General features: G+C 72.6%; 90 protein-coding genes and 3 pseudogenes (2 of these 93 only partly in view). 34 read left to right on the top strand and 59 right to left on the bottom strand.

Features of this window, described 5'->3' with window-relative positions; genetic code table 11:
* The 8 genes from DEJ43_RS29315 to DEJ43_RS29275 all read left to right on the top strand — a co-directional run.
* Nucleotides 1–1,331, top strand: the 3' portion of a protein-coding gene (locus tag DEJ43_RS29315; protein ID WP_015037022.1) for a VgrG-related protein. Its footprint begins 487 nt before the window's first position; only the last 1,331 of its 1,818 coding nucleotides appear in the window; its start codon lies off the left edge, out of view; the stop codon is at nt 1,329–1,331.
* A gap of 11 nt (nt 1,332–1,342) precedes the next feature.
* On the top strand, nt 1,343–1,660 hold the full coding sequence (locus DEJ43_RS29310) for a PAAR domain-containing protein (RefSeq protein ID WP_015037021.1): 318 nt from the start codon (nt 1,343–1,345) through the stop codon (nt 1,658–1,660).
* Nucleotides 1,660–2,082 carry a GPW/gp25 family protein gene (locus DEJ43_RS29305; protein ID WP_015037020.1) on the top strand — a complete coding sequence of 141 codons (423 nt, stop codon included), beginning with the start codon at nt 1,660–1,662 and terminating at the stop codon, nt 2,080–2,082. Before DEJ43_RS29310 ends, DEJ43_RS29305 begins: the two co-directional genes overlap by 1 nt.
* Nucleotides 2,082–4,043 (top strand): putative baseplate assembly protein, encoded by a 1,962-nt coding sequence (locus DEJ43_RS29300; RefSeq protein ID WP_015037019.1) that lies wholly within the window; start codon nt 2,082–2,084, stop codon nt 4,041–4,043. Before DEJ43_RS29305 ends, DEJ43_RS29300 begins: the two co-directional genes overlap by 1 nt.
* Nucleotides 4,040–4,618, top strand: a complete 579-nt coding sequence (locus DEJ43_RS29295) for a phage tail protein (protein ID WP_015037018.1) — start codon at nt 4,040–4,042, stop codon at nt 4,616–4,618. Before DEJ43_RS29300 ends, DEJ43_RS29295 begins: the two co-directional genes overlap by 4 nt.
* 1,030 nt (nt 4,619–5,648) lie before the next feature.
* Nucleotides 5,649–6,350, top strand: coding sequence for a zinc ribbon domain-containing protein (locus DEJ43_RS29285; protein ID WP_181399509.1), 702 nt, complete (start codon nt 5,649–5,651; stop codon nt 6,348–6,350).
* 110 nt (nt 6,351–6,460) lie between these two features.
* A complete protein-coding gene (locus DEJ43_RS29280; protein ID WP_015037016.1) occupies nt 6,461–7,861 on the top strand; it encodes an MbnB/TglH/ChrH family RiPP precursor modification enzyme in 1,401 nt (466 codons plus the stop codon).
* 7 nt (nt 7,862–7,868) lie between these two features.
* Nucleotides 7,869–8,915, top strand: a complete 1,047-nt coding sequence (locus tag DEJ43_RS29275) for a TIGR04222 domain-containing membrane protein (RefSeq protein WP_041664326.1) — start codon at nt 7,869–7,871, stop codon at nt 8,913–8,915.
* A 194-nt stretch (nt 8,916–9,109) separates the two neighbouring features.
* Here the strand turns inward: DEJ43_RS29275 and hemQ are convergent, their stop codons facing one another.
* Both hemQ and hemG read right to left on the bottom strand, forming a co-directional pair.
* Nucleotides 9,110–9,823, bottom strand: a complete 714-nt coding sequence (hemQ, locus tag DEJ43_RS29270; protein WP_041663021.1) for a hydrogen peroxide-dependent heme synthase — start codon at nt 9,821–9,823, stop codon at nt 9,110–9,112.
* A gap of 17 nt (nt 9,824–9,840) precedes the next feature.
* Nucleotides 9,841–11,340: a protoporphyrinogen oxidase gene (hemG, locus tag DEJ43_RS29265; RefSeq protein ID WP_015037013.1), complete on the bottom strand. Its 1,500-nt coding sequence runs from the start codon at nt 11,338–11,340 to the stop codon at nt 9,841–9,843.
* Between the two features lie 135 nt (nt 11,341–11,475).
* Here hemG and DEJ43_RS29260 point away from each other — a divergent pair, with 135 nt between their 5' ends.
* Nucleotides 11,476–12,489, top strand: a complete 1,014-nt coding sequence (locus DEJ43_RS29260) for a DUF4349 domain-containing protein (protein WP_051025953.1) — start codon at nt 11,476–11,478, stop codon at nt 12,487–12,489.
* A 9-nt stretch (nt 12,490–12,498) separates the two neighbouring features.
* Nucleotides 12,499–13,872, top strand: a complete 1,374-nt coding sequence (locus DEJ43_RS29255) for an FAD-dependent oxidoreductase (protein ID WP_015037011.1) — start codon at nt 12,499–12,501, stop codon at nt 13,870–13,872.
* 94 nt (nt 13,873–13,966) lie between these two features.
* Here DEJ43_RS29255 and hemE read toward each other — a convergent pair whose 3' ends face one another.
* Nucleotides 13,967–15,043 (bottom strand): uroporphyrinogen decarboxylase, encoded by a 1,077-nt coding sequence (hemE, locus tag DEJ43_RS29250; protein WP_015037010.1) that lies wholly within the window; start codon nt 15,041–15,043, stop codon nt 13,967–13,969.
* 91 nt (nt 15,044–15,134) lie between these two features.
* Between hemE and DEJ43_RS29245 the strand changes: the two genes are divergently transcribed.
* The 5 genes from DEJ43_RS29245 (at nt 15,135) to DEJ43_RS29225 (ending at nt 21,796) form a co-directional block, all read left to right on the top strand.
* Nucleotides 15,135–15,836 carry a DUF3000 domain-containing protein gene (locus tag DEJ43_RS29245; protein ID WP_041663020.1) on the top strand — a complete coding sequence of 234 codons (702 nt, stop codon included), beginning with the start codon at nt 15,135–15,137 and terminating at the stop codon, nt 15,834–15,836.
* A gap of 238 nt (nt 15,837–16,074) precedes the next feature.
* A complete protein-coding gene (locus DEJ43_RS29240) occupies nt 16,075–16,740 on the top strand; it encodes a response regulator transcription factor (RefSeq protein WP_015037008.1) in 666 nt (221 codons plus the stop codon).
* An 82-nt stretch (nt 16,741–16,822) separates the two neighbouring features.
* Entirely contained in the window at nt 16,823–18,106 is a 1,284-nt protein-coding gene (locus DEJ43_RS29235) for an HRDC domain-containing protein (protein WP_015037007.1), read from the top strand.
* A 340-nt stretch (nt 18,107–18,446) separates the two neighbouring features.
* Nucleotides 18,447–19,661, top strand: a complete 1,215-nt coding sequence (locus DEJ43_RS29230) for a thiolase family protein (protein WP_041663019.1) — start codon at nt 18,447–18,449, stop codon at nt 19,659–19,661.
* Nucleotides 19,658–21,796, top strand: coding sequence for a 3-hydroxyacyl-CoA dehydrogenase NAD-binding domain-containing protein (locus tag DEJ43_RS29225; protein ID WP_015037005.1), 2,139 nt, complete (start codon nt 19,658–19,660; stop codon nt 21,794–21,796). The genes DEJ43_RS29230 and DEJ43_RS29225 overlap by 4 nt, the downstream gene beginning before the upstream one ends.
* A gap of 70 nt (nt 21,797–21,866) precedes the next feature.
* Here the strand turns inward: DEJ43_RS29225 and DEJ43_RS29220 are convergent, their stop codons facing one another.
* The 10 genes from DEJ43_RS29220 to ngcE all read right to left on the bottom strand — a co-directional run bounded on the left by DEJ43_RS29220 (nt 21,867) and on the right by ngcE (nt 35,345).
* Entirely contained in the window at nt 21,867–22,961 is a 1,095-nt protein-coding gene (locus DEJ43_RS29220) for a PLL family lectin (RefSeq protein WP_015037004.1), read from the bottom strand.
* A gap of 108 nt (nt 22,962–23,069) precedes the next feature.
* Nucleotides 23,070–24,584: an amino acid permease gene (locus DEJ43_RS29215; RefSeq protein WP_015037003.1), complete on the bottom strand. Its 1,515-nt coding sequence runs from the start codon at nt 24,582–24,584 to the stop codon at nt 23,070–23,072.
* Nucleotides 24,585–24,706: 122 nt separating this feature from the next.
* Nucleotides 24,707–26,665, bottom strand: coding sequence for a 1-deoxy-D-xylulose-5-phosphate synthase (dxs, locus tag DEJ43_RS29210; protein ID WP_015037002.1), 1,959 nt, complete (start codon nt 26,663–26,665; stop codon nt 24,707–24,709).
* Between the two features lie 255 nt (nt 26,666–26,920).
* A complete protein-coding gene (locus tag DEJ43_RS29205) occupies nt 26,921–28,240 on the bottom strand; it encodes a sugar ABC transporter permease (protein WP_015037001.1) in 1,320 nt (439 codons plus the stop codon).
* Nucleotides 28,237–29,025: an ATP-binding cassette domain-containing protein gene (locus tag DEJ43_RS29200; protein ID WP_015037000.1), complete on the bottom strand. Its 789-nt coding sequence runs from the start codon at nt 29,023–29,025 to the stop codon at nt 28,237–28,239. Before DEJ43_RS29200 ends, DEJ43_RS29205 begins: the two co-directional genes overlap by 4 nt.
* A gap of 273 nt (nt 29,026–29,298) precedes the next feature.
* Entirely contained in the window at nt 29,299–30,363 is a 1,065-nt protein-coding gene (locus DEJ43_RS29195) for a sugar ABC transporter substrate-binding protein (RefSeq protein ID WP_015036999.1), read from the bottom strand.
* A gap of 121 nt (nt 30,364–30,484) precedes the next feature.
* Nucleotides 30,485–31,705, bottom strand: a complete 1,221-nt coding sequence (locus tag DEJ43_RS29190; protein ID WP_015036998.1) for an ROK family transcriptional regulator — start codon at nt 31,703–31,705, stop codon at nt 30,485–30,487.
* A gap of 225 nt (nt 31,706–31,930) precedes the next feature.
* The gene (locus DEJ43_RS29185) at nt 31,931–32,869 is read right to left on the bottom strand and encodes a carbohydrate ABC transporter permease (RefSeq protein WP_015036997.1); all 939 of its coding nucleotides are present in this window, start codon (nt 32,867–32,869) and stop codon (nt 31,931–31,933) included.
* Nucleotides 32,869–33,798, bottom strand: a complete 930-nt coding sequence (locus DEJ43_RS29180; protein WP_015036996.1) for a carbohydrate ABC transporter permease — start codon at nt 33,796–33,798, stop codon at nt 32,869–32,871. Before DEJ43_RS29180 ends, DEJ43_RS29185 begins: the two co-directional genes overlap by 1 nt.
* Before the next feature lie 101 nt (nt 33,799–33,899).
* On the bottom strand, nt 33,900–35,345 hold the full coding sequence (ngcE, locus tag DEJ43_RS29175) for an N-acetylglucosamine/diacetylchitobiose ABC transporter substrate-binding protein (RefSeq protein ID WP_015036995.1): 1,446 nt from the start codon (nt 35,343–35,345) through the stop codon (nt 33,900–33,902).
* A gap of 529 nt (nt 35,346–35,874) precedes the next feature.
* On the opposite strand from ngcE, the gene DEJ43_RS29170 reads away from it, so the two are divergent.
* Entirely contained in the window at nt 35,875–36,786 is a 912-nt protein-coding gene (locus DEJ43_RS29170; protein ID WP_051025952.1) for an FG-GAP repeat domain-containing protein, read from the top strand.
* Between the two features lie 116 nt (nt 36,787–36,902).
* Here DEJ43_RS29170 and acnA read toward each other — a convergent pair whose 3' ends face one another.
* Nucleotides 36,903–39,620: an aconitate hydratase AcnA gene (gene acnA, locus DEJ43_RS29165; RefSeq protein WP_041663018.1), complete on the bottom strand. Its 2,718-nt coding sequence runs from the start codon at nt 39,618–39,620 to the stop codon at nt 36,903–36,905.
* 273 nt (nt 39,621–39,893) lie between these two features.
* Between acnA and DEJ43_RS29160 the strand changes: the two genes are divergently transcribed.
* Together DEJ43_RS29160 and DEJ43_RS29155 are read left to right on the top strand one after the other, a co-directional pair.
* A complete protein-coding gene (locus DEJ43_RS29160; RefSeq protein ID WP_150162267.1) occupies nt 39,894–40,250 on the top strand; it encodes a VOC family protein in 357 nt (118 codons plus the stop codon).
* Between the two features lie 51 nt (nt 40,251–40,301).
* Entirely contained in the window at nt 40,302–41,831 is a 1,530-nt protein-coding gene (locus DEJ43_RS29155; RefSeq protein WP_015036991.1) for a helix-turn-helix domain-containing protein, read from the top strand.
* A gap of 34 nt (nt 41,832–41,865) precedes the next feature.
* Here DEJ43_RS29155 and DEJ43_RS29150 read toward each other — a convergent pair whose 3' ends face one another.
* The 5 genes from DEJ43_RS29150 to DEJ43_RS29130 form a co-directional block, all read right to left on the bottom strand.
* A complete protein-coding gene (locus tag DEJ43_RS29150; RefSeq protein WP_015036990.1) occupies nt 41,866–45,030 on the bottom strand; it encodes a S1 family peptidase in 3,165 nt (1,054 codons plus the stop codon).
* On the bottom strand, nt 45,027–45,356 hold the full coding sequence (locus DEJ43_RS29145; RefSeq protein ID WP_233448003.1) for a trypco2 family protein: 330 nt from the start codon (nt 45,354–45,356) through the stop codon (nt 45,027–45,029). The genes DEJ43_RS29150 and DEJ43_RS29145 overlap by 4 nt, the downstream gene beginning before the upstream one ends.
* A gap of 97 nt (nt 45,357–45,453) precedes the next feature.
* Nucleotides 45,454–47,013 carry an MFS transporter gene (locus tag DEJ43_RS29140; RefSeq protein WP_015036988.1) on the bottom strand — a complete coding sequence of 520 codons (1,560 nt, stop codon included), beginning with the start codon at nt 47,011–47,013 and terminating at the stop codon, nt 45,454–45,456.
* Nucleotides 47,014–47,110: 97 nt separating this feature from the next.
* On the bottom strand, nt 47,111–47,524 hold the full coding sequence (locus DEJ43_RS29135) for a RidA family protein (protein ID WP_015036987.1): 414 nt from the start codon (nt 47,522–47,524) through the stop codon (nt 47,111–47,113).
* Complete coding sequence (locus tag DEJ43_RS29130) at nt 47,521–48,723, bottom strand: acyl-CoA dehydrogenase family protein (RefSeq protein WP_015036986.1); 1,203 nt, start codon at nt 48,721–48,723, stop codon at nt 47,521–47,523. The genes DEJ43_RS29135 and DEJ43_RS29130 overlap by 4 nt, the downstream gene beginning before the upstream one ends.
* A gap of 180 nt (nt 48,724–48,903) precedes the next feature.
* Here DEJ43_RS29130 and DEJ43_RS29125 point away from each other — a divergent pair, with 180 nt between their 5' ends.
* Together DEJ43_RS29125 and DEJ43_RS29120 are read left to right on the top strand one after the other, a co-directional pair.
* Nucleotides 48,904–50,526, top strand: a complete 1,623-nt coding sequence (locus DEJ43_RS29125) for an AMP-binding protein (protein ID WP_015036985.1) — start codon at nt 48,904–48,906, stop codon at nt 50,524–50,526.
* 50 nt (nt 50,527–50,576) lie between these two features.
* Complete coding sequence (locus DEJ43_RS29120; RefSeq protein WP_015036984.1) at nt 50,577–51,431, top strand: PaaX family transcriptional regulator; 855 nt, start codon at nt 50,577–50,579, stop codon at nt 51,429–51,431.
* Here the strand turns inward: DEJ43_RS29120 and DEJ43_RS29115 are convergent, their stop codons facing one another.
* The 3 genes from DEJ43_RS29115 to DEJ43_RS29105 form a co-directional block, all read right to left on the bottom strand.
* Nucleotides 51,432–51,908 (bottom strand): anthrone oxygenase family protein, encoded by a 477-nt coding sequence (locus tag DEJ43_RS29115; RefSeq protein WP_015036983.1) that lies wholly within the window; start codon nt 51,906–51,908, stop codon nt 51,432–51,434.
* Nucleotides 51,909–51,992: 84 nt separating this feature from the next.
* On the bottom strand, nt 51,993–54,341 hold the full coding sequence (locus tag DEJ43_RS29110) for a bifunctional salicylyl-CoA 5-hydroxylase/oxidoreductase (RefSeq protein ID WP_086024653.1): 2,349 nt from the start codon (nt 54,339–54,341) through the stop codon (nt 51,993–51,995).
* Complete coding sequence (locus tag DEJ43_RS29105; RefSeq protein ID WP_015036981.1) at nt 54,326–55,153, bottom strand: enoyl-CoA hydratase family protein; 828 nt, start codon at nt 55,151–55,153, stop codon at nt 54,326–54,328. The genes DEJ43_RS29110 and DEJ43_RS29105 overlap by 16 nt, the downstream gene beginning before the upstream one ends.
* A gap of 245 nt (nt 55,154–55,398) precedes the next feature.
* Here DEJ43_RS29105 and DEJ43_RS29100 point away from each other — a divergent pair, with 245 nt between their 5' ends.
* Nucleotides 55,399–55,968, top strand: a complete 570-nt coding sequence (locus DEJ43_RS29100; protein WP_015036980.1) for an ATP-binding protein — start codon at nt 55,399–55,401, stop codon at nt 55,966–55,968.
* On the opposite strand, the gene DEJ43_RS29095 is transcribed toward DEJ43_RS29100, so the two are convergent.
* The 17 genes from DEJ43_RS29095 to DEJ43_RS29015 all read right to left on the bottom strand — a co-directional run bounded on the left by DEJ43_RS29095 (nt 55,922) and on the right by DEJ43_RS29015 (nt 86,707).
* A complete protein-coding gene (locus DEJ43_RS29095; RefSeq protein ID WP_015036979.1) occupies nt 55,922–57,361 on the bottom strand; it encodes an amino acid permease in 1,440 nt (479 codons plus the stop codon). The genes DEJ43_RS29100 and DEJ43_RS29095 overlap by 47 nt on opposite strands.
* Nucleotides 57,362–57,503: 142 nt before the next feature.
* Entirely contained in the window at nt 57,504–58,517 is a 1,014-nt protein-coding gene (gene argF / locus DEJ43_RS29090) for an ornithine carbamoyltransferase (RefSeq protein WP_015036978.1), read from the bottom strand.
* A gap of 170 nt (nt 58,518–58,687) precedes the next feature.
* Nucleotides 58,688–59,920, bottom strand: a complete 1,233-nt coding sequence (locus tag DEJ43_RS29085; protein WP_015036977.1) for an arginine deiminase — start codon at nt 59,918–59,920, stop codon at nt 58,688–58,690.
* 92 nt (nt 59,921–60,012) lie between these two features.
* Nucleotides 60,013–62,277 (bottom strand): hypothetical protein, encoded by a 2,265-nt coding sequence (locus DEJ43_RS37865; protein ID WP_015036976.1) that lies wholly within the window; start codon nt 62,275–62,277, stop codon nt 60,013–60,015.
* Nucleotides 62,274–64,784: a hypothetical protein gene (locus DEJ43_RS29075; RefSeq protein WP_071891567.1), complete on the bottom strand. Its 2,511-nt coding sequence runs from the start codon at nt 64,782–64,784 to the stop codon at nt 62,274–62,276. Before DEJ43_RS29075 ends, DEJ43_RS37865 begins: the two co-directional genes overlap by 4 nt.
* The gene (locus tag DEJ43_RS29070; RefSeq protein ID WP_015036973.1) at nt 64,781–67,447 is read right to left on the bottom strand and encodes a hypothetical protein; all 2,667 of its coding nucleotides are present in this window, start codon (nt 67,445–67,447) and stop codon (nt 64,781–64,783) included. Before DEJ43_RS29070 ends, DEJ43_RS29075 begins: the two co-directional genes overlap by 4 nt.
* On the bottom strand, nt 67,444–71,028 hold the full coding sequence (locus DEJ43_RS29065; RefSeq protein WP_015036972.1) for a tubulin-like doman-containing protein: 3,585 nt from the start codon (nt 71,026–71,028) through the stop codon (nt 67,444–67,446). Before DEJ43_RS29065 ends, DEJ43_RS29070 begins: the two co-directional genes overlap by 4 nt.
* A gap of 22 nt (nt 71,029–71,050) precedes the next feature.
* A complete protein-coding gene (locus DEJ43_RS29060) occupies nt 71,051–73,636 on the bottom strand; it encodes a vWA domain-containing protein (protein ID WP_167537143.1) in 2,586 nt (861 codons plus the stop codon).
* Between the two features lie 8 nt (nt 73,637–73,644).
* A complete protein-coding gene (locus DEJ43_RS29055) occupies nt 73,645–74,184 on the bottom strand; it encodes a Pycsar system effector family protein (RefSeq protein ID WP_261340883.1) in 540 nt (179 codons plus the stop codon).
* Nucleotides 74,185–74,294: 110 nt separating this feature from the next.
* A complete protein-coding gene (locus tag DEJ43_RS29050; RefSeq protein ID WP_015036969.1) occupies nt 74,295–75,971 on the bottom strand; it encodes a hypothetical protein in 1,677 nt (558 codons plus the stop codon).
* Nucleotides 75,968–78,466, bottom strand: a complete 2,499-nt coding sequence (locus DEJ43_RS29045) for a hypothetical protein (RefSeq protein ID WP_015036968.1) — start codon at nt 78,464–78,466, stop codon at nt 75,968–75,970. Before DEJ43_RS29045 ends, DEJ43_RS29050 begins: the two co-directional genes overlap by 4 nt.
* Nucleotides 78,463–79,377 carry a nucleotidyl cyclase domain-containing protein gene (locus DEJ43_RS29040; protein WP_181399508.1) on the bottom strand — a complete coding sequence of 305 codons (915 nt, stop codon included), beginning with the start codon at nt 79,375–79,377 and terminating at the stop codon, nt 78,463–78,465. The genes DEJ43_RS29045 and DEJ43_RS29040 overlap by 4 nt, the downstream gene beginning before the upstream one ends.
* A gap of 90 nt (nt 79,378–79,467) precedes the next feature.
* Nucleotides 79,468–80,193 (bottom strand): Crp/Fnr family transcriptional regulator, encoded by a 726-nt coding sequence (locus DEJ43_RS29035; protein ID WP_015036966.1) that lies wholly within the window; start codon nt 80,191–80,193, stop codon nt 79,468–79,470.
* A gap of 301 nt (nt 80,194–80,494) precedes the next feature.
* Nucleotides 80,495–83,065 carry a polynucleotide kinase-phosphatase gene (locus DEJ43_RS29030; protein ID WP_015036965.1) on the bottom strand — a complete coding sequence of 857 codons (2,571 nt, stop codon included), beginning with the start codon at nt 83,063–83,065 and terminating at the stop codon, nt 80,495–80,497.
* Nucleotides 83,062–84,549: a 3' terminal RNA ribose 2'-O-methyltransferase Hen1 gene (locus DEJ43_RS29025; RefSeq protein WP_015036964.1), complete on the bottom strand. Its 1,488-nt coding sequence runs from the start codon at nt 84,547–84,549 to the stop codon at nt 83,062–83,064. The genes DEJ43_RS29030 and DEJ43_RS29025 overlap by 4 nt, the downstream gene beginning before the upstream one ends.
* Before the next feature lie 297 nt (nt 84,550–84,846).
* Complete coding sequence (gene mmuM, locus DEJ43_RS29020) at nt 84,847–85,770, bottom strand: homocysteine S-methyltransferase (protein WP_015036963.1); 924 nt, start codon at nt 85,768–85,770, stop codon at nt 84,847–84,849.
* 13 nt (nt 85,771–85,783) lie between these two features.
* A complete protein-coding gene (locus DEJ43_RS29015; RefSeq protein ID WP_015036962.1) occupies nt 85,784–86,707 on the bottom strand; it encodes an LLM class F420-dependent oxidoreductase in 924 nt (307 codons plus the stop codon).
* Nucleotides 86,708–86,956: 249 nt separating this feature from the next.
* Between DEJ43_RS29015 and DEJ43_RS29010 the strand changes: the two genes are divergently transcribed.
* Nucleotides 86,957–87,196, top strand: coding sequence for a hypothetical protein (locus DEJ43_RS29010; protein ID WP_015036961.1), 240 nt, complete (start codon nt 86,957–86,959; stop codon nt 87,194–87,196).
* Between the two features lie 170 nt (nt 87,197–87,366).
* Here the strand turns inward: DEJ43_RS29010 and DEJ43_RS29005 are convergent, their stop codons facing one another.
* The 7 genes from DEJ43_RS29005 to DEJ43_RS28975 form a co-directional block, all read right to left on the bottom strand.
* The gene (locus tag DEJ43_RS29005; protein ID WP_015036960.1) at nt 87,367–87,852 is read right to left on the bottom strand and encodes a DUF6099 family protein; all 486 of its coding nucleotides are present in this window, start codon (nt 87,850–87,852) and stop codon (nt 87,367–87,369) included.
* Between the two features lie 127 nt (nt 87,853–87,979).
* The gene (locus tag DEJ43_RS29000) at nt 87,980–88,360 is read right to left on the bottom strand and encodes a nucleotide pyrophosphohydrolase (RefSeq protein ID WP_015036959.1); all 381 of its coding nucleotides are present in this window, start codon (nt 88,358–88,360) and stop codon (nt 87,980–87,982) included.
* Nucleotides 88,357–89,775, bottom strand: coding sequence for an AAA family ATPase (locus DEJ43_RS28995; protein ID WP_015036958.1), 1,419 nt, complete (start codon nt 89,773–89,775; stop codon nt 88,357–88,359). The genes DEJ43_RS29000 and DEJ43_RS28995 overlap by 4 nt, the downstream gene beginning before the upstream one ends.
* Before the next feature lie 55 nt (nt 89,776–89,830).
* Entirely contained in the window at nt 89,831–90,262 is a 432-nt protein-coding gene (locus tag DEJ43_RS28990) for a cell division protein SepF (protein ID WP_015036957.1), read from the bottom strand.
* 93 nt (nt 90,263–90,355) lie between these two features.
* Nucleotides 90,356–90,784 carry a MarR family winged helix-turn-helix transcriptional regulator gene (locus DEJ43_RS28985; protein ID WP_233448089.1) on the bottom strand — a complete coding sequence of 143 codons (429 nt, stop codon included), beginning with the start codon at nt 90,782–90,784 and terminating at the stop codon, nt 90,356–90,358.
* Nucleotides 90,785–90,888: 104 nt separating this feature from the next.
* A complete protein-coding gene (locus DEJ43_RS28980) occupies nt 90,889–92,115 on the bottom strand; it encodes an aminotransferase-like domain-containing protein (protein WP_181399507.1) in 1,227 nt (408 codons plus the stop codon).
* 94 nt (nt 92,116–92,209) lie between these two features.
* On the bottom strand, nt 92,210–92,896 hold the full coding sequence (locus tag DEJ43_RS28975; RefSeq protein WP_015036954.1) for a GntR family transcriptional regulator: 687 nt from the start codon (nt 92,894–92,896) through the stop codon (nt 92,210–92,212).
* Between the two features lie 167 nt (nt 92,897–93,063).
* Here DEJ43_RS28975 and DEJ43_RS28970 point away from each other — a divergent pair, with 167 nt between their 5' ends.
* Nucleotides 93,064–93,519 (top strand): tellurite resistance TerB family protein, encoded by a 456-nt coding sequence (locus DEJ43_RS28970; protein ID WP_015036953.1) that lies wholly within the window; start codon nt 93,064–93,066, stop codon nt 93,517–93,519.
* A gap of 28 nt (nt 93,520–93,547) precedes the next feature.
* Here the strand turns inward: DEJ43_RS28970 and DEJ43_RS28965 are convergent, their stop codons facing one another.
* The gene (locus tag DEJ43_RS28965) at nt 93,548–94,540 is read right to left on the bottom strand and encodes a M56 family metallopeptidase (protein ID WP_015036952.1); all 993 of its coding nucleotides are present in this window, start codon (nt 94,538–94,540) and stop codon (nt 93,548–93,550) included.
* A 5-nt stretch (nt 94,541–94,545) separates the two neighbouring features.
* The gene (locus DEJ43_RS28960) at nt 94,546–94,950 is read right to left on the bottom strand and encodes a BlaI/MecI/CopY family transcriptional regulator (RefSeq protein WP_015036951.1); all 405 of its coding nucleotides are present in this window, start codon (nt 94,948–94,950) and stop codon (nt 94,546–94,548) included.
* A gap of 147 nt (nt 94,951–95,097) precedes the next feature.
* Here DEJ43_RS28960 and DEJ43_RS28955 point away from each other — a divergent pair, with 147 nt between their 5' ends.
* Entirely contained in the window at nt 95,098–95,604 is a 507-nt protein-coding gene (locus DEJ43_RS28955; protein ID WP_015036950.1) for a hypothetical protein, read from the top strand.
* A gap of 132 nt (nt 95,605–95,736) precedes the next feature.
* A complete protein-coding gene (locus tag DEJ43_RS28950) occupies nt 95,737–97,155 on the top strand; it encodes a flotillin family protein (RefSeq protein WP_015036949.1) in 1,419 nt (472 codons plus the stop codon).
* Between the two features lie 10 nt (nt 97,156–97,165).
* On the opposite strand, the gene DEJ43_RS28945 is transcribed toward DEJ43_RS28950, so the two are convergent.
* Both DEJ43_RS28945 and DEJ43_RS28940 read right to left on the bottom strand, forming a co-directional pair.
* Nucleotides 97,166–98,527 (bottom strand): cation:proton antiporter domain-containing protein, encoded by a 1,362-nt coding sequence (locus DEJ43_RS28945; protein WP_015036948.1) that lies wholly within the window; start codon nt 98,525–98,527, stop codon nt 97,166–97,168.
* 7 nt (nt 98,528–98,534) lie between these two features.
* Nucleotides 98,535–99,005, bottom strand: coding sequence for a cation:proton antiporter regulatory subunit (locus DEJ43_RS28940; protein ID WP_041663016.1), 471 nt, complete (start codon nt 99,003–99,005; stop codon nt 98,535–98,537).
* Nucleotides 99,006–99,218: 213 nt separating this feature from the next.
* Here DEJ43_RS28940 and DEJ43_RS28935 point away from each other — a divergent pair, with 213 nt between their 5' ends.
* The 5 genes from DEJ43_RS28935 to DEJ43_RS28915 all read left to right on the top strand — a co-directional run bounded on the left by DEJ43_RS28935 (nt 99,219) and on the right by DEJ43_RS28915 (nt 104,951).
* Nucleotides 99,219–100,205, top strand: a complete 987-nt coding sequence (locus DEJ43_RS28935; protein WP_078508773.1) for a sensor histidine kinase — start codon at nt 99,219–99,221, stop codon at nt 100,203–100,205.
* On the top strand, nt 100,202–100,984 hold the full coding sequence (locus DEJ43_RS28930; RefSeq protein ID WP_015036945.1) for a response regulator: 783 nt from the start codon (nt 100,202–100,204) through the stop codon (nt 100,982–100,984). The genes DEJ43_RS28935 and DEJ43_RS28930 overlap by 4 nt, the downstream gene beginning before the upstream one ends.
* A 470-nt stretch (nt 100,985–101,454) precedes the next feature.
* Entirely contained in the window at nt 101,455–101,835 is a 381-nt protein-coding gene (locus tag DEJ43_RS28925; RefSeq protein ID WP_015036944.1) for a hypothetical protein, read from the top strand.
* 93 nt (nt 101,836–101,928) lie between these two features.
* Nucleotides 101,929–102,675 carry an ABC transporter ATP-binding protein gene (locus tag DEJ43_RS28920; protein ID WP_015036943.1) on the top strand — a complete coding sequence of 249 codons (747 nt, stop codon included), beginning with the start codon at nt 101,929–101,931 and terminating at the stop codon, nt 102,673–102,675.
* Entirely contained in the window at nt 102,672–104,951 is a 2,280-nt protein-coding gene (locus DEJ43_RS28915; protein WP_015036942.1) for a hypothetical protein, read from the top strand. Before DEJ43_RS28920 ends, DEJ43_RS28915 begins: the two co-directional genes overlap by 4 nt.
* Nucleotides 104,952–105,029: 78 nt before the next feature.
* Here DEJ43_RS28915 and DEJ43_RS28910 read toward each other — a convergent pair whose 3' ends face one another.
* Both DEJ43_RS28910 and DEJ43_RS28905 read right to left on the bottom strand, forming a co-directional pair.
* A complete protein-coding gene (locus DEJ43_RS28910) occupies nt 105,030–106,034 on the bottom strand; it encodes an NADP-dependent oxidoreductase (RefSeq protein WP_015036941.1) in 1,005 nt (334 codons plus the stop codon).
* A 125-nt stretch (nt 106,035–106,159) separates the two neighbouring features.
* Nucleotides 106,160–106,846: an SDR family oxidoreductase gene (locus DEJ43_RS28905; RefSeq protein WP_015036940.1), complete on the bottom strand. Its 687-nt coding sequence runs from the start codon at nt 106,844–106,846 to the stop codon at nt 106,160–106,162.
* A gap of 115 nt (nt 106,847–106,961) precedes the next feature.
* Here DEJ43_RS28905 and DEJ43_RS28900 point away from each other — a divergent pair, with 115 nt between their 5' ends.
* Nucleotides 106,962–107,522, top strand: a complete 561-nt coding sequence (locus tag DEJ43_RS28900; RefSeq protein WP_015036939.1) for a TetR/AcrR family transcriptional regulator — start codon at nt 106,962–106,964, stop codon at nt 107,520–107,522.
* Nucleotides 107,523–107,604: 82 nt separating this feature from the next.
* Here the strand turns inward: DEJ43_RS28900 and DEJ43_RS28895 are convergent, their stop codons facing one another.
* Entirely contained in the window at nt 107,605–108,258 is a 654-nt protein-coding gene (locus tag DEJ43_RS28895; RefSeq protein WP_015036938.1) for a TetR/AcrR family transcriptional regulator, read from the bottom strand.
* 127 nt (nt 108,259–108,385) lie between these two features.
* On the opposite strand from DEJ43_RS28895, the gene DEJ43_RS28890 reads away from it, so the two are divergent.
* Both DEJ43_RS28890 and DEJ43_RS28885 read left to right on the top strand, forming a co-directional pair.
* Nucleotides 108,386–109,864 carry an APC family permease gene (locus tag DEJ43_RS28890; protein ID WP_015036937.1) on the top strand — a complete coding sequence of 493 codons (1,479 nt, stop codon included), beginning with the start codon at nt 108,386–108,388 and terminating at the stop codon, nt 109,862–109,864.
* A gap of 106 nt (nt 109,865–109,970) precedes the next feature.
* A complete protein-coding gene (locus DEJ43_RS28885) occupies nt 109,971–110,855 on the top strand; it encodes a carbon-nitrogen hydrolase family protein (RefSeq protein ID WP_015036936.1) in 885 nt (294 codons plus the stop codon).
* Nucleotides 110,856–110,958: 103 nt separating this feature from the next.
* Here the strand turns inward: DEJ43_RS28885 and DEJ43_RS28880 are convergent, their stop codons facing one another.
* The 4 genes and pseudogenes from DEJ43_RS28880 to DEJ43_RS28865 form a co-directional block, all read right to left on the bottom strand.
* Nucleotides 110,959–112,080: a sensor histidine kinase gene (locus DEJ43_RS28880; protein ID WP_015036935.1), complete on the bottom strand. Its 1,122-nt coding sequence runs from the start codon at nt 112,078–112,080 to the stop codon at nt 110,959–110,961.
* On the bottom strand, nt 112,077–112,703 hold the full coding sequence (locus tag DEJ43_RS28875) for a response regulator (protein ID WP_071891563.1): 627 nt from the start codon (nt 112,701–112,703) through the stop codon (nt 112,077–112,079). Before DEJ43_RS28875 ends, DEJ43_RS28880 begins: the two co-directional genes overlap by 4 nt.
* 37 nt (nt 112,704–112,740) lie before the next feature.
* Nucleotides 112,741–113,157 (bottom strand): annotated as a pseudogene (locus tag DEJ43_RS28870) (ATP-binding cassette domain-containing protein); the annotation flags it as partial.
* Between the two features lie 117 nt (nt 113,158–113,274).
* Nucleotides 113,275–113,637 carry a hypothetical protein gene (locus tag DEJ43_RS28865; RefSeq protein WP_015036933.1) on the bottom strand — a complete coding sequence of 121 codons (363 nt, stop codon included), beginning with the start codon at nt 113,635–113,637 and terminating at the stop codon, nt 113,275–113,277.
* Nucleotides 113,638–113,984: 347 nt separating this feature from the next.
* Here DEJ43_RS28865 and DEJ43_RS38810 point away from each other — a divergent pair.
* A pseudogene (locus DEJ43_RS38810) lies at nt 113,985–114,211 on the top strand (hypothetical protein); the annotation flags it as partial.
* Nucleotides 114,212–114,347: 136 nt separating this feature from the next.
* On the opposite strand, the gene DEJ43_RS28860 reads toward DEJ43_RS38810, so the two are convergent.
* Complete coding sequence (locus DEJ43_RS28860; RefSeq protein WP_041664313.1) at nt 114,348–114,761, bottom strand: hypothetical protein; 414 nt, start codon at nt 114,759–114,761, stop codon at nt 114,348–114,350.
* A 533-nt stretch (nt 114,762–115,294) separates the two neighbouring features.
* A pseudogene (locus tag DEJ43_RS38345) lies at nt 115,295–115,343 on the bottom strand (hypothetical protein) (its annotated part continues 203 nt past the right edge of the window); the annotation flags it as partial.

Raw genomic sequence — 115,343 nt, 5'->3', positions numbered from 1 at the left:
ACTGGGACTTCCTGCAGTACCTGGCGGGCGAGAGCGGCGCCCAGGTGCGGGTCGACGACAAGGGGGTGCTCCAGTTCACCAGGCCGACGAAGGCGTCCGGGGCGCCGGCCCCTTCGACGTCGGCGACGCGCGATCCGATGGTGCTGGAGTACGGGCGGAACCTGCTGGCGCTGCGGGCCGCGCTGTCGACGGCGGACGGTGCCTCGAAGGTGCAGGTGCGCGGCTGGGACGTGACGACCAAGCGGCCGCTGGTGGCCGATCAGCCGTCGGTGGTCAGCGACACGGTCGTGCCGGGTCTGAGTCCGGGCCTCGCGGCGAAGTTCGGCACGGCGACGGTGGCCGTCACGGACACCCCGTACCGTACGCAGGCCGAGACGACGGCGGTCGCGAAGGCGGTGGCCGACCAGGTCGGCGCGGGCTTCGGAGAGCTGGAGGCGGTGGCCGAGGGCAATCCGATGCTGCGGGCGGGCAAGCCGGTGGCGCTCGGGAACGTCGGGCAGGCGTTCTCGGGCCGGTACACGGCGACGGCCGTGCAGCACGTCCTGGAGCCGGTCGGCGGCTACCGCACCACCGTGTGGGTCAGCGCGAGCCCGGACCGCTCCCTGACCGGCCTGGTGACCGGTGCCAACGCGCCGGGGCGCGGACCGCGCATGCCCGGTCTCGCGATCGGCGTGGTGACGGACGTGCGCGAGCCGAACGGCTCCCAACGCGGCGCGGTGCGGCTGAAGTTCCCCTGGCTGGACGACACGTACGTCACCGACTGGGTCCGTACCGTCCAGTGGGGCGGCAAGGGCGGCGGTGGCGTGGTGAGCCCCGAGGTCAACGACGAGGTGCTGGTCGGCTTCGAACAGGGCCTGCTCGACAGCCCGTACGTCATCGGCGGGCTGTACAACGGCGTCGACCAGCCCTCGCCGCACGACGTGCCGCTGATCGACAAGACCAGCGGCAAGGTCAACCGCCGCTCGGTGGCGTCGCGTTCGGGCCACCGGGTGGAGCTGCTCGACGCTCCGGCGCCCGGCCCGTCCGGGCTGCGCCTTGTGACCGGGGACGAGCGCCTCGAAGTGACGATGGACGACCGCAAGGACCGGATCGAGCTCACCGTGTACGCGGGCAGGAACAGACCGTTGACCTCGGTGCTCCTGGACAGGGACGGCATCACGCTGGACGCCGGCCGGGGCACCGTGAAGGTGACCGGCCGCCAGGTCGACATCGACGGCACGGCCGGGGTCAGCATCGGCGGCCGGTCGGTGCAGGTGTCGGGAACGTCCGACGTCACCGTCGACGGCGGCCTGCTCGGCGTCCTCAAGGCCCGACTCATCCGGATCAACTAAGGAGCCCCCTGATGCCAGCCGCAGCCCGTACCGGCGACCCGACCAACCACGGCGGCCGGATCGCGACCCCGCCGCCCGGCGCCGCCGCGAAGGTGGCGACCGTGCTGATCGGCGGCCTCCCCGCCGCCGTCGTGGGCAGCCTGCACGTCTGCGTGGTGCCGCCGCACGCCGCCCTGGGTCCCGGCAACGTGATCATCCCCAACCCGGCCGGGCTCGCCTCGGGCCCGGTGCTCATCGGCGGGCTGCCCGCCGCGAAGGCCCGCGACCAGACGACGTGCGGCGCGATGATCGTGTCCGGGGCCATGAACGTCCAGATCGGGGGCGTGTGATGAGCGAACGCTTCATCGGACGCGGCTGGGCGTTCCCCCTGCGGGTCGGCCCCACCGGCGGGATCGCCATGGTCGAGCGGGAGCGCGAACTGGAGGAGGCCATCCGGCTGATCCTCGGCACCGCGCCCGGCGAACGGCCCATGCGGCCCGAGTTCGGCTGCGGCATCCACGAGTACGTCTTCGCGCCCGGCGACGGCGACACCGCCGGCCGGGTCTCGCAGCACGTGCGCGAGGCACTGGAGCGGTGGGAGCCGAGGATCGCGGTGGACGAGGTCGCCGTGGCCTTCGACACCGTGGACGAAGGCACCCTCTACATCGACGTGCACTACACGGTGCGCACCACCAACGACCGGCGCAACCTGGTCTTCCCCTTCTACACGATCCCCTCCGAGGAGGGGGCCGAGGAAATGGTCGCGGACTGATGGCCCTGCCCTCCCCCAACCTGGACGACCGACGGTTCCAGCAGCTCGTCGACGAGGCGAAGCGGTACGTGCAGCAGCGCGCGCCCGAGTGGACCGACCACAACGTCTCCGACCCGGGCGTCACGCTGATCGAGACGTTCGCCTACCTCGTGGACCAGCTGCTGTACCGGCTGAACCGGGTCCCGGACAAGAACTACCTGGCGTTCCTCGACCTGTTGGGCATCCAGCTGTTCCCGCCGTCGGCGGCCGCCGCCGAGGTCGACTTCTGGCTGTCGGCCCCGCAGCCCGAGCCGGTGGCACTGCCCGCGGGCACCGAGGTGACGACCGCTGCCGGCGAGACCGAGGAAGCCGTGGTCTTCGCCACCGCCGAGGAACTCCGCATCCTGCCCAGCGAGTTGACCCGGCTGGTGACGGCGCCGCACGGCGGTGAGCAGACCGACATGACCGGCCGGCTCGCCGAGGGCCGGGACATCCCCTGCTTCCAGGCCGCGCCCGCGCCCGGCGACGCGCTGCTGTTCGGCCTGCCCACGGCGGTGCCGCGCTGCATCGTCGCGGTGCGCCTCGACAGCCGTGTCCAGGGCGTCGGCGTCGACCCGCGCCAGCCCCCGCTGGTGTGGGAGGCCTGGGACGGCGGTCAGTGGCGGCGCTGCGAGACCGGCACCGACAGCACCGGCGGTCTGAACAAGCCGGGCGAGGTCGTGGTGTACGTCCCCGCCGGGCACACCGCCTCGGTGATCGGCGGGACCCGCGCGGGCTGGCTGCGCTGCCGGGTCGTCGAGGCGGAGCCCGGCCAGCCGTTCTACTCGGAGTCGCCCACCGTGCGCGAGGCCGCCGTCTTCACCGTGGGCGGCACGATGACCGTGGAGCACGCCGAGACGGTGACCGACGTGCCGCTCGGCGCGTCGGAGGGCGTGGCCGGGCAGACCTTCCGGCTCGGCCGGCCGCCCGTGCTGCTCGACGGGGAACCGCCGGTGGTGGAGGTGTCCTCGCCGGAGGGCTGGCAGCGCTGGACCGTGGTGGACCACTTCGGCCGCTCGGGACCCGACGACCGGCACGTGCGCGTCGACGCCACCACCGGCGAGTTCCTTTTCCCGCCGGTGGTGCGCGAGGCCGACGGGACGCTGCGCGCCTGCGGCGCCGTACCGCCCAAGGGCTCCCAGATCCGGGTGAGCCGCTACCGCACCGGCGGCGGCCCGGCGGGCAACGTCGCCCGGGGCGCCATCTCCGTGCTGCGCAGCTCCGTCCCGTACGTCGCCCAGGTGACCAACCGGGAGGCGGCGCGCGGCGGGGTGGCGGGCGAGACGATCGACAACGCCAAGCTGCGGGCCCCGGAGACCCTGCGCATGCAGGAGCGCGCGGTGACCGCCGAGGACTACGAGATCATCGCCCGGCAGGCGGCGCCGTCCGTGCGCCGGGTCCGCTGTCTGCCCGCCGCCGACGGCGGGCCGGGCGCGGTGCGGGTCCTGGTGGTGCCGGACGCGGTGGCCGACGAGGGCGACCGGCTCCGCTTCGAGCAGCTGATCCCCTCCGAGCAGGTGCTGCGGACCATCACCACGACCCTCGACGAACGCCGGCTGATCGGCACCCGCCTCGTCGTCGAACCGCCCGTCTACCAGGGTGTCACCGTCGTCGCCCGGCTCTCCGCCCCCGCCGCGGACGCCGACCGGGTGCGGGACGCGGCGCTCGCCGCGCTGTTCCGGCACCTCAACCCGCTGCACGGCGGACACGAGGGCGCCGGCTGGCCGTTCGGGCGGCCCGTGCAGTACGGCGAGGTCTTCGGCGTCCTGCAACGCGCCGTCGGGGACGTCCTGGTGGAGGAGATCCGGATGTTCGCCGCCGACCCCATCACGGGCCGCCGCGGCGCCCCCGTCGACCGGATCGACATCGGCCCGGGCACCCTGGTCTTCTCGTACCAGCACCAGGTCGTCGTGACGGCCTCGGACACGGAGGGACTCGGATGAGCCGGGCCGCCGTCCCCGGCCTGCCGAGCCGGTACCCGATCGGCGAGCAGCTGCCCGCGCTGTACGCCGACGACGACTTCGCCCAGCGGTTCACGGCGGGCCTCGACACGGTCCTGGCCCCGGTGTTCGCGACGCTGGACAACCTCCCGGCCTACCTGGACCCGCGGGTCACACCGGCCGACTTCCTGTCCTGGCTCGCGACCTGGGTCGGCGGCGTCGACGACCCGCGGTGGCCGCTCGAACTGCGCCGCGAGGCGGTGGCCCGCGCGGTGGAGCTCCACCGGTGGCGGGGCACCCGGCGCGGCCTGGTCGAGGCGCTGAGCCTGATCCTCGGGGTGTACGCCGAGGTCAGCGGCGACGGTGGGGCGAGCTGGTCCGCCACGGCGGGGGGCGCACCGGCCCCCGCCGTGGCCGACGAGGTCCTGGTCCGGGTGTGGGCGCACCGCGAGGCGGTGAACGCGGATCGGGTCCGGGCGCTGGTCCGCACCCTGTGCCCGGTCCACACGGTGTGCCGGGTCGAGGTCGTGCCGGGGCCGCCCCCGGCCGAGGCGAACGGAGGTGACGGCGGTGCGTGAGTGTCCCGTGTGCGGGGCGTCCAACGGCCCCACGGACGACTTCTGCGGCAACTGCGGCTCGTACCTGGGCTGGTCGGACTCGGGCCCGTCGCCGACCGGGCCGGGGCCCGCCGCCGGTACGACCCCGGGCGCCGACGACCCGGCGACGCCGTCGGAGCCGACCCCGCCGCCCGAGGCGGGCACCCCGGAGCCGACCCCGCCCCCTGAGACCGCAGCCCCGGCCGGCCGGCGTTCCCGCCGCGCGAACCGAACGCCTCCGGCCCAGCAGATTCCGCAGACGCCTCCGGCCCCTCATGCATCTCCGGCCCGGGAGACACCTGCGGCCCGGCAGACTCCGCCGGCACCGCAGAACCCACCGGCCCCGCAGGCATCTCCGGCCCGGGAGACCCCGGCAGCCCGGGAAACCTCTGCGGCAGGGGAGACACCTGCGGCACGGCAGACATCCCCGGCCCGGGAGACCCCTGCGGCGCGGCAGACTCCGGCGGCACCGCAGACATCTCCGGCCCAGCAGACTCCGCCGGCACCGCGGACGCCTCCGGCCCGCCAGACTCCCTCCGCACCACAGAACCCACCGACCCCCCAGGCATCTCCGGCCCGCCAGACTCCCTCTGCACCGCAGAACCCACCGACCTCCCCGGCATCTCCGGGCCGGGAAACCCCGGCGGCCCCCCAGGCATCTCCGGCCCGGCAGGCTCCGCCTGCGCCGCAGACGCCTCCTGCCCCGCAGGCCCCACCGGCGCCCCGGACGCCTCCGGAGCCCGCCACCGCTCCTCCGTCGCCGACCAGGCCGGCCGCTGCGAACTTCCCGGCGCCCGCCGCCCCGCCGACCCCGACCCCGACCCCGACCGCCGAGGAGTCCACTCCCGCACCCACCGCCCCCCGGGCGCCCGCCGCTCCCCCGCCGACCCGGCCGGCCCCGCCCGCCCCCGCGCCGAGGGCGCCCGCCGCGGACGACTCCCCGGCGCCCGTCCTCCCGGGGAAGGCCGTCGCACCGCGGCCGGTCGTCCGGCCCACCGTCGTGGACGACGACGTGGCCGGCGTGCCGTGCCCCGCCTGCGGCACGCCCAACCCGCCGGACCGCCGGTTCTGCCGCCGCTGCGCGGCGCCGCTGACTCCCGCCTCCGCACCGGCGCCGCTGCCCTGGTGGCGGACGATCTGGCCGTTCCGCCGCCGGACCCGGGCGGGGTCGGGGCGGCTGACGCGCTTCCTGGTGGTCCTGGTCGTCGTCCTCGCCCTGTGCGCCGGCGGCTTCCTGCTGCTGCCCGCCGGACGGCATCTGATCGAGGACACCCGGGACAAGCTCGGCAAGGCCAAGGCGGTGACGCCGACCGGTGTCACGGCGAGCGCCGAGGTGCCCGGGCATCCGGCGCGGGACAGCATGGACGGGCTCAGCAACCGCTACTGGGGCTCGCCCGGCGCCGGCGCCGCCGTCACGTACACCTTCGCCAAACCGTTCCGCCTGGTCGACGTGATCATCACCAACGGTCCCTCACCCGCGCCGGAGAAGTACGCCCTCCAGGGACGGGCCCTGCAAATCGAGATGACGGTGACGTCGAAGGACGGCGAGACCGTCGTCAAGAAGTTCTCGCTGAGCGACAAGGCCGGACCGCAGACGTTCCCGACCGGGATCAGCGACGTGACGTCGATCCGGCTGACCCTCGACGGGCCGGCCGGCCTGGCCCGGGGCCGCCACCTCGCGCTCGCGGAGGTGGAGTTCTTCCAGCGCGGCTGACGGACGCCGCGCCCGGAACCTCAAATGAAGCTCTGAACGTCCCCCTTCCGGGGTTCGAACGCTCCCGCCGGGGCCATCAGGTGGGTGACTGAGGACCGAAGGAGGGGGACATGACGGAACTCGGCATCGGCATCGGCTGGCGTCCCGAGATCGCTGACGCGGTGGAGGGACTGTCCGGCATCGACTGGGTGGAGGTCGTCGCGGAGAACATCTGCGCCGACCACCTGCCCGATTCCCTGACCCGGCTGCGCGAGCGCGGCGTCACGGTCGTCCCGCACGGCGTGTCGCTGGGGCTCGGGGGCGCCGACCGCCCCGACCCGGCGCGGCTCGCCGCGCTCGGCGAGAAGGCGGTGGCGCTCGGCGCGCCGCTGGTGACGGAGCACATCGCGTTCGTGCGGGCCGGGGGGCCGCTCACGGCGACCCCGCAGCTCGAAGCGGGCCATCTGCTCCCCGTGCCCCGGACGCGGGACGCGCTCGACGTGCTCTGCGAGAACGTGCGGATCGCGCAGGACGCGCTGCCCGTGCCGCTGGCCCTGGAGAACATCGCGGCCCTGATCGCCTGGCCGGGCGAGGAGATGTCCGAGGGCCGTTTCCTGGCGGAGCTGGTGGAGCGTACGGGGGTACGGCTCCTCATCGACGTCGCCAATCTGCACACGAACCACGTCAACCGGGGCGAGGACCCGGCGCGGGCGCTCTCCGAGCTGCCGGTGGAGTCGATCGCGTACGTCCACGTGGCGGGCGGTGTGGAACGGGACGGCGTCTGGCACGACACCCACGCGCATCCGGTGCCGCCCGCGGTCCTCGGCATCCTGTCGGACCTGACGTCCCGGGTGACCCCGCCGGGCGTCCTCCTGGAACGGGACGACGACTTCCCGCCGCAGGACGAACTGGCGAGGGAGCTGCGGGCGATCAGGGCCGCGAGCACCGCCGTGGGCACGCGTTCCGCCGGGGCGGCGGGGGTGGGCTCCGCCCATCGGCACGGGGCCCGTCCGTCGCGGCCCGCGCCGGCGGGTCAGCTCCTCATCGGCGCGGGCGCCCGGGTCTCCGGCGGCCCGATGCCGGCCGCGCCCGCGGCGGCCGTACCGGAGGCCGCGCCACGAGCGGGCGCCCGCCAGCGCCTGGCGGTGGACCAAGCGGCGCTCCTGTCCGCGCTGGTCGCCGGCACCCCCGCCCCGGAAGGCTTCGACAGCCGTCGCCTCGGCGTGCAGGCGAGGGCGCTGGCGGCCAAGCGGGCCGGGGTGGTCGCCAAGGTCGCGCCGGAGCTGCCGGAGATCCTGGGCAAGGGCTATCGGCCGGCGTTCCTCGCGTACGCCAGGTCCCGCCCCATGTCCGGCGGTTACCGCCGCGACGCGCTCGACTTCGCCGAGCACCTGCTCGTCGCCGGGCGGCCGGAGGACGCGATGGCGCGGCGCCGGCTGACGGAGTGGTGGCAGGACCGTTCCGGCAGCCGTCCGCCGGGCCGTGCCACCCGGCTGGTACGTGCCGCCCGCCACGCACTCGTACGGAGATGAGGTGCCCGTGAACGTCCTGGTCACGCTCTACTACCTGGCCGGTGTCACCGGCATGGTCCTGCTCGTCGTCCGGGTCGTCCGGACCCGCCGGGGGTCCGGCGGCCCCGTCCACGACCGGTACGAGGTCGCGTTCGTCAACGGCGGCCCGGCCAGGGTCGTGGACAGCGCCCTCGCCGCCCTCCAGGCGGACGGCAGGCTGGTGGTCGGCGGCCCCGGCATCGTGGCCGTCGTCCGCCCCACCGCGTACGACCCGGTGGAGCGCGCCGTGCTGGAAGCGCACGCCGTCGCCCCGCACGGGGCCCTGCACCACCTGCGGCTCGCGGTGATGCGGCATCCGGCGGTGCAGGAGATCGGCGAGGGGCTCGCGGCGCGCGGGCTCGTCGTCCCCCCGCCGGTCCGGCGGACCACGGCGCGGTGGTGTGCCGCGCTCGTCCTGACGGCGTTCGCGCTCTTCCCGGTGTCGATCGTCCTCACGGCGGTGGACTACGCCACCGACCCGGAGGCGTCGGTGCCGTTCATCGTGAAGGTGCTGCCGGTGCTGTTCGGGTGCCTGCTCACCGCCATCCTCTGCGGGTCGCTCGCGGGCGGGCAGGTCACCCCGGCCGGCCGGAGCGCGGTCTCCGCGTTCGGGCGGGGGCACGCCCACCTCGCGGACGCGGGCCTGCTCGTCGCCCTGTACGGACTGCGGGCGCTGCCCGACGCGGTGTTGAGGGAGCAGCTGGTCGCGGCGGCCAGGATGTCCGGGCCGGTCCGGCGGCCGGGTCGGGGCCGCGGGCGTCCGGTGCGGTACGGCTCCGCGACCGACGCCGCGGCGGACGCGGCGGCCGAGTTCGGAGCGGCCGTCGTGTGGTGCGCGGGGGCGAGCTCGTGCGGAGGCGGAGGCGGAGGCGGCGGAAGTTCGTGCGGAGGCGGAAGTTCCTGCTCCGGCGGAAGCTCCTGCTCCGGCGGAGGCTCCAGCTGCGGCGGGGGCGGCAGCTCGTGCTCGAGCTCGAGCTCCAGCTCGTGCTCAAGCTCCAGTTCCAGCGGGAGTTCGTGTTCGAGCTCCAGCAGCTGACCTGCCGCGGAAGTCGGGGACGGGGCCCCGGAGATGACGCCGGTGCGGCGCGCGTGAACCGCGCGCCGCACCCGGTGCCGGACCCGGTGTCGCTGGAACGGCGGGCGAACGTTCCCGCCCGCCGTCTGATCTTCCGGGTCAAGGGTGACGCGCCCGGCCGGAAGCCGGGCGCGCCACCAGGTCTCGTACGACCGTCAGGCCAGGCCCGCCACCAGGTCGGCGACGCTCTTGCGGCGACCGGTGTAGAACGGGACCTCCTCGCGGACGTGCATCCGCGCCTCGGAGGCGCGCAGGTGGCGCATGAGGTCCACGATGCGGTGCAGCTCGTCGGCCTCGAAGGCGAGGAGCCACTCGTAGTCGCCGAGGGAGAAGGAGGCGACCGTGTTGGCGCGGACGTCCGGGTAGCCGCGGGCCATCTTGCCGTGGTCGGCGAGCATCCGGCGGCGGTCCTCGTCCGGCAGCAGGTACCAGTCGTAGGAGCGCACGAAGGGGTAGACCGAGACGTAGTCGCGCGGGTTCTCGTCGGCCAGGAAGGCCGGGATGTGCGACTTGTTGAACTCGGCGGGGCGGTGCAGCGCCATGTTCGACCAGACCGGTTCGAGGGCGCGGCCCAGCTTGGTGCGGCGGAAGAGGTTGTACGCCTCCTGGAGCTCGTCGCTCGTCTCGGCGTGCCACCAGATCATCACGTCGGCATCGGCGCGCAGACCGGACAGGTCGTACGTGCCGCGGATGGTGATGTCCTTGGCCGCGAGCTGGTCGAACAGCTCCTGGACCTCGTCGGCGTAGCCGCCGCGGTCCTCGGGGAGAACGTCGCGCAGCTTGAAGACGGACCACAGGGTGTAGCGGATGACCTCGTTGAGGTCCTTCGCCTTCTTACCGGCGTTCGGGATCTTTTCGGGCGCACTCATACGCCTATTCTCGCCCGTCACAGGGAGTGCCCCGCACCGGGGTCGCCCGTTTTCGACGTGGCGATGATCTCCTCGCCCCGCCGCCGCGCCAGCTCCCCCGCGATCTCGTCCGCCGCACGGTGCGCCGAGGAGATGCAGGCGGGGATGCCGACGCCGTCGTACGCGGCGCCCGCGAGCCGCAGTCCGGGGAGGGCGGCGACGCCCGCGCGGATGCGGGCGACGCGGTCGAGGTGGCCGACCGGGTACTGGGGCAGCCCGCCGATCCAGCGGGTGACCGTGCTCGCCACCGGGTGTGCGGCGAGTCCGGTGGCGGCGGCGAGGTCCTTGAGGGAGGCGGCGACGAGGTCGGAGTCCTCGCGGTGGACCTGCTCCTCCTCTCCGTGCCGGCCGACGGAGGTGCGCAGCACGAACAGGCCGGGGGCTCCGTCGGAGACCCAGCGCCACTTCTGCGAGGAGAACGTGGAGGCCTTGACGGTGTGTCCGTCGACGGGCGGCACCAGGAAGCCGGAGCCGGCCAGCTCGGGCATGTCGGAGCGGCGGAAGGCGAGGGTGACCAGCGCCATGGAGGCGTAGTCGATCGCGTCGAGCTCGGCCCCGGCGGCCGGGGCGTGGCCGCCGACGAGCGCGGCGGCGACGCCGGCGGGGGTGGCGAGGACGACGGCGTCGGCGTCGAACGTCCGGTGCCGGGTGACGACCTGCCAGCCGGTGGCGCCGGAACGGACCAGCGTCTGCACGGGCACGCCGGTGAGGACCTCGCCGCCGGCGGTGCGGACGGCGTCGGCGACCGCGCCGGGGAGCGTGCCGATGCCGCCCTCGATGCCGAGGAAGACGGAGCCGCCGAGGCCGTTGGCGGCGCCCGCCGCGTCGGCGGGGGTGGCGGCGCCGGCCCGCTGGACGGCGTGGACGGCGGCGGTGAGCGTGGGGTGGGCCCGGGCGGCCTCGAAGAGGGCGGGGACGGCGGCCTTCATCGAGATGCGGTGGGCGTCGCCCGCGTACACCCCGCCGAGGAGGGGTTCGACGAGCCGGTCGACGACCTCGTGGCCCATGCGCGCGGCGACGTACGCGCCGATGGCGATGTCGTCGCCGATCTCGGTGGGCGGCAGCTCCAGGTCGCCGCCGATGCGCCGCACGCCCTCGGCGGACAGGAGCCCCTCGACGGCCTCGGGGGTGCCGGGGACGCCCATGACGTGTCCCTTGGGCATCGGGACGAGCTCGCCGCGGGACCAGACGGACGCGGTGGTGGTGGCCGGGGCCTGGAGGCGGTCGCCGAGGCCGACGGCCCGGGCGAGGGAGACGGCCTCGGGGCGGCGGGCGAGCAGGGACTCGGCGCCGAGGTCCACGGGGGCGCCGGCGATCTCCCCGGCGAGGAGCTTGCCGCCGAGCCGGTCGTCGGCTTCGAGGAGGGTCACCCGGTGGCCGGCGTGGGCCAGCCGGTGGGCGGCCGCGAGTCCGGCGATCCCGCCTCCGACGACGACGACATGAGGCACGGCGTGCTGTCCCGTGGTGTCCGCGTTCATGGGACCACTCTCTCAAATCGCCCACGCGTCCCGTTCCGAGGCCTGACCGTGACCGCATCGCTACCGTCGGAGGGCAACCCGTCCGGTGGGCCGGTACGTCGAACCGGCGACACCTACCACCCCTGGGGGGACGCGATGCGGAGATCACGTACGACGGCGGGAACACGGACGGCGGCGGGCGCCGCGCTGCTCACGGCCGCGCTGGTCCTCACCGGTTGCGGCGCGGGCGCCGGCGACGCGGGGACGGACGCCAAGCGGGACCTGAGCGCGGCGGCGCCCGCGGACGCCAAGGGCGCGGCGGAGCGGGGCGCCGCCGACGGCTACGCGGGATCGGGTGCCGAGAAGGCCCCGTCCGCGCCCTCGAAGGCCCCCGCGCAGCAGCACGTCATCCGTACGGCCTCGCTCTCGGTGGAGGTCGGCGATGTGACGAAGGCGCTGGTCACGGCCCGCGATGTGACGGCGCGCGCGGGTGGGCGGGTCGAGAACGAGTCGACGGAGCGGCTCGACGACGGGTACGTGGTCTCCCGCGTCGTGCTGCGGGTGCCGCAGGAGCGTTACGACTCCGTCCTCTCCGAACTGGCCGGAACGGGGAAGCTCTTGGCCCGCAAGGCCGACGCCAAGGACGTCACCGAGCAGGTGGTGGACGTGGAGAGCCGGATCGCCACCCAGCGCGCGAGCGTGGCGCGGGTGCGGGCCCTGATGGAGCGGGCCGAGAAGCTGACCGACGTGGTGACCCTGGAGGGCGAACTCAGCCGCCGCCAGGCGGACCTGGAGTCGCTGCTGGCCCAGCAGTCCTCCCTGAGGGACAAGACGTCCCTGGCGACGATCACCCTGGAGCTGTCGCAGAAGGAGAAGCCGCCGGCGGAGAACGAGGAGGAGGGCCGCCCCGGTTTCGGTGACGCCCTGAGCGGCGGCTGGAACGCCCTGGTCGGCGCGGTCTCCTGGGCCGTCGTCGTGCTCGCGGCCCTGGCGCCGTGGCTGGCCGTGGCCCTGATCGGCTACCTCGTGTGGCGCCACGTCGTCCGCCCCCGCCGCGCCAGGCGCGCGGACGCCCGCCCGGAGGCCCTGCCGGAGCCCCCGCCCGCCGTCCCCGCCGCCCGCCGCAACGCCGCGGGAGCCCCCGTACCCCCGGAGACGCCCGAGAAGTAGCGTCGTCCTATGACGGAACGACTGGTGGTCATCGGGGGCGACGCGGCGGGGATGTCCGCCGCGTCGCAGGCGCGCAGGCTCAAGGGGCCGGAGGAGCTGGAGATCGTCGCGTTCGAGCGGGGGCACTTCTCCTCGTACTCGGCCTGCGGCATCCCGTACTGGGTCGGTGGCGACGTCGCCGGCCGCGACGAGCTGATCGCGCGCTCCCCCGAGGAGCACCGGGCGCGCGCCATCGACCTGCGGATGCGGACGGAGGTGACGGAGATCGACGTGCCCGGCCGGCGGGTCCTCGCCCGGGACCTGGAGGCGGGCACGGAGGCCTGGACGGGCTTCGACAAGCTGGTGATCGCGACGGGCGCCCGGCCCAGGCGGCCGGCGCTGCCGGGGATCGACGCGCCGGGGGTGCACGGGGTGCAGACCCTGGACGACGGGCAGGCGCTGCTGGACTCCCTCGAGGGAACTGGGGGGCGCCGGGCGGTCGTGGTCGGCGCCGGCTACATCGGGGTGGAGATGGCCGAGGCGCTCCTCAACCGTGGGTACGAGGTGACGCTGCTGCACCGGGGCGAGCAGCCGATGGCGACCCTGGACCCGGACATGGGCGCTCTGGTGCACCGGGCGCTGGACGGTCTGGGGATCACGACGGTCGCCTCGGCGGAGGTCACGAAGATCCTCACCGGCGAGGACGGCCGGGTCCGGGCGGTGGCGACGGACGACGCCGAGTACCCGGCGGACGTGGTGGTCCTCGGGATGGGCGTGGTGCCGGAGACCACGCTCGCCGGGGCGGCGGGGCTGCCCCTCGGGGTGTACGGCGGGCTGCTCACGGATCTGGCGATGCGGGTCCGGGGTCATGAGGACATCTGGGCGGGCGGCGACTGCGTGGAGGTCCTCGACCTGGTCGCGGGCCGGGAGCGGCACGTGCCGCTGGGGACGCACGCGAACAAGCACGGGCAGGTCATCGGGGCGAACGTCGGCGGCGACTACGCGACCTTCCCCGGGGTGGTGGGCACGGCCGTGTCGAAGGTGTGCGATCTGGAGATCGCCCGGACGGGGCTGCGGGAGAAGGACGCGCGGGAGGTGGGCCTGCGGTACGTGACGGTGACCGTGGAGTCCACGAGCCGGGCGGGCTACTACCCGGGGGCCGCGCCTATGACGGTGAAGATGCTGGCGGAGCGGCGTACGGGACGGCTGCTCGGCGTGCAGATCGTGGGCCGGGAGGGCGCGGGGAAGCGGGTGGACATCGCGGCGGTGGCGCTCACGGCGGGGATGACGGTGGAGGCGATGACGGCCCTCGACCTGGGGTACGCGCCGCCGTTCTCCCCGGTGTGGGATCCGGTGCTGATCGCGGCTCGCAAGGCGACGGCGGCGGTCCGCGCCGGGGGCTGACCGGCCGGCGCGGGACGGCGGCGGTACGGCGGGACGGCGCGACGGCCGCCGGGGTCTTCCCCGGCGGCCGTCGGAATGGGTCGACGCGCCGGCGTCAGACCGCGGTGCGCGTGTGCACGTACTCCACGAGGCGGGTCAGGGCGTCGGGGTCCATCGACGGCATGACGCCGTGGCCCAGGTTGAAGACGTGGCCCTCCAGGCCCTTCGCGGCGGCCAGGACCTCGTCGGTCTTGGCCTCGACGACCTCGCGCCCGGCGAACAGCACGGCCGGGTCGAGGTTGCCCTGGAGCGCCTTGCCGGGGCCGACGCGGCGGGCGGCCTCGTCGAGGGGGACGCGCCAGTCGACGCCGACGACGTCCGCCCCGGCCTCGCCCATGAGGCCGAGCAGCTCGCCCGTACCGACTCCGAAGTGGATGCGGGGGACGCCGTAGCCGGCGACGGCGTCGAAGACCTTGACGGAGGCCGGCATCACGGAGCGGCGGTAGTCGGCCGGGGCGAGGGCGCCGACCCAGGAGTCGAACAGTTGGACGGCGGAGGCGCCGGCCTCGATCTGCACCTTGAGGAAGGCGGAGGTGATCTCGGCGAGGCGGTCGAGCAGGTCGGCCCAGAGCTGCGGGTCGCCGTACATCATCGCCTTGGTGCGCTCGTGGCTGCGCGAGGGGCCGCCCTCGACGAGGTAGCTCGCGAGGGTGAAAGGCGCGCCGGCGAAGCCGATGAGCGGGGTGTCGCCCAGTTCCGCGGTGAGCATCCCGATGGCCTCGGTGACGTAGTGGACGTCGTCCGGGGTGAGGTCGCGCAGCCGGTCCAGGTCGGCGCGGGTGCGGATGGGGTCGGCGACGACCGGGCCGACGCCGGGCTTGATGTCGAGGTCGAGGCCGATGGCCTTGAGGGGGACGACGATGTCGCTGAAGTAGATCGCGGCGTCGACCTTGTGGCGGCGGACCGGCTGGAGGGTGATCTCGGTGACCAGCTCGGGCCGCATGCACGACTCGAGCATCGGGATGCCCTCGCGCACCTTGAGGTACTCGGGGAGGGAGCGCCCGGCCTGCCGCATGAACCAGACGGGGGTGTGCGGCACGGGTTCGCGCCGGCACGCCTTGAGGAACGCGGAGTCGTGCGTCCGCGACTGCTGCTTCGTCTGGTGGCCCGTCGGGCGTTCGTTGGCACTCACGCCCAGAATCTTCGCATGTGGCGGGAAGCCGCTCGTCCGGGGCGGGTGTCCCTCCCTGCAAGGAGGCCCCGTTCCGCCTACTCTTCCCCGCATGGCTGCGGCGCAGGGACATTTTTCCGATCATTCCGACGGCGATCGAGGGACGGGCGAAACGGCGGACAGTACGGAGACGAACCCGGTGCCACCGGCGTTCCGGCGGGCGGTGGAGGCGCTGCGTTCGGCGCGGCTGCGGCCCGAGATCGAGATCGACCCGACGAGGCCCCCGCAGCGCCTCGCCCCGTACGCGTACGCGGTGGAGGCGGCCGTCGTGGACGGCGAGGAGGACCTGGCGGACGGGCGGCTCGTGCTGCTGCACGATCCGGACGGCCACGAGGCCTGGAAGGGCACGTTCCGGCTGGTGACGCTGGTCCGGGCGGAGCTGGAGCCGGAGATGGCGGCGGATCCGCTGCTGCCGGAGGTGTGCTGGTCCTGGCTGACGGGGGCCCTGGAGGCCAGGGGGCTGCCGTACGGGGAGGCGAGCGGGACCGTGACGATGGCGGGCTCGCACTACTTCGGGGGGCTCGCGGAGCGCAGGCCGGCGACGCAGATCGAGATCCGGGCGTCCTGGACGCCGCGCGAGGGTCTGGGCGGGGTGCCGGACACGGGGGCGCATCTGGCGGCCTGGTGCGATCTGCTCTGTCAGATCGCGGGGCTGCCGCCGGCGCCGGCCGACGCGGGGACGGGTGCGGCGGGGACGGTGTCGGGCGCCGGTGTCGTCTCGTTGCCCCAGCGGCGGGGTCCGCAGCAGGCCTGAGGGGCTGTTTTCGGCCTGTTCCGGTGTCCCTCGTGGGGGTGACGGAGCGGGGGCCGCTCGTAGGATGATCGATCACGCGTCCGAATTGCCCTAATTGTTACTCACCAAATCGTGATCTTTCCCTAAAGGCGGGCGGCCCAGCTGCCGAAGGAGTCAGTGACCCCTTCACAGCACGGGTTCGCCCCCGGCTTCTTCCCCGAGCCGGCTCCGTCCCGCACCCTTCCCCCCAGGAGGCCTGGTGTCCGTTCTCCTCGAGCAGCCCGCAAGCCTGGTCGCCTACCGCCCGAACAAGCCGACGGCCATGGTCGTCGTGGCCGACCCGCGCGTCCGCTCCACCGTGACCCGCCACCTGTGGGCCCTCGGAGTACGCGACGTGATCGAGGCTTCTTCCATCGCGGAGGCACGTCCCCGCGTCGGCAACCCGCGCGACATCTGCGTTGCCGACGTCCACCTGCCCGACGGCAGCGGCCTGACCCTGCTGTCCGAGACCCGCGCCGCGGGCTGGCCCAACGGCCTCGCCCTCTCGGCGGCGGACGACATCGGCGCCGTGCGCAACGCCCTGGCGGGCGGCGTGAAGGGCTATGTCGTCACCGGCACCCGTACCAACATCGGCCACCCCACCCGACCCGGCGCCGCCCCCATCGGCGCCGCGGCCGCGCGGCTCGGCCACCGCCGCCCCCCGGGTGCCCCGAGCCACCCGGGCGGCTACCGCGAGCTCTCCGGCCGGGAGGTCGAGGTGCTCAGGCTCGTCGCGGAGGGCCAGTCGAACAAGGCGATCGGCGTCTCCATGGGCCTCTCGGCCCTCACCGTGAAGAGCCACCTCGCCCGGATCGCCCGCAAGCTGGGCACCGGCGACCGGGCCGGCATGGTCGCGGTGGCCCTGCGGACGGGGATCATCCACTGACGGACCGGCCGACGGAAAGCCGGCGCCTGTCGACGGAACGTTCCGTCGACAGGCGCTTGCCGTTCACCGATACCCTTGACAGGTGACCGACGCCCAAGAGACCGCAGCAGACACAGCACTGCGCACCACCGGGGGCGGCCCCCCGGACGACGATGTCCCTGCGAATGGGCTTCCGATCCCGTTGCTGGAGCCCCGCGAGGGGATTCCGCCCGTCGTCGAGACCGAGGACGCCCTCGCCGAGGTGATCGCCGCCTTCGCGGCGGGCCGCGGCCCGGTCGCCGTGGACGCCGAGCGCGCCTCCGGCTACCGCTACGGCCAGCGCGCCTACCTCGTCCAGCTCCGCCGCGAGGGCGCGGGCACCGCGCTCATCGACCCGGTGGGCTGCCCCGACCTCTCCGGACTCGGCGACGCGCTCGCCGGCACCGAGTGGATCCTGCACGCCGCGACCCAGGACCTCCCGTGCCTGCGCGACATAGGCATGCTCCCGACCTCGCTGTTCGACACCGAGCTCGCCGGGCGCCTCGCCGGCTTCCCGCGGGTCGGCCTCGGCGCGATGGTCGAGTCCGTCCTCGGCTACGCCCTGGAGAAGGGCCACTCCGCGGTCGACTGGTCCACCCGGCCGCTGCCCGAGCCCTGGCTGCGCTATGCGGCCCTCGACGTGGAGCTCCTCGTCGACCTCCGGGACGCCCTGGAGAAGGAGCTCGACCGGCAGGGGAAGCTGGAGTGGGCGCACCAGGAGTTCGACGCGATCGCCGCCGCGCCGCCCGCCCCGCCGCGCAAGGACCCGTGGCGCCGGACCTCCGGCATGCACAAGGTGCGCCGCCGTCGCCAGATGGCGGTCGTACGGGAGCTGTGGACGGCCCGTGACAAGGTCGCCCAGCGGCGTGACGTCTCCCCCGGCAAGGTGCTGAGCGACGCGGCGATCGTGGAGGCGGCGCTCGCGGTGCCGGTGAACGTGACCGCGCTCATGGCCCTGCCCGGTTACGGGCACCGGATGGGCCGCCGTCAGCTGGAGCAGTGGCAGGCGGCCGTCGACCGCGCCCGCGCCCTGCCGGAGAGCGAGCTGCCCCAGCCGGGCCAGCAGGTGGCGGGCCCGCCGCCGCCGCGCGCCTGGGCGGACAAGGACCCGGCCGCCGCGGCCCGCCTCTCGGCGGCCCGCACGGCGGTCTCGGCCCTCGCGGAGGAACTGAACCTCCCGCAGGAGAACCTGATCACCCCGGACACGGTCCGACGGGTCTGCTGGGAGCCGCCGACGCCGGGCACCCCGGACACGGTCGCCGCCGCCCTCACCGGCTACGGCGCCCGCCCCTGGCAGGTGGGGCTCGTGACCCCGCTGCTGGTCGAGGCCCTGACGGCGAAGGCGTGACCCCAGCGCCCCCGGACCCCCGCACGGCCATCGGCCGTGCCCTCGAGCGCCGGGCGGGCTGGAGAATCCAGCCCCGCCGGCGTTCGAGGCGCGGGGTCCGGGGCGGAGCCCCAGTTCGGGAAGGGGCGGGGTGGGGAAGGAAGCCCGCCGCAGGCGCCCCCGCCCACCCGCACGCCCCCGGCCCCCCGCCGGGGGTTTCGCGTATCCGGGAGTGTGACCTTCACCGCTCCGGCCCCAGGGACTGGGCAGCCTGGTTACCCACAAGTAGCATGGGGGAAGCAAGCGCACGCTTAGGCGTGTGCCGCAGCAGTGCCATCCCGCACCCTGGAGGAGAGCCATCGTGCCTCGTACCGTCAGGGACGTCGTCTTCGTCGACGGCGTCCGCACCCCGTTCGGCAAGGCGGGCCCGAAGGGCATCTACCACGAGACCCGCGCCGACGACCTCGTCGTGAAGGCCATCCGGGAGCTGCTGCGCCGCAACCCCGGCCTCGACCCCGCCCAGATCGACGAGGTCGCCATCGCCGCGACCACGCAGATCGGTGACCAGGGTCTGACCCTCGGCCGTACGGCGGGCATCCTCGCCGGCCTGCCGCAGTCGGTGCCGGGCTACTCGATCGACCGCATGTGCGCCGGTGCGCTCACGGCCGTGACCAGCGTCGCCGGTTCGATCGCCTTCGGCGCGTACGACGCCGTCATCGCCGGCGGTGTCGAGCACATGGGCCGCCACCCCATGGGTGAGGGCGTCGACCCGAACCCGCGCTTCGTGTCGGAGAAGCTCGTCGACGAGTCCGCCCTCTTCATGGGCATGACCGCCGAGAACCTGCACGACCGCTACCCGAGCATCACCAAGCGGCGCGCCGACGAGTACGCCGTGCGCTCGCAGGAGAAGGCCGCCAAGGCGTACGCCGACGGCAAGATCCAGGCGGACCTGGTGCCCATCTCGGTGCGCCGCACCAACGCCGAGGGCGGCGAGACCGGCTGGGGCCTGGTCACCGCCGACGAGCCGATGCGCCCGGGCACCACCCTGGAGTCGCTGGCCAACCTGAAGACGCCGTTCCGCGTCCACGGCAACGTCACCGCGGGCAACGCGGCCGGCCTGAACGACGGCGCCACCGCCTCGATCATCGCCTCCGAGGACTTCGCCCGGGAGAACAACCTCCCGGTCAAGATGCGCCTCGTCTCCTACGCCTTCGCCGGCGTCGAGCCCGAGGTCATGGGCTACGGCCCGATCCCGGCCACCGAGAAGGCCCTCGCGAAGGCCGGTCTGTCCATCGAGGACATCGACCTCTTCGAGATCAACGAGGCCTTCGCCGTCCAGGTCCTCGCCTTCCTGGAGCACTACGGCATCGCCGACGACGACGCCCGCGTCAACCAGTACGGCGGCGCCATCGCCTACGGCCACCCGCTCGCCTCCTCCGGCGTCCGTCTGATGACGCAGCTGGCCCGCCAGTTCGAGGAGAACCCGCAGGTCCGTTACGGCCTCAACACCATGTGCGTCGGCTTCGGCATGGGCGCGACGGTCATCTGGGAGAACCCCCACTGGGAGGGCAAGTGAGCACCACCGCCGAGCTTCTGAAGGGCGCCGCCGAGCTCTTCCCGGACGAGGTCGTCACCAGCGCCCACGTACGGCACTTCGAACTGCCCGCGGGTGCGGGCCGGTTCGCGCTGATCACGCTGGACAACGGCTTCGACCACACCAAGCCGACCACCTTCGGCCCGCAGTCGCTGGCCAACCTGAACACGGCGATCGACCAGGTCGAGGCCGAGGCCGCGAACGGTGAGATCGTCGGCGTCGGCATCACCGGCAAGCCGTTCATCTTCGCCGTCGGCGCCGACCTCAAGGGCGTCGAGCTGCTGAAGAAGCACGACGAGGCGCTGGCCATCGGCAAGGGCGGCCACGACGTCTTCAAGCGTCTCTCCGCGCTCGCCGTGCCGACCTTCGCGTACTACAACGGCGCGGCCATGGGCGGCGGCGTCGAGGTCGGTCTGCACTGCACCTACCGCACCGTGTCGAAGGCCCTGCCGGCCTTCTCGCTGCCCGAGGTCTTCCTCGGTCTGGTGCCCGGCTGGGGCGGCTGCGCCATCCTGCCGAACCTGATCGGTGCCGAGAAGGCCGTCTCGGTCATCATCGAGAACTCGCTGAACCAGAACCGCCAGCTCAAGGGCAAGCAGGTCTTCGAACTCGGCATCGCCGACGCGCTGTTCGAGGGTGCCGACTTCCTGGAGCAGTCGCTCATCTGGACCGCCGGCGTCCTGACCGGCTCCGTGACCGTCGAGCGTCCCGAGGTCGACCGCGGCGAGGCCTGGGACCAGGCCGTCGCCAAGGGCCGCGCCATCGCCGACTCCAAGGTCCACGGCGCCGCGCCGGCCGCCTACCGCGCCCTCGACATCATCGAGGCCGCCAAGGACGGCGACCTGCAGAAGGGCTTCGACGCCGAGGACCAGGCCCTCGCGGACCTGATCATGGGCGGCGAGCTCCGCTCCGGCATCTACGCCTTCAACCTGGTGCAGAAGCGCGGCAAGCGCCCCGCCGGCGCCCCGGACAAGTCGCTGGCCCGCCCGGTCACCAAGGTCGGTGTCGTCGGCGCCGGTCTGATGGCCTCCCAGCTCGCGCTGCTCTTCCTGCGCCGCCTCGAGGTGCCGGTCGTCCTGACCGACATCGACCAGGAGCGCGTCGACAAGGGCGTGGGCTACGTCCACGGCGAGATCGAGAAGCTGCTCGGCAAGGGCCGCATCAACCAGGACAAGGCCAACCGTCTCAAGGGCCTGGTCTCCGGCGTCCTGGACAAGGCCGCGGGCTTCGCGGACGCGGACTTCATCATCGAGGCCGTGTTCGAGGAGATGTCCGTCAAGCAGAAGGTGTTCGCGGAGGTCGAGGCGGTCGCCCCGGCGCACGCGATCCTCGCCACCAACACCTCCTCGCTGTCGGTGTCGGAGATGGCCTCCAAGCTCCAGCACCCGGAGCGCGTGGTCGGCTTCCACTTCTTCAACCCGGTCGCGATCCTCCCGCTCCTGGAGATCGTCCGCGGCGAGCAGACCGACGACGCCTCGCTGGCCACCGCCTTCGGCGTCGCCAAGAAGCTGAAGAAGACCGCGGTCCTCACCAAGGACGCCCCGGCGTTCGTCGTGAACCGCATCCTGACCCGCTTCATGGGCGAGATCCAGAACGTCATCGACGAGGGCACGCCGGTCGAGACCGCCGAGAAGGCGATCGAGCCCCTCGGCCTGCCGATGTCGCCGCTGGTCCTCCTGGAGCTCGTCGGCCCGGCCATCGGTCTGCACGTCTCCGAGACCCTGAACCGCGCCTTCCCGGAGCGCTTCACCGTCTCCCCGAACCTCAAGCGGGTCGTCGAGGCCGGCAAGCGCGGCTTCTACGTCTACAACGCCGAGAACGGCTTCAAGCCGGAGCTCGACCCCGAGGTCGCCGCCCTCCTCGTCCAGGGCGACTCCGTCCTGACCGAGGAGCAGGTCCGCGACCGCGTCCTGGACGCGGTGGCGCAGGAGATCGGCCTGATGCTGGAGGAGGGTGTCGTCGCCGAGGCGCAGGACATCGACCTCTGCCTGATCACGGGTGCAGGCTGGCCCTTCCACCTGGGCGGCATCACGCCGTACCTGGACCGTGAGGGCGTCTCCGAGCGCGTCAACGGCAAGCGTTTCCTGGCGCAGGGCGTGGCGAGCGTCCCCGCGTAACTCCTCAGGGCGTACGCGTACGGCCCCGGCACCTTCCCCAGGTGCCGGGGCCGTTCCCGTGCGGGGCGGGTCACCCTATGGGGCGCCAGCCATCCAACCGCAGACCTTCCGCGCCGGCCCGCTGGCGGGCGGTGAGGACCCGGCCTCCGCCGGTCCGGGCCATCGCCACCAGACGCCCGTCGAGGTCGCTGGAGAGGACGGCGGTGAGCTCGGCGTGCCGCTCACCGGTCTCCGCCCAATGGACGCCCTCCGTCTCCCGCTCGCTCGGGAGGACGGCGAGGGCGAGCCGGCCGTCGGCGGACCGCTGGGCGAGGACCGTGGACTCGGCGCCGTCGACGAGACAGCGGGTGGCGTCGAGCCGCCCGGTGCCGACGGCCTTGCCGAGGACGGTCGGCTCCAGGGAGCGGTCCGGCGACCAGGCGCCCACCTGGCCCTCCTGGTCGAGGTAGAAGAGGGTGACGTGCCCGGAGGGGCCGGTCGTGGCCGCCAGGCTGCCCATGGTCACCGAGGCCGGCACCACGTCCTCGCGGACCGGTCTGCCGCCGGACTCGCTCTGGACGTACCGCACCAGGCCCTTCTCGTGAGCGGTGTACAGCTCGACGAAGCCGGAGCCGTTGGTGACGGCGACCGGCGAGGGGTCGGTCCTGGAGCCCTTCAGGTCCCACCAGGGGTGCCAGCCGCCGGTGTCCTTCTGCGCCCGCGCGCTCAGCCCGCCGCCGCCGTTGCGCATGAAGACGTACGCGCGTCCCTGGGCGTCCACGGCGACCGCGGGGTTGCCGGTCCACCGCGACGTGGCGTTGGAGTGTCCGATCGAACGCCATTCCAGGGCGGGACGCCCGGTCTGGAACTGGACGGAGTGGACCAGCTCGACGTGGCCCTCCCCCGTACCGGCCGGCCGCACCCCCACGAGGTGCACGTAGCGGTCGGCGCCCTGGCCGACGGCGAGGAACGGGGTGAGCCGGCCCGCGGGCCCCGGGCCCCCGAGGGAGACCGGCCCGCTCCAGGAACCGTCCGGCTGCTCCGTCCAGCGCACCACCTCCCCGTCCCGTGGCAGGTAGGCGCTGAACCGTCCCTCCACTCCTCTGGTGAGCCAGGCCCCCTGGAGCAGCGGGGCGGTGGAGGGGCCGTGGGAGCTGTCGGTGGGGGCCTGGGATCGATTCGCCATGGGGGGATCCAGCACTCCGGTCGTCGGGGGAGTTCGGGTACGGACCGACTGTAGTCGTCCTCCCGAACGCTCCCCTCCGCGCCTGGTGGATCTTGCGGAATCGCCCCCTCAGTACTTCGCCGCCTGTCCTTCCCGGCCGAGCCGGCTGTGACCGCGTCCGTACAGGAAGTACACGACGATGCCGATGACCATCCAGACGGCGAACCGGAACCAGGTCTCGCCCGGCAGATTGAGCATCAGCCAGACCGAGGCCGCGATGGAGAGGATCGGCAGCACCGGCACCCAGGGGGTGCGGAAGGCGCGGGGCAGGTCGGGGCGGGTGCGGCGGAGCACCATGACGCCGACCGCGACGACGACGAAGGCGAAGAGGGTGCCGATGTTCACCAGGGTCGCGAGCTCGTTGATGCTGGTGAAGCCCGCGACGATCGCGATGATCACGCCGAGCAGGATGGTGGGGCGGTACGGGGTGCGGAAGCGCGGGTGGGTCTTGGAGAAGAAGCGCGGCAGCAGGCCGTCGCGGCTCATCGCGAAGAACACCCGGGTCTGGCCGAGGAGCAGGATCAGACAGACCGTGGTGAGGCCGACGGCGGCGCCGAAGCTGATCACGCCGGCGTAGAACGGGTGGCCGGCGGCTTTGAACGCGTCGGCGAGCGGGGCGCTGACGGACAGCTCGGTGTAGTGCTGCATGCCGGTGACGACGAGGGCGACGGCCACGTAGAGGACGGTGCAGATGAGGAGGGAGCCGAGGATGCCCCGGGGCATGTCCCGCTGCGGCAGCTTGGTCTCCTCGGCGGCGGTGGCCACCACGTCGAAGCCGATGAAGGCGAAGAAGACGACGGAGGCGGCGGTGAAGATGCCCATGACGCCGAAGTTGGTCGGCTCGTACCCGAAGATCAGCTGGACGAGCGGGGAGTCCCAGTTGGAGCCGCCGCCCTCGGGGGTGACGGCCGGCGGGATGAAGGGCTTGTAGTTGTCGCCGACGATGAAGAACAGGCCGGCGACGATCACGATCATGACGACGGTGACCTTGATCGCCACGACGAGCGCGGTGATCCGGGCGGACAGCTTCATGCCGAGGACGAGGACGACGGTCAGCACCAGGACGAGGACGAAGGCGAGGATGTCGAAGGTGCCGCCCGCCACGTCGGGCCCTTGGAGCGACGCCGGCAGATGCCAGTCGATGTTGTCCATGAGCGAGCGGACGTACCCCGACCAGCCGACGGCGACCACCGCCGTACCCAGGGCGAACTCCAGGACGAGGTCCCAGCCGATGATCCAGGCGGGCAGTTCGCCGATCGAGGCGTACGCGAAGGTGTACGCCGATCCGGCGACCGGCACCGTGGAGGCGAACTCGGCGTAGCACAGGGCGGCGAGGGCGCACACGATGCCGGCGGCGACGAAGGCGAGGGCCGTGGCCGGGCCGGCGTTCTCCTTGGCGACCTTGCCCGTGAGGACGAAGATGCCGGTGCCGATGATGACGCCGACGCCGAACACCGTCAGGTCCCAGGCGGACAGGGACTTCCGGAGGGCGTGCTCCGGCTCCTCCGTGTCCCGGATCGACTGCTCGACCGTCTTCGTCCGGAAGACGCCGTTGTTGGCGCGTGGCTGCTGGTCCGTACTCACTCGTCGTACCTCCCTGCCATGGGGCTGCCCGCTCTGTGGTCAGGATGCACGCGAAAGGGCCGATCGGCACTCCGAAGAGTGAACCGATCGGCCCCTGAGGTGACGCGGGGTGACGTGACCCGTCAGTCGCGGGCGGGCTCCACGGCCCGCGCGCTGTTCTCGGGGGGGGTCCCCCCTGCCCGAGCGGAGCCGAGAGCTCGGGGGAGGTTGTCGAGTCGCGAGACCAGGCCGGTGACCTGGCGGGCGATGTCGGGGGCGGTCAGACCGATCTCGGCCAGGACCTCGCCGCGGGAGGCGTGGTCGAGGAAGCGCGGCGGGATGCCGAAGTCACGCAGCGGTACGTCGACGCCCGCGTCGCGGAGCGCCTGGGCGACGGCCGAGCCGACGCCGCCGACGCGGCTGTTGTCCTCGACGGTGACGACGACCCGGTGCCGCTCGGCGAGCGGCGCGAGGGCCTCGTCGACCGGCTTGACCCAGCGGGGGTCGACGACGGTCGTGGAGATGCCCTGCCGGTCGAGCAGGTCGGCGATCTCCAGGCACATCGGCGCGAGCGCGCCCACCGAGACCAGGAGGACGTCGGGCGTGTCGGTGCCCGGCTCGCGGAGCACGTCCATGCCGCCGACGCGGCGCAGGGCCGGTACGGCGGGGCCGACGGCGCCCTTGGAGAAGCGGACCACGGTGGGGGCGTCGGTGACCTCGACGGCCTCGCGCAGCTGGGCGCGGACCTGGTCGGCGTCGCGCGGGGCGGCGAGCCGCAGGCCGGGCACGACCTGGAGGATCGACATGTCCCACATGCCGTTGTGGGAGGCGCCGTCGGTGCCGGTGACACCGGCCCGGTCCAGGACGAAGGTGACGCCGCACTTGTGCAGGGCCACGTCCATCAGGACCTGGTCGAAGGCGCGGTTGAGGAAGGTCGCGTAGACCGCGAAGACCGGGTGCAGGCCGCCGGTGGCCAGGCCGGCGGCGGAGACCGCGGCGTGCTGTTCGGCGATGCCCACGTCGAAGACCCGGTCGGGGAAGGCCTTGGCGAACTTGTCGAGGCCGACGGGCTGGAGCATGGCCGCCGTGATGGCGACGATGTCCGCGCGCTCCTTGCCGAGGGCGACCATCTCCTCGGCGAAGACGCCGGTCCAGTCGGCGCCGGAGGAGGCGATGGGCAGGCCGGTGTCGGGGTGGATCTTGCCGACGGCGTGGAAGCGGTCGGCCTCGTCCTGGAGGGCCGGCTGGTAGCCGCGGCCCTTCTCGGTGAGGCAGTGGACGATGACGGGGCCGCCGAAGCGCTTGGCGCGCGTCAGGGCGGACTCCAGGGCCTCGATGTCGTGGCCGTCGATGGGGCCGACGTACTTGAGGCCGAGGTCCTCGAACATGCCCTGGGGGGCGATGAAGTCCTTGAGGCCCTTCTTGGCGCCGTGCAGGGTCTCGTAGAGCGGCTTCCCGACGACGGGGGTGCGCTCCAGGATGTCCTTGCCGCGGGCGAGGAAGCGCTCGTAGCCGTCGGTGGTGCGCAGGGTCGCCAGGTGGTTGGCGAGGCCGCCGATGGTCGGGGCGTAGGAGCGCTCGTTGTCGTTGACGACGATGACGAGCGGGCGGTCCTTGGCGGCGGCGATGTTGTTCAGCGCCTCCCAGGCCATGCCGCCGGTGAGGGCCCCGTCGCCGATGACGGCGACGACGTGGTCGTCCTTCTTGAGGACCTCGTTCGCCTTGGCGAGTCCGTCGGCCCAGCCGAGGACCGTGGAGGCGTGCGAGTTCTCGATGACGTCGTGCTCGGACTCGGCCTGCGAGGGGTAGCCGGAGAGGCCGCCCTTCATCTTGAGCTTGGAGAAGTCCTGGCGGCCCGTGAGCAGCTTGTGGACGTAGCTCTGGTGGCCGGTGTCCCAGAGGACCTTGTCCTTCGGGGAGTCGAACACGCGGTGCAGGGCGATGGTCAGCTCGACCACGCCGAGGTTGGGCCCGAGGTGCCCGCCGGTCTTGGAGACGGCGTCCACGAGGAACGTCCTGATCTCGTCGGCCAGCTGGTCCAGCTGTTCCGGGGAGAGCCGGTCCAGATCTCGCGGTCCCCTGATACGGGTCAGCAGAGCCACCCGTGCCTCCTTGCGTTTGAGCTGGTCGAGCTTGCCGATTTGTCGAGTCTAATGTTCCGTCTTGGATCGTGGGCATCGGGCCGGGGGAAGACGCGTCACCCCCACGACCTACAAGCCGCTGATCTGTACGGCCCCCGAAGCCGGTCCGCACGGCTTGACGAGGGTCGGTGCACTGCTCCGGACGCAGCAGTGCCCGGCGCCGGTTTCAGCGGCGCCGGGCGGTGTGGCGAGCGTTACGCGCGCGGGGACGGGTCCCTAGGCGCGTCCGGCCGTCTTCTGCGTCTTGCGGGAGACCGAGTCGATGATCACGGCGATGAGCAGGACCGCTCCGGTGATCATGTACTGGATCGCGTTGGAGGACAGGTTCATCTGGTTGAGGCCCTGGACGATCGACTGGATGACCAGGATGCCGAGGAGCGCCGACCAGACCTTGCCGCGTCCGCCGAACAGGGACGTACCGCCGATGACGGCGGCGGCGATGCACATCATCAGCTGGTTGCCGCCGCCGAGGGAGCGGTCGGCGCCGCCGGTCGCGGAGGCGAGGAAGAGACCGCCGATCGCGCCCATCGTGCCGGAGATCATGAAGACCGAGATCCGGATCCACGACACGTTGATGCCGGCCCGGCGGGCGGCCTCGATGCCACCGCCGACGGCGAAGACCTGGCGGCCGTAGGTGGTGCGGCGGAGCACGAAGTCGGTGACGAGCAGGATCACCAGGAAGATCACCAGGGAGAGCGGCAGGCCCTGCTCCTGGTTGAAGCCGTAGGCGGCGATGAGGACCAGGACCGCGAGGACGGCGGTGCGCAGGATGATCTCGCTCTGCGGGCGGTGCGGCAGCTCGGCGGCCTTGCGGCGGCGGGAGTCGCGCAGCTGGGCGAGGTAGAAGGCGGCGACGACGACCACGGCGAGGCCGTAGGCGGCGGCGACGTCGGAGAAGTAGTACTTCGTGAGGTCGCCGACGAAGCTGCCGATCGGGGTCGGGATGGTGGACTTGTCCCCCATCACCCAGGTCTGCAGTCCGGCCCAGCCGAGGAAGCCGGCCAGGGTGACGACGAAGGCGGGCACGCCGATCTTGGCGAAGACCAGGCCGTGGAAGGCGCCGAGCAGGGTGCCGGACAGGATGCCGAGGAGGATCGCGAGGGAGTCCGGCATGTCGGTGCCGAGGACGCCCCAGACCGATCCGGCGAGGCCCGCGACGGAGCCGACGGCGAGGTCGATCTCGCCGAGCAGCAGCACGAAGACGATGCCGACGGCCATGATGCCGGGGCCGACCGCGTACAGCGTGATCTGGTCGAGGTTGTACGAGGTGATGAAGTTGCCGGTGAGGGCCTGGAACACGATGCCGATGACGATGAGGCCGACCACGACGGGCAGCGAGCCGATCTCACCGGAGCGGATCTTGCGCTTGAACTCCTCGACGTACCCCTTGAAGCCCTGCTGGCGCACGAGGAGACGGGGGTCGACGGCCGGGATCGCGCCGGCGGCCGGGACCTCGGTCACCGGGGCCTGCTCGTCGGAGGTACGGGGGTCGGGCACCGCGGCCTCTTCGCTCGCGGTGGGAGGGGTGTTGCTCACTTCGCTACCTCCGCGTTGCGGGCCTGGCGGCGGGTCACGGCGTTGTCCGTGGCACCGGTGATCGCGGCGATGATCTCTTCGTGCGTGGTGGTGGCGACCGGGAAGGTGCCGTTGTTGCGGCCCAGCCGCAGCACGGCCACGGTGTCGGCCACGGCCTTCACGTCGGCCATGTTGTGGCTGATGAGGATGACGCCGAGGCCCTGCTCGCGCAGCCGCTCGACCAGGTCGAGGACCTGGGCGGTCTGCTCGACGCCGAGGGCGGCGGTGGGCTCGTCCAGGATCACGATCTTGGGGTCGCCGACCAGGGCGCGCGCGATGGCGACGACCTGCCGCTGGCCGCCGGAGAGGGCGGCGACGGGGATGCGGACGCTGGGGATGCGGATGGAGAGGGTGGAGAGCAGGTCCTTGGCCCGCTTCTCCATGGCGACCTCGTCGAGGACGCCGCCCTTCTTGATCTCGCGGCCGAGGAACAGGTTGGCGACCACGTCCAGGTTGTCGCAGAGCGCGAGGTCCTGGTAGACGGTCGCGACACCGAGGTTCTGGGAGTCGTGCGGGCGCTGGATCTCGACCCGCTCGCCCTCCCACTCGATGACGCCCTCGTCGATGGGGTGCACACCGGCGATCGTCTTGACCAGCGTGGACTTTCCCGCTCCGTTGTCGCCGACGAGCGCGACGACCTCTCCTGCGTGGACTTCGAGATCGACACCGGAGAGGACCTGAACCGCTCCGAACCGCTTGAAGATCCCGCGCAACGCCAGCACGGGCGTCTGGGACACGTGAACCAACTCCTTCGCCGCCCGCGGGCGGCGGCATGTCGCGCCGCCGGTGCAGCGCCGAAGTTTCGAGGGGGGGCTGAGCTCGTCCGGCCCCCGGACCGACAGCGGGGTCTGGGTCGGCCGGGGGCCGGACGGGCAGGGGGACGGATCCGGGCGGGTCCGCCGGCGGGCGTACGGGGTGGGGTTCACCTCCTGACGGAGGCTTCACCCTCTGTACGCGGGGCGGTGGCGGGATCCGTGGTGCCGGGCCCTCGGCGGGCCCGGCGGGCGGTGCTCAGGGGGCTACTTGATGCCCAGGGCGGTGCACTTGGCGGCCAGGTCCGAGGTGCACAGGTCGGCGGCCTTGTAGATGCCGTCCTTGATCACCGTGGTCTGGATGTTGGTCTTGTCGACCACGACCGGCGGGAAGAGCGTCGACGGCACGCCGTCGGTCGTGCCCTGCGCGGCGAGCTCCTTGCCCTTGAGCAGGTTCACCGCGAACTTGGCGGCCTCGGGGGCCAGCTGGAGCGGCGACTTGTAGATGGTGAAGGTCTGCGAACCGGCGATGATCCGCTGGATGCCCGCGACCTCGGCGTCCTGGCCACCGACCGGGATGTCCTTGATGCCGGCGTTCTCCAGCGAGGTGATGACACCGCCGGCCATGCCGTCGTTGGCCGAGTAGACCGCGCCGATCTTGTCCTTGCCGACCGAGGAGATCGCGGCGGACATCTTCTCGCCGGCGACCTTCGGGTCCCACTCGCCGGAGGCCTCGTAGGCGATCTTGCCGACCTTGCCGTCGAGGGCGGTGTGGGCGCCCTTCTTGAACAGACCGGCGTTCGGGTCCTTCTCGTCGCCGTTGATCATCACGACGTTGGCGGTGGCGGCCTTCGGGCCGAGCGCGGCGAGGAGGGCCTGGCCCTGGAGCTCGCCGACCTTGTTGTTGTCGTGGCTGACGTAGGCGTCGGCGCCCTTGACGGCGCGGTCGTACGCGACGACCTTGACGCCCTTGGCCTTGGCCTCCGTGATCCAGCCCTCGGCCTTGGTGGCGTCGACCGGGTCGAGCGCGATGACCTTGATGCCGTCGGCGATCAGCTGGTCGAACTGCTGCTTCTGCTTGACGACGTCGGAGACCGCGTTGTTGTACACGACCTCGCAGTCGGCGCAGGCGGCCTTGACGGCCTTCTCGAACTGCGGCTTGTCCAGGGACTCGTAGCGCGAGGTCTTGTTCTCGGGCAGGAGCAGACCGATCTTGGTCGAGCTGCCCTTGTCCCCGCTGTCGTCGCCGCCTGCCTTGCCGCAGGCGCCGAGCGTGAGAGCCATCGAGACCGCGGCCGTTGCTATGACGGCACGACGCGTCACTGCGTTCATGTGGGTTGCCTCCCTGACGAGGCCGCGACGTTGCGGCCGAGGTGGCACGAAGTCAACTCGGCCGTAACACCGACGTCAAGAAGTAAATCCTTAACGAGATGACAACGGTGGTGTTCGTTATCTAAGTGAACGCAAGGCGTGAGGCCGGAGCCGCCGCCGGCAGGGCACTCTCAGACCCCTGGAAAAGCGTCGAATCGCCCATTTCGCTGAGTACGAGGGCCAGCGCGCCGAGCACCTCGGCGCGGCCTCCCAGGGCCCCCTGGGCCAGCGAGAGCTGCCGGGCGGCGCTGGGGATCGCGTACCGCGAGACGGAGTCCCTGATGGGCGCGAGGACCAGCTCCCCGGCCTCGGCGAGGTCGCCGCCGAGCACCACCCGGCTCGGGTTCAGGAGATTGCAGAGGTTGGCGATGCCGCTGCCGATGTGCCGGCCGACGTCGGCGATCACCCGGCGGCAGCCCGGGTCGCCCTCCCGGGCCAGCTGGACGACCCGCTCCATGGTCAGATCGGGGCCGTGGCTCGGCTGGAGCAGCGGCAGCACGTACCGGGCGGCGGTGAAGGTCTCCAGGCAGCCGCGGTTGCCGCAGCGGCAGACCGGGCCCGACTCGTCGAGCGTGATGTGCCCGATCTCCCCCGCGGTGCCACCGGGGCCCCGGTAGACCCGCCCGTCGATGACGAGACCGGCGCCGACACCGCTCGCCACCTTGATGTACGCCAGGTCCTTGACGCCCCGGCCGCTCCCCCAGACCAGCTCGCCGAGCGCGCCGAGGTTGGCGTCGTTGTCGACGTGCACCGGGACGCCGAGCCGGCCGGAGAGCTCCTCGGCGGGGTTGATCCCGCTCCAGCCCGGCAGGATCGAGGTCGACCCGAGGGTGCCGGAGGAGACGTCGATCGGGCCCGGGACGCCGAGTCCGACGCCGATCACCTTGTCGGGGCCGATGCCGGTGGCCAGGATCAGCCGCTTGACCAGCTGTTCGGCGCGGTCGAAGCCCTCGGCGGCGGAGGCGTCCACGTCGAGCGGCTCCGCCTCCTCGGCCAGCACCTGGTGGGCGAGGTTGCCGACGGCCACCCTGAGGTGGGTGTGGCCGAAGTCGACGCCGATCACGATCCCGGCGTCACCGGAGAGCGAGACGCTGCGGGCCCGGCGGCCGCCCGCCGAGGTGGGCGTGACGTCGACGGTGCCGCCGTCCTTCAGCTCCCGGACGATGTTGGAGACCGTGGCGGCGGACAGGCCCGTCGCCCGGGCGATCTCCGCCTGGGTGAGCGAGCCGGCCATGCGCACCGCCCGGACGACCCGTTCGAGATTGGCCCTGTGCAGAGACGTCTGCGAACCCGGAGTCTCCATCGACTCACTCACTCCCACCGTTTTCTCCAACATGTGAACTCTAAGGGGACGCTTTCGGCTTGGTCCCCGTCAAGACCTTGAGAGGCGGAGGGTGTGTGTCACACGGTGTCCACGGGCGGTTCCCGGCGCTGTCACCCCCGCGGTGCCGGGCCATGGGAAGGGCCCCCGGCGCGGTGCGCCGGGGGCCCTTCGGGCGGTGCGGGGGCCGTCTCCCGGCCCCGGGGGTCACTTCACGGCGCCGGCCGTCAGACCGGCCACCACCTGCCGCTGGAAGATGATGTAGGCGGCGAGCACCGGGAGCATCGCCATCACGAGACCGGCGAAGAGACCCGACCAGTCGCCCTTGTAGCCCTGGCTGACGGCGAGCTGCACGAGGCCCTGCGAGAGCACCTTCCGCTCCGGCTCGGTGTTGAGCACGGTCGGCAGCAGGTACTGGTTCCACTGGCCGAGGAAGTTGAAGATGCCGACGCTGATGAGGCCGGGCTTGGCCATCGGCAGCATCACCTGGAAGAAGGTCCGGGTGTGCGAGGCGCCGTCCACGAAGGCCGCTTCCGCCACCGAGGTCGGCAGGGTGCGGAAGAAGGCGGTCAGGAAGAAGACCGTGAACGGCAGCGAGTACGCGATGTAGACCAGGATCAGGCCGTGCAGCGTGTTGAGCAGCGCCATGTTCTGCATGACGTAGAACAGCGGCACGAGGGCCAGGATGATCGGGAAGCTCATCCCTCCGATGAAGAGGAAGTAGATGAACCGGTTGCCCGGGAAGTCGAAGCGGGCCAGGACGTAGGCCGCCATCGAGCCGAAGAGCAGGGTGCCGAGGAGCGAGCCGCCGACCACCAGGATCGTGTTCAGGAAGTAGTCGCTCATGTGCGCCTCGGTCCAGGCGCGCGACCAGTTCTCGAAGTGCAGCTTGTCGGGCAGCGCCCACGGCGAGGTGAAGATCGCCTTGTCGGTCTTGAACGAGGTCATGACCGCCCAGAGCAGCGGCATGACGACCATGATCGCCCAGATGATCAGGACGCCGTGCGAGAAGACGTTGAGGGTCGCGCCCTCGCTCTTCGAGGCCTTGCGGGGCGCCGGCGCCACCGTCTTGATGACCTCGGTGCCCGAGCCGCCCGGGGAGCCGGGGGTCTCGACGCCGGGGGTGGCAGTGTCGGTGGTCTTCATCAGAACTCCAGCCGCTCGCGCCGGCCCAGCTTCATCACGACGGCCGCGAAGGCGAGCGTGAGGAGGAGGAGCGCGACACCGATGGTCGTTGCGTAGGCGGCCTGACCGTCCCGGAACGCCTTCTGGTACACGTACAGCGGAAGGACGATGGTCGAGTAGTCGGGCCCGCCGCCGCTGGGGCCTACGGTCATGATCTGGACGACGGCGAAGGACTCCGCGCCGAGCGCGAGGATGCCCATGTAGATCCAGCCCGACTGCACGGTGTCCCAGAGCAGCGGCAGGGTGATCTTGAAGAACGTGGTGAACCGGTTCGCGCCGTCGAGCAGGGCCGCCTCGTAGAAGTCCCGCGGAATGGACGCCATGCCGGCCGAGAAGAGGACGACGAAGAATCCGACGGTGGACCAGACGAGTACCACCATCACGCAGATGAGGGCGAGGTCGGGATCGCCGAGCCAGTCCGGCTGGACGCTGCCGAGACCGACGCCCTTCAAAACGGAATTGATGGCTCCACTGTTCGGGTTGTACGCGAACTGGAAGAGCAGCGCCACGATCGCGATCGACAGCACCTGCGGGAAGAAATAGACAATCTTGTAAAAAGAGGATCCGCGCACACCCGCGATGGCCGCGCCCTTACGGCGCCGACCGCCGACATTGAGCATGAAGGCGAAGAAGAGGGCGAGTCCGACGGTGACCAGCGGGAGCACCACCGCGAAGGTCAGACTGTGCTGCAACGACTTCCAGAAGACCTCGTCGTCGAGCATTCTGCTGTAGTTGTCGAATCCGACCATCCCGAATTCGGGGCTCAGCCCGGTCCAGTCCGTGAACGAGTAGTAGATGGACTGGACGAACGGCCAGATGACGAAGAGCGCGTAGAGCGCGAGCGGGGCCGCCAGGAACCCCACGATGAAACGGTACTTGCCGTGTTGCATTCCTACCGACCCCGATCTTTCCCGCGCCGGGCGCGCCGCTGCTGCCGCGCGCCAAGGGCCGGGGCCCGCTCCCGGTCGGCGGGAAGGGGCCCCGGCACTGCTCACTGGTGCTTGTAGTGCTTGATCGAGGAGTCCTTGGCCGCCTCGTCGGCGTACTTCTGGATCTTCTTGATCGTCTCGGCCGGGGTCGCGCGGCCGGCCATCATCTCGCCGATGCCCGCGACGCCGATCTTCTCCTTCTGAAGGGCCACGTACCAGTCCTGGAGCCGCGGGTTGACGACGTTCTGGCCGGCCTTCTCCAGGGCGGCGACGCCGGACTTCAGGCCCGGGGTCAGCTCGATGCCGTCGGTGCCGCCGTTGAAGGCGGTCAGGGACTTCACGGACTTGGTGAAGTTCTTCGAGGAGGCCTCGCTGAGCATGATGCGCAGCTGCTCCATGCCGCCCTCGGCGTTCGCCGCCTTGGCCGGGACGATGAAGGGCTCGCCGCCGGAGGCCCAGATGGTGCCGAAGGGCAGCTTGTCGGAGGAGTCGATGCCGGTCGGGGCGGAGACGGCCAGGTCGAAGTCGGCCGGCATGGTCTTCGCGGCCTCGTTCTCCACCCAGGAGCCGTTCGGGATGAACAGCGCCTTGCCCTCGGTCCAGGCGGTCTGCGACTGGATGTGGTCGAGACCGGGGGTGCCCTTGAGGATGTAGCCCTTCTGGACCAGCTCGTAGTACGCCTCGAAGCAGGTCTTGACCGCGGGGTGCTCCCAGGCCTTCGGCTCCAGGTTGTCGATGGCGTCGAGGACCTCGCGGCCGCCGACCTTGCCGATCATCGGGTAGAGCGAGAAGGGGACGTAGTACGGGTGCTTGCCGGCATACGTCCAGCCCGCGATGCCCTTCTTCTTGGCCTTCTCGCAGACGGCCAGCATCTCGTCCCAGGTCTCGGGGTACTTCGCGTCGAGGGAGTCGAGCAGCTTCTGCGAGTACCAGACGCCGTAGACCGTGTAGGCGTAGTACATGATCCACACCGGGTCGCCGTCGAACTGGCCCATCTCGACGATGCCGGGCCGCAGGGTGTCGCGGACCTTCTTGGCGGGGTTGTCGATGGACGGCGCGTCCAGCAGCGGGGTGAGGTCCGCGAGCTGCTTCTGGCCGACCAGCACGCCCATGTCCATCTGCTCGGCGCCCGAGTTGTCGATGAGGTCCGGCGGGTTGCCGCCGTTGAAGCGCGGCTGCAGCGTGGTGGTGATCTTCTGGGTGGGGGTGAACTTGACCTTGGCCTTGGGGTAATTGGTCTCGTAGACCTTCACCGCGTCCTTGGCGTACTGCTGTCCGAATCCACCGTCGAAGAGGACGAAATCGAGCGGGGCCGACTCGTTCACCCCCAGGGGGTTCTTTTCGGACTTCGTGCCCTTCTCGACCTTTCCGTTGCCACCGCTGTCGCTGCTCGCACAGGCGGAGAGGAAGCCCATCGTCGGTACGGAGATCAGACCGATAGCGGCAGAACGCTTGATCAGATCGCGACGGCCAAGGCCCTCATTGGTGTGTGCGGAGGTGGATCCCATGCTCAAGTCCTCGCCTTCATTCAGGACTCAGGCGGTGTACCGGTCGCCCGTACTCGCTCGCCACAGGCGAAGGGCCCCGCCACCGCGGTCATTTGCAGCCGGGTCGTGCAGGCGTCGGGCCGTCGTGTGCTGGAAACGACTGGCTGGACGCCGACAGGTATAGTCCACTTCCCTTCGCCTGAGCAAGATCGAAAGCAGGTTTTCACAACCATCTTTCCCGAGTTGAGACCTCCGGGATAAGCACGCTGGATCTGCGGCGTTTCGTCCAACCATTCGTCCGTCAATACCCTTGACACCCCCTCAGGGGTGCCCGTAGTGGGGCCGCTTGAGGAGGCGGCCGGGGTGGCACCGTGGGGCACCGGCGGACAAAGGGGGGCATACGGCGGGGATCGAAACAGTCGTGTCACAGACACTCCGAAAAGTAAGGATCCTGTGAGGACGGCAGGGATCATAGGTGGACCGCCGCGCTCGTCTACGTGTTCGACGTGGCCGGCGGATCTACCTTGTCCCTCTCCCACATGGAGTACACGTGGCCAACTCTTCCGGCCTGAACCGCGCGGGCGTCCTGCGCCGCGTCACCGTCGCGGCGATAACGGCCGCTCTGGTGAGCACCACCACGGCCGCGATGGCGGCGGACGCGCCGCAGCCGACCGCGTCCGGCATCGAGCGGTCCTCGAACGCAAGCACCTTCGCGGCCTCCGCGGCCGCCGCCACGCCGGTGAACTACCTGTACGGCGTCAACAGCGCGGGCACCATCTGGGGCTACCAGCCGGTCGGCGGTGGCGCCATCCAGCGTCTGGCCGACAACTCCGGCACCGGCTGGAACTACCACAAGCACTTCAACCAGGCCGACATGGACGGTGACGGCGACTCCGACGGCTTCTACGCCGTGCGTGACGGCCGTCTGCACTACGCCGACGTGGGCCGCCCCCGCGACATCGGCGGCGGCTGGAACATCTACAACAAGATCATCTCGGCCTCCAACACCGGTGGCGCCCCGGCGGACGACCTCCTCGCCCGCGACGGTGCCGGCGTGCTCTGGCACTACCTGGGCTACGGCAACGGCTCCCTGGCCCCGCGCGTCCGGGTCGGCGGCGGCTGGAACGCCTACAACCAGATCGCCGGCAAGGGCGACGTCACCGGTGACGGCAGGCCCGACATCGTCGCCCGCGACGGTGCCGGCGTGCTGTGGCTGTACAAGGGCACCGGCAACTACAAGGCGCCGTTCTCCGGCCGCTCCCGCATCGGCGGCGGCTGGAACATGTACAACTCCCTCGTGTCCTCGGGTGACCTGAACTTCGACGGCAAGGCGGACCTCGTCGCCCGTGACGGCCGCGGCGCCCTGTGGCTGTACAAGGGCACGGGCCGCGCCTCGTCCCCGTACTCCGGCCGGGTGCAGATCGGCACGTCGGGGTGGAACGGCTTCCGCGCGATGTTCTGATCCGTGTTCTGACCGCGTTCTGACCGCGTTCTGATCAGCGCGGGCACGGCACGGCGAAGGGCCCCGCTCCTCTTCCGAGGAGCGGGGCCCTTTCCGTACTACCGGGTCAGATCGTGTCAGCCACGGATCAGGTTGCGGAGCACGTACTGCATGATGCCGCCGTTGCGGTAGTAGTCCGCCTCACCGGGGGTGTCGATGCGGACGACCGCGTCGAACTCGACACCGGTGTCGGTGGTGACCTTGACCGTGCTCGGCGTGGTGCCCTCGTTCAGCTCCGTGACGCCCGTGATGGAGAAGGTCTCCTCGCCGGTCAGGCCGAGCGAGTCGGCCGTCTGGCCGGCCGGGAACTGGAGCGGCAGGACGCCCATGCCGATGAGGTTCGAGCGGTGGATGCGCTCGTACGACTCGGTGATGACGGCCTTGACGCCGAGGAGCGCGGTGCCCTTGGCGGCCCAGTCGCGGGACGAGCCGGAGCCGTACTCCTTGCCGCCCAGGATGACCAGCGGGGTGCCGGCGGCCTGGTAGTTCTGCGAGGCGTCGTAGATGAACGACACCGGCGCGCCCTCGACGGTGAAGTCGCGGGTGTAGCCGCCCTCGGTGCCCGGCGCGATCTGGTTGCGCAGGCGGATGTTGGCGAAGGTGCCGCGGATCATGACCTCGTGGTTGCCGCGGCGCGAGCCGTAGGAGTTGAAGTCACGACGCTCCACACCGTGCTCGGTGAGGTACTTGCCGGCCGGGGTGTCGGCCTTGATGGCGCCGGCCGGGGAGATGTGGTCGGTGGTGACCGAGTCGCCCAGCTTGGCCAGGACGCGGGCGCCGACGATGTCGGTGACCGGGGTGGTCTCCATCGTCATGCCCTCGAAGTACGGGGGCTTGCGGACGTAGGTGGACTCGCTGTCCCACTCGAAGGTGTTGCCGGTGGGGATCGGCAGCGCCTGCCACTGGGCGTCGCCCGCGAAGACGTCGCTGTAGGACTTGTTGAACATGTCCTCGCCGATGGCGTTGGCGACGACGTCGTTGACCTCGGCCTCCGTCGGCCAGATGTCGGCCAGGTAGACGGGCTTGCCGTCCTGGTCGACGCCGAGGGCGTCCTTGGTGATGTCCACCTTCATGGAGCCCGCGAGGGCGTACGCGACGACCAGCGGCGGGGAGGCCAGGTAGTTCATCTTGACGTCGGGGTTGATCCGGCCCTCGAAGTTGCGGTTGCCGGAGAGCACCGAGGTGACGGCCAGGTCGTGGTCGTTGACGGCCTTGGAGACCTCCTCCGGCAGCGGGCCGGAGTTGCCGATGCAGGTGGTGCAGCCGTAGCCGACGAGGTTGAAGCCGACCTTGTCGAGGTACGGGGTCAGGCCCGCCTTGTCGAAGTAGTCGGTGACGACCTTGGAGCCCGGGGCGAGGGTGGTCTTGACCCACGGCTTGCGGGTCAGGCCCTTCTCGACGGCCTTCTTCGCGACGAGGGCGGCGGCGACCATCACGTACGGGTTCGACGTGTTGGTGCAGGAGGTGATCGCGGCGACGGTGACGGCGCCGTGGTCGATCTCGTAGGTCGAGCCGTCCGGGGCGGTCACGGTGACCGGCTTCGACGGGGCGCCGTTCGGCGTGTTGGCCGGGGCGTCGGAGGCCGGGAAGGACTCCTTGCCGGCCTCGTCCACGTCGTCGACGTAGTTGCGGACGTCCTGGGCGAACTGCGCGGCGGCGTTGGCGAGGACGATGCGGTCCTGCGGGCGCTTCGGGCCGGCGATGGAGGGGACGACCGTGGAGAGGTCGAGCTCCAGCTTCTCGGAGAAGTCGGGCTCGGCGGCCGGGTCGAGCCAGAGGCCCTGCTCCTTGGCGTACGCCTCGACGAGCGCGACCTGCTGCTCGGAGCGGCCGGTGAGCTTGAGGTAGTTCAGGGTCTCGCCGTCGATCGGGAAGATCGCGGCGGTGGAGCCGAACTCCGGCGACATGTTGCCGATGGTGGCGCGGTTCGCCAGGGAGGTGGCGGCGACGCCCTCACCGTAGAACTCGACGAACTTGCCGACGACGCCGTGCTTGCGCAGCATCTCGGTGATCGTGAGGACCAGGTCGGTGGCGGTGGTGCCGGCCGGGAGCTCGCCGGTCAGCTTGAAGCCGACGACGCGCGGGATGAGCATGGAGACCGGCTGGCCGAGCATCGCGGCCTCGGCCTCGATGCCGCCGACGCCCCAGCCGAGCACACCGAGGCCGTTGACCATGGTGGTGTGCGAGTCGGTGCCGACGAGGGTGTCGGGGTACGCCTGGCCGCCCCGGACCATGACCGTGCGGGCCAGGTGCTCGATGTTCACCTGGTGGACGATGCCGGTGCCCGGGGGGACGACCTTGAAGTCGTCGAAGGCGGTCTGGCCCCAGCGCAGGAACTGGTAGCGCTCCTTGTTGCGGCCGTACTCCAGCTCGACGTTCTGGCCGAAGGCGTCCTTCGTGCCGAACTTGTCGGCGATGACGGAGTGGTCGATGACCAGCTCGGCCGGGGAGAGCGGGTTGACCTTCGCCGGGTCGCCGCCGAGCTCCTTGACGGCCTCGCGCATGGTGGCGAGGTCCACCACGCACGGGACGCCGGTGAAGTCCTGCATGATCACGCGGGCCGGCGTGAACTGGATCTCCTGGCTCGGCTGGGCCTGCGAGTCCCAGTTGCCCAGGGCCCGGATGTGGTCGGCGGTGATGTTCGCGCCGTCCTCGGTGCGGAGCAGGTTCTCCAGGAGGACCTTCAGGCTGTAAGGGAGGCGCGCGGAGCCCTCGACCTTGTCCAGCTTGAAGATCTCGTACGACTCGTCGCCCACGCGCAGCGTGCTGCGGGCGTCGAAGCTGTTCGCCGACACGACAGTCTCCTTCATCAAAGTGCGCGTATTACCGCCATGCTGCCGCCACGACTCCCTCGCCGATCCGCTAAGGTAAGGCTTAGTTAGGTAACCCTTACCGGGTGGGCGGCCGCGGTGCGCCGTAAGCAGTTATCTCGATGTCGAGATAACTCTAGTGCATCCCCGCTGCCGGGTCATGCCCGGATGCCCCCGAGCCGCCGGGAAGCGGCGCCCCGGCACCCGTACGGCGGCCCGCGGATTGCCCCGGGCGTGGCGGCGGCCGACGATCGGGACATGGTCATCGGCGCGCATGTGATTCTCTACACCCGGGACGCGGAGGCCGACCGCGCCTTCCTCCGGGACGTCCTCGGCTTCGAGCACGTGGACGCCGGAGGCGGCTGGCTCATCTTCAAGCTGCCCCCCGCGGAGGTCGCCACCCATCCCACGGAGGGCGAGCCGGGCGTCGAGCTCTACCTCATGTGCGAGGACCTCGCCCAGACCCTGCTGGACCTGGAGGACAAGGGCGTCCAGGTCACCCGCGCCATCGAGGAGCAGCGCTGGGGCCTGCTCGCCGCCATCCGGCTCCCGAGCGGCACCGAACTCCCCCTGTACGAACCGCGTCACCCGACTGCGTACGACATTTCACCCTGACGGCCTACCCCAACTGCGAGTGTCATCTCATATCTGAGATAACGTGACGCCATGGCAGACGACTACCTCGTACGCATCGGCAAGCTCATCCGTGACGCCCGTCAGCACCGTGGCTGGACACAGACGCAGCTCGCCGACGCACTGGCCACGAGCCAGAGCGCAGTCAACCGGATCGAGCGCGGCAACCAGAACATCAGCCTTGAGATGATCGCCCGCATCGGCGAAGCCCTCGACAGCGAAATCGTGTCCCTGGGCTACGCCGGACCGATGCACCTCAGGGTCGTCGGCCGCCGCCGGCTCTCCGGCTCCATCGACGTCAAGACGAGCAAGAACGCCTGCGTCGCGCTGCTCTGCGCCTCCCTCCTCAACAAGGGCCGCACCGTCCTGCGCCGGGTCGCCCGCATCGAGGAGGTCTTCCGGCTCCTCGAAGTGCTCAACTCCATCGGCGTGCGCACCCGCTGGGTCAACGACGGCGTCGACCTGGAGATCGTGCCGCCGGCCGAACTGGACATGGACTCGATCGACGCCGAGGCCGCGATCCGCACCCGCTCGATCATCATGTTCCTCGGCCCGCTGCTGCACCGCATGGACCGCTTCAAGCTGCCGTACGCCGGCGGCTGCGACCTCGGTACGCGCACGATCGAGCCGCACATGATCGCGCTGCGCCGCTTCGGCCTCGACATCACCGCGACCGAGGGCATCTACCACGCCCAGGTCGAGCGCTCCGTCGCCCCCGACCGCCCGATCGTGCTCACCGAGCGCGGCGACACCGTGACCGAGAACGCCCTCCTGGCGGCCGCCCGCCACGACGGCGTGACCGTCATCCGCAACGCCTCCTCCAACTACATGGTCCAGGACCTGTGCTTCTTCCTGGAGGCCCTCGGCGTACGGGTGGACGGCATCGGCACCACGACCCTGACCGTCCACGGCATCCCACAGATCGACGTGGACGTCGACTACTCCCCCTCCGAGGACCCGGTCGAGGCGATGAGCCTGCTGGCCGCGGCGGTCGTCACGGAATCCGAACTGACCATCCGCCGGGTCCCGATCGAGTTCATGGAGATCGAACTCGCCGTCCTCGAGGAGATGGGCCTCGACCACGACCGCTCGGCCGAGTACCCGGCCGACAACGGCCGCACCCGCCTGGTCGACCTGACGGTCCGCCCCTCCAAACTGGAGGCGCCGATCGACAAGATCCACCCGATGCCGTTCCCGGGCCTGAACATCGACAACGTCCCCTTCTTCGCGGCGATCGCGGCCACGGCCCAGGGCAAGACCCTCATCCACGACTGGGTCTACGACAACCGCGCCATCTACCTCACCGACCTCAACCGCCTCGGCGGCCGCCTCCAGCTCCTGGACCCCCACCGCGTCCTCGTCGAGGGCCCCACCCGCTGGCGCGCCGCCGAAATGATGTGCCCCCCGGCCCTGCGCCCGGCCGTAGTCGTCCTCCTCGCCATGATGGCCGCCGAGGGCACCTCGGTCCTGCGCAACGTGTACGTCATCAACCGCGGCTACGAGGACCTGGCGGAGCGGCTGAACTCGATCGGCGCCCAGATCGAGATCTTCCGGGACATCTAGGGCCTCGGTTCCTCGGGTACCGCCCCGGGTGGGTTCAGCCCGAGGAGTCGGATGTCAGCGGGACCCACCTCGTCATCGAGTCCCAGGCCTCCAGGGCGTCCGTCAGGACCTCCACGGAGGCCGGGGACTCGGGTCCGACCGTGCTCGCCGTGATGAGCAGCATTCCTCCGAACCGCCGCGTCATCGCGATGAACTCGTCGGTCGCGGGAGCGGTCCAGAGCTGGCCGAACGTGGCCACGGCGACTTCGCCGGGACCGGTGAACGCCCGGGCGAGGCCGTCGGACGACCTGGGTGGCAAGCCGGACCACAGCGGTCGGAGGCCGAGCGCTTCGGCGTGGGTGGACCGGGGCCCGAGAGCGGCCGTGGCCGTCCAGCGATCGCCGACCTGTACCAACTGCGCTGCCTCGACGGAGGGGTTGACCACGAAACCGGGAACGAGCTGGTCGCTGCGCTGCCCCACGGGGACGCCGGCGGTGAACGCCGTCCAGCTGAGACCCGCCTCTTTGGCGAAACTGATCAGGGCCGAATCGTTCCAGCCCGGATACCGGCACATTCCGAAGTGGAAGAGCCGTGCGTGGGCCCATTCGTAGTGATCGTCCACATGGAGGGCCGGAACGCCGTCAGCCAGCGGATGTCCGCAGTCCTGGCAGTCGCCGGCCCAGAGCAACCGCATGAGGGAACGGGCCTCCTCGTGCCCGAGCCTGTCCAGGCAGTCGGCGCTGAAGACCAGGTGCGGGAGTCCAGGTGAGCCCTCCTCCGCCTCCAGGACCACCCAGTCCGGTGGGCGGCCGTGCTCGCGTGCCCGGCTCCACCACTCCGCCCCCAGCCGGACGTCACCGAAGGAGTACGCGGTCACCCCGGCCATCAGGCAGCCGACCGGGTCGCCCAGATTCCCCTGCATGACTGCCACGTCGTAGGCACGCGAGACATAGGCGTGGGCCGTGTCCGTGTCCTCCCTCCGCAGGAGAACTCCGGCGTACGAGAGCGCGGCCAGCGGGATCTCACCGTCCGCGGCGACTCTCAGGGCCTCGACGGCTTCGTCCGACTGCCACTGCGACCGCAGCCAGTCCGAATAGTGCAGCGCACTGCCGGGGTCACCGGCCTCGGTACCGCGCTTCCAGAGCGCTGTCGCCTCGTCCTGGTTCCCCAGCTTCTCGTGGACCAGGCCGAGGGCGCCGATCGACTCCCGTCCCCCGGCCTCGACCGCACGCTCGAACCAGTCCCGTGCCCCTTCCAGATCACCCCGCATGAAGGACAGGGCACCCATGTTGTGGGCCCCGGTGGAGTCCCCCAGACGGAAAGCACGCTCGAAGCAGCGGCCGGCACCGTCTTCGTCCTTCTCCGCGGCCAGCAACGCCCCCAGGTTGACCAGGCCGTCGGGATCGTCCGCCTCCGCGAGGGGGCGGAGCGCCTCCTTGGCCACGTCCGGCCGGCCCGCCACCCTGGCGACGGTCGACACCAGTACACGGCGCGTGTCGTCCACGATGCGCAGGGCTTCGTCCCACACCTCGCCCGGCAGCTCGCCGGGACGGGACCCGCGCGCGGCGTCCGACACGAGGTAGTCGAACGGCTTCCACGTTCCTCCCCGCCCCGGTACGAGGGGACTGGTCACGCCCAGCACGATTTTGGACGCCCATGCCCAGGCTTCCGCCATGCCTTCCGGCCTCAGCGCCGGCCCGCCCGCCCGGTCGAGGAAGTACGCGTGGAGGCGTTCCAGGGACTCCGGCGCCAGCGCGGTGTCCACCCCCGTACGGGCGAGGGCGACGGCGGCCGCGACGAGCGCGGCCCCCCGGGGGTTGCCCTTCGCCCGCGACGCGGCCTTCCACCGCTTGAGGACCTGCGGTCCCGCCGCGAGGTACTCCGCCACCCCGTACGCCCGGTCGGCGTTCAGTGCGGCGACGACGCGCGGGTCCTCGCTCGACGAGGCGGCCCGCCGCTCGTCGTCCGTCCAGAGCCGGTCGAGGGTGAGGTGATGTGCCGCGCGGATCACCCGGCCGGGCGAGGTCGGCAGCCGCGGCCCGGTGCTCCGCGAGAGCGACGGGCCGTCCTCGTCGTCCGTGTAGTGCTCGTGGAACTCGGTGCGCAGCGTGGCGAGCACGACCGTGCCGCGGCGGACGAGCCGGTCGAGCAGCGACGGCGTCAGCCCGTCGGACCTCAGGTAGGTGTGCAGGTCGTCGAGCCACACGACCGTCTCGTGATCACTTCCGGTGGAGGAGTGCAGGAAGGACAGGTCGGCATCGGGGTCCGGCTTGCATACCGACCGGCCCCCGAGATTGCGGACCATGCCTTCGAACAGGGCCCTCGACTTGCCGGCGGCCGAGTCCCCGGTCAGCAACAGCATGCCGCCCGTTTCCGCCAGCGCTGCGAGCCGGTCGTCCACCTGAGCGTCGACGCGGCGGGACACGTACGGCACGACGTCCGGATGGCCGGAGGCGTCCGGCACGCGGTGAACACCGAAGGAGACCGGGTCGGCGTCGGCGACGGGGATCCAGTCGTCTTCGCGGGTGGCGAAGGTCTCGCGCACCACCTGCGGCACCGGCCTGCCGATCTCCACCACCTCGGGACGGAACCCCGCGGCTGCCTCCATCGCCCGCCGGAAGCCCGGATCGGCCACCACGACGGAGACGGGGACGGCCTCCACCCGCGCGTGACCCCACTGCGCGGGGTCCCCCGACACCACACCGATCAGGTATTCGCCGGCGAAGAGAGCGGCCCCCGACATCCCCTGCCACGGCGATGCCCCGGAGGCCGCGGGCGGTGGGGTGTGGGAACTGTCCAGGACGTAACGACCGCGCAGGACGGACGATCCCGGCTTCAGCGTGCCCACGATCTGCTCGGTGTCCGGCCGCGCCCCGTCCCGGAGCGAGATCCGCGGGTAGCCCACCGCTTCGCAGTTCTCCCACGCGGCCAGGCCGGATATCCGGCCCCACCGGACATCGGCCGTCCGGCACGTCGTGCCCTCCCTCACGAGGTCTTCGTCCGCTTCGAGCAGGGCCGCGTCGCACGACGCGTCGTGGCGGCGCCAGAGAAGGCGGCAGTCGCGCGGCCCCGCCCCGCCGGGGACGGCGACGCGAGCGGTCTCGTCCTCCCCTTCGAACAGGTGCGCCGAGGTGAGCACGAGGCGGGAGTCCAGCAGGAAGCCGGAGCCCTGACGCGCTCCCTGGACGACGGCGATGCGTTCGATGGACCGGGCGCTCATCCGCCGTACGGTCCGGACGGATCTGCGAAGTCACCCATGTCGACCTCGGCCTGATGTCCGATTTCGATTGGCCGGCCGTTGGTCGCGTCCTTCGGCCTCAGTTTCACGGACACCGTGTGGACGGCGCTCCGCGCCACGCCCACCTGGGCGTCGCCGGAGACCACCCATGCCTTGAACCCGGCCTTGGCCGTCGCGTCGCGCCGCAGCTCGACCGAGAAGTCCAGCGTGATCTCGTCGACCTCGAACTTGACGCGCTGTCCGTCCGCGGCGTGCACGGCGGCCATCAGCTGGTCTCGCAAGCCCTGCACGGCCTCGGTGAGTTCCACGTTCTCCAACGGATCGCGCACGTCTCCGATTCCCCCCGTTCGGCCGACCGTCAGCCTCTACCACTATCACACCGCCCCCGGGGAACCAGCGTCCGTTTCAGCCGCCCGCGCCCGGCATCGGGCCGCCGCCCTTGAGGCGTTCGATGTCCGAGGGGCGGACCTGGATGACGAAGAGGGCTATCAGGGCGCCGACCACGGCGAAGATGGCCGCTGTGACGAAGCCCGCTGAGACGCCTGAGGTGAGGACCTGGTCGCCCCAGGGGGGTGGGAGTTGGCCCGTTTTCGCGAACTGGGCCTTTTCCAGGGGGCCCGCCTGGGAGAGGAAGGCGGGGACCTGCTTCTCGGCCTCGTTGCGGCTCGCCGTGCCGAAGACCGTGACCAGGATCGACAGGCCCAGTGAACCGCCCACCTGCTGCGTGGCGTTGAGCAGGCCGGACGCCGCGCCGGATTCCTGCACCTCGACGTTGGACAGCGCCATGATGGTGAGCGACACGAACATCAGGCCCATGCCGAGGCCGAAGACGAGGATCGGGCCGAGGATGCTGCCCAGGTAGGTGGAGTCGACGTCGGTCAGGGTCAGCCAGGACAGGCCCGCCGCGGCGAGTACCGAACCCGTCACCATGAAGGGCTTCGGCCCGTACCGGGGCAGGAGATTGGACGTGAGGCCGGCGCCGACCCCGATGATCGCGCTGACCGGCAGGAACGCGAGTCCCGTCGTCAACGGGCTGAAGCTCAGCACCTGCTGGACGAACAGGGTCAGGAAGAAGAACATCCCGAAGATGGCCGCCGCCAGGCAGAGCATGATGACGTACGTGCCCGAGCGGTTGCGGTCGGCGAACATGTGCAGTGGTGTGATCGGCTGCTGGGAGCGCCGCTCGATCAGGATGAACAGGGCCAGCAGGACGACCGCCGCCACGAACGAGCCGATCGTGTACGGGTCGCTCCAGCCTTCCTGCGCCGCCCGGATGAAGCCGTACACCAGCGCCACCATGCCGAGCGTGGAGGTCAGCGCGCCGGCGAGGTCGAAGTGGCCCGGGTGCCGCTCGGACTCCTTCACGTGCCGCGGCGTGAGGAACGCGATGATCAGCGCGATCGGCACGTTCACGAAGAAGATCCAGCGCCAGTCGAGCCATTGGACGAGCATGCCGCCCGCGACCAGGCCGATCGCGCCGCCGCCCGCCGAGACGCCCGCGAAGACGCCGAACGCCCGGTTGCGCTCCGGGCCTTCGTCGAAGGTGGTGGTGATCAGGGAGAGCGAGGTCGGTGAGGCGATCGCACCGCCGACGCCCTGGAGGGCGCGGGCCGCGAGGAGTTGCCACTCGCTCTGCGCGAGTCCGCAGAACAGCGACGCCAGTCCGAAGAGGAGCACGCCGAAGATGAACACCCGGCGCCGGCCCAGGATGTCGCCGGCGCGTCCGCCCAGCAGGAGCAGGCCGCCGAACGTCAGGGTGTAGGCGTTCACCACCCAGGAGAGGCTGGTGGTCGAGAAGTCCAGCGCGGTCTGGATGTGCGGTAGCGCGATGTTCACGATGGTGATGTCGAGGACCACCATCAGCTGACACGAGGCGATCACGAACAGGGCGATGCCCTTGCCGTCTCCCCCGCCCTTGCGGGGTGCGGTCGCCGTCGGTGTCTTCGGCTCGGGTGTACTACTCATGACTATTCATGGCGCATCGCGCCCTCACTGGAGGGAGCCGTGGGCCGGTCAGTCCACCTTTCGACACTAAGCCCGGCCCGAGCGGGTGACCAGTTGATCAAGCGTGGGCGGGCTCGTCCAGCACGGCGAAGCCGTCGAGTTCCACCCGGGCCTGTTCGTCCCAGAGCCGTACGACTCCGATCACGGCCATCGCCGGGTAGTCGCGGCCCGCCAACCGCCGCCAGATCCGGCCGAGTTCATGGGCGTGGGCGCGGTACTCGGCCACGTCGGTGGTGTAGACGGTGACGCGGGCGAGGTCGGCCGGGGTGCCGCCGGCGTGACGCAGCGCGGTGAGCAGATTGCCGAGCGCGGTGGTGAACTGCCGGGCCAGGGTGTCCCCCACGACCTTGCCCTCGCTGTCGAGGGCGGTCTGTCCGGCGAGGAAGACGAACCGGGTTCCGGTGGCGGTCACGGCGTGCGAGAAGCCGGTGGGCGGGGCGAGTTCGGCGGGGTTGTGCCGGTGCAGGCTCATGGGGACGGCACCTCCTGACGGCGGCTGTCGGCGGTGCGGAGGCGGACCGCCTCGCGCCGCTCGGTTCGGTTCGCGGCCCTGCGGTGCGCCGCGTACAGCTCCTTGGCGATGATCGTGCGCTGGACCTCCGTGGCCCCTTCGTAGATGCGGGGCGCGCGGACCTCCCGGTAGAGGTGTTCCAGGAGGTGGCCGCGCTGGAGGGCGCGGGCGCCGTGGAGTTGGACGGCGGCGTCCACGACGTACTGGGCGGTCTCGGTGGCGAGCAGTTTGGCCATCGCGGAGCGCCGTGGGACGTCGGGGTCGCCTTCGTCGTACGCGGTGGCCGCCGCGTACACGAGGAGGCGGGCGGCCTCGGTGCGGGTGGCCATCTCGGCGATCCGGTGGGCGACGGCCTGGAGGTCGGCGAGGTGGCCGCCGAAGGCGGGGCGGGCGGCGGTGTGCGCGAGGGCGGCGTCCAGGGCGGCCTGGGCCATGCCGACGGCGAAGGCGCCGACGCTGGGCCGGAAGAGGTTGAGGGTGTGCATGGCGACCCGGAAGCCCTGGTCGGGTTCGCCGAGCAGGTCGTCGGGGCCGACGGGGACGCCGTCGAAGGTGAGGGTGCCGAGGGCGTGCGGCGCGAGCATGTCGAGGGCTTCGCCGCCGAGTCCCGGCCGGTCGGCGGGGACGAGGAAGGCGGTGACGCCCCGGGATCCGGCGCCTTGGGTGGTGCGGGCGAAGACGGTGGCGAAGTCGGCCTCGGGGGCGTTGGAGATCCAGCGCTTCTCGCCGTGCAGGCGCCAGCCGCCGGCGCCGTCGGGCCGGGCTTCCAGGGCGAGTGCGGCGGCGTCGGAGCCCGCGTCGGGTTCGGAGAGGGCGAAGGCGGCGACGGCCCGGCCGGCGGTGGCCTCGGGGAGCCAGCGGGCGCGCTGTGCGGGGGTGCCGAAGGCGGCGACGGGGTGGGTGCCGAGGCCCTGGAGGGCGAGGGCGGTCTCGGCCTCGGTGCAGGTCCGGGCGAGCGATTCGCGCAGCAGGCAGAGGTCGAGGGCGCCCGCGTCGAAAAGCCGGGCGAGCAGGCCGAGCTCGCCGAGGGCGGCGACGAGGGGGCGGTTGACCCGGCCGGGTTCGCCCTGGTCGGCGAGGGGCCTGAGGCGTTCGGCGGCGAGGGTGCGGAGCTCCGCACACCAGGTGATCTGTTCCGGATCGAGCGAGAATGCGGGCATGTGGGCCCTCTCTGACGCCCTCGGGCGTCTTCGTCCCTGCGCCGTGCGGCGTCCCTGTGCCGCGCGGTGCTGTCGTCGGGGCACTCGGAAGCACCCTTGTCGCGAACCGTTGACTGCCGTCACCAACACGATACGCTCGTGTGGCGACGGGCGACCCCACCACGACAGGGGGACGGACTCATGGAGCTGACACCCTCGGCCCACCTCGACACTTTCGCCCGCGACCGGCTGCCGCCGCCGGACCGGTGGCCGCGTCTCCTCTTCGACCTCCCGGAGCTCTCCTACCCCGACCGGCTGAACTGCGGGGCGGAACTCCTCGACCGTACGACGGAACGATTCGGCGCCGACCGGCCCGCCTTCCACGACGGCGAGGGCGGCGTCTGGACCTACGGAGAACTCCAGGACCGGGTGGACCGCATCGCCCACGTCCTCACCGACGACCTGCGCGTCCTGCCCGGCAACCGGGTCCTGCTGCGCGGACCCAGCACCCCCTGGCTCGCCGCCTGCTGGCTCGCCGTGATGAAGGCGGGCGCGGTCGCCGTCACCGTTCTGGCGCAGCAGCGCGCCCCCGAACTGGCCGTGCTGGCCGACGCGGCCCGTTGCAGCCACGCCCTATGCGACGCCCACGTCCTCGACGAACTGCTCGCCGCCCGCGTCCCCGGACTCCGCGTCACCCCCTTCGGCGGGGACGGCCCGGACGACCTCCTCGCCCTCGCCGCCCGCCGCCCAGGCCCGTACCCGGCGGTGGAGACGGCCGCCGACGACGTCGCCCTCATCGCCTTCACCTCCGGCACGACCGGACGCCCCAAGGGCTGCGTCCACTTCCACCGGGACGTCCTGGCCGTCGCCGACACCTTCTCCGCGCACGTCCTGCGGCCGCTGCCCGACGACGTCTTCGCCGGTTCGCCGCCGCTCGCCTTCACCTTCGGCCTCGGCGGGCTCGTCCTCTTCCCCCTGCGGGCCGGGGCGAGCGCCGTCCTCCTCGAACAGGCCGGCCCGAAACAGCTGCTCGCGGCGATCGAGCGGCACCGGGTGTCGGTGCTCTTCACCGCCCCGACGGCCTACCGGGTCATGCTCGACGAGCTGACCAAGGGCATCGCCCCCGACCTGGGCTCGCTGCGGCGCTGCGTCTCGGCCGGCGAGAACCTCCCGGAGGCCACCTGGAAGGCCTGGTACGCCCGCACGGGGCTGCGCCTCATCAACGGAATCGGCGCGACCGAGCTGCTGCACATCTTCATCTCCGCCGCCGACGGCGACATCCGACCCGGCACCACCGGCCGGCCCGTCCCCGGCTGGCAGGCGAGGATCGTGGACCAGGAGGGCAAGGGGGTCCCGGACGGCGAGGAGGGGCTGCTCGCGGTGCGCGGACCGGTCGGCTGCCGCTATCTGGCCGACGCCCGCCAGGCGGAGTACGTACGGGAGGGCTGGAACGTCACGGGCGACACGTACGTCCGCGAGCCCGACGGCTACTTCCGCTATGTCTCACGGGCCGACGACATGATCATCTCGGCCGGGTACAACATCGCGGGACCGCAGGTCGAGGAGGTCCTCCTGGACCATCCCGACGTGGTCGAGACGGCGGTGGTGGGCCGCCCGGACGAGCTCCGGGGCCAGGTCGTCGTGGCCTACACGGTCGTACGGGACGGGGTGCCGCGCGACGCGGGCACCGCCGCCGCCCTGCGGGCCTTCGTCCGCGCCCGCCTCGCCCCGTACAAGTCGCCCCGCGAGATCGTCTTCCTGGACGCGCTGCCCCGCACGGCGACGGGAAAGCTCCAGCGCTTCCGGCTGCGCGACCCGGCATGAGCCGCACCGGGCGTCCGGAGCGCGTCGGACCCACCCTCTAGAGTGATCACGTGGCCGAGCAGCACACTCCCCGATCCCTGATCGTCTCCCTCTACGGCGCGTACGGCCGTGCGCCCGACGGCTCCCCGATGCCGGTGGCCGCGCTCATCCGGCTGCTCGCGGTGCTCGGCGTCGACGCGCCCTCCGTGCGCTCCTCGGTGTCGCGGCTGAAGCGGCGCGGACTGCTGCTGCCGGGCCGGACGGCCGCGGGCGCCGCCGGGTACGCCCTGTCGGACGACGCCCGCCGGCTCCTGGACGACGGAGACCGCCGGATCTACGCCCGCACCGAGCCCAAGCTCTCCGAGGGCTGGGTGCTCGCCGTCTTCTCCGTGCCCGAGGCCGAGCGGCACAAGCGGCACCTGCTGCGCTCCCGGCTCGGCCGCCTGGGCTTCGGCACGGCGGCCCCCGGCGTCTGGATCGCCCCGGCCCGGCTGTACGAGGAGACCCGCAACGCCCTGGAGCGCCTGGAGCTCTCGCCGTACGTGGACCTCTTCCGGGGCGACCACCTGGGGTACGCGGCCACGGCCGAGGCGGTGGCCCGCTGGTGGGACCTGCCCGCGATCGCCGGGCTCCACGAGGAGTTCCTCGCCGTCCACGAGCCGGTGCTACGGGCCTGGCGGACGGCCCTGGCGGAGGCCGGCCCGACGGCGGACGGCCCGCAGAAGAGCGCCGAGGACGCCTACCGCGACTACCTGCTGGTCCTGGACTCCTGGCGCCGGCTGCCGTACGCGGACCCGGTGCTCCCCGCCGAGCTGCTGCCCGACGACTGGCCGGGCCGCCGCTCCGCGGAGGTCTTCGCGGCCCTGCACGAGCTGCTGCGGGACCGGGGCGCGGAGTTCGTCCGCCCGTTCCTGTCGGAAGGCTAGCTACTTCCGTACCGCCAGGGCCCGGAGCAGGCAGGCGAGGCCGGCCGTGGTCAGGACCGCGCGGACCAGGTTCCAGGCCACCCAGGGCGTCTCGAAGGCGGCCCGGGCGGCCGTCGGGTCCGCGGCCGCCGCGAGGGCGTCGTTGAGGGGGACGTTCGCCGCCGAGGTGACGAGGAAGACCGCCACGGAGAGGACGAACGCGGCGATCGTCCAGGCCCGGGCCCGGGTGGCGCGGTGCTGCCAGGCGGCCACGGCGGTCAGGATCGTCGCGCCGAAGAACGGCGTGAAGAACACCGGGTTCTGGATCACGTCGTTGATGTTCCGCATCACCTCGACGTAGACCCGGTCGTCGCTGCGGGCCAGCGCCGGCATCACCGAGCAGACGTACGCGAACCACACCCCCGCGACCAGTCCGGTCGCCACCGTCGCCGTGCCGAGGACGGCCCCGGCACCCTTCCCACCCCGCTGCTGTGTCATGTCCTCATTCAAGTGCCGGGGCGACGCCCGGACCATGTCCCCGCGTCGCTCCGGCATACGCGGGCGTCCACCGCGCGGGCCGTGTCAGTTCCGGCGGCCGGTCGGGGGTGGGCGGCGGCCCGCGCGGTACGGGGCCGGCCAGGGGGCCGCCGGACCCTCGTAGTCCTGTTCGGCGGCGGCGTGCAGGGTCCAGTGCGGGTCGTAGAGGTGCGGGCGGGCGAGCGCGCAGAGGTCGGCGCGGCCCGCCAGGAGCAGGGAGTTGACGTCGTCCCAGGAGGAGATCGCGCCGACCGCGATGACGGGGACCCCGGCCTCGTTGCGTATCCGGTCGGCGTACGGGGTCTGGTACGAGCGCCCGTAGGCCGGGGCCTCGTCGGGGACGACCTGGCCGGTGGAGACGTCGACGGCGTCGGCGCCGTGCGCCGCGAAGGCGCGTGCGATCGCGACCGCGTCCTCGTCGCTCGTCCCGCCCTCGGCCCAGTCGGTGGCCGAGATCCGGACGGTCATGGGGCGTTCCTCCGGCCACACCTCCCGTACCGCGTCGAAGACTTCGAGCGGGAAGCGGAGCCGGGCGGCCAGGTCGCCGCCATAGGCGTCGGTGCGGTGGTTGGTGAGGGGTGAGAGGAAGCCGGAGAGCAGATAGCCGTGGGCGCAGTGGAGTTCGAGGAGGTCGAAGCCGGCGTGCGCGGCGCGGCGGGCGGCCGCGGTGAACTCCTCGCGGACGGTGGTGAGTCCGGCGCGGTCGAGGGCGCGCGGGGTCTGGTTGACGCCGGGCCGGTACGGGAGGGGGGAGGCGGCGACGAGCGGCCAGTTGCCCTCCGGCAGGGGCTGGTCGATGCCCTCCCACATGCGCCGGGTGGAGCCCTTGCGGCCGGAGTGGCCGAGCTGCACGCCGAGTGCGGTGCCGGGCGCCTGGGCGTGCACGAAGCCGGTGATCCGGGCCCAGGCGGCGGCCTGCTCGTCGGTCCACAGGCCGGTGCAGCCGGGGGTGATCCGGCCCTCGGGGCTGACGCAGACCATCTCGGTCATGACGAGTCCGGCGCCGCCGAGGGCCCTGGACCCCAGGTGGACGAGGTGGAAGTCGCCGGGGACGCCGTCCTCGGCGACGTACATGTCCATGGGGGAGACGACGACCCGGTTGCGCAGGGTGAGTCCGCGGAGCCGGAAGGGGGTGAACATCGGCGGGGTGCCGGGCGGGCAGCCGAAGTCGCGTTCCACGGTGGCGGTGAAGGCCGGGTCGCGGAGCCGGAGGTTGGCGTGGGTGACGCGGCGGCTGCGGGTCAGCAGGTCGAAGGCGAAGCGGCGGGGCGGCCGGTCGACATGGCCCGCGAGTTCCTCGAACCAGCGCAGGCTCGCGGTGGCCGCGCGCTGGGTGGACTCGACGACGGGTCGGCGTTCGGCCTCGTAGGCGGTGAGGGCCTCGGTGGGATCGGGGTGGTCGCGGAGGCTGTGCGCCAGGGCCAGGGCGTCCTCGACGGCGAGTTTGGTTCCGGAGCCGATGGAGAAGTGCGCGGTGTGGGCGGCGTCGCCGATGAGCACGGTGTTGCCGTGGGACCAGTGCTCGTTGACGACGGTACGGAAGGCGGTCCAGGCGGAGCGGTGCGAGCGCAGCTCCCGGCCGCCGAGCGCCTCGGCGAAGATCTTGGCGCAGCGGACGGTGGACTCGGCCTCGTCGAGCTCGTCGAACCCGGCGGCCCGCCAGACCTCTTCCCGCATTTCGACGATGGCGGTGGAGGCGGCCGGCCCGTAGGGGTAGGCGTGCAGCTGCATCACGCCGTACTCGGTCTCGGCGGTCTCGAAGCGGAAGGCGTCGAAGGCGAAGTCGGCGGCGAGCCAGATGTAGCGGCAGCGGTGGGTGGTGATGGTGGGGCGGAAGTGGTCGGCGTGGGTCTCGCGGGTGCGGCTGTGGACCCCGTCGGCGGCGACGACCAGGTCGTGCCCGGCGGCGAGGACGTCCGCGGGCGGGGCCTCGGTGCGGAAGCGGAGCCGTACGCCGAGGTCGGCGCACCGGGCGTGCAGGATCTCCAGGAGCCTGCGGCGGCCGAGCGCGGCGAAGACGTGTCCGGTGGAGGTGGTGCGGTGGCCGCGGTGGACGACGTCGATGTCGTCCCAGCGGACCATGTCGCGGCCGAGCGCCTCGTAGACGACGGGGTCGGCGTCCCGGATGCCGCCGAGGGTCTCGTCGGAGAGCACGACCCCGAAGCCGAAGGTGTCGGAGGGCGCGTTCCGCTCCCAGACGGTGACCTCGCGCGTGGGGTCGAGCCGTTTGAGGAGGGCGGCGGCGTAGAGCCCACCGGGTCCGCCGCCCACGACGGCGATCCGGGACTCGGGACCCGCGGCGCGAGCGGCGCCGGAACCCCGGGCGGGAGCCGCGTCGGACCCGCGTGCGCCGGCCACCTCGGGACGGCCCCGCATCGTCAGCACCCCCGCCATTTCGGGGGGCGCTTCTCCGTGAAGGCCGCGTGGAACTCGGCGTAGTCCTCGCCGTTCATGAGGAGCGCCTGGGTGGCCGCGTCGAGTTCGATCGAGGCCGCGAGCGGCATGTCGAGCTCGGAGGTGAGCAGCGCCTTGGTCTGGGCGAGGGCGAGCGCGGGGCCGTCGGCGAGCCGGCGGGCGAGCTCCGCCGCCCGCTCCCCCGCCCGGCCCTCCTCGGTGAGCTCCGACAGCAGGCCGATGCGCTCGGCCTCGGGGGCGTGGACGGGTTCGCCGAGCATGAGCAGCCGGGTGGCGTGGCCGAGGCCGACGACCCGGGGCAGCAGATAGGCCGCGCCCATGTCGCCGCCGGAGAGGCCCACCCGGGTGAAGAGGAACGCGAAGCGGGTGGTGGGGTCGGCGATCCGGAAGTCGGCGGCGAGGGCGAGCACGGCTCCGGCGCCCGCCGCGACCCCGTGGAGGGCGGCGACGACCGGGAAGGGGCACTCGCGCAGGGCCCGGACGACCTGGCCGGTCATCCGGTTGAAGTCGAGGAGCTGGGCGGTGTCGAGGGAGAGGGTGGCGCCGATGATCTCGTCGACGTCGCCGCCGGAGCAGAAGCCCCGGCCCTCGCCGTCGAGGACGAGGGCGCGGACGCTGCGCTCCCGGGAGAGCTCGGCGAGGAGATCGCGCAGGTCGGCGTAGGCGCCGAAGGTGAGGGCGTTGAGTTTCGCGGGCCGCGCGAGGGTGACAGTGGCCACGCCCCGGTCGATGCTGAGGCGCAGGTGTTGCCAGCGTGCCGTGCGGGGCGTGGAGCCGGTAAAGGGGCTCATCCGGAACGGCCTCCTTCCTCCGCTCGGAGGGTATCACTGTCTTGTGACCACCGTCACGAGTACGCGATAAAGGAGGGATGAGGATGCCCCGCGGAAGGTCCTGGGCCACCGGTGACGGAGGTCCCTACCGATCAGGGAGGGGCGCCCCTGGAGAAATAAATTGCGCCTCGTAAGGTTGAAACCAGGACGTCTCGGGATGCCTCCACCCCACTCGCCCACCCCCACTCGGTGAAGGGAGCCTGCCCATGCCCGAAACCACCGGCCCCACCGACACCACCGGTCCGACCGACCCCAGTGGACCCACCGAAACCACCAGTCCCACCAGCCCCACCGGGCCCACCGAAAGCACCGGACCCCCCGCACACGGGCCCGCCCGCTCGTGGCGCGTCCAGCTGCCCCACACGACCGCCGCCGTACCGCTCGCCCGCGCCCTGATCCGTACCGCCCTCACCGGCCTCGACCCCACGGCCGGCGCCCGGCCGGACCGCGACACGGCCGAGCTGCTCACCGCCGAGCTGGTCGCCAACGCCGTCGAGCACACCGCGGGCCTCGGCCCCATCGAGCTGGTCGTCGAGCTGTTCTCGGCCCCCGGCGGCTGTCAGATCGAGGTCCACGACTCCGAGCCCGCCGCCCCCGGCGAGCTCGTCTGCCCCGACCCGGCGACCGGGGTCGACCCCTGGCAGGAGCACGGCCGCGGCCTCCTCCTCATCCGGGCGCTCAGCAGCGACTGCGGCCACCGCCCCACCGCGGGGGGCAAGGCGGTCTGGTTCACCCTGCCGGGGATACCGGCGCAGCGTCGTCACCCGGAGCGGTGACCAGGCGCGAGTGGCGGCGCCCGTAGCCCGCGTACACCAGCGCCCCGACGACCAGGAAGCCGGCGAACTGCAGCCAGGTCGTCCAGCCCGTGCCCCAGATCAGGTAGAGGCAGAAGCCGATGCCCAGGATCGGGCTCAGCGGGAAGAGCGGCACCCGGAAGGAGCGCGGCAGCTCGGGGTTCCGGCGCCGCAGCACCATCACCGCGAGGTTGACGACCGCCATGACGGCGAGCGTGCCGATGGTGGTCAGGTTCACGACCACGTCGAGCGAGGCGAAGGCCGCCGGCACGGCGAAGACCGCGGCCACGATCCAGGTGTTGGCCACCGGCGTGGCGGACTTCGGGGAGACCCGTTCGAAGACCCGGGGGACGAGACCGTCGCGGGACATCGACATCAGGATGCGGGTCTGCCCGTACATCACCGCGAGGACCACGGACGCGATGGCGACGACGGCGCCGAACGCGATGATCCCGCCGCCGATCGACGAGCCGGTGACCTGGTCGACGACGAGCGAGAGCGCGGCGGGCCGGTCGGCCACCGCGTCGGCGCCGAGGGCCCCGATCGCGGAGAGCGCGACGGCGCAGTAGAGCAGGGTGACGAGCCCGATGCAGATGAGGATGGCGATCGGGATGTTCCGCCGCGGGTTCTTCACCTCCTCGCCGGCCGTGGTGATCGCGTCGAAGCCGATGTACGAGAAGAAGGCCACCGAGGCGCCCGCGGTGATGCCGCCCATGCCGTGCTCGGCGAAGGGCGAGAGGTGGCCGGCCTGGAAGGCGGAGAAGCCGATCGCGCAGAAGACGACCAGGATGCCGATCTTGAGGATCGCCATGGCGGCGGTCGCCCGCGCGCTCTCCCGCACCCCGCGCACCAGCAGGGTCGCGGCGAGCAGGATCACGATCACGGCGGGGACGTTGACGACTCCGCCCTCGCCGGGGCCCGCGGAGAGCGCGTCGGGCAGCTGCCAACCCGTCAGGCTGTCGAGCAGCTCGTTGAGGTACTGGCTCCAGCCGACGGCCACCGCAGAGACGGAGACGCCGTACTCCAGGAGCAGGCACCAGCCGACGAGGAAGGCGGCGCGCTCGCCGAGCGAGGCGTAGGCGAAGGAGTACGAGGAGCCCGAGACCGGGATCGCGCCGCCGAGCTCCGCGAAGGAGAAGGCGGTGAAGATGCAGGTGATCGCGGCGAGGACGAAGGAGACGACGACCGCGGGGCCCGCCTCGGCGACGCTGTCGGAGAGGCCGACGAAGATGCCGGTGCCGACGATCGCGCCGACGCCGAAGCACACGAGCTGGAAGAGGCCCATGGTGCGCTTGAGGCCGTGGCCTTCGAGGTCGTGGCCGGATTCGGCGAGGAGCAGTTGCGGGGACTTGATCCGCGAGGCGGACGGGGACATGCGGCGGTTCTCATTCCTGGTGGTGCATGCGTCAGGGGGTTCGGACATACGCGTCCGAACCCCCTGTGAAGATGCGATCGTAACCGCACCGCGCATATTCACCCAATCGGGCGCAAAGCTATGCCGCTCAGCGCCCGGGCGCCTACGGCAGCGGGCCGCCGGCCATCGTCGCCACCAGGACCGCCTTGATGGTGTGCATCCGGTTCTCCGCCTCGTCGAAGACGACCGAGTGCGCCGACTCGAAGACCTCGTCGGAGACCTCCAGCTCGGTCAGGCCGTGCCGGGCGTGGATGTCCCGCCCGACGTCCGTGCCCAGGTCGTGGAAGGCCGGGAGGCAGTGCAGGAACTTGACGTCCGGGTTCCCGGTGGCTCGCAGCACGTCCATGGTCACGGCGTACGGGGCGAGGGCGGCGATCCGCGCGTCCCAGACCTCCTTGGGCTCCCCCATGGAGACCCAGACGTCGGTGGCCACGAAGTCGGCGCCCCGGACGCCCTCCGCCACGTCCTCGGTGAGGGTGACGGTGGCGCCGCTGGTCTCGGCGAGCTTGCGGGCCGCGGTGACGACCTCCTCGGCCGGCCAGTACGCGCGCGGGGCGACGATCCGGACGTCCATGCCGAGCAGGGCGCCGGTCACCAGGTAGGAGTTGCCCATGTTGAAGCGGGCGTCGCCGAGGTAGGCGAAGGCGATGGCGTCCAGCGGCTTCTCCGTGTGCTCGGTCATGGTGAGCACGTCGGCGAGCATCTGGGTGGGGTGCCAGTCGTCGGTGAGCCCGTTGAAGACGGGGACGCCGGCGAAGGCGGCGAGCTCCTCGACCACGGACTGGCCGTCGCCCCGGTACTCGATGCCGTCGAACATCCGGCCGAGGACGCGGGCGGTGTCCTTGACCGACTCCTTGTGGCCCATCTGGGAGCCGGCGGGGTCCAGGTAGGTGGTGGACGCGCCCTGGTCGGCAGCGGCGACCTCGAAGGCGCAGCGGGTGCGGGTCGAGGTCTTCTCGAAGATCAGGGCGATGTTCCGGCCGCGCAGCCGCTGGACCTCGGCGCCCGCCTTCTTGGCGGCCTTGAGGTCGGCGGCGAGGGCGACGAGGCCGCGGAACTCCTCGGCGGTGAAGTCCAGCTCCTTGAGGAAGTGGCGGCCGATGAGGTCTGTGGCCATGGGACGCGCTCCTATGGGTACGGTCGGGGGCGGCGATCGGGGACGACGATCAGGACTCTGGAAGTGCCCTGGAAGCTGGAAGTGTATACGCACTTCAACATTTATATACAGCCCCCCTTCGCGTCCCTGCCTCGCCGGCCCCGCCCGGCCTCGCTCGGCCCCGCTCGGCCTCAGGAGGCGTCGCGCTCCACCGGGCAGCTCATACAGCGCGGCCCGCCCCTCCCCCGGCCCAGCTCGCTGCCCGGGATCTCGATCACCTCGATGCCCTGCTTCCGCAGATGCGTGTTCGTGGTGACGTTCCGCTCGTACGCCACGACCACCCCCGGCTCCACGGCGAGCACGTTGCACCCGTCGTCCCACTGCTCGCGCTCGGCCGCGTGCACGTCCTGCGTCGCCGTCAGGACCCGGATGTCCCGGAGGCCGAGCGCTGCGGCGATCGCGCTGTGCATCTGCTCCGGCGGATGGTCCGTCACCCGCAGCGGCTGCCCCTCGTCGCCCGGCTCGATCGTGTACGAGCGGAGCATCCCGAGCCCCGCGTACTGGGTGAAGACGTCCTGGTCCACCATCGTCATGACGGTGTCCAGGTGCATGAACGCGCGCCGCTTCGGCATGTCGAGCGCGACGATGGTGCGCGCCGACCCCGCCGCGAACATCCCCCGGGCCAGCATCTCCACCGCCTGCGGCGTCGTCCGCTCACTCATCCCGATGAGCACGGCGCCGTTGCCGATGACCAGGACGTCCCCGCCCTCGATCGTCGACGGATAGTCGGCCTGCCCCTCCGACCAGTGGTGGAACGGGCCCGCCTCGGCGCCGGTGAAGAGCGGATGGTGCTTGTAGATCGCCTCGAAGTGGACGGTCTCGCGCTGCCGGGCCGGCCACCGCATCGCGTTGATCGAGACGCCGTCGTAGATCCAGGCCGAGGTGTCCCGGGTGAACAGGTGGTTCGGCAGCGGGCCGAGGAGGAAGTCGTCCAGGTCCATGACGTGGAACCGGACCGAGGTGGGCTCCCGGTGCGCCGCCAGGAACTCCCGCTTCGTCATCCCGCCGACGAGCGCCTCCGTCAGCGCGACGGCGTCGAGCGAGTCGAACGCCGCCCGCAGGTGGTCGGCGGCCAGCGGCCCGTACTCCTTCTCGTCGAAGACCCGGTCGAGCACCAGGGCGCGGGCGGCCGGCACCTCGAGGGCCTCGCTCAGCAGGTCACCGAAGAGGTGCACCTCCACACCCCGGTCCCGCAGCACGTCCGCGAAGCCGTCGTGCTCCTGGCGGGCGCGGCGCACCCACAGCACGTCGTCGAAGAGCAGGGCGTCCTTGTTGGTCGGGGTCAGCCGCTTCAGCTCCAGATCCGGCCGGTGCAGGATGACGCGGCGCAGCCGCCCGGTCTCGGAGTCGACGTGGAATCCCATACGCCCATCCTGACGGAGCGGCGCCGCCCCGGCCCGCGTTTCGGGGCAGGCCGGGGCGGGGCGCGTCGGACGGGCGGGGCCGGGGGTCTCCGTCAGCTGAACCGCCCCCAGACGGCGACGAGGAGAATCGCCGCCACCAGACCGCCGATCAGCAGCCCGGCGCGGCGCAGGAAACGACGGGTGTAGCCGTTGCCCGGATCGCCCGGTCCTGCGGCGGGCCCCACGGACGGCCCGCCGGGGCGGGGTGCCGAGCGGGGCATGCCGTACGCCTCCTTGAGGAGGCTGAGCCAGACCGCCTCCGGCAGGCCGGGGCGCTCGCCGTCGACGATCAGCCAGAAGGTCTCCCGGGCGGACGGCACCGGGCTCGTCCGCAGCCGGGAGAGCAGCTCGGCGACCGTGCCGACCGGGGCGTCGCCGGCGCCGAGGAGCGGGCGGACCGCCCAGCGGTGCAGCTCGGCGGCGTTGGCCGCGCGCTGCTCCTCCGGCGGGTCGGAGGGGTCGGCGGCGGCGCCCGGCGGCGCCACGGCCCAGAACTCCCGGCCGATGGCCACCTCGCACAGCTCCCGGCGCAGCGGGTGCTCCCAGGACGGCAGGCGGCGGGCGGTCTCCGCGAGGAGGAGGGTGAGCACGATGTACGCCTGCGGGCGGCGCAGCGAGTTGAGCAGCTCGCGGTCGCCGCCGCGCTCGATGAGCTCCCGGGCCTCCTCCACCGTGCGGGCGGCCGGCAGCTTGTGCACGAGGCCCGTCTCGGCCTCCCGCTCGCGGCCCCGGCCGGGCAGCCGCGCCCAGTTGCCCTTTCCCGCCGCCGCGGGCCCGGTCCACACGGGCGCGACGAAGGGCAACACGGGCCGGGGGTACGGGTCGGCGCCCGGTTTCTGGGCGGGGTGCTTGGTGAGGGGGTCGGGCCGGGCGTCCGGCCCGTCCTGTCCGCCGTACGGGCCGGGGCCGGGGCCGGGGTCCTGTGCGGGCAGGTGGTGGGGCGGGGCGGGCCGGTGCTCCGTCGTCGCCGCAGGAGCCGGGGGTGGGGTCGGGCTCGGGGTCGGGTTCGCGTTGGGGCTCGGGGTCGGGGTCGGGGTCGGGGTCGGGGTCGGGGTGGGGCTCGCGTGGGGGCTCGGACCCGAGCCCGGGTCCGGTGTCCGTGCCGCCGGCAGGCGGTCCTGGGGGCCAGGGGAGGCCGGCGGGTCCGGCCGGAACCACAGTTCCGGGAAGTCGTACGGACCGGGCCGTTCGTCGCCCCGGAGCTCCCGGCCTCCTGCTCCCGGGACTCCCTCGTGCGCCCCGGGCAGCACGTCCCGCGCTCCCGCGCGGGGAGCCGGGGCGTCGCCCGTCCCCGGCTGGGCGTCCTCGGTGCCACGGCCGCCCCCCAGAGGCCAGCCCCATTTCCGCCCCTGGCTCCGCGGCGCCTCCGGTGCGGCCGGGCCCGCGGTCTCCTGGAAGGGACCCGGCCGGCGGTCCTGTCCCGGGGTGCGGCGGTCGAGGGTGTCCAGGGCCCGCGCGGCCGTATCCAGGAGCCGGGCGCCGCGGACGGACGCGGCGGCGTGCAGGGCGCTGCCGACCGCGTACTCGCCGCCCTCCCCCTCCGCGATCCCCCGCAGGTGGCGGTGGACGAGGCGGGTCGCGACGTCCTCCGCGCGGTCGCCGAGGCGCTCGCGCGGGTCGACCCGGCGGCGATCGGTGTTGCGGCTCGCCGCGCCCGACCAGCGGCCGACGAACACGAAGCGGAGGGCGGGGAGTTCGACGGTGTCGTGGGTGGCGAAGGTCCACCGGCGGTCGGTGAGCGAACCGAACATGGAGTGCAGTCCCCAGAGCACGGGGCAGGCGGTGTCGCCCCGTTCGTCCAGGACGGTGAAGCGCTCCTCCGGGTGCCGCAGCAACTCCGCGACCATTCCGGTGAGTTCCTCGACCACATCGTCCAGGGCGCTGTCGAGGTCCCCCTGCCCACGTCCGGTGGCCGGGACGAGGACGTCCTCCCGGATCACCGGGAGGCGCCCCCGGACCCGCCCGGCGTCGATGTCGGCGCCCTCCCAGTCCCAGCCGCGCAGGCCGAGGCAGGTCGCGGGTTCGAGGAGCTCGGGCGATCCGACGAGCGCGTGGCAGAGCACGGAGGCCCGGCCGCCCGCGTCGCTGAAGGGGAGCCGCCGGATCAGCATCACCTCGGCGCGGCGCTGGAGCCGGATCAGCGCGGGCCTGGTCTCGTCGCCGCTGGCGCGCAGGAGGGGCCCCGAGGTCCGGAAGAGGTTCTCGGCCTCGTCGCGGGCCCCGGACCAGGCCACCGGTCCGAAGCCGGTGCTGCCGGAGAGGTTCTCGCTGTCCCAGCGGAAGACGATCTGGTCGACTTCGTTCTCCGACCGTGTCATCGGACGATCCCTTCCCTGGGTCCCACGGGTTCCGCGCCGGGCAGCAGCCCGCACATGGCGAAGATCGACAGCAGTGGTGCGAGGACCCGGCGTGGCCGGGCCCCGTGCGGAAATCGGTCGCCCCGCGCCTGCCCGCCGGTCGCGGCGACGAAGTGCAGCGTGCAGTCCGCGCAGTCGTCGAAGGGCTTGAGCCAGGCGGCGCTCGCCCGGTGGGCGAGAAAGGCGTACGCGTCCCGGCTCTCGGCGTACACGGCGGCCGGGTCGTGGCGGCCGGGCAGGGCCCGGCCGAGCCAGCGGTCGACGACGGGTTCGAAGCGCACCAGGTCGCTCTTGTTGACGGCGAGCGCGGCCGGCGCGGCGACGAGTCCGCCGCTCTGCCGGGGGATGCGGTTGAGCACCGTGGCGAAGGCCTCGTCGCCGAGGTCGCGCCGCCGCAGCCCGCTCTGTTCCCGTACCGGGTCGAGGGAGGGCAGCCGCAGCGACCGCAGCGGGTCGAGGACGAAGACGAAGGCGTCGACGCCCATGAGGAAGCGGCCGACCTCGCTGTCCTGGGCGAGGTCCTCGCCGGCGAGGTCGAAGAAGACGACCGGCCGGGGGACGGCGCCGCCCGCCGAGACGAGCAGGCCGTCGGCGAACCGCGCGAAGGTCTGCTGTCCGGTACGGCCGAGCTGCCGCCCCTGCTGGAGGCTCTGCACGCGTTCGCGCAGGTAGGTGCGGTGCGCCTCGGGGTTCAGCGGCAGGCACTTCAGCCCGTACGGTTCCAGGCCGCCGAGCTCGACCTCGCCGAGCATGGCGGCGAGGAGGTGGGTCTTGCCGACGGAGGAGCTGCCGACGAGGGCGATGGAGAGCGGTTCGCCGTTGACGAGGTAGGGCACCGGGAGTTCGTGCCCCTCGTCGCCGTCCCGGGTGTGCGGGCACAGGTGGTAGGCCTTGCGCCGGGCGTCGGCCAGGTGGCCGGGCCGGCGTTCGGCGGTGAGGTCGAGCGGGACGCGGTTGCCCTTGGCGTCGATGGTGACGAGCAGCCGTTCGTCGTACTCGACGGGCAGCAGGCAGTGCGGGCACATCCGGCTCCGCGGCGGCGGCGGTACGGGTTCGGGCAGGGGCCCCGGCACGGTGGGCCGGACGGGCGGGCGGGCCGCCTCGTCGCCGCCGCCGAAGATGCGTCCGAGCAGGGTGCGCGGGGCCCGGGTGTCCCGGAGGGGCTCCGGGACGGGCCCGGCCGGTCCGGGGGCCGTGCGGACCGGCCCGGACAGGGCGCGCTTCCGGGCGATCTGCGTGTCGTACTCGGCCCGCCACCGGTCGAGCGGATCGGCCGGGCCGGCCCCGACGGCGAGCGGATCGGGCACGTGGAGGAGTCTCAACAGCTCGGCGGGGTGCGGGCGTTCCGTCGCGCGCGGGGAGAAGAGCCCGCTGTGTTCGAGGGCGGCGAGGCGCCGGTAGTCGGCCAGGTCGGCCGGGCGTCCCTCACCCCGGTCGGGGCGGCCGGAGAGCAGGTAGTACGCGATCTCGGCGACGGACCACAGGTCGTCGCGCGGGTCGGCGCCGCCCTGCCCGGCGCGCTGCTCGGGCGAGGCCCAGGGAGCGGCGCCGAAGGGCTCGCGCCGCTCGCCGGCCCGCACCGCCGCGTACGGCTCGCAGAGCCGCACCCGGGCGCCGTCCCACCGTACGGTCTCGGGTGTGATCATCCGGTGGACCAGGTCGAGGTCGGCCATCAGGCGTACGGCCATGGCGAGTTGGCCGATGATCCGCTCCTGGTCCTCGGCGCCCAGGCGCCCCGCCCAGTCGGCCAGCGGGCGGCCGGTCGGGGGCCGGTAGAGGACGAACGGCTCGCCCGCGGTCAGGTCGAAGCCGACGATCCGGCTGAGCACGGCGCCGAACTTCGCGCCGCCGTACCGCCGTTCCAGCGCGACGGCCGCCGCGACCTCGCGCTCCAGCAGGCCGTACGCCTGGGGGTCGCCCTGCGCGGACGCGGTCAGCCGGTACTGCACGACCGGCACCGCCCCCGCCCCGAGGAGCGCACGGCGTGCCAGGACGCCGGGCCGGCCGGGGGGCCGGTGGTCCTCCCCGTACCGCACGACGAAGCGGGACTGCGCCTCCTGCGGGGTGAGGAACTCCAGCTCCTGGTAGTAGGGGTGGGGCGGTGGGTGGGGCGTACTGAGGTGGTCCGGGTGGTCCGGTCCGATCGGCTGCTGGGAGTCGGCCGGACGGCTCCGGGCGTCGGAACCGTCGGACCGCCGGGCGTCGCCGGAGCGCCGGGCGTCGTCCGGTCTCCGGGCGTCGCTCGGCCGGTAGGCGTCGCTCGGGCGGGCGTCGGCCGGGCGCGGGGTGTCGGCCGGGCCGTCGGAGTCCTCCCAGCGGTCCTCCGGGTCCTCCTGGCCCGGCTGGTTCGAGCGGTGTGGCTGGTTCGGGCGGTGGCGCTGGTCCGAGCCGGGCGGCTGGTTCGGATGGTTCGTTCGGTTCGGATGGTTCGTTCGGTTCGGGTGGTTCGGGTGGTTCGGGTCGGTCACGGTTCTCCCGCCTCCTCGGCGCGGACGGTGTGCACGACGTCCGCGCGGAGCGGTACGAGTCGGAGGATTCCGGCGTGGCGTCCCGCGCCGGTCCACACGACGTCCTCGGCGGTGCCCCGCCAGACGTCGTCCCCGGCGGCCCCGCGGCGCATCGCCTCGGGGACGAAGCGGACCTGCCGGGCCGCGAGCGGGTCGTGGGAGAGCAGCCGCAGGTGCTCCGGGCCGCAGAGCGCGACCGTACGGCCGGGGTCGTCCTCGGCGAGCAGCAGCCGCGCCACGGCGTCCGGCGCGACCCCGGTGAGCCGGGCGGCGTCGGGCCGGTCGGAACGGTCGGTGAAGGCGGCGAGTCCGGCGAGCGCGTCCGGGTCCCGCAGGCCCTCCTGGCGGGGCGGAGGCGAGGCGGCCACGTCGCGCTCCAGACGGAGCCGGGTGTCGTCGAGGAGCTCCGTGATCCGCCGCTCGTGCACGGCGGGCACCACGGCGCCGGGATCGCGCTCGACCCCCGCCCAGCAGCGGTCGAGGATCAGCAGGGTGCCGGAGACCAGGTCGCCGACGAGCGTGTCGACGAGCAGCGGGCCGCCGTCCCCGTACCGCCGCTCCAGCCAGGCGGGCGCGGGACCGGACGCCCGGCCGGACGGGGGCGGGGACACGGCCCCTGGCCGCCACGGGCCGGCACCGGCCGGGTCGTCGGCCGGGCCGGCGGGGTCCGACGGGTGGGGGAAGTCGGCCGAGGGCCGTACCGGCGCCGCGGGTTCCTCGTCCATGTCGGACCAGACGTCGTCCTCCGCGCCGTCCCCCCAGTCCTCCCAACTCCAGGACGCCGTACCGCCGTCGGACGACGGAGGCGGACCCGCGTCGACGCGGGCCGCCTTGCGGGCGCCCCCGCCGGACGGCTCGTACCCGGCCCCCTCCGCCGGGTACGACGACGGGTACGACGGGTACGACGGGTCCGCGGCGTCCGACGCGTACGACGACGGATCGTGCGCGGAGGCCCGTCCGTCCGGGTACGTGCGCCCGTGCGCGTCCGCCGTGTCCGCGAGACCGCGCAGCAACCGGGCCACCGCCCCCGCACCCGCCGAGCAGTGGTGCCGGACCTCGGCGAAGAGCCAGTCGTGCACCGCGGTCGTGACCACCAGGTGCCGGACCTCGCGCAGGATGCGCCAGGCCTCCTCCGGGTCGGCCCGCGCCCACCAGTCGTCCACGGCACGGCTCCAGTCGCGGAGCGCGAGGAGCACCACGGCCGTCAGGGAGACAGCCAGCGCCACGGCCCCCGCCCAGGGCGGCAGTCCGAGGAACTGCCCCAGGCCCGCCCCGGCGAGGCCGCCGAGGAGACCTCCGAAGAGCCGGGGCGCGGCTCCGGTGGCACCACCGCCGTCGATCCGTCCGTCGGGCGAGCGGTTGGGCCTGCGCCGCAGCATGAGGTGGGCGAGGCCCGCGGCCAGCACGCCGACCGCCGGCCCGAGGACCCAGCCGAGGACCGGCCAGACCCCGGCGAGCAGCGCGAGGAGCCCGGTGACGGCGAAGGCGACCGGGCGCGACCCGCCGGCCGTGAACGGGTACCGGCCGCCGAGCCGGCGCAGCCGCTCCGGCCCGCAGATCGCGTCGAGCCGGGCGAGCCGGGCGGCGCTGCCCACGGGCGCGGTGCGCGCCGACAGCGCGGCGAGCCGGGCCGCGACCGAGCGCAGCGGCAGGCCCTTGCCGATCAGTTCGTGGGTGTGGTCGCGCAGCGCGGGGACGATCCCGGCCCGCGAGATCTCCCGTGGCATCTCGGGCAGTTCGATGCCCCGCTCGCGCAGGACGCCCCGGTGTTCCGCGGTGAGCCGGCTGCCGCCCGCGGCGGCGAAGGCGTCCGCGACGGTGGCACGCAACCGGTCGAGCTCGCGCGCCACCCGCTCGATGTCCCCGGGCAGGTCGACGGTGGCGCCGACCCCGGTGAGGAGTCCGGCCGCGCCCCGCACCCGGTGGTAGCCGTCGACGGCGTCCCCGACGGCCTCGTCGCAGCCGGCGAGCCGCAGGCCCGCCCGGCCCTGCGGGGGCAGCCAGCGGTGGTCGGCGAGGGACCGCGGCACGCCCTCGTCGAGCAGCAGCGCGAGCGCGGCGGGCACCTGCTCGGCGGAGGCGGTCCCGGCCGGCACGTCCGGGCCGGTGAGCCCCTCCACGGCCTGCCGCCAGGCCCGCGCCCGCGCCTCGTCGGTGAGGTCGTGCTCCAGGACGCGGACGGCGGGCACGGCGACGCCGTGCACCACCTCGCCCAGCGCCCGCAGGACGGCGTCGAAGACCTCGGGCGTGGACAGGACGTCGACGAGCGGGCGCAGCACGGCCTCGCTCGGGACGCCGTCCTCGGCCGTGTCGAACACCCACAGGACCCCGGCGGCGGGCGGCCGCAGGGTGAGGGTGCGGCTCAGGGTCCGCTCGCCCCGGGCGCCGACGGCGAGGCAGACGATGTGGGCGGGGCCGTAGGAGGAGAGCCGCTCGTGGAGCAGCTGGTGGGCGACGAGCCGGTCGGCCTCGTCGAGGACGAGGAAGCGGCGCTCGCCGCCGGGCTGCGGGGCGTCGAGGGCGGCGCGGACGACGGCGTCGGGGTCGTACGTCCCCGCCGTCCGCAGGTCCAGGCAGACGGCGTGGCCGGGGAGCGGCCGTTCGGGGAGGACTCGGACGCTCACTCCGCCTCCCCGGCCCGGCCGCGACGGTACCCGCGACCGGTCCCGAAACCGTCGTCGGCGTCCGGGCCGTACCCGCGCCCGGCGTCACCGCCCGTGCCGTACCCGGGTCCGAAGCCGTCGTCGGCGTCGGGGCCGTACTCAGGCCCGAAGGCGGCGTCGAAGTCGGCGTCCTCGTCGGGTCCGAAGTCCGGCTCCGGGTCCAGCTCCCAGTCGCCCTCGTACGGGGAGGACCGCGGCGGCGGTGCCGCCTCGGGCACCCGCTCGTGGCGGGGGCCGACCCTGGGGGCGGGGCGCTCCCGGCCGCCACCTGGCTCGGGCCCGTACGCGCGGCTCCCGCCGGGCTCGGCGTCGCCCCTGCCGTACGCGGTACGGGGGTCGGGTCCCGAGCCGTTCCCGTGGACCCGGGGGGCGGGGACGGGCCGGTCGGCCGGCGGCCGGCCGCCGCGGTGCGGGGCGTGGCGTTCGTACAGGGTCCGGAGGCTGGACCGGGTCGGGCGGGCCGACCGGGGGAAGCGCATGTCGAGGGCGCCGGGGAAGGTGACCTCCCAGAAGTGCCGCAGCGGGGCCAGCCATTCACCGTCGGAGTCGCCGAACTCACCGTAGTCGGCCATGAGTTCGTCGATCAGTACGAGCTGGCGCGGGGCCACGTTCTCCACGAAGTGGGTGAAGAGCGGCGCGGGCGCCACCGGCACCTGCGCGAGGCCCTTCGGCAGGGCCTGCATCAGCCGCTCGCAGAACTGCTCGATGATCTGCCCCTCGTCGAGCAGCGCCCAGCGCTCGTACGCGCGCAGCAGCCCCGCCCAGCTGGACAGCGAACCGTCGAAGTCCTCCAGGCGCAGCGACATGGTCGCGGACTCGCCGTCCTGGAGCCGGATGCGGACCCGGTGCGGGGAGCCCGCCGGGCCCTCGGCGTCGATGTGCCCGTTCCACATGGCGCAGAGCAGCCGGTGCAGGATGCGCTGCCGGTCGTGCTCGGTGGAGACCAGCCAGTCGTCCTGGTAGCCGAGCCGCTGGCGCCAGTGCAGGAAGTCGTCCTCGCCGGCCGAGTCGCGGGCCTCGGACCAGAGGCTGAGGACGCTGCGGACCTCGGAGATGTCGGTGAGGTTCATCCCGCTGCGGAAGAAGACGACGGTGATGGAGTCGGTATCGCCCGCCCGGCTCTCCGGGGTCACCCGGCCGGGCAGGTTGAGGGCCTGTTCCAGGTAGTCGCGGGCCCGGCCGTCGGACTCGCTCGCCGGGTGCACGATGAGGATCTTGAGCGGGCCGCTGCCGTCGGGCACGAAGCCGACCGGGATCAGTCCGGCGAGCCGGGAGCGGAACTGGTCGAGCCAGCGCGGGTCGACCTTCGCCTCGGCGGTCTCGTCGCCCGAGGCGGCCCGCAGCAGCAGCTCCATGGAGGGCAGCAGCGGGCGGGCGAAGGCGTCCTCGTTGGCCTCTCCGAACAGCCGCTTGACCCGCCGCTCGACGACCTGCTTGATCTCCTTCACGGCCGCCCCGGAGGAGCGGCGGACCGCGTCCAGGGCGCGCCGCCAGTCGTCGGGGCCGACGAGCCGGCCGAGGAGGGTCGCCGCGTCGGCGGACTCGGGCAGGCCCAGGCTCTGCGCGAGCCGGTCGACGACGTCGTCGTAGAAGGCGCGCAGGGTGTTCTGCGGGGGCAGCAGGTAGGCGATGCCCGCGCGGTCGTCGCGGTAGAGGTCGCGGCGGCGCTCGGCGAAGGCCTTCGCCTCGTCGTGCTCATGGGCGCGGAGCGCCTTGGCGAACTCGGCGACCTCCACGGAGATGCGGTTCAGGGAGGGCCGCCACTGGGCCTCCCCGGCCTGCCAGCCGCGGTGCCAGAGCGTCCGGGCCCGCCACTGGTACCAGGCGAGCTGGGCGGCGAGGGCGTCCTGGACGTCGGGGTCGCTCCACCGGGCCGGTACGACTCCGCCGACGCTGCCCTTGATCGGGGGGATGGGGGGCGCGGAGGTCTGGACGTTCGGGGGGCGTTCGGGTTCGTTGCGCCGGTTGTCGAGCATGCCGGTGAACCCTTCCCTGGCCACCCGGTCGGGGTGGCCGGGCAGTCCGGCCAGGATGACCTCCACCTGGAACGGGTCCATGGAGCCGAGGAGTTCGCGGACTCCGGCGCTGGGCCTGAAGTCCTCGGTGAGACGCGGGATCTCGCGGGCGAGGCTCGCGTCGAGGCGGCGCAGCGCCTCCTCCATGTCGCCGAGCCGGTTGCGCAGCTCCTGGGTGATCTTCCCCTTTCCGCGCGGGAGTTGCTCGGGCGCGGGGACGTCGGGTGCGTCGCGGCTCCAGAGGCGGCCGACACCGGAGCGGGTGAACAGGTCCCGGACGTGCGCCTGCCCCTCCCGGTCGGGGCGCCGGGCGCGCTCGGTCATCCCGCGCACCGCCTGGGCGAGGAGGCGGGCGGCGACGATCTCGGCGAGGTCGTCGACGGGCACGGTGAGGGAGGCGGCGAGGCTGGTGGACATGCCCCGGTAGCCGATCCCGCTGCGGGCCGGAGTGGAGCGCTCCACGCTCTTGTTGATGAAGCTGGCGGCGAAGGACTGGTAGTCCTCGTCGGCCCGGGTCGCCGAGCCGGTGTCGTCCCCGAGGTCGGTGCCGATCAGCGACATCACCATGGCGGCGATGGAGCGGCGCAGGTCCTCGCTGCCGATGACGGAGGGCTTGGAGAAGAGGAAGGCGGTCTGCATGGTGGCGGGCCGCAGCGCCACCTCGCCGTCCACGGGGTAGGTGACGCTGAGCCGGCCACGGTCCTCGACGTCGCCGACCTGGTCGAGCGCGTCGGGCACGTTCTGGTCGTCGACCAGCCGCGAGAGGTCCACGAGGGCCCGGGCGGCGTTGAGTTCGGCCTCGCGTCCGCCGCCGGCCTCCAGGGGGAAGGCGGAGGGCATGACGACGAGCGGGTAGATCTTCACTCCGGGCACCCGGGCGTTGCGGAACTCGTGCCCGATGAGGTGGATGAAGTCGTAGAAGATTCCGGCGCCGGTGCCGCCCGCGACGGAGAACGCGACGAACACGTCGCAGCCCCGGATGCGTCCGCCGCCCACCCGCCGGAGGTCGCCCGCCGCCTGGCCGATGGAGCCGATGGCCTCCCGGAGCTGGCGCAGGACGGGTTCGAGCCCGGAGCGGAGGGTGGCGAAGAGCGCGGCCCGGCCGACGGTCGGCAGTTGTCCCGCGCCGTTGTTGAGCGGGGCGACGCGGGGCTGGCGGGCCTGGGGCGGCAGCCACAGCCGGGTCTCCTCGGGGACGGAGACGCGCAGCATCCGGGTCACCTCGGGCGAGGAGTCGAAGTCCGTCGGCAGCAGGTCGCGGACCATCCGGGAGGTCCGTGCGAAGGCGGCTCCCTCGGCGCCCTTGGCCTTGAACTGCGGTTGGTTGATCAGCTCGCCCTCGCTGAAGTCGGCGTAGACGAACTGGAGGCAGTCGGGCAGCTGGAACGGCAGCCGGCGGCCGCCGTCGACCAGGTCGGTGCCGTCGGGGCCGCACAGCTCCCGGCGCAGGCTGCGCTCGAGTTCGCTGCCGATGCGTCCGCCGGTGCCGCCGAGGCCGACGAAGAGCATGGGCTGGTAGATCTTCATGTCGTTCTCCTCGATGGCCCGTTCAGAAGTTGCCGTCGTAGTCGGTCGCGCCGGGGGCGGCGTCCTGGCCGCCGGCTGCGGAGGCTCCGCCGGACCCGCTCGCGGAACCGAATCCGGAGCCCGCCCCCGAGCCGGACCCGAACCCGGCGTCGTGGCCGAATCCCGCGTCGGAACGGAAGCCCGCGTCGGAGCCGTATCCCGCGTCCGCCCCGTACCCGGCGTCCGGGCCGAGGCCGGAACCCGGCTCCGGGCGCGTACCGCCTCCGCCGCCGCCCCTCCCGCCCGGGCCGCCGGTGCGACGGGTCCTGCGGGGCCTGCGGTCCCAGGGGCTGGTGGCGCGGCCACGGACCGGGGCCGGCCGGCCGCCCCGTACGACGAGTTCGTGGTCACCGAGCCCGGCGGGCTCGCCGGTGCGCACGGGGACCTGCGCGCCGCCCCGAGGCCGCAGCAGCAGCTCACCCGCGCCGGTGCGGCGCAGCACGTGGGCGGCGGACGAGCCGCCGCCCGGAACCCGGCGGAGGGTGGGCGGCGCCCCGTAGGGCTCGTCGACGACGAACGCGAAGGCGCCGCCGGGGCTCTGCCCCCGGCGGACGGTCAGCGAGTCCAGCGCCCGGCCGTCCTGGCACAGTTCGAGGGTGACGCCGGTGAGGTCCCGGCGGCGGCGCCGGGCAGCCAGCCGGACGCCGACGAAGGCGCCGGCGAGGAGGACGACGACGGCGCCACCGACGACGGCCTTCCACCAGCGCTCCCACCAGGTCGGCGGCGCCTCCACCCGTACGTTCAGGAAGGCGCCGCGCAGCACCCGCCCGCCGTCACTCGGATCCACCACGGTGACCTGGCCGCCGAGTTCGCCGTACGGCGTGCCCTTGCCGAGGGTGACGGTGAAGGGGACGCGGGTGCTGCCGTTCGGCGGGGCCGTGACGGTCGCCGGGGTGACGGCGAGCTCGGCACCGGGGGTCTGGTCCCCGAGGGCGAGCCGCAGGGTGCGCGGCGCCGCGTCGTTGTTGGTGACGTCGAGGGTGCCGTGGACGGTGCCCCCGGGGTGCACGGCGGCGCTCTCGATCGACAGGGCGGCGGTCACCAGCGGGGCCTCCTCGGCCTTGCGGGTGCGCAGCGGCCGCCGGTCGGAGGTGATCCCGGGAGCCTCCATCCGGGTGACGATCTCCAGGGCGCCGGTCGCCCCCGCGGGGACGGTGAGGGTGCCGGTGAACCGGACGTCTCCGGCCCGCGCGTCGGGGGCCTTGCCGTCGTCGGCGAGCCGGAAGCTGACCGGGGAGAAACCCTCGCCGCTCAGGTCGGCCGCGACCGTGAGCCCGGCCAGCTGGTGCGGATCGGTGATGACGACCCCGCGCCGGGTCTGCATCCGCACCTCGACCTTGACCTGCTCCCCCGCGCGCGGGGACGCCGGGTCGAGGACGACGGTGGAGCGGAGCCGGCCCTGCCAGATGGCCCGTACCGCCACCTCGCGGTCCCGGTGGCCCTCGGGGGCCTCGATGTGCACCCGCCACGCGCCGGGCAGCGGGTTCTTCACGCGCAGCGCCTCGACCGGGCCGTTCTGTCCGCTCACCTCGAAGCTCGAACCGTCGAACTCGCCCCGGACGGGCACCTTGCGGCCCGCCGGGTCGAAGTAGGTGACCTGCACCTTGGGGTCGTGCTTGGCGACCGTGAGGGAGCCGTCGGTGGCGATGGGCGGGATGGTGACGGTCAGGTCGGCGGGCGGCTTGCCGACGGTCCCGTGCTCGATCCGGGCGCAGCGGGCGGCGGCGAAGGTCTCCTGGAGCGCCTTGTCGATCTCGGCGGAGGTGCCGACCACCCGCATGTGCGGGACGGAGCCGGGGATCTCGGAGCAGGCACCCCGGTAGCCGCCCTCCGCCATGGCGGTGAGGGCGGCGCGGTCGATCTCGCTGCCGAAGCCGAGCGGCCAGATCTGCACGCCGGCCGCCCGGGCGCGGGCGAGTTCCTCGGTGAGCCGCTTCTCGCCGTTGGACTGGCGGCTCTCCGGGTCGGTGCCGTACTCGGGGCTGTCCTTGACGTCGAGCTTGCCGTCGGTGAGCAGGAACACGACCTTCGGGGCGGGCTTCCCGGCCGCGCCGGTGCCACCCGCCGTGCCGTCCGCCGTGAGGCGGCTGACGGCCTGGCGGATGGCCGCCGGGAAGTCGGTGCCCGGGCCCATCCGGGCCGCGTCGCGCCGCCCCAGCTCCTGGACGCAGTCGCTGAGCCGCTCGCGGCCCGCCGCGTCGGCGACGGTGAGCGGGCAGACCTCGCGCACCGGCGACTGGCCGGGCTTCTCCGAGCTGCCGAAGCCGATGACGGCGGCCCGGGAGCGCTCCGAGATCTCGCCCTGGCTGAGCAGCCCCGCGGCCTCGGTCTCCCGGGCGAGGTCCTTGTCCGAGAGGCTCGCCGACTGGTCCACCACGACGGCGAAGTCGACGGGGTCGGGCCCCTCGCCGGGGTCGCCGGGGTCGGCGGGGGCGGCGGGGGTACGGGGAAGGGCCGGGGCGCCCGCGCCGCCGGGGGCGCCCGATGCGGTGGTCGCCGCGAACGGGCCGGAGAGCACGAGGAGCGCCCCGGCGAGGAGCAGGGCGCCCCCCTTGTTGGTCCACTGCATGTTCTGTCTCACCACAGTTCGCTGAAGAGGGCCAGGAGGGCGCCGAGCGCGAGCGCGGACACGCCCAGGCGCAGCCACCGGTACTTCGCCGCGAGCACGAGTCCGTGCACGCTGGCCTGTTCGAGGAGCCAGCCGGTGGCGTCGCCGCCGGACGCGGCGAGCCGCCGGCGCAGCGCGGGCGCGGACGGTCCAGCCCGCAGCTCCCGCTGGAGCGTGCGGTCGGCGCCGATCCGGGTCCGGGGCAGGACGACCGAGACGAGCATCAGGACCCCGGCCGTCCAGAGCGCGCCCGCGAGCAGCAGCAGCGCGAGCGCGGGGCCGTCGGGCGCGGGCCCGTGCTCCCCGGAGAACACGACCGCGAGGAAGGCGAGGGCGCCGGACAGCAGGATCGCGGCCTTGGTGTCGGCCCGCCCAATGTCCTCCCGGACGCTCCCGAGCAGACTCTCGGCCATGAACCGCAGCTCTTCGGGGGGAAGGGACGCGGGGGCGGCGGCGGGCACGGAACCGGGCACGGGGGCCGCCGCCGGACCGGGCACGGGGATCGGCACGGGCGCGGGAGTGTGCACCGGAGTGGGGTCCGGTGCTGGTGTCGGCGCAGGCGTCGGAGTGGAGCCCGGCGGGCGTGTCGGTGTGGGGTCCGGTGCCGGACCCGGTGTCGTCATGCGTCGTCCCAGTCGTCGAAGTCGGAGCTGGGCCGGGCCGGACGGGCGGGCCTGCGGGGCCGCTCGCGCTCGTAGGGGTCGTCCCGGTCGTACCGGTCGTTCCGCTCGTACGCGTCGACCCGGCCGTACGGGTCGTCCGCCTCGTACCGGTCGTGACCGTCGTCGAAGGGGTCGTCGTGCCGGTCCCGGTCACGCGCCCGGCGCCGGTCACGGTCCCCGTCCCGCTCGTCGCCGTCGCGGGCCCGGCCCCGCTCCCGTTCCCGCTCGGAGCCGGACTCGACCCGGGTCGGCTCGTAGACGCGGGAGTCCGGCGGGGCGTCCCCGTGCTCCTCGTCCCAGTCCGGGCGGACCGGCTCCGGCCGCCCGTCCTCCAGGGCGAGGCGCCGGGGCGGGGGTTCGCCCGAGGGGTTGAGGACCCGGTCGGTGATGCCGCCGAGGACGGTGCCGGTCTGGGTCCGCAGGTACATGAGCACCTGGTACATCTGCTCGCCGATGTCGTGCCGTTCGAGGACACCCGTGTCCAGGAGCCGGTTGAAGACGGCCAGGTAGTCCGCCTGGCCCTCGCGCCGCTCCCGCTGGAGCTGGGTGCGGATCTCCCACTGCTTGTCGGGGTTCATCGCCATGTGGTGGGCGATCTGGGCGAGGTCGCCGCGCCGGAAGAGGGCCTCCATCTCGCGGGCGCGGTCGGCGACCAGGGCCCGGTCGGCGGCGTCCCTGCGCCGCTCGGCCTCGGCGACGCGCTCATCGGCCTCCATCGTGACGCGGACCCGGTCCCGGCGTGAGACCTCGGCCTTGACGGAGTCGTCGAGGTCGATGAAGACGAGGACCCGGGTGCGCAGCCCGATGTCCCGGCCGAAGCTCAGGCGGCCGGCGCTCAGTTCCTCGCGGACGGCCTCGTCGGCGCGCTGCGCCTCGGTGATGCGGAACCTTCGGGAGAGCCTGCGGAGCCCGTCGAGGAGCTCGTCGTGCAGCAGTTCGGCGACGTCCTCGACCTGTTCCCGGACGACGAGGTGCGGATCGGTGACCACCCACTGGACCTTGGCGACGGCCTCGAAGAAGACACCGTCGCCGGCGGCCGGGAGTTGGAGCCTGAACTCGGTGACGTTGCGCCCCAGTTGCACCTCGAACACGGTGTAAGGGGAGCCGAACATGGGCTTGTTGACGTCCTCGGTGCGGTCCGGCCAGATCACCCGGTGCCCGCCGTTGCGGTAGAGGAGCACGGCGGCGACCCGGCCGCTGCGGCGCCGGTACGGGGGCGCGTACTCGGCGATCAGCGGCCCGCGCGGCCGCGCACCGGTCCCGGAGCCGCCGTCCTCCCCGCCCCGCCGTACGTCCCGCGCCCCCGCGCGCGCCCGCTCCTGCGCCTGACCGCGCCCCCGGGCCTGACCGCCCCGCTGCCCCTGCGCCTGCCCCTGCTCGCGGTCCAGTTCCTCGTCCGGGTCCATGTCCAGGTCCTCGTCGTCGTCACGGCCGCCGGCGTGCCGGCCACCGCCGTTCTGCTCCTCGTACCGCCGCCGCTGCCGTTCCCGCGGGTCCGGGCCCCGCTCGTCGCGGTCCCGGCCGCCCCGGCCTTGGCCGTCGTACCGCTGCCGTTCCCGCCGCTCGCGGTCCCTGTCGTCCTGGCGCGCCCGCTCGTCCGGCCGTGCGTTCCTGTGCTGCTCGGGCCCGGTCATCGGTTCGCTCCTTCCGTCACGGCGTTCCACATCCGGCGCGCCGCGCCTCTGTCCAGGGGCCGGTCACGGTCCCGGACCAGTTCGTTCAGCAGGCCCCTGAGCCGGTCGCGGTCGCGGCGGTCCACCGCGAGGCGCGGCAGGAAGGCGCAGACGTGACGGAGCGATTCCGGGTCCTTGGCGGCCCGCCGGAGCAGACCGCCGAACGCTTCCAGGGCCGCTTCCCCGGAGCGGGCCGTGGAGAGCGTGTCCCGCAGCAGCGCGGCCAGTTCCGGTGCGAGGTCGGGCCGGGTCGCGAGCAGCGCGACGAGCAGCGGGCGGGCCGCGTGCCCGTCCAGCTCGGGCACCTCGCGCAGTCCCCAGAGGTGGGTGGTCCGGGTGCTCAGGGAGCGGATGACGGCGAGGTGGACCAGATTGGCCAGATTGAGCCGGCCGTCCTCGAGCCACCGGCGGAGCCGCCGGAGCACCGGGGCGGGTTCACCGGAGGCGAGCAGCCGCGCCACGCTGAAGGAGGCGGGCACGAGCACGTCGATGTCGGTCGCCTCCCGGGTCCTGACGACGCGGGCGAGGGCGTCGAGGGAGCCGGTGACGCTCCCGGCCGCGAGGACGTAGCCGTGGGCGAGCAGGGCGGTCCTGACGAGGGTGTCCTCGCCCGACCCGGCCCAGTCCTTGAGGACGGCGGCGACGGCGGGCCGGACGCGCGGGTCGCGCGCGGACTCGGCGAGCGCGGTGGCGGCGGCCATCCGGGCGACCGGCTCGTCGGTGGCCGCGAGCGGCACGACCAGCTCGCGGAAGCCGTGGATCCAGTCCCAGGAGCAGAGCACCCCGGCCGCGACGGAGGCCCGTACCCACACCTCGGGGCGCGGGTCGTCGCAGAGGGAGCGGAGCCAACGGGCCACCGGGCCGCGGACGTTGTGGTAGCCGTGCCAGATCTCGCCGAGGACGGCCGCGGCGAGGGCCTCGCCCTGGAAGCGAACGGCCCGCACGGGCACCTTGGCCGGACCGAGGTCGAGTTCCCCGTCCTCCAGGACGGCGCGGGCCTGCACCGGCCGGTGTTCGGCGTGGGTGCCGAACAGGCGTCGGCCCGGCGGGTGTTCGGGGTCGAGGGTGACGGCGAGTTCCCAGGCGAGAAGTTCGGCGGCCTCGGCGGCGAGGCTGTAGGCGGAGCCGTTGAAGACGGCGACGGCGATCCGGAACGCCACGGCGTTCAGCGCCGGGAGCGCCTCGGGGAGCGCGCCCGGCCGGTCGGCGCCCGCGAACCACTCGCGGGCCTGGGAGCGTACGAAGGAGGCGCATTCGGTGAGGAGTTCCTCGTCGCCGACCTCGCCGCGCCAGTGCCGGGCGAGGTGGTCGGCGAGCCGGGCGGCCTCGCGGGGCCGCAGCTCCTCGAGGCCGAGGGCGTCGACGACGTCCCGCCGTCCGGCGCGCGCCCGGGCGTCGCCGACGGCCTCGTCGGACTCGCTGCGCAGCTGGTGCCAGAGGTGCCGGCGCAGGACCTCGTCGGCCGGCGGCGGCGCGCAGTACATCCCGTAACGGCCGCGCAGCAGCCGGTCGGCGAGTTCTCCGTTCTCGACGAGCACGACCCCGTACGCGTCCCGGCCGCGCAGCAGGTCGCCGAAGCGGTCCAGATGCAGTTCGGAGAGGCGGGTGACGGGCCGGCGCGCGAAGAAGGAGTGCTCGCCCGGGCCGGGGCGGAGGGTGCGCGGTTCGCTCTCCGTGCGGACGTCGTCGGTGAGGAGTTCGAGGAGGTGGCCGCCGCTCTCCTGGAGGACGTCCTCGGTGATCTCGTCGACACCGTGGCGGGGGTCGAGGCGGAAGACCTTGCCGCGGGTCAGTTCGTCGAGGAGGGCGAGCGCGGTGGCCTTGCGGCCGCTGCCGGGTTCGCCGCACAGGACGAGGACGCGGTGGTCGGTGAGCCGGTCCCGCATCCGCCCGTACCCGGCGGTCGCGCAGTACACCCGGCCGAGGTGGTCGAGCGTCTCGGGCGGCACCGGTCCCTGGACGAAGTGCGAGGTGCGGTCGGAGCCGGACAGCGCGAAGATCTGGTTGCCCTCGAAGACGGTGCCGTCGCCGTGGATGGTGGTGAGCCGGTCGGCCCCGCCGCCCGCCCAGGTGCGGACGGCCTGGCGTGCCGTGTCCGCCCCGCCGGTGTCGCCCTCGCCGCCGAGGAGTCCCCGGTCGGCGGCGGCGAAGACGCTGGGCTCGCGGGGCTGTTCGGCGGCGCCGTCGGGCCGCTCGGGCGTGCCCGCCCGGTCGCCGTCCCGGTCGCCGCGCCCGGCGCGGTCCGCGCCGCGGTCGCCGCCCCGGTCCGACCCGCGGTCGCCACCCCGCTCCCCTCCGCGGCCACCACCCCGATCGCCGCCCCGGTCACCACCTCGGTCCCCGCCCCGGTCGCTTCCGCGGTCGCTTCCGCGGTCCTGGGCCTCCGACCGGTCCCCGTACCCCTGGCCGCCGTCCGGAGGACCGTCGTGCTGCCCGGCGTCGTCCTCGTCGCTCACTCGGACTCACCCGCCTCCGTGCCGGCCCCCGCCCCGCTTCTGGCGCCGGTGCCGGAGGGCGGGTCCTTGCGGATGCCGGTGAAGCCGCCGTGGATGGTGTTGCCGTGGACGTCGAGCAGGTCGCCCCCGACGTGGTACGTACGACTGCCGCCCCCGGTCCGGGGCGTTGGGCCGTCCCCCCGCGACGGCCCAACGCCGGTCCGTGACCCCACCGCCGGCGGCCTCTCCCCCGTACCCGCCGGGCCACCCCCCGGCGTCCCCGCCCCCTCGGGCGGCAGCTCCCCGTCGGGCCCGATGAGCGGCGGCGCGGGCCTGCGCGGTACGAGGAACCAGCCGGTCCCGTCGGTCTCCTTGGACCGGATGCGGGCCGGCCGGTAGTGGTCCGGCTCGACGTACCGCCCGCCGTCGGCGACGACGTTCCCGTACAGCCAGTCGGAGACGACGACCAGGAGGTGGATCTCCGGCGACTCGTTCATGATCCGCTTGGCCGGAGGGCTGTCGCAGAGCCGGGCGGCGAGATCGACCGCGCGGCCGACCAGCCCGTGCCGGTCCTGGACCACTAGCCCGGCGTTCATGCCGATCCGCAGCCGCAGCGGCCGCTCCCGCCCCTGGTTGTGGGCGCGCAGGCTCTCGTACAGGGTGTCGATCCACCGGCCGACCATGAGCGTCGGCGGCACGTCCGGGCGCAGGGCGGCGAGGATGCCGTCCCCCCGGTCCTCCTGGTGGAAGGTGCCGGGCTCGACGCCGACGGAGCTGTACGCGTCGTCGAACGCGGCGTACATCGCCGCGCGCTGGACCTTCTTCTCCGCCAGGTCCAGGGTCCCGGAGCCGCAGATGTCGCCGAAGACGACGAACCGGTGGATGCCGACCACTTCTCCGCCCACTTCCCCGTTCACTCCCGCACTGCTCACTCTCGGACTCCCTGCCTTGCCCCGGTGCCGTTGGTGCCGTGGTGGTGCGTGTCCAGACTGGCCGCGTTCCGCGACCGGCGATGTAGCCGTTTACACACCCGGAGGAGATTCGTCCGCCGGGTCTGCGCCGGGGCGCGCGCGCCCCTCCGCGAGCAGCACCAGGACCCGCATGTCGATGACGACGACGGTGCGGTTCGCGGTGCGGACCACGTCCTGCTCCCGGAGCAGCCGCAGCGCCTTGGCCACCGCCTCCCGGGTCGCTCCGATGGCCGCCGCCAGATCGTGCTGCGGCAGCGGCAGTTCCAGTACGGTCCCGGCGTCGGCCCGCCGTCCGGCGCGCTCGGCCAGTTCCACGAGCCGGGCCGCGAGCCGCTGGAGCACGGTCTCGGAGGCCAGTGCCCGGCGCTCGACGTCGGCGCTGCGCAGCCGGGTGGCGAGCTGGCGCATGATCAGCGAGGTGGCGTGCGGCCGGGCGGCCAGGAAGCGCCGGAACCGGTCGCCGGAGATCGCCACCGCCTCGACCGTGCCGAGGGCGGTGACGCTGGCGCTGCGCGGGCGCCGGTCGACGGCGGCGAGGTCCCCGACGACCTCGCCTGCGCCCCGGAGGGCCAGGATGAGCCGCGATCCGCGCTCGGTGCCCACGGAGACGACGGACCAGCCGGAGAGCAGCGCGAGGACGAAGGCGGTGGTGTCGCGTTCGCGGATCATCACCTCCCCGGGTTCGTAGACGCGGCGGGCGCCCTCGGCGAGCAGGGACCTCCGGTCAGCCGCGGGGAGGGCGTGGAGGAAGGAGCGGTCCTGGCCGAAGAGACTCACCGCCCGCTCACCCCCGTACCGTCCCCGGGCCCTCCGGGGAAGACCGCCCACCGATGGCCGACCGGCGCATTCGCGTGTGTGTTCCCACCTCAAGTGACCTGTCACGTCACACTGTTGACGCTGTGTCACGTCGTGGGGTGAGAACGCTAGAGGGTGCGGAAGAAATGCGTCAACGGGCACGGGGGGCGCAGGGGAGCGCCGCAGAGCGCTTCCCTGCGCCCCCCGCCGGGCGCCACGAACAGCGAGGCCCCCGCGGAGAACCGCCCCGGTGAGGGGGCGGCACCGCGAGGGCCTCGGGGTGTCACAGCCGGGGGTCCACCGGCTCCGATTCCAGGGCCAGGACCGCGAAGACCGCCTCGTGGACGCGCCACAGCGGCTCCCCCGCCGCGAGGCGGTCGAGGGCTTCGAGGCCGAGCGCGTACTCGCGCAGCGCCAGCGACCGCTTGTGGCCGAGGAAGCGCTGCCGCAGGCGCTCCAGGTTCTCCGGCCGCGTGTACTCGGGGCCGTAGATGATCCGCAGGTACTCCCGGCCGCGCACCTTCACGCCCGGCTGGCCCAGCCTGCCCTTGGCGTCGCGGACGAGCGCGGCCAGCGGCTTCACCACCATGCCCTCGCCGCCGGCGCCGGTCAGCTCGAGCCACCAGTCGACCCCGGCCCGGACCGAGGCCTCGTCGCCCGTGTCGACGACGAGCCGGCGGGTGACCTGGAGCAGCCCGGTCGGATCGTGCTCGACGAGCCGGTCCAGCCAGGCCAGCTGCTCGTCGTGCGGCACGGCCGCCAGCGAACGGCCCTGCGCCGCAAGGACCTGGAAGGGCGCGAACCGCACGCCCTCCAGTCCCTGGGTCGGCCAGCAGTACCTGCGGTACGCCTCGGTGAACGCCGCCGCGTCCACCGCCCGCTCACGCTGCTTCGCGAGCAGCCCGTCGAGCCCCTCGACCCCACGAGCCACCGCCTGTTCGAGCGCGGAGACCGCCCCGGGGAAGACCGCGCCCGAGGCCGCGCCGACCGCCGCGTACTGCGCGCGGAGCAGCCCGGCCGACTTCAGCGACCACGGCATCAGCTCACCGTCGAGCAGCAGCCAGTCCGTGCCCAGCTCGTCCCAGAGCCCGGCGGCGCCGATCGCCGTCCGCAGCCGGTCGAGCACCTGCTCGGTGACGGCCTGATCGTCGAAGAACGGCCGCCCGGTACGGGTGTGCAGCGCGCCGGTCACGCCCTCGTCGTCGACGCCGAAGTGCTCACGCGCCGCCTCGGCGTTCCGGCAGACGAGCGCCACGGCCCGGGAGCCCATGTGCTTCTCCTCGCACACGACCTTCGCGACCCCGTCGGCCCGGTACTGGGCGAAGGCCTCCGCCGGGTGCTCCAGGTAGCCCTCCTCCTTCGAGGTGGCGGTCGGCGCCATCGTCGGCGGCAGATAGGCGAGCAGTCGCGGATCCACCGCGAACCGGCTCATCACCTCGAGGGCCGCCGCCGCGTTCTCCTCCCGTACGGCGACGTGGCCGAGCTGCCGGGTCTCCACGATCCGGCGGCCGTGGACGTCCGCCAGGTCCAGGGGCCGGCCCTGGTGCCCGCCGGGCGCCTCGGTCGCGAGCGGCCGGGCCGGCTCGTACCAGACCCGCTCGGCCGGTACGTCGACGAGCTCGCGCTCCGGCCAGCGCAGCGCGGTCATCTTCCCGCCGAAGACGGCTCCGGTGTCCAGGCAGATGGTGTTGTTGATCCAGGAGGTGTTCGGCACCGGGGTGTGGCCGTACACGACGGTGGCCCGCCCCCGGTACTCCTCCGCCCACGGGTAGCGCACCGGCAGCCCGAACTCGTCGGTCTCGCCGGTCGTGTCCCCGTACAGCGCGTGCGAACGCACCCGCCCCGACGTCCGGCCGTGGTACTTCTCCGGCAGACCGGCGTGGCAGACGACGAGGTCGCCGCCGTCGAGGACGTAGTGACTGACGAGGCCCTCGATGAACGCCCCGACCTCCGCCCGGAACTCCTCGCTCTCCCGCCCCAGCTGCTCGATCGTCTCGGCGAGGCCGTGCGTCTCCTGGACCTTGCGGCCCTTGAGCCAGCGGCCGAGCTTGTTCTCGTGGTTGCCGGGCACGCACAGGGCGTCGCCCGCGGCGACCATCCCCATCACCCGTCGCAGAACGCCCGGCGAGTCGGGCCCCCGGTCGACGAGGTCACCGACGAAGACCGCCGTGCGGCCCTCGGGGTGGTGCCCGTCGACGTATCCGAGCTTCGCGAGCAGCGTCTCCAGCTCGGAGCGGCAGCCGTGGATGTCACCGATGATGTCGAAGGGACCGGTGAGGTGCCGCAGGTCGTTGAAGCGGCGCTCCAGGACGACCTCGGCCGCGTCGACCTCCTCGACGGACCGCAGGACGTGCACCTTGCGGAAACCCTCGCGCTCCAGGCCGCGCAGCGAACGCCGCAGCTCACGCCGATGGCGCTGGATGACGTGCGCGGGCATGCCGGCCCGGTCGGGGCGCGCCGCGTTCCGGCTGCGGCACACCTCCTCGGGCAGGTCGAGGACGATCGCGATCGGCAGCACGTCGTACGAACGGGCCAGCTGGACGAGCTGCCGCCGCGCCTCCTGCTGGACGTTGGTGGCGTCGACGACGGCGAGCCGCCCGGCCGCGAGGCGCTTGCCCACGATGTAGTGGAGGACGTCGAAGGCGTCCTTGCTCGCGGACTGGTCGTTCTCGTCGTCGGCGACGAGACCCCGGCAGAAGTCGGAGGACACGATCTCGGTCGGCTTGAAGTGGCGCCGGGCGAAGGTGGACTTGCCGGAGCCGGTGGCGCCGACGAGTACCACGAGGGACAGGTCGGTGACGGGCAGAACGCGGGCCGCTGCGGCCGGCGCCCCGGTCTCGGTGATCGTGGTCATGCCTGTTCCCCCTTTTCCTTCTTCTTCGTCTCCGGGGCCGGTTCGGGATCCCGGGTGAACACGGCCATCTGGGTGGGCGGTCCCACCTCCGGGTCGTCCGGGCCGACGGGGGTGAAGCCGACGCCGTACCCGTAGCGCTCGGCGACCGAGGCCGCCCAGCTCCGGAACTCCACCCGGGTCCACTCGAAGCGGTGGTCACCGTGCCGGACGTGCCCGGCCGGGAGCGATTCCCAGCGGACGTTGTACTCGACGTTCGGCGTGGTCACCAGGACCGTACGCGGCCGGGCCGAGCCGAACACCGTGTACTCCAGGGCCGGCAGCCTCGGCAGGTCCAGATGCTCGATGACCTCACTGAGCACCGCCGCGTCGTAGCCGGTCAGCCGCTTGTCCGTGTACGCGAGAGAGCCCTGCAACAGCTTCACCCGGGCCGCCTGCCGCTCCCCCAGCCGGTCGAGGCGCAGCCTGCGCGCGGCGACGGTCAGAGCACGGACGGATACGTCGACACCGACGATCTCGGTGAAACGGACGTCCTTGAGCAGCGCCTGCACCAACTGCCCCTGCCCGCAGCCGAGATCGAGCACCCGGCTCGCCTCGGCCCGTGCCAGGGCGGCGAGGATGGCGTCCCGCCGCTGCTCGGCGAGCGGCACCGGCCGCTCCTCGGTGTCGGTCGACTCGTCCACCGCGTTGTCGACGTCGTCGACGTCGAGCCCCTCGGCCTCGGCGAGTCGCACCAGTTCGAGCCGCTCCCCCGCCTCCCGCGTCAGCCCCCAACGGCGCGAGAGATAGCGCGCGGTGATCAGCTTCCGCTCGGGATGCGCGGCGAGCCAGCCGTCACCGGCGCGCAGCAGCTTGTCGACCTCGTCGGGCGCGACCCAGTAGTGCTTGGCGTCGTCGAGGACCGGCAACAGCACATAGAGGTGATTGAGGGCGTCCGCGAGCCGCAGCTCGCCCTCCAGGACCAGCCGTACGTAACGGGAGTCACCCCACTCCGGGAACTGCGCGTCCAGCGCCACCGGCTCGGCGTCCACGGTGTCCCAGCCCAGCGGCCCGAACAGGGCCCGCACCAGCTCCGCCCCGCCCCGCGCGGGCAGCGCGGGCACCTCGACGCGCAGCGGCAGCGGCTCGGCGGCCCGCTCGGGCATCGCCCGGCAGACGCCGTGCAGCGCCGACTTGAAGACCTTGGCGAGCGCGACGGCCAGCAGCGAGGACGCCGCGTAGGGCCGGTCGTTCACGTATTGCGCGAGCGCGGAGTCGGGGGCGCCGCCCCGGCCCTTGCCCTTGCCGCGGCGCACCAGCGCCACGGGGTCCACCTCCAGGAGGAGAGCCGCCGTGCACCGCTCGACGCTCGCCTCGGGGTAGAGGACGTGCGCCGTGCCGTGCGAGGTCGAGAACGCCTGCGCCCGCTCGGGATGCTTGTGCAGCAGAAAGCCGAGATCGGTCGCGGGACGCTCCGGGATGCCGGTCGTACTGATCGTCAGGAACACACTCCGAGTATGGTTCGCCCCTCCCCCACCCGACCAGGCATTTTCCCCTCCCCCGCCCCCCCTCCCCCCCACCCCGCCCGCCCCCAGGGGCTCGCGGCGCTGCCGCCCGCCGCCCCCGATCCCCCCCGGCCCGCCGGCCTGCCCCTGGCCCCCAGCTCCAGCCCGGCGCCCCGTCCGGCACCCCGTCGGGCAGCCCGGCACCCCGTCGGGTCGGGCAGCTGGGCGGGTCGGGCGGCCGGGCGGGTCGGGCACCCCCGTCGGTTCAGGCTGCCGGGCGACGCCGCCGCCGGCCGGGGCTCAGGCGTCGCTGGCGTCGGCGCTCGGAGTCAGCGTCGTCGCCAGCGCGGCGATCGTCTCCGGGCCCACCCGGCAGCAGCCGCCGACGAGCCGGGCGCCGGACGCGGCCCAGCCCGTGGCGAGGGCCGGGTCGAAGGCGACGGCGCCACGCCAGCCCCGCGCGCGGGCGTCCCACCGCTCCCCGCTGTTGGGGTAGACCACGCCCGGCCTCCCCGTCACCGCGGCCGCCAGCGCCACGGCCGCTCCCGCCTCCGCCGGGTCGCAGCAGTTGACCCCGACGGCGACGACCTGGTCGTTCCCCGCGGCGACCGCGAAGGCCTCCGCCAGGTCCTGCCCGGCCCGGGTCCGCCCGCCCTCGACCGTGTAGGAGAGCCACACCGGCACCCCGCACCCCTCGGCCGCCCGCAGCAGCGCCTCCGCCTCCTCCGCGTCCGGAACCGTCTCCAGCGCCAGGACGTCCGGCTCCGCCGCCGCGAGCACCTCGATCCGTGGCCGGTGGAACGCCTCCAGTTCCCGCACGGACAGCCCGTACCGTCCCCGGTACTCGCTCCCGTCCGCGAGCATCGCCCCGTACGGCCCCACGGACGCGGCGACCCACACCTCCTCCCGCACTCCCCGTGCCGCCGCCCGCGCGAGCTCCACGCTCCGCGCGAGGAGCCGCTCCGCCGCGGCCCGCCCCACGCCCCGCCGGGCGAAGCCCTCGACGGTGGCCTGGTAGCTGGAGGTGATGAGCACCCGCGCCCCGGCCCGTACGTACGCCGCGTGCGCCGCCTCGATCTGCTCGGGTCCGTCGGCCAGCAGCCGCGCGGACCAGAGCGCGTCCGAGAGGTCGCAGCCCTGCGCCTCCAACTGGTTGGACAACCCGCCGTCGAGGACGAGCGCCCCGTCCCCGAGGGCTTCGGCGAGCGTACGGACCGGTCTCATCGGATCGCCCCGCTCATCCCAGCTGCGACTGGACCCGCGCGGAGATCAGCTCCAGGTGGTCCAGGTCGTCCAGGTCGAGGACCTGGAGGTAGACCCGGGAGGACCCGATCGCCGCGTACCGACCGATCTTGTCGACGACCTCGGCAGGCGACCCCGCCAGTCCGTTCGCCTTCAGTTCGTCCACCTCCCGCCCGATCGCGGCGGCCCGGCGGGCCACCTCGGCGTCGTCCTTGCCGACGCAGACGACCAGCGCGTTGGAGTACACGAGGTCGTCCGGCGCCCGCCCGGCCTCCTCGGCGGCGGCCCGGACCCGGCCGAACTGCCGCTCGCTGTCCTCCAGAGAGGCGAAGGGGATGTTGAACTCGTCCGCGTACCGCGCGGCGAGACGCGGCGTGCGGCTCGCGCCGTGCCCGCCGATCAGTACCGGGATCCTGTCCTGCGCGGGCTTGGGCAGCGCGGGCGAGTCGGTGAGCTGGTAGAACTCCCCCTCGTAGCTGAAGGTCTTGCCGATCTCGGTCTCCCACAGACCGGTGACGATCGCCAGCTGCTCCTCCAGCCGGCCGAACTTCTCCTTCGGGAACGGAATGCCGTAGGCCTTGTGCTCCTCCTCGAACCAGCCGGCTCCGAGGCCGAGTTCGACCCGCCCGCCGGACATCCGGTCCACCTGGGCGACCTGGATGGCGAGGACGCCGGGGAGCCGGAAGGTCCCGGCCGTCATCAGCGTCCCGAGCCGGATCCGCTTCGTCTCCCGGGCGAGCCCCGCCAGGGTGATCCAGGCGTCGGTCGGTCCGGGCAGCCCGTCGGCGGAGCCCATGCTGAGGTAGTGGTCGGAGCGGAAGAAGGCATCGAATCCGAGCTCCTCGGTGGCCCGCGCCACGGTGAGGAGAGTGTCGTAGTCGGCCCCTTGCTGGGGCTCGGTGAAGATGCGGAGATCCATACCTCCATCCTGCACCGTCCGGTGCGTGTCAACCTCTCCGTCAGCTCCTCGCGCGCCCCGGCCCGGTCGGGTGAATATCAGACCCCCTGGCGGGGCGCGTCCGCCCTGGCCAGTGACCGTCGCCCGGCGCCCGTCGTTGGCTCGGGCGGAGCCGGACCGCCCGGCCCGCGCGCCGGCGGCCGCTGCCGGTGCGTCGCTCTCTCTCGCGGCCCCGTCCTCGGCGGCGGGGTCCGGGCCGAGGAGGCCCCCATGTCCCAGGAAGCCGCGCCGGAACGAGCCGTGCCCGAGCAGCCGGTGCCGCAGTCCGTGCCCGAGCAGAAGGGCGCCGGCGCCCCCAAGGGCCTGCTCCAGCAGATGGAGGAACTGATGGCGGCGCTCTCCGCCGACCTCACCCAGCTGGACGCCGACCTCCAGTCCACGGCCGACCGCCTCGAGCCGGACCGCGCCACTCCCGAGCAGCGCGAGCAGCACGAACCCCACCAGAGGTAGCGGTCGGCACCGCCACCGCCACCGCCACCGCCGTAGGACCCGCCCGAGCCCCACGCTCCTCCCCAGCGCCTCACCCTCAGCGCCCCGCTCGCAAGGACCGGCCCACCCGGGCAGGTCCACTCGGCCCGCCGGACCCACCCGGACCGGCCCGCCCGTCCCGCCCACTCGCCTCACCACCGGCCACGTCCCGGGCCCGCGCGGCCTCGGGCGGGGTCGGGCGGGCGGGCACGCTCCCCGTCCCGCACGGCGAGCCGCCGCAGCATCCCGCGGACCCGGTCACTGGACTCGTCTGCGGCGTCGATGGCCTCGATGCACTGCCAGTAGAGCCCCTCCTCGTCGGTCGCGCAGGCCACCCCGACCAGCGCGATGCCCACCTCCCCGAGCAGCTCGCCGAGCGCGGTCAACGCCCCCCACGGATCCATCACCTCGGTCAACTGGGCCGCACGCGGCCCGGCCGCACCCCATGCCGGGTACTCCCCGATCTCGCTCAGTCCCCGCGCCTCGCCCCGCAGCTCCTGGGGCCCGCACAGGGCGAGTTGACTCCCTATCGCCTGGGCGAGCGCCTGCGCCTGCCAGGCTTCCGCCACGATGTCCTGTGCCGTGCCGCTCCCCGCCAGCGCCTGCCGGCCAAGCGCGATGAGTCGCTCCGCTTCCATCAACGCCGCCCCCGTTCGTACGACTTATCTGCCCACTCAGTCCACTACCCAGAGTGAGGCCGCCTGAGCCCCGACACCAGGGGAATTCGGAAATCTGTGGACAGGAAGCCTGAGGGGGAAAAGTCGATCACTCCGAAGAGTGACGATCAGCGGTCGAATCCCCCTCCTCGCCCCCCTCGCCACGCCTCCGTACGGGAAATCGGACCTCGTTCCGGTCGATCTTGGCCGCGAGCGCGGCCAGCGGATCGACCCCGAGCACCTCGCAGAACTGAAGGAGATAGGCGAGCACGTCGGCGACCTCGTCGGCGACCCGGTGCGCCGACCCGGGGTCGTCCATCACCCGCTCCGCCTGCTCGGGCGTCAACCACTGGAAGATCTCAAGGAGTTCCGCCGCCTCCACGCTGAGCGCCGCCGCCAGGTTCTTGGGCGTGTGGTAGGGCTGCCAGTCCCGCGCGGCCGCGAACTCGGCCAGTCTCCGCTGCAGTCCCGCTACGTCGTTGTCGGTCACGTGCTCAGGTCTACCACCGTCACCCCCGGCATCCCGCGCACCTCCGCCCCCGTCCGCTCCCCGACCGTCCCGGCGACCCGGATGTGCCCGTCGGCGGCGATGTCCGTGGCGAGGCCGAGCAGTTCACCGACCTGCCGCACGTCGAGCCCGCGGTCGAAGCCGTCGGCGAGCAGCGTCAGGGACTGCATGGCCTCGGGCACCTCGGCGATCCGGTCCATGGCCAGGACGCCGGGTCCGGTGAGCAGGGTGAGCGCGAGGGCGAGGTAGCGCAGTTCCCCGTCCCCGAGGCGGCCGAGCGGGGTCGCGGGGCGGCCGGCCCGTTCGAGGACCGCCCGGACGGTGCCGTCCGGGAGCTCCTGCACCCCGAGCCCGGTGACGGGCCCCACGCAGCCCGCTCCGGCGACGGCCGCGAGGCGGTGGTGGCGGCGCGGGCACTCGGTGTGGGTGCGGTGCAGGACCTCGGCGAGGTTTCCGCAGCCGCGCCGCAGCCGCCCCTCCCCCGGCGGTACCGGAGCCCGCATCCGTTCGGGCCGGGGGTCGCACGCGAACGCCGACCGCAGCCCGATGACCACCTGTTCCGCGGCGGCCAGGACCTCCAGCTGCCCCGGGGTCTTGCCCGCGACCCGCAGCGGCAGCAGGGCCGTACCGAGGAGGTCGTCGGGGAACGGCGCCCGGGTGACGGGGGTGGTGCCCGCCGTGTGCCACTCGGCCTGGACGGTGTTGCGGCCCGGGTCGCGCAGGGCGGTGGCGAGGAGGGTGCGGCCCCGGCCGGTGAGCCGTTCGCCGACGATGCGGAGGCGGGGTTCGGCCTGGACGGCCAGGTCGAGGTGGACGGGACCTTCCGGTCCGTCGACGGTGCACCCGATCCGGAAGCCGCGCCGGCCCTGGGCGTCGGGTCGGGCCCGCTCGGGCACGCAGTCGGCGGCGTCGGGGAACACCTCGTCGAGCGAGTCACCCGCGCCGAGCCGGGCCAGCGCCTCGTACGCCCGCAGGGTGGTGGACTTGCCGCTTCCGCTGGGTCCGGCGAAGAGGGTGACGGGGCCCAGCGGGTGCACGGCGGAGCGGTGCCCGGCGAACGCGGACAGTCTCAGTTCGGTGACCGCCGGCCGCGCCCGGAGCCGCCCGCCCCCTCCCCCGCCTGCGGCCGTCCGCTCGTACCCCCGCCCGGCCCGCCGCGCGGCGGAACCGTCCGCCGGGGACGGGACGACCGGGGAAGGGGCGCCCTGGGACGGGACGACCGGGGAAGGGGCGGCAGGGGACGGGACGGCCGGGGACGGGACGACCGGGGACGGGATGACCGGGGAGGGTGCGACAGCGGGACGCGTGGCAGACGAAGGCGCGGCACACGAAGGCGCGACGGGTGAGGGGACAGCCGTGGTGGCGTTGTCGAGCGTGAAGCCGCCGGTGAGATCCATGCCCGGACCGTACGCAGATCATTCTCTGACGAACCGTTACGGCGAGATGACCTTCCTACGATCGAGGGACCCTGGCCCCATGCCGGCCCACAGTGTCCTCCTCGTCCTCGCCCTCCGCGCCCTCGACCTCCGTACCGGCCGGTGCGAGGAGAAAAACGTTCCGGTCGACGCGGTGCATCCCGCTGCCGAGGCCGAAGACCACGCCGCTGCTGAAGTCGAGGATGCGCTTGGCGACCTCGGTGTCGGCGCTCGTCAGGTCGAGGAGCACCGGGATCTGGGCGATGAGGTACTCGGCTACCTCGCGGGCGTCGGCGAACACCTGCACGCGGAGCACGACCATACGGCGCTGCTCGGCGGACTCGTACTGCTCGGGGATCGTGCGGTGGTCGACCCTGGACGGCCATTCGTCACGGCCGCGCAGGGGCACGACCTGGGCGAGGCCCTCCCACTGCTCGTCGGTGACGTCGTACCTCTCGTACCTACTCATGGGGCCATCCTCCCGCTCCTCACCCGTTCGGCCCAACAACGACACGAGGTGATGGCCGGGTGCTGGATTCGGACACCGGACGGGTCGTCGGAATCAGGCGCCCTTCGCCGCCTCGACGTTGGCGACCATCCTGCGCAGCACCTTGAGCGCGGCCACGTACTCCTCGTCGCTGATGCCCTCGTGCACGACGGCGCGCAGTTCGGTCACCAGGTCGCGCAGCCGGACCCTCGCGGCCTCCCCCGCGTCGGTGAGCAGGAGACGCTGCCCGTCGTCGGTACGGAGCCAGCCCCGGTGGAGCAACTGGTCGACCACGCGCGCGATGTCGTGGGGGCCGTCCGCGAGCGGAGTGAGCTGGCTGACGACCTCCTCGCGACTCGGAGCCGCGGGGCCGCCGTGCACGCGGTTCAGCACCCAGTACTGGGGCTGGGTGGTGTCGATCCTGGCCATGGCGTCCCGCAGGTGCCCGGTGACGACGGAGTGCGCGAGGCCGCTCCAGTAGCCGACGGGCTGGGTGGCGAGCATGTCGTCGGTGGCGACGGGGTTCGCGGGCGCCTGGTCCGCCAGCTTGGTCGCGGGCGCTTGGTCCGCCGACCCCTGGTCCACGGGCTGGGTCACGGCTCTCGACCTCAGGAGAAGATCTTGGCCAGCCTCCGCAGCCCTTCCCTGATCTCCTCGGCCGAGTGCGTGGTGAACGAGAGCCGCATCGCGGCCGGATCCGGCTCACCGGAGTAGAACGGCGCCCCCGGCACGTACGCCACCTCGTGTCCGATCGCCGTCTTCAGGAGGGCCGTGGCGTCATGACCGGCGGGCAGGGTCACCCAGATGAACATGCCGCCCTCCGGCCTGTTCCACCGGCTGCCCTCGGGCAGCGCGGCCGGCAGGCCTTCGAGCATGGCGTCCCTGCGCTCCTGGTACGCGGCCCGCATCACGCTGACGTGCGCGTCGAGGTCGCTGTCGCGCAGGTATCGGGCGGCCGCGGCCTGGTCGATGGTCGACGTGTGCAGGTCGGCGGCCTGCTTGGCGATCACACAGGCGCGGCGCAGCCCGGCGGGGGCGCGCAGGAACCCGAGCCGGAGGCCCGGGGCCATCACCTTCGAGAACGTACCGAGCAGCACGGTGCGGTCGGCGGCCACCGGATCGGAGGCGATCCACGGCACGCGCTCGCCCTCGAAACGCAGTTCGCCGTACGGGTCGTCCTCGACGATCCAGAATCCGAGCCGCGCCGCCGCCTCGGCGACGGCCTTCCGGCGGCCGGCGGGAAGGGTGCGGCCCGTGGGGTTCTGGAAGGTGGGCACGATGTAGAGGAGGGTCGGCTTCTCGCGCGCCGCGATCTCTTCGAGCGCCTCGGGGATGATGCCCTGGTCGTCGGTGGGCACGGGGACGACCCGCGCGCCGGCGAAGCCGAAGGTCTGCAGGGCCGCGAGGTAGCAGGGGTCCTCGACGAGCACGACGCCGCCCGGCTCGACGAGCGCCGTGGTCAGGAGCGTGAGCGCCTGCTGCGAACCCGTGGTGACCAGCAGGTCGTCGGCGTCGGTGGGGAGTTCGCGTGCGGTGAGCCGCGCCGCTATGGCGGTACGGAGCTCGGGGTCGCCCTCGGTGGTCGAGTACTGGAGGGCGTACTGCGCGTTGTCCGCCAGCACACCGTCGTACGCCGCCCGGATGCCCGCGACGTCGAACAGCTCGGGGGCGGGCAGCCCGCCGGCGAACGAGATCACCTCGGGCCGCGCGGTCAGCGCCAGGATCTCCCGTACCGGCGACGAGCCGACGCTTGCCAGCCGCGAGGCGGTGGCGGGCGCGGGCACGGAGGAAGGGGAGGCGACGGCGTTCGCGGGCGCGGAGGCGGCAGAAAGCATGGTGTCAGCATATAGGTCTCGTGGATGCTGTCCAGGCTCCTGGAATCCCCTCCGGAGAGCGCGAGTTGGCGTCCGGCGCAGTGGGTGTCGCGGCTCAGCCGCGACCGACCGGTTCGTCGCGGGCGTCGGCCCACAGCGAGCGGACGTGGCCGAGGTGGCGGCGCATGCAGTCCTCGGCGCCGCGGTCGTCGCCGGCGATCATCAGGTCGAGGAGTTCCAGGTGTTCCTCGGCCGAGGAGACGAGCTTGCCCGCCTCGTCGAGACCGGTCAGACCGTAGAGGCGGGAGCGCTTGCGCAGCTCCCCCACCGTCTCGACCAGGCGGTCGTTGCCGGAGAGCGCGAGCAGCGCCAGGTGGAAGCGGCGGTCCGCCTCCAGGTAGCCGATGAGATCGTGCTCGCGGGCGCACGTGACGATCTCGTCGGCGACCGGTCGCAGCGCTTCCAGCCGCTCCCGGTCGGCCTGCCTCGTGACGAGGCCGATGGTGGGAACCTCGATGAGGGTGCGGAGTTCGGTGAACTGGTCGAGGTCGCGCTCGCTCACCTCGGTGATGCGGAACCCCTTGTTACGGACGGGTTCGACGAGGCCCTCCCTGGCCAGGTCGAGCATGGCCTCACGGACCGGGGTCGCGGAGACGCCGAGGTCGCTCGCGAGTCCGGGCGCCGAGTAGACCTGGCCGGGCCGCAGTTCACCGGCGATCAGCGCGGCACGGAGGGCGTGGCCGACCTGGTCGCGGAGCCGCTCCTGCGCTCTGACGAGGCCGTACTGCTTCAGGTCACCCATCGTGCGCCCTCCGAGATGTCACGGAGGTGCATCGTACAATGTCACGTTTCTCTGCCGAGTCCTCCCCCTCGGTTCCCCCTCTCTCCATCTCTTCGTCTCTCCCGGGAACTCCACGGAACGCCGTTCGTTCTACACGTACGTAGAAACAATCGACGTCTGGAGTACTCATGGCCCTGTGGGACCGCATCAAGGAATCCGCATCGACGATGCAGACCCAGCTGGTGGCGAAGAAGAACGACCTGAAGAGCGGCGCGTTCCGGGACGCGAGCATGGCCATGTGCGCGCTCGTCGCGGCGGCCGACGGCACGATCGACCCCGCCGAGCGCCGCCGCGTCGCCCAGCTCATCTCGACCAACGAAGTGCTGCAGAACTTCGACGCCCTGGACCTCCAGCGCCGCTTCGACGCCAACCTGGACAAGCTGACGGCCGACTTCGACTTCGGCAAGGTCAGCGTGCTGCAGGAGATAGCCAAGGCGAAGAAGAAGCCCGCCGAGGCCCGCGCCGTCATCCAGATCGGCATCGTCATCGGCGGCGCCGACGGCGACTTCGACAAGACGGAGCAGGCCGTGGTCCGCGAGGCCTGTTTCACCCTCGACCTGCCGCCGCACGAGTTCGACCTCTAGCCGGACCCGTCAGCGGGGGCGCCGACCGTCACACCGGTGAGGCGACTCCGCGCAGCACCAGGAACAGCGTGACCGCCGAGTTCGCCGAGGACAGCGCCGACACCGTCGCGCCGAAGGCGGCTCCCCAGGCGGCGAGTCCAACGGCCGTGCCGACCGGCGGCCAGGCCCGCCCGACGGGGGCCGGCCGCATCAGGGCGGCGACCCGTCGGGGCACCGGGCCCGCGCCCGTCAGCGCCGGGAGCGTGGCTGCGGGGGTACGCGGCGCCAGCAGGGCCGCCGTGCCGATCGCGCGCGCGACGGCGCGGCGGCTGCCGACCTCTGCGGCCGCCTCCTCGTCGGCCCAACGTTCGGCGGTGTAGGAGACGGCGGTACGCAGCGGCCGCAGGAACGGGTTGGCTCGCGCGGCGAGATGGACCGTCAGGAGATGGCGGTGGTGACGTCCGGCCAGGTGGGCCCGTTCGTGGGCGAAGAGGGCCCGGCGTTCGGCGGAGGCGAGTCCGTCGAGCATGCCGGTGCTGACCACGACCCGGCCGGGCCGCCGACGCCCCCTGCCCGCGCATCCGCTCCGGCTCCAGCTCGCGCTCCCGCTGCGGGAACCGCCGGGGAGCGCGTACGCGTACGGGGTGCGGTCCGGCAGTACCGCGACGGGCGTCGGGGGCAGCCCGGCGAGTGCCGCCACCGCCCGGCGGCGGGTCCGTTCCTGACGCCAGGCCGCAAGGCCGCAGGAGACGAGGACGGCGAGCAGCGCGGGGATGGCCGCGCGGCCCGCGATCTCGTCGTACGGGACGGCCGCCCGTACATCGGGGTCGGACCAGCTGTCGGGGAGCGGGTTGCCCGGCAGTTGGGCGGTGCCCACGATCACGAGCAGTCCGAGACAGAGGGTGCTGCACACGGCGGAGACGCCGGCGAGCGCGGCGAGCAGTCGCGTCGCGGTACGGGGGTGGAGCCGCTGTTCGGCGAGGCGGGCGACCGGCCACGCGGTGAGCGGAAGGACGAGGGGAAGGAAGACGAAGACTCCCATGACGGCTAGCCTTCCTCCTCCTCGGCCGCCTTGGCGAGCAGTTCACGAAGGAGTCGTTCCTCGTTCGGCGAGAGGCCGGTGACGAAGCTCGCCAGGACCGCGTGGCGGTCCGCCTCCGCGTCGAGCACCTTCCGCATCCGCAGGGCGGCGAGCCCGGCCTCGTCGGCGACGGCCGTCCAGCGGAAGGAGCGGCCGGCGCGCTCGCGCTCGACGGCGCCCTTCGCACGGAGGCGGGTGAGGATGGTGATGACGGTGGTGTAGGCGAGGGCTCCGCCGAGGCGTTCCCGTACCCATGCCACGGGCACCGGTTCGGATGCCTCGCGCAGCACGGCGAGCACCTGGGCCTCCAGTTCGCCCTGGCCGCGCCTGCGTGGGGAGGGTTCCGCCCCGTCCTCGCTCCGGTCCGTCATGTCGCCCTCCTCCGCGCCCGAACAGCAGTCCATCGTACTGAACGGTCCGACCACCAGCGGGCGTCAATGGGTGTTGACACCCATGTCCTACACGACTCTTACATGGAACAATTCAGAAAAACAGGGGGAACAAGGGGGGATCGACTTATGGGATGGTTTCTGGGATTCGGTGTCGCGGGACTGATCGTCCTGGCCCTCTCCCTCGTCTTCGACGGCTTCCTGGAAAGCGTCGGCGGCGCGTTCGACGGATTCCTCGACGGATTCCTCTCGCTCCCGGTGATCGCCGGATTCGTCTCGGCGCTCGGTTTCGCGGGCGCGATCGCGACGGGCGCCGCGGGCGCCGGAGCGGTCACCGCGACCCTCACCGGAGTCGCAGCGGGCGCCCTCGTGGGCTGGCTGACCTGGAGGTTCAGCAGGGCCCTGCTCCGGGACGGCGATGCCTCCGCGCCGCGCGGCGAGGACCTGACGGGCACGTCGGGCGCGGTGGTCACGGCGATTCCCGCCGGGGGATACGGCGAGGTCCTGCTGTATCTGGCCGGCCAGCCGGTGAAGTACGCGGCGAAGTCCGCCGTACCGGTCGAGCGGGGTTCCGAGGTGTGGGTGGAGTCGGTGTTGTCACCGACCTCCGTCACCGTCCGCCCGGTGGAACGCTGACGCCGGTTCACCCACGGGCCGCCGATCATCCCTTCCGTCTTTAGATTCACCGCACCGACCGATTCATCACACGCACCCGTCAATTACATCGCACGCATCCAATTCATCTCGATCTCCGGAGGGGATTCCTGCATGAGCCCTGTCCTGACCGCCGTCGTGGGAATAGTCGTCCTCGTCGTCCTGCTCGGCCTCGTCGTCGTCACGCGCTACAAGGTCGCCGGCCCAAGCGAGGCGTTCATCATCACCGGCCGGCGCGGCAAGAAGGCCACCGATCCCGCCACCGGGCGGGTGTTCACCGACAACAGCGGCCAGAAGGTCGTGGTCGGCGGCGGTGTGTTCGTCGTCCCGTTCGTGCAGCAGAAGTTCACGCTCGACCTGTCGAGCCGTCACATCCCGGTCGCGGTCCGCGGAGCGGTCACCCTGCGCGGGGTGAAGGCGAACCTGGAGGGCGTCGCGATCGTCAAGGTCGGCGGCACGGAGGACTCGATCCGGGCGGCCGCCCAGCGGTTCCTGATGCAGCAGGACGGCATCGTCGGCTTCACCCAGGAGGTGCTGTCGGGCGCGCTGCGCTCCATCGTGGGGCGCATGTCGGTCGAGGACATCATCCGGGACCGTGCCGCGTTCGCCGGCCAGGTCGCCGAGGAGGCGGAGGCCAGCCTCTCCGGGCAGGGCCTGGTCCTGGACGCCTTCCAGATCCAGGACATCACCACGGAGGGCTCGTACCTGGAAGACCTCGGCCGCCCCGAGGCCGCCCGCGCCAAGCAGGAGGCGGACATCGCCGAGGCCGTCGCGCGCCGCGCCGCCGAGCAGGCGCGGCTGAAGGCGGAGGAGGAGATCGCGATCGCCCAGCGGACCCTCTACCTGAAGCAGGCCGAGATCAAGGCGCAGACCGACGAGGCCGCCGCCCAGGCGAACGCCGCCGGCCCGCTCGCCGAGGCCGCCCGCCAGCAGGACATCCTGACCGAGCAGGAGAAGGTCGCCGCCCGCCAGGCCGAGCTGACCGACCGCCAGCTCGACACCCAGGTCCGCAAGCCGGCCGACGCCGCCCGCTACCAGGCCGAGCAGGAGGCGGAGGCCCGCCGTATCGCCCTGGTGAAGGAGGCGGAGGCGGACGCCCAGCGGGCCAGGCTCACCGGTGAGGGCGAGAAGGCCCACCGGGCGGCGCTCGCCGACGCCGTACGCATCGAGGGCGAGGCGCAGGCCGCGGCCATCGGCGCCAAGGGGGCCGCCGAGGCCGAGGCCATGCGGAAGAAGGCGGACGCGTTCGGTCAGTACGGCGACGCCGCCGTCCTCCAGATGCTCGTCGAGGTCCTCCCGCAGGTCGTCGCGAAGGCGTCCGAGCCGCTCGCGGCCGTCGACAGGATGACGGTCATCTCCACGGACGGGGCGAGCCAGTTGACCCGTACGGTCACGGACAACGTCGCCCAGGGCATGGAGCTTCTGTCGTCCGCGACCGGGGTGGACCTCGCTCAGCTGCTCCAGGGCATCACGCGGAAGGAGCAGGGGAAGCGGGCGGAGCCGCAGCGGGAGTCCGTCGAGATCGCGGACTGAGGGACCGCGGTCACGCCCGCTCGGAGGCGGACCCGGGTTCCGGGACGCGTACGGCCTCGGACCCGGGTTCCCGTGCGCGTACGGTCTCGGCCTCGGATTCCCGTGCGCGTACGGCCTCGGACCCCGGTTCCGGTGCGCATACGGCCTCGGTCTCGGTCTCCGGTCCCGTCTCCGGTCCTCGTACGGTCGTGCCGTCCGGGGCCGGCGGCTTCGGCCCTCGTCCGCGGAGCAGGTACGTGGCGATCGGCTCGGTGTAGCGAGCCGTGAGCGGCCCGATCACCACGAGGATGAGCACGTACGCCGTGGCGAACGGCCCGAGCTGGGGCTGCACCCCGGCGGTGACGGCGAGGCCCGCGATGACGATCGAGAACTCGCCGCGCGCCACCAGGGTGCCGCCCGCCCGCCACCGCCCCTTGGTGCCGATCCCGGCGCGGCGCGCGGCCCAGTGCCCGGTGGCGATCTTCGTCAGCGCGGTGACGACGGCCAGGGCGAGGGCCGGGAGGATCACCGGCGGGATGCTTGCGGGGTCGGTGTGCAGGCCGAAGAAGACGAAGAAGACCGCCGCGAAGAGGTCGCGCAGCGGGCTCAGCAGGGCGTGGGCGCCGTCGGCGACCTCACCCGACAGCGCGATGCCGACGAGGAACGCGCCAACGGCGGCGGAGACCTGGAGCTGCTGGGCGACGCCCGCGACGAGCAGGGTCAGACCGAGGACGACCAGGAGCAGTTTCTCGGGATCGTCACTGGAGACGAAGCGGGAGATCAGCCGCCCGTAGCGGACGGCGACGAAGAGCACGGCCCCGGCCACGCCCAGCGCGATGGCGAGCGTGGCGCTGCCGGCCGCGAGGCCGACCCCGGCGAGCAGGGCCGTGATGATGGGCAGGTAGACCGCCATGGCGAGGTCTTCGAGGACCAGGATGCTCAGGATGACCGGTGTCTCGCGGTTGCCGAGCCGCCCGAGGTCGCCGAGCACCTTGGCGATGACGCCGGAGGACGAGATCCAGGTGACGCCGGCGAGGACGACGGCCGCGACCGGTCCCCAGCCGAGGAGCAGCGCGGCGGCGGCGCCGGGCAGCGCGTTGAGGGCGAAGTCGACGAGGCCCGCGGGGTACTGGGTCTTGAGGTTGGAGACGAGGTCGCTCGCGGTGTACTCGAGGCCGAGCATGAGCAGGAGCAGGATCACCCCGATCTCGGCGCCGATGGCGACGAACTCCTCGCTGGTGCCCAGCGGCAGCAGGCCGCCCTTACCGAAGGCGAGCCCGGCGAGGAGGTAGAGGGGTATCGGGGAGAAGCTGAACCGGCCGGCGAGCCGCCCGAGCAGGCCGAGGCCGAGGATGATGGCGCCGAATTCGATCAGGAAGACCGCGGAGTGCACGACGCCCTCACTCCCGACCGAGTATCGCGGCGGCCGCGTCGACGCCCTCGCGGGTGCCGATGACGATGAGGGTGTCGCCGCCGGCCAGCCGGAAGGCCGGCGTCGGGGACGGCACGGCCCCGGAGCGGCGCAGTACGGCGACGATGGAGGCGCCCGCCTCGGTGCGCATCCGCGTCTCGCCGAGGACCCGCCCGTTCCAGTACGAGTGGGCGGACAGCTCGATGCGTTCGGCGACGAGTCCTAGGTCGGTGGTGTGCAGCACGTTGGGGCTGTGGTGGGCGGGCAGCAGCGCGTCGATCAGCGAGGCGGTCTCGGCCTCGGTGAGGTGCAGCGACTGGGCGCAGGCGTCGGGGTCGTCGGCCCGGTAGACGTTCACGGTCCGGGTGCCGTCGCGGTGCGCGATGACCGACAGCTGGCGGTGCTCCCGGGTGGTGAAGTCGTACTGGACACCGATGCCGGGCAGGGGTGTCGTTCTCATCCGCGGAGCAGGCAAGGGCCCGTCCCTCCTATGGTCGTGTCGAAGGGTGATCAGGTCGGTGGTCGGGGGCCATGGTGCCACCCGCCGGGAGGCCCGGAACATGGGTGTCGGCACGGATGGACAAGCCGCCGGATCCTGGTCAGGATGAGGCGGGGACATGGATCCCGTCGCAGGTCAGAGGCCCGGAGCAGGCAGAGGGAGAGAGTCGCGAGCGTGTCGCTGTACTGGCGCATCTTCCTCCTCAACGCCTCGGTCCTGGTCGTCGCGGTGCTGCTGCTGTTGGGCCCCGTGACGGTCTCCACGCCCGTACTCCTCGGTGAGGCGATCGTGCTCGTGGCCGGCCTGGTCGCGATGCTCCTCGCGAACGCGTTCCTGCTCCGGCTCGGTCTGGCACCGCTCCAGCGGCTCACCCGGGCGATGCGGACGGCGGACCTGCTGCGGCCGGGCCGGCGTGCGGTGGTGGCGGGACGGGGCGAGATCGCGGACCTGACGCGTACGTTCAACACGATGCTCGACCGCCTCGAAGTCGAACGGGCCACGAGCACCGCGCGGGTCCTCTCGGCGCAGGAGGAGGAGCGGCGGCGGATCGCGCAGGAACTGCACGACGAGGTCGGCCAGACCCTGACGGCGGTACTCCTCCAGCTGAAGCACACCGCGAACCACGCGCCGGACGAGCTGCGTAGCGAACTCCACCAGGCGCAGGAGACGACGAGGGCGGGCCTGGACGAGATCCGCCGCATCGCGCGCCGGCTGCGGCCCGGGGTCCTGGAGGAACTGGGGCTGCACAGCGCTCTCAGGTCGCTGGCCTCCGAGTTCTCGACGCGGGGCCTGACGGTACGGCCCCACATCGAACCCGGCCTGCCGAAGCTCGACCACGAGACCGAGCTGGTGCTCTACCGGGTGGCGCAGGAAGGCCTCACGAACACGGCCCGGCACGCGGCCGCGACGGAGGTGGACCTCCGGCTGCGACGACTGGCCGACGGCACCGTGGGCCTGCTGGTCAAGGACAACGGCCGCGGGATCGGCACGGCACCGGACGGGGCGGGCCTCAGCGGCATGAGGGAGCGGGCGCTGCTGATCGGCGCGGAACTGACGGTCCGCGAGGGCGCGGAGGGCGGGACGGAGGTCCACCTGAACACCCGCCGCGGCAGACGAGCCCCGGAACGCACCACCCCGGTAGGGCCCAGGGAGACGTCATGACGAGCGCAGACACGACCCCGGGCGGGGTCCCGGGGACCACCCGCGACGGGGCCCCGGACACGACCCCGGGCAGCACCCCGGGCACCTCCCGCGACGGGGCCCGGGACATCAACCCGTACGGGGCCCCGGACGCCCCCACCCGCATCCTGCTGGCGGACGACCACGCTCTCGTACGCGGAGGGGTACGCCTGATCCTGGACGCGGAGCCGGACCTGACGGTCGTGGCGGAGGCGGCGGACGGGGCGGAGGCGGTGGCGCTCGCCCGCACGCAGGACGTCGACCTCGCGGTCCTGGACATCTCGATGCCCCGTATGACGGGCCTCCAGGCAGCACGCGAACTCAGCCGTCTGAAGCCGGAGCTGAGGATTCTGATCCTCACGATGTACGACAACGAGCAGTACTTCTTCGAGGCGTTGAAGGCGGGCGCGAGCGGCTACGTCCTGAAGTCGGTGGCGGACCGCGACCTGGTGGAGGCGTGCCGGGCGGCGGTCCGCGACGAGCCCTTCATCTACCCGGGCGCGGAGACCGCCCTGATCCGCACGTACCTCGACCGCGCGGAGCAGGGCAGGCCGCTGCCGGACAAGGCGGTCACGGAGCGCGAGGAGGAGATCCTCAAGCTGGTGGCGGAGGGCCACAGTTCGAAGGAGATCGGCGACCTGCTGGTGATCAGCCCGAAGACGGTCGAACGCCACCGGGCCAACCTCCTCCAGAAACTGGGCATGCGCGACCGCCTGGAACTGACGCGCTACGCGATCCGCGTGGGCCTCATCGAACCGTGACGCCGACTGTGACCGCGACCACACCCTGACTGGCCAGATCACGCCGTCACGGCCATTTCCATTCCCTCCAGAGCGCCCCGCCGAATGAATTCGGCCGACGTGGACGCCATTCAAGTCAAAAGGCTTTCCCGAGCGAATCCTCGTAGCCTTTCTTTGCACCGTTCCAATCACGAAGCAAACGAGGCACACCGATCGCGAATTTCGAATGTGCCGCACGTCACTCGATCACCCTGTGCCACTACGGGAGCATCAACTGGTGTGACATTTAGGGCATTTAGATGGCCGATGACTACACAAAGCGCGGACGCGACCAGGAGGGATTCGTTCCGCAAAACTGTTTGCAGAGCCGCTATCGATCCACCTCCTTGTTGAATCAATTCCTGTGTGCAAATGTTCTGGCGTCGCCACGGCAGGCAGGGAGGCCGGCCAATTCGCGACCAGTTTCTGTTCATCAACGAAAGGGGAGGATCATGACCATCGGGCGCATCGCCGTAAGGACTCTGGTGGGGGCCGCGGTCGCCACAGCGCTGATGGGCGCCGGGCAGGCCGTCGCCGCCGGTGCCGGAGAACCGCTCGACTCGTACGCCGGGGCCGGCGCCTGGGCGTACAGCCATGGCACCAACGGGGCCGTCGCCATCGCCGACACCGACGGAGACAGCCACGCGGTCTACACCCTGTACGACCGCAAGAACACCATGGGCCTCCGGCTCGACAACCACGACGGCAACGGCTCGACGAAGTACAGCGGCCTGGACACCACGAACTACGTCCGCAAGGTGACCGCCTGCCTGAACATCCAGCTCAACCCGGACCGTTGCGGGCTGGACGACCGTCCCAACGACGACCGCTAGTACCTCCGCGGTGGAGCGGCACGACCGGTCGAACGATCATGCCGCTCCACCGCGGCTCGTCATCCCGACAGAAGGCAGAGGTGAGCACAGCACGTGAGCACGGCACACGACCCGGAGACCACCCACCCCGTCCTGGAGATCGAGGGCCTCTCGCACTCGCTCGGCGCGAGAAAGCTGTTCGACGATCTCTCCCTGACACTGCGGGCCGGGGAATCCGTCGCGGTGACCGGTCCGAGCGGATCGGGCAAGAGCACGCTGCTGTCCTGCGTCCTGGGCCTGGTCAGGCCGACGGCGGGGTCGGTGAAGGTGAAGGGCACCGACGTCGTCGGGCTCCGCCCCGCCCGCCTGGCGGCCGTACGCGCCCAAGCGGTGGGCATGGTCTTCCAGTTCGGTGAACTCCTGCCGGAACTCAGCCCGTTGGACAACGTGATGCTCGCGGCGCTGCTGGCCCGCACCGACCATCGCGAGGCGAGCAAGCGGGCGCGCGCGCTCCTCGACGACCTCGGCGTACCCGAGGCGGCGACGAGCGACGAGCTGTCCGGCGGAGAGCGGCAGCGGACCGCCGTCGCCCGCGCCCTGATCAACGAACCCGCACTGCTGCTCGCCGACGAACCGACCGGCGCACTGGACACGGAGACCCGCGACCGTACTGCCGAGCTGCTCTTCGACCTGCCCCGGCGCTACGCGTGCGGGCTGCTCGTGGTGACCCACGATCCCGGCATCGCCGCGCGGGCCGACCGCACCCTGCGCCTGGAGGCGGGCATCTTGAATCCGACTCCCTCTGGGACGAATCCGACTCCCTCTGGGACGAATCCGGCTCCCTCCGGGGCGTCCGCATGACGCCCACCCGGGACGCCCTGCGTCTCGCACGCCGGCTCCTCACCCTCGGCCGGGTGGCGGGGCGCCGCTCCGAGGCGGGAGGCGTACGCTTCGTCGCACTCCTTCTCGCCGCGTCGGTCCTCGCGCTCGGTCTCGGCAGCCTCGTCGGCGTCCACGCCGTGTACGCGGGGAAGGAGGAGCGTCGTGCGGCCAGGACGCCCGTCGCCCCGGACGACGCCCTTGAGCACGCGACCGACGCGACGACGTGGCTGGTCGGGGCCGACTGGCTCGAAGGCGAACGCCGCTTCAGCGTCGTGTACATCGCCCCCCACAAGGGGGACGCCCCCCTCCCTCCCGGGCTCGACCACTGGCCGGCCCCCGGCCAGGCGGTTCTGTCGCCGGCCCTGCGCGAGGCGGGCGCCGCTGAGGACATCGACCACCGGTACGGCCGACTGGCGGGCGTCATCGGCGAGGAAGGGCTGGACGAACCGACCGAATGGCTCGCCTACGTCCGGCCACGCGACGGTCTGAAGCCCGACCGGTTCACCGCCGTCGTCACCGGGTTCGGCCCGAAGGACGGGCAGGTCACGGCCTCCCTGGAACCGGGTTCGGGCCGACTGGACGAGAAGCCCGAGTGGATGTTCCAGGCCGCGGTCATCGGCATGCTCCTCCTGCCGGCCGTCGCCCTGCTGGTCGTTGCGGCGCGTACGGGGGCGTACACCCGGGACCGCAGGACCGCGCTCGTCGCCGCACTCGGCGGACGACGGCTGGACCGCGCCCTGATCGCCGCCGGCGAGGCGGCACCGCCGGCCGCTGTGGGCGCGGTGGTCGGTGCCGCGGTCATCGCGACGGCGCTGCTGCACGACATCCGCGTCCCCTACACCGGCTACGTCCTCTCCTCCACCCACCTGCGCGCCCACGGCTGGGTCGCCGCACTCGCCCCCGTCGCCGTCTTCCTGGTCGTGCTCGGCGCCGTGGCGCTCGCGGACCTCTCGCCCCGCCGAGGCGGGTCGGGCACACGACCGCACAGCTCGGCCCGCGCCGGCGCCTGGCTCCCCCGCCTGGCCGTGCTGTGTCCCCTCGCCATCATCCTGGCGGTGCGGGGTCCGGATCTGTTCCCGCCGTCCTCCGTCACGCGCACGCTCACCAGCTGGGTGGGCATCGCGGCCACGGTCCTGACGCTACCGGCCGCCATCGGGGTCATCACCGCCAGAGCTGGAAGGCTGCTCGCCGGCCGGGGTCGGGCTCACGGCCTGCCCGGCACCCTGGTGGCAGGGCGGCGGGCGGTCGCGCATCCCGGCGGGACCGCCCGGCTCGTCGCCGGTGTGTCGATCGCGCTCATCGTGTTCATGCAAGCCGTTGCCTGGCAAGGGCTGTTCGGCTGGCAGGCCACGGAGGCGCGGAAGACCATGGACCGCCTCGGCCGTGGCGTCGTGACCGTCAGCCCCCGCGGCAGCGTGTCCACGACCGCCATGACCGACTTCTTCGCCCGTACGCGAGGGACCGAAGTGGTCCTGCTGACTCCCCCGGGGGTGGGCCTGACTCCCCCGGACGGGGGCGCGAGCACATCCTTGACCCTGTACGGCGACTGCGGCGCCCTGACCGTCCTTCACCTGCCTTGTCCGGCGAAGGAGACGCGGGTCGACGCGCGGCGGGCGGACCCGAGAATCGGTGAGCTGGCCCGGTGGATCCCCCACCCGGACTCGACGCTGCTGATCCGCCGCGCCGACCACCGGAAGCTGGCGGAACTCGCCGCTCCCGACGACGGCAGCGGCACGAGCCTCGCGTTGCTGCACCCGGACGGGAAGGCACTGTCCGTGCCCGCCCTCAAGCGGCTGTCGTACGAGGTGTTCCCGCGCGGCGCGGCCGTCAGAACCCCGGGGGAGAACGAGCTCATCGCGGGCATCCCCAACCGCGACCAGGGCCGCTGGAGCGCCATGCTCGGCACCCTCGGCATCGTCGTCCTCACTCTGACCGCGGGCCTCAGTGCCATGGCGGAGTTCCTGCGGCAGGGCCGCGCGCTCGCCCCGCTGTCCGTCCTCACCGGCGGCCTGCGCGTCTTCCGCACCAGCGCGGCATGGTCGGTCCTCGCCCCCTTGGCCCTGGCCGGCACCGCGGGCACGGCGATCGCGGCCGCGCTCGCGTCACCGGTCTCCGGCGACGGCGAGTCCCCCATCACGGCGGGACTGCTCCTGTCGACGACCACCGTCGTCCTCGCCGTCAGCTTCCTCCTGTGGCTCTGGTCCGCCCGGGTCGCCATCCGCCAGGCCCGCACCTGGCGCCCCGCCGGAGACTGAGACGCCCCGCCACGTGGCCATCGGCCGGGCGCGGAACGACGTCGGCGAGATGGCTTCGTCGCGGTGGTCCGTGCGTCCTCACGCCATCGCGATGACGACCTTGCCGGCCCTGGCGCGGCCCTTCTCGGCGTACTCCATGGCTTCGCGGGTCTGTTCGAAGGGGAAGACGCGGTCGACGACGGGGCGGATCTTCCCGGCGTCGACGAGCCGGGTGATGGCGCGCAGCTGCTCGCCGTCGGCCTTCATGAACAGGAAGGAGTAGGTCACGCCCCGGCGCTTGGCGTGGCGCCGGGTCCTGAAGCTCAGCGCGTTCATCACCTGACGCAGGACCGGATTCGTGCCGAGCTCGCGGGCGAGGTCCGCGTCGGGCGGCCCGGCGATGCTGATGACCTTGCCGCCTGGCTTGAGGACCCGCAGCGACTTCTCCAGGGTCTTGCCGCCTTGGGTGTCGAGGACGACGTCGTAGCCGTCCAGGTGCTCCTCGAAGTCCTGGGTGCGGTAGTCGATGACGACGTCGGCTCCGAGTTCCTTGACCAGGGCCGCGTTGGCCGCGCTCGCGGTGGTGGCCACGTGTGCGCCCAGGTGCCTGGCCAGTTGGAGGGCGATGGTGCCCACTCCGCCGGAGCCCGCGTGGATCAGGACCTTCTGGCCCGGCTGGACCTGTGCCCTTTCGACCAGCGCCTGCCACGAGGTGAGGGCCACCAGGGGAAGGGAGGCGGCCTCCGCCATGGTGAGGGTGGCCGGCTTGTGGGCGAGGTCGTTCTGGTGGACGGCGATGAGTTCGGCGAAGGTTCCTATGCGGTCCTTGTCGGGCCGGGCGTAGACCTCGTCACCCACCGCGAACCGGGTGACGGCCGAGCCGACCCGGACCACGACGCCGGCGAGGTCGTTGCCCAGCACGAGAGGGAGGCGGTACGGGAGGATCAGCTTGAAGTCGCCGTCGCGGATCTTGAAGTCCAGCGGGTTGACGCTCGCCGCATGGATCTTGACCAGCACGTCGTCGGCGCCCGGCTCCGGATCGGGCATCTCTGCGGCACGCACCGCGGACTGGTCACCGTACTTGTCGATCAGGTAGGTCTTCATCGCCGTCTTCCTGTCCCGTCCGCACAGGGGCGGGGTCTCCGCTCGCTTCGGGCTGCCCCGGTGCGAGGTGTTGCTGGTGTTCACTGCTGGTGCGTGACGCCCCACGCCGATACGGCGAGCACGCCTCACGCCGCGTTCGGCGCTGCGGCCAGGCCTCGCTTCACGTGCCGGGTGGTCTCGTCGGCGAGTATCTCGGGCAGGCCCCGCTCGATGCCGGACAGGGCCTGGGCGGCGACCTCGGCGGGGTCGGACTTCCGGTCGGCGGGGACGCCGGCGGCCATGTCGGTGTCCATGTATCCGACGTGCAGGGCCGTGACGGTGATGCCGCGGGACGCCAGTTCCTCGCGGGTCGCGCCGGTCAGCGCCCAGGCGGCTGCTTTCGCCGCGGCGTAGGCGCCGAGGCCTGCCGGGTGCAGCCAGGACAGGACCGACAGCACGTTGAGCACGGCGCCGCCGCCGTTGGACTCGATGACCGGGGCGAAAGCCCGTGTCACGGCGAGCGGGCCGAAGAAGTTGACCTCCATCTCCAGGCGCACCGCGTCCGGGCTGCCCGCCACGAGGGGCGTTCCGGTGGAGATGCCCGCGTTGTTGACCAGCAGCGTCGCGTCGGATGCGGCGCGGGCCGCCGCTCGGATCGACTCCGCGTCCGTCAGGTCGAGCCGCAGCGGGATGACACCCGGGAGGTCCACCTCTTCGGGGCGTCGGGCCGCCGCGTACACCGTGGCTCCGCGTTCCACGAGCTGGGCGGCCAGATGCCGCCCGAGCCCCCGGTTGGCTCCGGTGACCACCGCTACCGCGTCCTTCAGTTCCATATCCGCTCCCAGCGTCGCGGCCGCCGACGAGCGGCCCGCATCAATTAGATTACGACCTCAATCTAAACGATGACCTAAGATAGATGCCAGTCGACATCCAAATGGGAGGTGCCCGATGGGCCGCGTATCGCAGGCGCAGGCACAGGAGAACCGCCGACGGGTCGTCGAAACCGCGTCCCGCCTCCTGCGGGAGCAGGGGACCCACGTCAGCGTCGCCGACCTCATGAAGGCAGCCGGCCTGACCCACGGCGGCTTCTACAAGCAGTTCACCTCCAAGGAGGCGCTCGTCGACGAGGCCACCGCCCACGCGTTCGGGGAACTCGCCCGGCACCACAAGGACGGGCTCGACCAGCACGCCGGGCAGCGCGACGCCGCCCAGCGGGCCCTGATCGACACCTACCTCTCCGCCGAGCACCGCGACAGCGCGGCAGACGGGTGCCCCGTCGCCGCACTCGCCACCGACATGGCCCGCGACGGCGGAGAGGGTGAGGCCCGCCGCGTCTATACCCAGGGAGTGGCCGACTTCGCCGACTTCCTCGCCACCAAGGACCAGGACGGCTTCACGCGGCTGTGCACCATGCTCGGCGCACTCGTCCTCTCCCGGGCCACCAAAGGCTCGCCGCTCTCCGACGAGATCCTCACCGCCGCACGCGAGTCGCTGACGGCCGCCAACTGACCGCCTGAAGGAACGCGCTTCCGCCTTCGTTCCGACTCGGGCGCCGCCTCTCCCACGCCGTTTCTGCCGGTGGCGCTCGCGATCAGGAGGCGGGGCTCGCCTTGTCGTCCCCCGCGGCGCCGGGGTCGTGGCCGGTGACGGCGCGGGCGTACGAGTACAGGGCGGCGATCACCTCGGCGCGGGTGCGGCGGCCGGCGAGCACCTCCATCTGGTAACCGTCCTCCATGGCCACGAAGTTGGCGGCGATCAGCCGCGGCGGGTCCTGGAGGACGAAGTGCCCCTGGGCACGGCCGAGCGTGAGGATCTCCGCGTAGACCGCGATCTGGCGCTCCGTCAGAGAGCTGTCGAGAGCGGCCGCCCTGGCGTCGCGCAGGCAGCGCGGCCAGTACTCGAAGAGCAGCCGGGTGAGCGCGTCGTCCGGTCCGGCGGCCACGCCCTTGTCGATGCAGGCCCTGAGCTTGAGGCGGGCGTCGTCGAAGCCGTCGGCGGCCGCCTCGCGGTCCTGGCTGTAGCGGGTGATGGCCTGCTGATAGGTCTCGTGGACGAGGGCGTCGAGGTCTCCGTAGTAGAGCACCGCGGCCGGGGTCACGCCGGCCTCGTCGGCGACATCACGCAGCCGCAGCCCTTCCAGACCGCGGGTGAGCAGCGCGCGCTGCACCGCCTCCGCCAGCTCGGCCCTGCGCGCGCTCCCGCCACCTCCGGCGCCCTTCTTCGTCCCCCTGGACTTCGCCGCCATGAGGCCCTCTCCCCTCCTCGGTCAGTTATACGTCGATTCAGAGAATAGTCGGCAGAGCCTTGACGCGCCCGGTGGCCCACTCTTAAATCTGCTTTTAACAAACTCCTCCCCTCCCCAGGAGCACGTCATGACGACGCCGCATCCGGACGAGACGGACAAGGGCCTGCGCAGCGGCTCCGTCGGCCTCCTCGCCTCCGTCGCACTCGGCCTGTCCTCCACCGCTCCGGCCTACAGCATCACCGTCACCCTCGGCTACGTCGCCCTGGTCGTCGGCGACCTCGCCCCGGCCGCGCTCCTCCTCGGCTTCGTGCCGATCCTGCTCACCGCCTTCGCCTTCCGCGAGCTCAACCGCGAGATGCCCGACTGCGGAACCACCTTCGTCTGGAACACCCGCGCCTTCGGCCCCAGGACCGGCTGGTTCGCCGGCGGCTGGGTGCCGCAGATCGCCACCCTCATCGCCATGGCCGCGCTCGCGCAGGTCAGCTCCGGCTATCTGCTCAGCCTCCTCGGTCTGCGGGCTGCGGCGGACGACGTCCTCGTCGTCGCCGCGGTCGCCGTGCTGATCGTCGCCGGCCTCACCGTCGTCGCCCGCCGGGGCCTGCGCGTCGCGGCCGGCCTCCAGTACGTCCTGCTCGGCCTCCAGCTGCTCGCCCTCATCGGCTTCGGCGCCGCCGCCCTCGCCCGCGACGGCGTCTCGAGCCCCTCCCTGAGCTGGCTCAACCCCCTCGCGATGGACAGCTTCGGCTCCTTCGCGCAGGCCGTGCTGCTGTGCCTGTTCATCTACTGGGGCTGGGACGCCCTGATCACCACCAACGAGGAGACCCGCGACAGCGCCCGCGTCCCCGGCCAGGCGGCCATGATCTCCACCCTCGTCCTGCTCGGCACCTACCTCTTCACCGCCTTCGCCGTCGTGTCCTTCGCCGGGACCGGTACCGGCGGCATCGGCCTCGGCAACCCGGACAACGCCACCGACGTCCTCGCATCCCTCGCCCCGCCCGTCCTCGGCGACGCGTTCGCCAAGGTGATGGAGCTCGCCGTGTGCGTCTCCGCCGCGTCCGCCCTGCTGACCTGCCTGGTCAGCAGCCCGCGCAGCAGCCTCTCCATGGCCGCGCACGGCGGCCTGCCCGCCGCCTTCGCCCGCGTCCACCCTCGGTACCACACCCCCGGCTTCGGCACGGTCTTCTACGGCTCCGCGACGGCGGCCGTGCTCCTGACCCTCTCGCTGCTCTCCGCCGACTTCCTCGGCGACGCCATCCTCTGTATCGGGCTCCTCATCGCCTGCTACTACGGCACCACCGCCCTCGCCTGCGTCTGGTACTTCCGCAAGCGCCTGCGCGAGTCCCCGCGAGCCCTGTTCCTGCGCGGCGTCCTGCCCCTGGCAGGCGGCCTGCTCATGCTCGGGGCGTTCGTCCGCAGCGCGTACGACATGTTCGACCCCGCCTACGGCAGTACCTCCTTCCACGGCATCGGTGGCGTCTTCCTGCTCGGCACCGGCTCGCTCGCCGCGGGAGCGATCGCCGTACTCACGGCCCGCGCCGCTTACCCGGCCTTCTTCCGGAACGGGCGCACGACCGTCGTCGCCCGGCTCGTCACCGCCGAGGACTGACCCTCGTACGCCACCTCACCGTCACACCGAGGACTGACCCTCGTACGCCGTCTCACCGAAATCGTCCCCGTACGCCGCCCCACCACCACCCCAAAGGACCGACCCCATGCGCACTCTCGCCATCGCCGCCCTGCAGACCGCCCCCGTCCCGTACGACCTCGAAGCGACCTGGCAGCGTTACGCCGACCAGGTCCGCGCCACCCGGTCTCTCTTCCCGCACGTGCAGCTCGTCGTCGTACCCGAGCTGCTGCTCGCCGCCGAAGGACCCCTGCTCGGCTCCGCGCCCGAAGGCTGGATGGAGCGGATCGCGGAGCCGATACCGGGCCCGACGACCGAGCGGGTGTCCGCGCTCGCGCGGGAGACCGGCCTCTGGCTGATCCCGGGGAGCCTCTTCGAGCGCGGCGAGGACGGCCGGGTCTACAACACCGCCGTCGCCGTCTCACCGGAGGGCGAGGTGGCCGCCCGCTACCGCAAGGTCTTCCCTTGGCAGCCGTACGAGAAGACGGCCCCCGGCGGCGAGTTCACCGTCTTCGACGTCCCCGGCGTCGGCCGGATCGGACTGGCGATCTGCTACGACGGCTCCTTCCCCGAGACCGTCCGCCAACTCGCCTGGCTCGGCGCCGAGATCATCGTCCAGCCCACCCTCACCACCACCCGCGACCGGGAGATGGAGCTGGTCTGCGCCCGCGCCAACGCCTGGACCAACCAGGTGTACGTCGTCAACGTCAACGCCTCCGACCCGGCCGGCGTCGGCGCCAGCGCGATCGTCGACCCGGAGGGCATCGTCCGCCAGCAGGCCGGCACCGGCGAGGAGATCCTCGTCGACGTACTGGACCTGGACACCGTCACGCGGGTACGCGAGCAGGGCTCGGCCGGCCTCAACCGCCCCTGGGCCCAACTCGCCCGCTACGGCGAGGAGATCCACCTCCCCATGTACGGCGGAACGTTCCGCACGCCGGAGTGGGCGCACAAGCAGAACTCCGGCCAGTGATGCGCAGGCAGTTCACAGCGTGCACGCCGTCCGCATGCGCACAGGGAACCGACGCCGGTGACCGGATGGAAGTACAGCCCGTTCAACTCGCGCCGGCTGATGTTCAGTCGGACCGGGCGGGGGCTCGTAGTTCGATCTGGTAGCCGCCGTCCGGAGTGGGTTCGGCGGTGAGGGTGCCGTCGAGGAGTTCGGCGCGTTCCTTCAGGCCGATGAGGCCGTGACGGGCGCTGGGGAGGGCGACGGTCGGGCGGGTGGGGGCGGTGTTGGTGACGGTGACGCCGAAGTGGTGGGCGTCGTGCCACAGGCGGACGTCGGCGCGGGCTCCGGGGGCGTGCTTGCGCACGTTGGCGAGGGCTTCCTGGACCGTGCGGTAGACGGTGCGCTGGGCGGTGGTGCTGATGCCGGGGGGAAGTTCTCCGGTGAGGGTGGTCTCGATGCCGCTCTTGGCGACGAGCTGCTGGAGGTCGGCGAGGGTGGGCTGGGGGGTGAGTTCGGTGGCCTTCCCGCCGGAGGCCCGGAGCAGGGTGACCACGTGGCGGAGTTCGTCGAGGGTGTCGGCGCTCAGGGTGCGGATGGTGCGGGCGGCCTCGCGGGCGTCGGGGTCCTTGGCGGCCATCTGCAGGGCCCCGGCCTGTACGGCGATGAGGCTGACCTGGTGGGAGACGACGTCGTGCATCTCGCGGGCCAGCTGGGCGCGTTCGCGGGCGAGGACGGTCTGGGCGTACAGGGCACGTTCGTGTTCCCGGGCCTCCTCGACCTCGACGAGCTGGCGGGCCACGTCGTGCCTGGCCTGCACGAGCTGGCCGAACAGGACGGGTGCGAAGGCCGTGGCCAGGGTGTAGACGAACTGGACGAGGGTCCAGGTCCGATCGCCGTCGAACGCGTCGGACAGCGGCCAGACGAGGGTGGCCGCTGTGGCGTTCAGCAAGGCGCAGCCGGCGAGCAGCGGGCGGTTGCGGGTGGACGCGGCGAGTGTGTACAGGGCGGCGATCGGCGCGACGGCGACGTCCATGAACAGGGTCATGGGCAGGGTCAGCAGGAAGACGGCCAGCGGGAAGTGCCTGCGGAGGAACAGGCCGGCGGAGCCCGCGGCGGCGCAGGCCCACATCACGGGGGTGCCCTCGCCCAGGAGGTTGATCCAGGCGTCGAGCGCGGCCAGCACCACGAGCCCCGTGTCGACGGCCCAGGGCGGTACGCGCCGCCACCATGCCCGGCCCGTGCTCATCGCCCGTTGTCCCGTGCCGTGTCGTCGTCGTGGTGGGTGAGCAGTCCGGCGCGCTCGGCGAGGAGCGCGGCCTGGACGCGGCTGGAGACCCGCAGCTTGGTGAGGATCGAGCTGACATGGTCCTTGACGGTGCCCGCGCTCAGGTGGATGCGGGTGCCGATGTCAGCGTTGGAGAGCCCTTCGGCGACCAGGACGAGGACGTCGCGTTCCCGGTCACTGAGCAGACCGACGCGCGAGACGTCCGCGTCCTGGGGTGCTCCGGCCCCCGGGTGGCTGCGGAGCAGCGCGCGGGACGCCTTCGGCGACATGACGACGCCGCCCGCGGCCAGGGTGCGTACCAGCTGGGCGAGCTGCTCGGGCTCGGTGTCCTTGAGCAGGAAGCCGGAGGCTCCCGAGCGCAGTGCGGTCAGGATGTACTCGTCGGTGTCGAAGGTGGTCAGCATGGCGACGTGCGGCGGTTCGGGCAGCGTCTGGATCTGCCGCAGCACGGTCAGGCCGTCCACGTCCGGCATGCGGATGTCGAGGAGCACGACGTCCGGCCGCTCGCGCCGGATCACGTCGGTCGCCTGGGCGCCTTCCGCGGTCGCCACGACCTCGATGCCGTCGGACGCGTTCAGGATCATCCTGACGCTGCCGCGGATCCAACCCAGCTGTCGGTTCGTCCATGAGTACAACCTCTGCAGCATGGACCAGCACCTGAGCTATGCCTAGACGACGTAGCTGACTGCCTGAGAGCTCGGAGCTACGCCGCTGTGCGAGGCCAGTGAGATCAACGCGACCCAGAGCATCCAGGGAAGCATCCCATGCTTCCCTACGGGGCATGCCCTTCAGCCACCCTGCATATGCAACCTGTTCGCGGACTCTGAGTCCGGCGATGGGTTGGACCTGCTGCGGTGGCCAACCGACACTGCGACGATACTTTTTGAGGTCGCTACGGCTTCTCGTTCCAACACCGTTCAGGCGCACACGGCCTGAATCTGGCTGCATCGCCGAGGCTCCCAGGGCGAGTAGCGTAGATTTTCCTGCCCCACTGGGCCCGAGGAGTACGTTCGTCCCTCGAGTGAAGGTGAGACTCACCCGATCCAGAACGGGAGTCCTCTTGCGGTAGCTGAATGAGCAGTCAGTTAGCTAGATAGGCACGAGTAGTCCAAGTTGAAGTGTGGTTTGGCCAAACGGACCCGGTGCACTCAGATTTCACGGAATGCACCGGCCCGCGCCTGGTCTCTGGTAGCGGACCGTCACGTTGTCGACGCTGACCGTCCCGCTGGTGATCTTCCCGAAGTAGAAGTCGCCCGACGTCGCGATCTCCCCCCAGTTCGATGTCGTGCACTGGCTGACCTTGCCGCCGTAAGCCGCGTCCGGCCAGTTGTTGACGACACGGTGGAGCCCGACGTCCATCGAACTGAAGCTGCACCCAGAGAAGCTGACGGTCGTTGCCGCCTTGTCGGCGTGCTTATCGGTCCAGCGGCGGGACTCGTTGTTGTCGCGCCACCCGGATATGTGGCTGGTCCACGACCCCTCGGCCGCCGCCGGGACGGTTCCAGCCAGGGTGGCCACCAGGAGACCGCCTGCGACGACGGCCGTCTTACGAACAGTCGTTCCATGCTGCCGCGTTGTCATGTTCTTCGCTGCCGCGTTGTCATGTTCTTCGCCCGAAATCCATTGCGAAGAGCGCCATTTCGCGCGTCGAGCGAAGCATGCTCCCATGTGCTGGGGGCGGCCTGAGAGCAAGAATCGGCCGATCCGTGACGAAACCTGTTCAATAGCCCCCCGCCCTTCGGTAGACCTCTGTCAAGTCGCCGACAGTTTGCTCCTGATGAGCGGGAGCTGCCGAGCTGACTCGGTCCCCTTACCCCTGCGTCACATCAGGAGTTTGGTGCCGGCCGTCGGGCTTGAGTCGGGCTGCCCTGGGCAGTAGGCACGATTCCGCCTCCGGTGACCTGGCCGCCACCACCAGCGGCAACGGCAACGGCAACGGCAACGGCAATACCGTCCTCCAGCTCACCAAGATCCACGGCGACGTCGCCCTGCAACTCCCGCTGGACACCGCCGAAGCGCCCTCGTCCTGGACAACGACGCATACGGCAACCCCTGCACCGGACAGCCCGCCGTCCGCTACAACTGGCTCGGCGCCGTCTCCGCACATAGAAACGAAGGAGGGGTCGTCCCCAGCGCATCGCACCGGGGGCGACCCCTCCATTTCGTCAACGCACCTTCGGCCGGAGCCGCCGAGGCTGCTTTCCCTCGGCGGCCCGGCCGAAGAACGGTCAGCCGATCGTCCCCGATGCCACCGGGAATTCCGGAGGCCAGGGCTTATTCGCCTCGTACAACGACGTCCGGTCGCCCATCAGCTTGTACTCCGCCTCCCGCCAGGACGGGTTGGCTCCGACGACGAAGCTGCCGCCGTCCCGCTCTAGCGTCCAGGTATAGGCGGCGTCCTCTGCCGCAATGCCGTGCCGTTCGTGGAGCACGGCGAACTCGGCGGTGGTCGCTCGCCGGATGAGGAGCCCGTTCGCGTAGAAGGGCTTGAGGAACATCAGTTCCACATGTCCGATATGGACCTCGACCCTCGTCGTGGTCCGGTCCTTGTGGAGGGCCTCACTGGTCAGAAAGAGCTGGCGGTGCGAGGGGTTGAACCCGCTCACCTTGAAGAGCCGCCCTTCCCGGACGAAATCAGTCATGCTCTCCATCTCCTCAGAATTCCTCGGGCACAAGCGAGCCGTCGGGGTAGGTGAAGCGCTTCGGGTAGACACGCTCGTACACCTTCGTTTCAGGGTTGTACCAGCGCCACTCGATGGACGATTCGCTCTTCGTTGAGCGGGTTACCCCCTGACGACTTGTGGACTGCAAACCAGCTTGCTCAGGGACATCTGGCCCCACCTTGGCGCGTGGGTGCCCCGGGCCCCCGTTCACTCCGTATGGACGGCGGCCTCGTCGTTTGCCCAGATCGCGCCCTGGGCCCCTGGCCCCACTCACGGCAAGGCCCCTGGTGGGTGCCGGGGCCTTGCCGTGGCTGCTCAGACCCTGTTGACCCTATTGGACCTAACAGCCCCAGGGCGCTGGGTCCCGGGTTGAGGTCGAGGACCCTGACGGCCGCGCCCTTCCAGCGGAGCGGCACGGTGGTGGCGACGATGGCGCCGTCGGGCCGATCCGGTGCGGGCTGGGCGGCGTGCTGCGCGTGGGCCTGGGCCCAGGTGGCCTCGCGGGGGCGCTGCACCTGGGCGAGGCGGCGGTCGAGCTCGTCGTCCAGGGCGGCTTCTCCG

Origin of the sequence: Streptomyces venezuelae ATCC 10712 (genome assembly GCF_008639165.1) — a bacterium.
In the GTDB taxonomy this organism is placed as follows: domain Bacteria; phylum Actinomycetota; class Actinomycetes; order Streptomycetales; family Streptomycetaceae; genus Streptomyces; species Streptomyces venezuelae.
This window is presented reverse-complemented; position numbering and strand designations above follow the sequence as displayed.

Coding starts and splice junctions, on each gene's coding strand:
- DEJ43_RS37865 (WP_015036976.1), bottom strand. CDS start 62,277: ATGACACGGTCGGAGAACGAAGTCGACCAGATCGTCTTCCGCTGGGAC.
- DEJ43_RS29100 (WP_015036980.1), top strand. CDS start 55,399: ATGCCCGAAACCACCGGCCCCACCGACACCACCGGTCCGACCGACCCC.
- DEJ43_RS29150 (WP_015036990.1), bottom strand. CDS start 45,030: ATGAGCGCCCGGTCCATCGAACGCATCGCCGTCGTCCAGGGAGCGCGT.
- DEJ43_RS29260 (WP_051025953.1), top strand. CDS start 11,476: ATGCGGAGATCACGTACGACGGCGGGAACACGGACGGCGGCGGGCGCC.
- DEJ43_RS29220 (WP_015037004.1), bottom strand. CDS start 22,961: ATGGCGAATCGATCCCAGGCCCCCACCGACAGCTCCCACGGCCCCTCC.
- DEJ43_RS29125 (WP_015036985.1), top strand. CDS start 48,904: ATGGAGCTGACACCCTCGGCCCACCTCGACACTTTCGCCCGCGACCGG.
- DEJ43_RS29030 (WP_015036965.1), bottom strand. CDS start 83,065: ATGACCACGATCACCGAGACCGGGGCGCCGGCCGCAGCGGCCCGCGTT.
- DEJ43_RS29245 (WP_041663020.1), top strand. CDS start 15,135: ATGGCTGCGGCGCAGGGACATTTTTCCGATCATTCCGACGGCGATCGA.
- DEJ43_RS29130 (WP_015036986.1), bottom strand. CDS start 48,723: ATGCCCGCATTCTCGCTCGATCCGGAACAGATCACCTGGTGTGCGGAG.
- hemG (WP_015037013.1), bottom strand. CDS start 11,340: ATGAACGCGGACACCACGGGACAGCACGCCGTGCCTCATGTCGTCGTC.
- DEJ43_RS29255 (WP_015037011.1), top strand. CDS start 12,499: ATGACGGAACGACTGGTGGTCATCGGGGGCGACGCGGCGGGGATGTCC.
- DEJ43_RS28860 (WP_041664313.1), bottom strand. CDS start 114,761: ATGACTGATTTCGTCCGGGAAGGGCGGCTCTTCAAGGTGAGCGGGTTC.
- DEJ43_RS29310 (WP_015037021.1), top strand. CDS start 1,343: ATGCCAGCCGCAGCCCGTACCGGCGACCCGACCAACCACGGCGGCCGG.
- argF (WP_015036978.1), bottom strand. CDS start 58,517: ATGGCCACAGACCTCATCGGCCGCCACTTCCTCAAGGAGCTGGACTTC.
- DEJ43_RS29155 (WP_015036991.1), top strand. CDS start 40,302: ATGGCAGACGACTACCTCGTACGCATCGGCAAGCTCATCCGTGACGCC.
- DEJ43_RS28950 (WP_015036949.1), top strand. CDS start 95,737: ATGAGCCCTGTCCTGACCGCCGTCGTGGGAATAGTCGTCCTCGTCGTC.
- DEJ43_RS28925 (WP_015036944.1), top strand. CDS start 101,455: ATGACCATCGGGCGCATCGCCGTAAGGACTCTGGTGGGGGCCGCGGTC.
- DEJ43_RS29160 (WP_150162267.1), top strand. CDS start 39,894: ATGGTCATCGGCGCGCATGTGATTCTCTACACCCGGGACGCGGAGGCC.
- DEJ43_RS28875 (WP_071891563.1), bottom strand. CDS start 112,703: ATGATCCTGAACGCGTCCGACGGCATCGAGGTCGTGGCGACCGCGGAA.
- mmuM (WP_015036963.1), bottom strand. CDS start 85,770: ATGAGACCGGTCCGTACGCTCGCCGAAGCCCTCGGGGACGGGGCGCTC.
- DEJ43_RS29115 (WP_015036983.1), bottom strand. CDS start 51,908: ATGACACAGCAGCGGGGTGGGAAGGGTGCCGGGGCCGTCCTCGGCACG.
- DEJ43_RS28880 (WP_015036935.1), bottom strand. CDS start 112,080: ATGAGCACGGGCCGGGCATGGTGGCGGCGCGTACCGCCCTGGGCCGTC.
- DEJ43_RS29140 (WP_015036988.1), bottom strand. CDS start 47,013: ATGAGTAGTACACCCGAGCCGAAGACACCGACGGCGACCGCACCCCGC.
- hemQ (WP_041663021.1), bottom strand. CDS start 9,823: ATGAGTGCGCCCGAAAAGATCCCGAACGCCGGTAAGAAGGCGAAGGAC.
- DEJ43_RS28970 (WP_015036953.1), top strand. CDS start 93,064: ATGGCCCTGTGGGACCGCATCAAGGAATCCGCATCGACGATGCAGACC.
- ngcE (WP_015036995.1), bottom strand. CDS start 35,345: ATGGGATCCACCTCCGCACACACCAATGAGGGCCTTGGCCGTCGCGAT.
- DEJ43_RS29015 (WP_015036962.1), bottom strand. CDS start 86,707: ATGGATCTCCGCATCTTCACCGAGCCCCAGCAAGGGGCCGACTACGAC.
- DEJ43_RS28955 (WP_015036950.1), top strand. CDS start 95,098: ATGGGATGGTTTCTGGGATTCGGTGTCGCGGGACTGATCGTCCTGGCC.
- DEJ43_RS29135 (WP_015036987.1), bottom strand. CDS start 47,524: ATGAGCCTGCACCGGCACAACCCCGCCGAACTCGCCCCGCCCACCGGC.
- DEJ43_RS28940 (WP_041663016.1), bottom strand. CDS start 99,005: ATGAGAACGACACCCCTGCCCGGCATCGGTGTCCAGTACGACTTCACC.
- DEJ43_RS28900 (WP_015036939.1), top strand. CDS start 106,962: ATGGGCCGCGTATCGCAGGCGCAGGCACAGGAGAACCGCCGACGGGTC.
- DEJ43_RS28975 (WP_015036954.1), bottom strand. CDS start 92,896: ATGGGTGACCTGAAGCAGTACGGCCTCGTCAGAGCGCAGGAGCGGCTC.
- DEJ43_RS29305 (WP_015037020.1), top strand. CDS start 1,660: ATGAGCGAACGCTTCATCGGACGCGGCTGGGCGTTCCCCCTGCGGGTC.
- DEJ43_RS28980 (WP_181399507.1), bottom strand. CDS start 92,115: ATGCTTTCTGCCGCCTCCGCGCCCGCGAACGCCGTCGCCTCCCCTTCC.
- DEJ43_RS28965 (WP_015036952.1), bottom strand. CDS start 94,540: ATGGGAGTCTTCGTCTTCCTTCCCCTCGTCCTTCCGCTCACCGCGTGG.
- DEJ43_RS29180 (WP_015036996.1), bottom strand. CDS start 33,798: ATGCAACACGGCAAGTACCGTTTCATCGTGGGGTTCCTGGCGGCCCCG.
- DEJ43_RS29295 (WP_015037018.1), top strand. CDS start 4,040: ATGAGCCGGGCCGCCGTCCCCGGCCTGCCGAGCCGGTACCCGATCGGC.
- DEJ43_RS28890 (WP_015036937.1), top strand. CDS start 108,386: ATGACGACGCCGCATCCGGACGAGACGGACAAGGGCCTGCGCAGCGGC.
- DEJ43_RS29280 (WP_015037016.1), top strand. CDS start 6,461: ATGACGGAACTCGGCATCGGCATCGGCTGGCGTCCCGAGATCGCTGAC.
- DEJ43_RS28895 (WP_015036938.1), bottom strand. CDS start 108,258: ATGGCGGCGAAGTCCAGGGGGACGAAGAAGGGCGCCGGAGGTGGCGGG.
- DEJ43_RS29110 (WP_086024653.1), bottom strand. CDS start 54,341: ATGGCGGGGGTGCTGACGATGCGGGGCCGTCCCGAGGTGGCCGGCGCA.
- DEJ43_RS29085 (WP_015036977.1), bottom strand. CDS start 59,920: ATGGGATTCCACGTCGACTCCGAGACCGGGCGGCTGCGCCGCGTCATC.
- DEJ43_RS29010 (WP_015036961.1), top strand. CDS start 86,957: ATGTCCCAGGAAGCCGCGCCGGAACGAGCCGTGCCCGAGCAGCCGGTG.
- DEJ43_RS28930 (WP_015036945.1), top strand. CDS start 100,202: ATGACGAGCGCAGACACGACCCCGGGCGGGGTCCCGGGGACCACCCGC.
- DEJ43_RS28910 (WP_015036941.1), bottom strand. CDS start 106,034: ATGAAGACCTACCTGATCGACAAGTACGGTGACCAGTCCGCGGTGCGT.
- DEJ43_RS28915 (WP_015036942.1), top strand. CDS start 102,672: ATGACGCCCACCCGGGACGCCCTGCGTCTCGCACGCCGGCTCCTCACC.
- DEJ43_RS28985 (WP_233448089.1), bottom strand. CDS start 90,784: ATGCTCGCCACCCAGCCCGTCGGCTACTGGAGCGGCCTCGCGCACTCC.
- DEJ43_RS29005 (WP_015036960.1), bottom strand. CDS start 87,852: ATGGAAGCGGAGCGACTCATCGCGCTTGGCCGGCAGGCGCTGGCGGGG.
- DEJ43_RS29065 (WP_015036972.1), bottom strand. CDS start 71,028: ATGAAGATCTACCAGCCCATGCTCTTCGTCGGCCTCGGCGGCACCGGC.
- DEJ43_RS29105 (WP_015036981.1), bottom strand. CDS start 55,153: ATGAGCCCCTTTACCGGCTCCACGCCCCGCACGGCACGCTGGCAACAC.
- DEJ43_RS29095 (WP_015036979.1), bottom strand. CDS start 57,361: ATGTCCCCGTCCGCCTCGCGGATCAAGTCCCCGCAACTGCTCCTCGCC.
- DEJ43_RS28990 (WP_015036957.1), bottom strand. CDS start 90,262: ATGAGTAGGTACGAGAGGTACGACGTCACCGACGAGCAGTGGGAGGGC.
- DEJ43_RS28885 (WP_015036936.1), top strand. CDS start 109,971: ATGCGCACTCTCGCCATCGCCGCCCTGCAGACCGCCCCCGTCCCGTAC.
- DEJ43_RS28960 (WP_015036951.1), bottom strand. CDS start 94,950: ATGACGGACCGGAGCGAGGACGGGGCGGAACCCTCCCCACGCAGGCGC.
- DEJ43_RS28995 (WP_015036958.1), bottom strand. CDS start 89,775: ATGGATCTCACCGGCGGCTTCACGCTCGACAACGCCACCACGGCTGTC.
- DEJ43_RS29185 (WP_015036997.1), bottom strand. CDS start 32,869: ATGAAGACCACCGACACTGCCACCCCCGGCGTCGAGACCCCCGGCTCC.
- DEJ43_RS29300 (WP_015037019.1), top strand. CDS start 2,082: ATGGCCCTGCCCTCCCCCAACCTGGACGACCGACGGTTCCAGCAGCTC.
- DEJ43_RS28905 (WP_015036940.1), bottom strand. CDS start 106,846: ATGGAACTGAAGGACGCGGTAGCGGTGGTCACCGGAGCCAACCGGGGG.
- DEJ43_RS29190 (WP_015036998.1), bottom strand. CDS start 31,705: ATGGAGACTCCGGGTTCGCAGACGTCTCTGCACAGGGCCAATCTCGAA.
- DEJ43_RS29195 (WP_015036999.1), bottom strand. CDS start 30,363: ATGAACGCAGTGACGCGTCGTGCCGTCATAGCAACGGCCGCGGTCTCG.
- DEJ43_RS29060 (WP_167537143.1), bottom strand. CDS start 73,636: ATGCAGTGGACCAACAAGGGGGGCGCCCTGCTCCTCGCCGGGGCGCTC.
- DEJ43_RS29050 (WP_015036969.1), bottom strand. CDS start 75,971: ATGACCGGGCCCGAGCAGCACAGGAACGCACGGCCGGACGAGCGGGCG.